Consider the following 111,446-nt stretch of genomic DNA (forward strand, 5'->3'; position numbering starts at 1 on the left):
CACGAGAGATGTGGACCGCCTTGGCAATGTCCGCGAAAGAGGTCTGGGCAAAACCGTTTTGATAAAACAACTCGTCCGCGACCTGGACAATCTGTTCGCTGGTACTGAGATCTGACATTTGACGTCGCTCTCCTTTAATAGGACGATTGTCCTAATGAGAGCGTAGGACAATTGTCCTACAGCGTCAACACACGCCGAAGTTACGTAGAAGAGGCGTCGCGGTACCAGTCCAGAATGAACACCCGAATGGCTGAGGCCAGCCCGACCTCGGGGTCGCGTTCGACGTCAATCTCAGCCGCTAAGGCGTTGATTGCGGTTTCTTTTGACTTCGCGATGTCGCGAAAGGCCTGCCAGAATTCGTCTTCCAAAGACACCGAAGTGCGGTGCCCCTTCAGGGTCAGTGATCGTTTGACCGGACGGCCGCTCATTCATCCAACTCGTGATTGTCGATGTCGCGACGCTGTTTGTCCTGGTGGAACTTTTCTTCGATCTTTTCAGCCTTGCTACGGCCGAATTTGACAGCGTTCTGATCTGCGCGGGCCTTTTTCTCGGCCCGCGCTTTTTCTTTTCGATACCGGTTCAGATTGACCGGCTTGCCCATCAGTCTTTGGGACCGATCATGTGTTCAGGGCGAACCACGGCGTCAAAGGTCTCTTCATCGACAAAGCCCAGCGCGATGGCCTCTTCCTTGAGGGTCGTGCCGTTTTTGTGCGCTGTCTTGGCGACAGTGGTGGCGTTGTCATAGCCGATGGTTGGCGCCAGCGCGGTCACCAGCATCAGCGATTCCTTCATCAACTTGTCGATGCGCGGTTCATTGGCCTTGATGCCCAGCAGCATCCGTTCGGTAAAGCTGTCGGTGGCGTCGCCTAGCAGTTGGATGGACTGCAGCAGGTTGTAGGACATCATCGGGTTGTAGACGTTCAACTGGAAGTGCCCCTGCGAACCGGCGAATTTCATCGCCGCGTCGTTGCCCATCACATGCGCTGCTACTTGTGTCAGCGCTTCGGCCTGAGTTGGGTTTACCTTGCCGGGCATGATGGACGAGCCGGGCTCGTTCTCCGGTAAGATCAGCTCCCCCAGACCCGAGCGGGGGCCAGAGCCCAGCAGGCGGATGTCGTTGGCGATCTTGTAGCAAGAGCCCGCAATGGTCGCCAAAGCGCCCGACAGAAAGACCATGGCGTCGTGCGCTGCCAAGGCTTCGAATTTATTCGGTGCGGTCAAGAAAGGCAGGCCGGTGATGTCCGCCATGTTCTTGGCCACCGCCTCATCCCAACCGTTATGAGTGTTCAGGCCGGTGCCAACGGCAGTACCGCCTTGGGCCAGTTCATAGATACCAGGCATCGAGGCGTGAACACGGGCAATACCCTGGCGGATCTGGTGCGCGTAACCACCGAATTCCTGCTCCAGCGTCAGCGGTGTCGCATCCTGAGTATGCGTGCGACCGATCTTGATGATACCCGTGAACTCTTTCGCCTTGGCTTCCAGAGCCGAGGCAAATTTCTCCAGACCCGGCAGCAGCACGTCACGCACGCTCATCGCTGTGGCGATGTGCATGGCGGTCGGGAACGTGTCATTCGAGGATTGGCCCATATTGCAATGGTCATTCGGATGCACCGGATCTTTCGAACCGATCACGCCGCCCAGAATCTCGATCGCACGGTTGGCGATCACCTCGTTCGAGTTCATGTTCGACTGGGTGCCAGACCCGGTCTGCCAGACGACCAGCGGGAAGTTGTCGTCAAACTTGCCTTCGATCACCTCACCGGCGGCCTGAATGACGGCGTCAGCGATTTTCGCATCCAGCTTGCCGATGGCCTTGTTCTCCATCGCGCAGGCTTTCTTGATCACGCCCAGCGCGCGCACGATGGCTACGGGCTGTTTTTCCCAACCGATGGGGAAGTTCATGATCGAACGCTGCGTCTGGGCGCCCCAATACTTGTCAGCGGGGACTTCCAACGGGCCAAAGCTGTCGGATTCGGTGCGGGTCTGAGACATCGGTTACTCCGTCGTGTATGCAGTCGCATGCCGTTTACCCGTAACAATGTTATCGTGCAATCGGCCAGTTGCGCGCACCATAAACGCAAGGATGCCAGAGGTATAGCCGGAAGGGATTGGTAAATTCGGTCCGAAACGCATTGTGTGCGCTATCGGGTCAGCTACAATAGACGGATCAACATGTTGGAGGCGAAGGTGGGTACATTGGTTCGAGCTTATCCTCTGAAAATCTTTACCTTTTCATTGGGCATTCTGATTTCACTCGCTCTGACGGGGCAAAAAGTCCACGCCGAGGATATTGCGCCCTTTGTCGGCAGCTACGTAGGGTCTGCCAATGTTGTGGATGAAGACGGAAGCCAAACGCCACGTGACATGAGCGTGTCGATTGAAGAGTTGAAAGATGGCTTCAACGTCAGTTGGACAACCACAACCTACAAGGCGGATGGTCGGGTCAAAGATCAGAAATTCTCGATAGATTTCAAGCAGTCAGACAGGGCCGATGTCTATTCTGCCGCGATGAAACGCAACGTGTTCGGCCACGAAGTGCCGTTGGACCCGATGCAAGGCGAACCGTTTGTCTGGGGGCGGATTGACGGTAACACTCTGACCGTGTTCTCGCTGTTTATCGGCGAAACCGGCGATTATGAGCTACAGCAATTCGACCGCACTCTGGCAGAGGGCGGTCTGGACTTGTCATTCTCACGGTTCCGCAACGGGATAAAGTCGCGCTCGGTCGAGACGTTTCTGAAAAAGCAGTAGCCCCGGGCGGTTACTTGCGGAAACTATCCAGCGAGACCACCTCGGCGTCCTGGTGATTGGGTTCTTCTTCAACCTCAATCGATTCCTCGACGATGGGTTCGATTTCTTCCTCATCCTCGGGGCTTTCAAACCGCAGCCCGAATTCGACCGAGGGGTCAACGAAGGTCTTGATCGACGCATAGGGGATATACAGCGGTTCCGGCGCATCGCCAAAGTTCAGCGTGATCGCAAACCCGTCATCGCCAACTTCAAGGTTTTCGAACCAGTGCTGCATGACGATGGTCATTTCCTCGGGGTACCGCTCACGCAGCCAATCGGCCAGTTCGACGCCGTCCTGGCGGGTGTCAAAAGTGATAAAGAAATGATGCGCCCCGGGCAGGCCATTGTCGGAAACGCTGGTCAGAACGGTCTTGATGAGCCCGCGCATGGCGGTGTGCATCAGGTTCCCATAGTCGATGTCTTGCGACATGTGTCATCCTCAAAAGTGGTTACCTCAGCATAGGGGATTTCATCGGAAACGAAAGACCGCCTGTGTGAGGATTGTTTAAACGAAATGTAGTCCCGTTCCTATCGCGGCCATGATCGCCAATGTAGTTGCCATTCCAAATTTAAACCTAAAAATCAATAACCCAGCAAGCAAAGCTAGTAACAGGGCGGCTGGATTCAAGCTGGTCAGGTCGGGCCAGGGTAGTGTCACCGGTCCCCATGATGCTTCTGGGATTTTTTGAAACAGAACGTTCAGACTGAACCACACGGATAGATTGAGAATCACACCCACCACGGAAGCTGTAATCCCGTGCAGCGCGGCGGACAATCTGGGACGGGCAGCCAGTTGGTCCAGATACGGCGCCGCAAGGAAAATCCAGAGAAAACAAGGTACAAAGGTGGCCCATAAGGCAACTGCTCCGGCCGCGATTGCCAGAGAGGCGCCACCTGTCATCTGGCCAGTCAGCATGGCAACAAACTGGGTCACCAGAATCAATGGCCCCGGAGTCGTTTCCGCCAGACCCAGCGCGTCGATCATCTGATCCGTGCTGACCCAGTGATACTTGTCCACGACGGTCTGGGTCATATATGCCAGCACGGCATAAGCTCCGCCAAAAGTGACGACAGCGAGGCGGGCAAAGAACCAGCCCAGATCGCTCAGCAGCTTTTGCCCTGTAAGGGTCAGTGCCAGCAGCGGCCCCAACCAAATCAGCAGCCAGAAGGCAGCGGTGCGAAACGTACCTGTGACTTTGGGCGCAGGGGTTATGGCCTCCGCTCGTGGCTGACCGTCAAACGTTACGTACCCCCAAATCGCTGCGGCCAGAATGATCAGCGGAAAGGGTAGATTTAGCGCGAAGATGGCCAGAAACCCAAGTCCTGCGATGGCGCGATGCTGCGTATCGGTCAACGCCTTGCGCGACAAGTTCCGAAGCGCCTGCAGGACGATCACAATCACCGTCGCCTTCACCCCGAGAAACCCGGCCTGAACCAAGGGCAGATCGCCATAGGCGGCGTACAGACCTACCAGAATCGCGATAACGCAGGCTCCGGGCAGCACGAACAAGGCCCCGGCGATCAAACCGCCTGTTACTCCGCGCAGACGCCAGCCTGCGTAAGTAGCCAGTTGCATTGCCTCAGGACCCGGCAGCAACATGCACAGCGACAGAGCTCGCAGATAGGTCTGCTCATCCAGCCAGGGGCGGTTTTCGACCAGTTCCTGATGCATCAGCGAAATCTGCGCCGCCGGGCCTCCGAAGGAAAGCAATCCGATGCGGCCGAACACCCGGACGAGTTCCGCAGTCGAAGGAGTCATGATCTGCGGTCCGTTGGCCAGTCGTGGTGTTCCTCAAAACCGTCCCGAGCCCAACGATACAAAGCGTCATAAAGGTGCAGACCCGCCTCAAGGTTCTGGTGGTCCTCCCGGTATTGGCGCGAGAGGCCCACTGAAACCGCCAGCAAACCCGCCGCCTCGGGTGCAAGTTCATGACGATTGGTATCAGCGGCACGGACCACTGTGGCAAGCCGGTCGAGGGCAGGGGTTCGCAACTTAAACTCGTCCAGCATAGTGTCAAAGGTGCAGCAGTCGTTTCGGTGCGACCAAAATGTACCTTCGATATCGAACGGTGTCGCATCGAAGGCTTGAGCGGTGGCTTCAACCTCGGAAGGGGATACAAAAAGAAACTGCGCGTCGGGGGCTACGAAGCGGCGGATTAGCCACGGGCAGGCAATCCGGTCTATTTTTGGCCGGTGGCGGGTGACCCAGACGGATTGGCCATCATCTCGCATTGGCACGGCTTGGGCTGGTATCCGTGGGGCATCCACCATGTCGCGCCAGCCAAACATTCCGCCTTCCAGAAATTCGGCTTCACATCCTTTGCTGCGCAGCCAAGACACGACCCCCTGACTGAGCTTCTTACCCTTTTGGCAAATAATGACTGCTTTACGATTGCCTATAAACTGGGCAATACCGTCTATATCCATCGCGGCATGGCGTACAGAACCGGGGATCAGAAACGGATCGTCCTCAAAGTCCTGATCCAAGCAAATATCGACTAAGACCGGAGCCTGTGGCGTTCCGATCAGGCGCAGCAACTGTTTCGGTGTAATAGAGTTGGGCGCGGGCATGGCATGTCTCCTGATGCATACGGATACATGCGAAACTTGGGCTGGCGCCTCACGGGGCGTTCGCAATCTTACCCCATGGCTTCTGCTTACGATCAAGAGTCCTAGGGGTCAAGATTGCGTTGCCTGTGTCAGGCCCAGTCCAGCCTTTGCCCAGTCATACAGACAGGCAGGGTGTCCTGCGGGAACTGGCCCAGTTGTTCGAACAGCGAGATGAAGTCGAACTGGTTATACGCCTCGACCATGCGGCCATCTTTGATGCGCGCGATGACGCTGCCGGTGGCCTGCAACGGAGCCCCGTTATCCGCCCGGGTGGTACTGACATTCAAAATCCCGGACACCCAATCGCCGTCTTCGATAATTTTTGGAAGATCTACCTTTATGTCCCCCAGCACATGTCGAAAAGCCATAACCAGATCGCGGAAGTCATCCGCGCCGACCTGCATTTCGGGGATCAGCCCCTCGGCCATAGTATCGGGGGCAAAAAACTGGTCGATGGCATCAATGTTCCCGTTTTCCCAAACCTCGGCATACCAGTTTCTGAGTATATCTGCGTGTGACATCCCAGCTCTCCTTTTCCTATTGGGCTGAGAATGAAATGAAAGGGTGAAAAAACTCTGAACGTGTACAAGATCAGAGTTAAACCACAGACATTACAGGGAAAATGCAGGTTTCTGTTGCCAGGTACCTGCGAACCCCGCCTTACGCGGCTAGGCGTAAGGGCTTAAGTTTCGGTCTTGTTACTGCTTACGCAGCAACTGCAACCGGAGCACGATTGTCGTTTGCAATTGTACTAGTTTCGCCGATAACGGTGGCAGACAGCCGAGACAAAGCTAACCCCTTTAGACGTTCGTCGATCCTGTTTCGGCCCCATGATCCTCAAACGAAGGATTTTGGTGGAGCCGCCGGGTACCGCCCCCGGGTCCGATCCGCTTATTACGAGCGCGTTTATGTCCATAGTCCCGAAGGACATACCCTATATAGGTGAGCAGACGCGCGGATGCAAACCGGGATTTTCGAACGGCGGATATTGTAAAAACAATCTCTTAGGCGGCCCTGTTGAAGTTCGCCAGGATCAGCCACAGCGCCAGGGCCAGTTCGATTCCTCCAAACGTTACCGCCTTGACGATTGGGGGATTGTCCAGAACGACCGAGACAAACCGACCCAGCGCCGCGCCCGCGTAAACAACCCCAAGCATGGCGTAGGCCATCGGATTGTTAAGCCACAGCACGGCTGCACCGGTCACCACGAACAAACCGCCGACCGAGGCACGCATCTCGCTGAGGCCCATATTGCTGTCGGTCGGCGTCAGATCCAGCGATGCGGCGGTAAAAGCCGGAGCCAGGAAGCCAAACAGGCCAAAGCCTATCGTTAACAAGGCTGCGATTACATTCAGCGCTGTTACCATCATATCTCCGTCACGCAGGTTTGCGGTGTTGCTGGGCCACGTCCTGCGCCAGTTTACGTGTGTAGTTTTCTAGCTCAACCAGCGCGGCGTCAACTTTTGCCTCATCGCGGGCCTCCAACGCATCGGCAATCCGATTGTGCAGGCCAATTATCTCTTCGCGGGATCGGGCGGTAAACGTGATCATGTTCATCAGCGGCTGCATCGCCTCAACCGCCCCGGCTAGTTGATAGGACAGAACCGGGTTACTGGCCCCATCGACCAGAGCGCGGTGAAAGGCGACATCCGAAGAACAGAACGCCTCATCCGTCAGGCCAGGTTGAGCCTGCCGAAAAATCTCGGCCCGCATGGTAGCCAGTTGATCGGCAGTGCGGCGTTGCGCCGACAGCGGGGCACAGGCGCGTTCCAGCGCAAAGCGAGCCTCACAAGCCGTGTCGAAACTGATCTCATTCATCGACAGCAGCAGCGTGGACGTGGTGATTTGTTGCGAATAGGCATCCTCAAAGCTGATCCGGTTCACGAAGGCACCGCCACTGGCACCACGCTGGGTGCGGATCAGCGATTGCGCCGCAAGACGCTTGAGGGCCTCGCGCACCGTTGGGCGCGACACCTGGAAATGGTCGGACAGCTCGGCCTCGGACGGCAATCTTTCGTCCACGATCAACTCGCCCGATATGATAGCATCACGTATGGCCTGAGCGATCTGGGCCGATAAATCCGCTGGTTTCTGAGGGTCGATTTTCATGTTCCGGGGACCGTCGGTGAAATTTTTATTTGTCTGACATTTAAAAGTCTGACATTTGAAAAGCAAGGACTGAGTCGGGAGGGAAGCGTGAGTCGCGCAGTTCTACGCAGCGGATTGTGGCTGGGATTCTACATTCTGATCCTGTGGGCGTGGTGGATGATGTTCACCATGAGCCGCGATATGGATCTGGATTGGATCGGTCGGCCAGGCCCGATGGGGCAAGCGATGGCCGCGATGGACCCCCGCATGGACATGTATATGCCCATGGCCGAATTTGGGCCGCTGTTCTGGATGTGGGCAATCATGATGGCTGCAATGATGCTGCCGACGCTGGTACCGACTCTGCGCAGCTATGAGGACCTGATCCGCAGCGCCAATGGCACCCGAGCGGGTTGGATCGGTGTCTTGGCCGGGTACTTCATTGTCTGGGTTGGTTTTGCCGCTCTGATCACCGGCGTTCAGCTGGCTCTACTGTTCGGCGGCGTCGTCGACATGCTGGGCATTGCGAAATCCGGCTGGTTTGCCGGCGGCCTGATGATCGCAGTTGGCGCGTTTCAGTTCACCCGCGCGAAAGAGGTTTGCCACGGTGTCTGCCACGCCCCGATGACCTATTTCCTGGGCCATTGGAAAACCGGCTTCTCAGGCGGTTTGCGTATGGGGCTGGGGCTGGGTGCGTTCTGCGTCGGCTGCTGCTGGGGCTTCATGGCGCTCGGGTTCGTTGGTGGCGTTATGAGCCTGCTATGGATGGGTCTGGCGACACTGTTCATGGTTCTCGAGAAACTGCCTCAGATCGGTCACGCGATAACGCGGCCGATGGGGTTTGCATTGATCGCAGGGGGGCTTGCCCTGCTGGTCTATCCCTTTACTTACGGAGGATAAGTATATGGCTAAAAACAGGAAACCCGAAGCAGATAGGCTGCCGATCAGCCAGCGCATTGACAGCCGTATGCCCAATCCCAAGCGGAGAGAGATGAGTCCAACGGACTGGGCCATCAAGGGTGAGTTGATCCTGAATTGCTCATGCGACGTGTTCTGTCCGTGTGTTGTGTCGCTTGGGGCGCATCCTCCAACCGAGGGCCACTGCCACGCGTGGATGGGGGTTATCATCGACGAAGGTCATTATGAAGGCGAAGACCTGTCCGGTCTGAACGTGGGGCTATTGGTCGATATTCCGGGCCGCATGGGAGAGGGCCAGTGGAAAGTCGCGGCCTATGTGGACGAACGTGCCAGCGGCAAGGCCTATAACGGTCTGCTGCAAATCTTCAGTGGTCAGGCAGGTGGCACCACCGGGCTGTTCACCATGCTGGTGAGTGAGATCATCGGCGCCGAGCGGGCACCGGTGCAGATTGAGCGTGACTGCAACAAGCGTCGGATTGTAATTGGCCGCAAGATTCAGGGTGAGATTGAGATGCTGTCGGGAAAGGACCCTGAGCATCCGGTGATGGTGTCGAACTCGAAATACTGGATGGGTCCGGATATCATTGTCGCTCGCGGCACCAAGTCCAAAGTGCGTGACTATGGCCGCGTCTGGGATTTCGGTGGCAAGTCGGCTGAGATCTGCCCGATCGACTGGCATGGGCCAAAGTGATGATCACCGGGGTCTATGCCCAAGAAATGGCACGTTATAACCGATGGCAAAACAGTCAGTTATCGGGGTTTCTGCAAGCACTTGCACCCGAAGAACTAACCAAGGAGCGGGGCGCATTTTTTGGCTCAATCATGGGGACGGCGAACCATTTGTTGTGGGGCAACTGGATCTGGGTGTCGCGCTTTGACAACGGTGAAGGGCCGGGCGGAGGTATCCCCGAAAGTGTCTCGTTATGCGCCGATCTGGCCGATTGGGTGCCCCTGTGTGAAACCGTGGATGGCCGCATTTCTGACTGGGCCGAAACGCTGATGCACGCGCCGCTGACCGGTGACTTCACCTGGTTCTCAGCGGCAAAAGAGGCTGATGTTACATTGCCTTACGCGCAATGTGTGATCCACATGTTTAACCATCAGACCCACCATCGTGGACAGTTGCACCAGATGCTGACCGAAACCGGATCAGCTGCGCCTGTAAGCGATTTGGTTTTTATGCCTGAGGAGGCTTGAATGCCGCAGATTTCCCTATCCCGCCGGTTGCGTCGAACTCCGTTTTCCGAAGGGGTCGAAGCGGCCGGAGTCAAAGGATATACGGTGTATAACCGTATGTTGTTGCCGACAGTTTTCGAAAGTGTCGAAGCCGACTACCGCCACCTTAAATCCCATGTTCAGGTCTGGGATGTGTCTTGTGAAAGGCAGGTAGAACTGCGTGGGCCGGACGCCGCACGACTGATGCAGATGCTGACGCCGCGCGATTTGCGGGGGATGCTGCCGGGGCAGTGTTATTATGTGCCCATCGTTGATGAAACTGGTGGGATGCTCAATGATCCGGTCGCGGTGAAGCTTTCAGATGACCGCTGGTGGATTTCCATCGCCGACAGTGACTTGTTGCTGTGGGTCAAGGGTATCGCGAACGGGTATCGTCTGGACGTTCTGGTGGATGAACCGGACGTGTCTCCGCTGGCCGTACAGGGGCCGAAGGCGGATGAGTTGATGTCGCGTGTCTTTGGTGACCGTGTACGCGATATCCGGTTCTTTAAATTCGACATGTTCGAATTTCAGGGCCGCGATCTGGCGGTGGCGCGGTCGGGCTATTCCAAACAGGGTGGGTTCGAGATTTACGTCGAAGGCTCCGAAATCGGAATGCCGTTGTGGAATGCTCTGTTTGCCGCTGGCGAAGACCTGCAGGTACGGGCAGGCTGTCCCAACCTGATCGAACGGATCGAAGGCGGGTTGCTGTCCTATGGCAATGACATGACCGACGACAACACACCTCATGAATGCGGGTTGGGCAAGTTCTGCAATACCCATACGGCCATCGGCTGTATTGGCCGCGACGCCTTGCTGCGCGTAGCCAAGGAAGGTCCTGTCCAGCAACTCCGGCCGATCGCCATCGAGGGCGACGCCGTTCCGCCCTGTGACCGTCCTTGGCCGGTATTTGCCGATGGTAAACGGGTGGGGCAGGTGACCTCGGCCGCTTGGTCTCCGGATTTTGCAACCAACGTGTCGATAGGAATGCTGCGGTTGAGCCATTGGGACGCTGGGACAATTGTCGAGGTGGAAACGCCGGACGGTATGCGCCGTGCGACCGTACAGGAGAAGTTCTGGATTTGAGCGCGGCTGGGGGCACCGCCCCCGTCGCTGCGCGACTCCCCCAGGAAATTTTTAGTCAGGTGAAGACTGGGCCTGGTTTTGTAAAAAACGAAAGGAAATATGATGTTCAACGCATTGGTCATGGAAAAAGACGAGGAAAGCGGACTGGCCAGCCCGTTGGTTAAACAGCTTTCTTTGGGAGATTTGCCGCAGGGCGAAGTCACGGTGGCCGTCGATTATTCGACGGTGAACTATAAGGACGGATTGTGCACGTCGCCCAAAGGCGGCGGTCTGGTGCGTTCTTACCCGCATGTGCCGGGGATCGATTATGCCGGTACGGTCGAGGCTTCCTCGGATGATCGATACAAGCCGGGTGACAAGGTTGTTCTGACCGGCTGGCGCGTGGGTGAAGCCCATTGGGGCGGTTATTCGCAAAAGGCAAACGCCCGGGCCGATTGGCTGGTGCCACTGCCCGAAGGACTGACTGCGCGGCAGGCAATGGCCGTGGGCACGGCTGGTTTCACGGCGATGCTGGCGGTGATGGCGCTGGAAGATCATGGTATGAAGCCCGACCACGGCCCGGTTCTGGTGACCGGGGCCGCCGGCGGTGTCGGCTCGGTGGCAACCGCCATTCTGGCCAATCTGGGTTATGAAGTCTCAGCCGTCACTGGGCGCCCTGAAACAGGTGATTACCTGAAGTCTCTGGGGGCGACTACGATCGTTCCGCGTGAGGAACTGAACGAGACCACCAAGCGCCCGCTGGAAAGCGAGACCTGGGCCGGTTGTGTCGATGCAGTGGGTGGCGAGATGCTGGCGCGCGTGCTGGGTCAGATGAAATATGGCGCATCGGTTGCCGCGGTTGGCTTGGCCGGTGGTGCTGGCTTGCCTGCAACGGTGATTCCGTTCCTGCTGCGCGGAGTTAATCTGCTGGGTATCGACAGCGTCATGCAGCCGTACGACAACCGCGTTCGTGCCTGGCAGCGCATCGCTACGGACCTGCCCATGGACAAGCTTGAAGCGATGGTTCACCCCGCAACCCTGAATGATCTGCCGCAATTGGGCGCTGATATTCTGAAAGGCCAGGTAAAGGGCCGCGTCGTCGTTGATGTAAACGCCTGATCGGCAAGACTTACATCAAGACCGGTCGGCCCGCGCGCCGATCGGTCTTTTTTGTCTCTGAAACTCCCTGAAAATGCCGGAAACACCTCTGGTCATTGGCGCATTTCCGCATCATCATTGCTATACATCCCAACTGCGATGGCTTATGAGCCATGCAAACAGCACCTGAAGACGGGGAGTGAGCAGCATGTCTGACGATTTTGTACTGGATACCGATGATCTGAAACGGCGCATGGAAGGCGCAATGTCCAATCTCAGAACCGAATTCGCCTCGCTTCGGACCGGGCGTGCTTCGGCCTCGATGCTGGAACCGGTTATGGTCGATGCCTATGGCTCGATGACGCCGATCAACCAAGTCGGAACAGTTAACGTACCCGAGCCGCGCATGGTCACGGTTAATGTCTGGGACAAAGGGCTGGTCGGCAAGGTCGAAAAGGCCATCCGTGAAAGTGGTCTAGGGATCAACCCTCAGCTGAACGGTACCATCATCATGCTGCCGATTCCTGAACTCAACGAAGAACGTCGCCGTGAACTGGGCAAGGTTGCCGGTCAATATGCCGAGCATGCCCGTGTTTCGATCCGCAACGTTCGTCGCGACGGCATGGACCAGATCAAGAAGGCCAAGGCAGACGGTATGTCCGAAGACGATCAGAAGTTTTGGGAATCCGAGGTTCAGGACCTGACCGACGAGATGATCAAAAACGTTGATGCCGCGCTTGAGACCAAGCAGGCAGAGATCATGCAGGTCTGAGACCGGAATATGCTTAACGCCCCTCATACTGCGCCCGTCGCTGGGCCGCGCCACGTCGCCATTATTATGGACGGGAACGGTCGCTGGGCGCAGGCACGTGGACGGCCAAGGCTGTTCGGGCACCACGCCGGTGCGCGGCGCGTGCGCGAAGTGGTAGAGGCTTGTCCGGGTCTTGGGGTCAAATACCTGACGGTTTTTGCGTTTTCGACCGAGAACTGGAAACGCACGCAGGCCGAGGTTGCCGGTCTGATGAGCCTGTTTCGGCGCTATATCATTAAGGAAACCCGGACCCTGAAGAATAACGGGATTCGGGTTCGTTTCATTGGGGATCGAGTACGGCTTGATGCCAAGCTGACCGCGCTGATGGATACGCTGGAAAAGGAAACTAAGGATAACGATCTGGTTCATTTGACGGTTGCTCTGAACTATGGAGGCCGGGATGAGGTGGCAAGGGCCACAAAACGTCTCGCACGGGACGTGGCAGAGGGTCGCTTGCGCCCTGAAGATGTAGATGAAGAAACTCTACCTAAGTATCTGGATACACGAGTTCTTCCGGATCCGGATTTGGTTATCCGAACCAGTGGTGAGGCACGGATTTCAAACTTTCTTCTGTGGCAATCCGCTTATTCCGAGTATGAGTTTATTGACACTCTGTGGCCCGATTTCACCGCGACCGAGCTGGAACGGTTGTGCCGTAATTTCGGGTCCCGCGAACGACGTTTCGGGGCAATTCCGGTATGAGTGAGGGCCGATGGTCTGATCTGACCGCCCGGGTTCTGTCGGCTGCCGTGCTGGTCCTTGTCGGCTCGATCGAGGTCTGGCTGGGCGGGTTGTGGTTCGAGACCTTTATTGCAATCGCATGTGGCCTGATGACCTGGGAACTGGTTCGAATGATCGATCCGGACAAGACTGGGGCGGCGGTGCAACTTGGCATCCTGACCGGGGTTGCGGTTCTGCTCAGCTATCATTTGCCGCCGCTATACAAATTGCCCGTACTTATTGCTCCGGCCTTGGTTGGGGCGGGACAAGTCAGCCGGTCCAAGACAACCTATGCACTGTTTGCTATCTGGATCGCGGCTGCCGGGCTGGGGTTCATCTCGATCCGCGAAAATATGGGTTTCGGCTGGATGGTCTGGCTGATCTCGGTGGTGGTTGCTACGGATGTGGCCGGGTACTTTGTTGGCAAAACCTTCGGGGGCCCGAAGTTCTGGCCAAAGGTGAGTCCCAAGAAAACTTGGTCGGGCACGGCTGGCGGATGGGTTGCGGCGGCCATTGTTGGGGCCATTTTCGCACTACATGCCGGGTTCGGTTTCTTGTTCGTCGCGATCTCGGTGATGGCGTCGATGGCCAGCCAGGCTGGTGACATCGTAGAAAGCGCCACCAAGCGGAAGTTCGGGGTAAAGGATAGCTCGAACCTGATTCCAGGCCATGGTGGCTTTCTGGATCGGTTCGACGGCATGATGGGGGCGGCCTTGTTCGTTCTCATCGCTGGCCTGATCTATTCCCCCGGGGGCATGTGATGCGCAAAGTCTCGATTTTTGGTGCAACCGGCTCGATCGGGCAGAACACCATTGATCTGATCGACCGGAACCCGTCGGCTTATGACGTTGTTGCGCTGACCGGTGGGGCGAATATCGAAAAACTGGCCGAAGATGCGCGTCGTTTGAATGCCGATATAGCCGTGACCGCGCATGAGGATCGACTGGAGGATTTGCGCGCCGCGTTGTCCGGCAGCGGTGTTGAGGCCGCGGCGGGGCAGGTGGCCTTGACCGAGGCCGCGGCACGGCCCGCCGATTGGGTCATGTCTGCCATTGTCGGGGCTGCTGGATTGCCGCCGGGGCTTGAGGCGTTGAAACAGGGTGCGACGCTGGCGCTGGCCAACAAGGAAACGCTGGTCTGCGCCGGGGCGCTGGTTCTGGAAACTGCTCGAGCGCACAATGCGCGCCTTCTGCCAGTGGACAGCGAACATTCAGCGGTATTTCAGGCTCTAGTCGGTGAGGATATGGACGCCGTTGAGCGGATCATCCTCACCGCCAGCGGCGGCGCCTTCCGCGACTGGCCGCTGAGTGATCTGGCCAGTGCCACGGTCGAACAGGCCTCGAACCATCCGAATTGGAACATGGGGCAGCGGATCACCATCGACAGTGCCTCGATGTTCAACAAGGCGTTGGAGCTAATTGAAACCAAAGAGTTCTTTGGCGTTTCGACCGATCAGATTGAAGTGCTTGTTCATCCCGAATCCATCGTGCACTCGCTGGTCGGGTTCAACGACGGGGCAGTCATGGCGCATATGGGCGCGCCCGACATGCGCCACGCGATCGGCTATGCATTGCACTGGCCGGAACGGCGTGACCTGCCGGTCGAGCGCCTGAACCTCGCCAAGCTGGGACAGTTGCGCTTTCAGGAACCGGACGAGGCGCGCTATCCGGCCCTGCGCCTGGCCCGAAATGTGATGCAGCGGGGCGGCCTGTCAGGTGCCGTTTTCAACGCCGCCAAAGAGCGCGCGCTGGATCACTTTATCGCGCGTCGCGTCGGCTTTCTTGAGATGGCTGATATTGTTGAGGCCGTTCTGAACAGGTTTGAGGCGTCAGACGGCCTTCTTGATGCCCCATTAAACCTTGATAACGTGCTGCAAACGGACCATTTGGCACGTAAGTGGGCCGATGAGGCCGCCATCCAAACAGCAGGATAAAAACTTGGACCTAATCTCTCTGATCCCTCAATTCGGCAACCTGCTGTATACGATCTGTGCTTTTGTGATTGCGCTGTCCGTCATCGTCGCGGTGCATGAATACGGCCACTATATCGTTGGGCGTTGGTCGGGTATCCACGCCGAGGTGTTCTCGATTGGGTTTGGCCCGGTGCTGTGGAGCCGCGTCGACAAGCGCGGTACCCGCTGGCAGATCGCTGCATTGCCGTTTGGCGGGTACGTGAAGTTTTTGGGTGATGCCAACGCCGCGTCCGGCAAGGACGAAGAGGCAATGCAGGAAATCACCGAGCAAAGCCCGGAAGAACTGCGGCGCACTATGCATGGCGCGCCCCTGTGGGCGCGGGCGGCCACAGTTGCCGCTGGCCCGGTGTTCAACTTTGTGATGTCCATTCTGGTGTTTGGCCTGATCTTCTTTTCTCAGGGCGTGACCCGAGAGCCGTTGACTGTTGGCAAGCTGTACCCTCTGCCGGGGACGGAACAGCAACTGCAGGATGGTGATGAGATTGTGGCCATCGCAGGCGTTCCGGTGCCGAATTTCGATCAACAGGGCGCCTGGGCCGAATTCACCGGCGCATTGCCTGTTGAGCCAGAGCTGGATTACACGGTGATCCGCGAGGGGCAAACGATAGATGTATCAGGTCCTTGGCTGTTTCCACCACTGATCCAGCAAGTCACTCCACGCAGCGCCGCCATGGATATCGATCTGAAATCCGGCGATGTCATTACGGCGATCAATGGGGAACCGGTTTTTGCCTTTGAGCAACTCAAAGAACAAGTAGAGGGCTCGGATGGCAAGGTCTTGTTACTGGATGTCTGGCGCGATGGGGCTGAACTTGAATTTGCATTGGCTCCGCGCCGCACGGATGAGCCAAAACCCGAAGGTGGATTTATAACCCATTGGCGCATTGGGATTGTTGGAGGTATGGCGCTGGAGCCAGCAACGACGCCTGCAGGGGTGTTGGAATCCCTTTCTGGCGGAGTTCGACAGACTTGGCGCATCGTCGAGGGGTCGTTGTCCGGGATTTGGCACATGGTTACTGGCGCGATCAGCACCTGCAACATATCCGGACCCATTGGTATTGCCGAAACGTCGGGTGCAATGGCCAGCCAAGGGGCGCAAAACTTCATCTTTTTCATTGCGGTTCTTTCGACTGCCGTGGGTTTGCTGAACTTGTTTCCTATACCAGCGCTGGATGGCGGGCACTTGGTATTCTACGCGTATGAGGCAGTAACCGGAAAACCACCCAGCGATAAGGTTCTAGGTGTTTTGATGACGGTTGGGATATCTCTGATCCTTGGCTTGATGGTCTTTTCGGTGTCGAACGACCTGTTCTGCTAATTGTGGCAGTCACCGCAAGAAAGTGCCGCAATTACGCCCCATTTTGAACGTACGCTTTTGTGCAAAATTAGTCCTGTGTCAGAGGTTGTCATGTCGAAGGCCCTACGTAAATCTGCCGAAAGTGTTGGGTTTCTGTTCGTATTGAACTGGGACATGCTGCTGTTCTTTGGCGTTACCGCTGTTGCCTTGGGCGGTTGGGCATACCTCATCACCATGTGATTCTCAGCGCCAACTTTAGAAACCACGCGAGGCGGCCCTTGAGGCCGCTTTCTGTTTTGGTCTTTTGACAAGCATAAATATTCTCGCTACTCAGCAATAAAGTCTAAAAAATATCGGGTAGTGAAATATGACTGATAGGCGAGGCGCGGGTACATCCTGCGGGGGGCAGAAGCCGGAAAACAAGATTTTGTGGCGATCACTAACGTTTATTTTCCTTTTGTCATTGATGGGTTTGGTGCCTGTTCCGCAGACTGCATGGGCTCAGAATTTCGTCATCAACTCGTTTGACGTCGAAGGGAACCGGCGTATTGAAACCTCGACGATTATCGCGCGCACGGGCATTCAACCTGGCCAGTCCGTCACTGGTGGACAGTTGAATGATGCCTATCAGCGTTTGCTTGACAGTGGTGTTTTTGAGACAGTCGAGCTTACCCCACGTGGCAACACGCTGTTGATTGAGGTCGAGGAATACCCGACCATCAACCAGATCAGCATCGAAGGAAACAACCGCGTCAAAGACGACGTATTGCTTGAGGCGATCTCGTCGGAACCACGGCGTGTCTTCACTCCTCAGGTCGCCGAAGCGGATGCGGATTTGATCGCCGAGATTTATTCGGCGCAGGGGCGCGTGTCCGCGACGGTCATTCCCCGCATCATTCGCCGCAGTGACAATCGCGTCGACCTGGTTTTCGAAGTTGCCGAAGGCACCACGATCGAAGTTGAACGCGTCAGTTTTGTTGGCAATCGTGCATATTCCGACCGCCGTTTGCGCCGGGTTCTGGAAACCAAGCAAGCGAACGTCCTGCGGACTTTCCTCAGCGGTGATACCTTTATCGCTGACCGGATCGAATTCGATAAACAGGTTATCCGGGACTTTTACCTGTCGCGCGGTTATGTAGATTTCCGCATCAACAGCGCGAATGTGGAATTCACCCGCGAACGTGACGCCTTTTTCCTCGTGATGAACATTACCGAGGGCCAGAAATTCTCATTCGGGCAAATCAGCACGGTCAGCGAAATTCCGGGTGTAGACCCGGCTCCGTATCAGGCTGCGTTGAAAATCAAGCCGGGTGTAACCTATTCGCCGTCTCTGGTCGAAAACTCGATTGCACGGATGGAGCGTCTGGGGATCAAGCAGGGTGTCGATTTCCTGCGGGTTGAACCCCGCGTAACCCGGGACGCGCGTAACCTGAGGCTGAATATTCAGTTTGTTCTTACCCGCGGGCCGCGCATTTTTGTTGAGCGGATCGACATCGAAGGAAACACCACAACGCTGGACCGCGTGATCCGCCGGCAATTCGATACAGTTGAAGGCGATCCCTTCAACCCGCGAGAAATCCGTCAGGCCGCTGAACGTATTCGCGCACTGGGATTCTTTGCAACCGCTGATGTCGAGCCTCGCGAAGGGTCTTCGCCCAGTCAGGTGATTGTAGACGTCGACGTTGAAGAGCAACCAACCGGCTCGCTGAGCCTCGGCGGTAGCTACTCGGTCGCTGACGGCTTTGGCGTTGCGATCGGACTGCGCGAGACCAACTTCCTTGGGCGCGGACAGACTGTTGGTCTTACCTTGTCGACTGCGCAGGATTCAGAGCAATACACGCTGAATTTTACCGAGCCTTATCTTCTGGGACGTAGACTGCGCTTCGACGTGGGACTTGGCCTTGCGACGACTAACTCGAGCTTTGCGAGCTACGATACTGAAACTCTGTTTTTCCGACCCCAGCTAAGCTACGCCATTGGCGAACTATCTTCGCTTCGGTTGCGCTATGGCTGGGAAAACAGCGAGATGACCCAACAGGATAACGAGGACAACGGTGCAGTTATTTCCTCGGAAATCGATCAGGGTGAACGTTCAACCAGCTCTTTGGGTGTGTCTTACATATACGACAGCCGACTGGGGGGTCTGAATCCAAATGCAGGCGTCCTGTTTGAAGCCGGTTTCGATGCAGCGGGACTGGGCGGAGACAATGAGTTCTACAAAACGTCGGCCCGTGGCATAGCTCAGACACGTGTCTGGAATGAAGAGGTTGTGTTGCGTGCAAGCATAGAAGCGGGCGCTCTGCATTGGCGCGGTAACGATTTCAGCCGTACCATTGATCGCTTTGTCTTGGGTCCCAGTATTTTCCGCGGTTTTGAACCTGCTGGTATTGGTCCGCGTGACCTGTCGAATGATCAGGATGATGCGATCGGGGGCAACTACTATTGGGTAGCGCGTCTGGAATCGGATTTCCCACTTGGCCTTCCTGAGGAATTTGGCCTACGAGGGGGCGTGTTCTATGACTTTGGCAACCTCTACAACCTTAATGATGTGAACACCGCCGGCGCAGACATCGTGGGTGCCGATGGATCGATCCGTCACGTGCTCGGCGTATCGGTTCTTTGGGAAACACCGTTCGGTCCTTTGCGCTTTAACTTCTCGAAAGCGTTGAAAAAAGAAGACTTCGACAAGGAACAGAGCTTTGACCTGACAGTCCAGGCCCGGTTCTGATCCCGAATGTTGACGCGTATTTTAAACAAACTTCAGGGCCCTACCAGGGCCCTGAGTGTTTTTCTGACTATCGTCTTTGTGACACCGGCCATAGCCCAACAACTAGGTGTGCCACAAAGTGGCGTCGTTACCCTGTCCAGCGAGCGGTTGTTTTCAGACTCCGCCTTTGGTCAGCGCGTCTTGCGCGAGATTGAAGCCGAAGGTGTATTGCTGGGTCAGGAAAACGAACGAATTGTGGCCGAGTTGAGCCAGGAAGAGAAAAATCTGACGAACAAACGCGCCACTATGACAACGGATGAGTTCCGCCCGTTGGCAGATGCTTTCGACAAGAAGGTCCAGTCACACCGCGAAGGTCAGCGCGCAAAACTTGACGCCCTTGCGCGCCGCAGCGAAGAAGCACGCCAAACGTTCTTTGAGTTGGTGCAACCGGTTTTGATTGACCTGTTACGCGACTCCGGCGCTTCGATCATCATAGAGAGGTCCAGCGTTTTCCTCAGCTCGGACCGCACAGACATTACCGATGCGGCCATTGCCCGGATCGACGCGGTGATCGGCGATGGCAGCTCTATCGAAAACGAGGCCAGCGAATAGGTTTGCTTGCCCTTAAGGCGCGGTATTGCTACCACGCCAAAAAATGAAATTCAGAACGGGACGAATTCTCCATGAGCACGGAAACAAAAAGCGCCGATATTCAGCTGATCCAAAGGATCCTGCCGCATCGCTATCCGTTTCTGCTGGTCGACAAGGTAGTTGATATCTCGGGCTATCAGTCGGCTGTTGGCATCAAGAACGTCACTATGAACGAGCCGCATTTTCAGGGACATTTCCCCGGTACACCGATCATGCCTGGCGTGACCATTGTCGAAGCGATGGCACAAACTGCGGGCGTGATGCTGGGCGTGGGTATGGACGTGATAGACAGCGAGCTGCTGATCTATTTCATGAACATCGACAAATGCAAATTCCGCCGCAAGGTGATCCCGGGTGACGTGCTAGAGATGCATGTTGAAACCGTTCGCGGCAAGAAGGGCGGCAAGATCTTCAAGTTCAGCGGCAAGGCCACCGTCGAAGGTGAGGTCGCAGCCGAGGCCGAATTCTCGGCCTATGTCGATTGGGATATGGAAAAAACAACATGAGCGGCATCCACCCAAGCGCAATTGTTGAAAACGGTGCTAAGATCGGTGAAGGATGCATCATCGGACCGTTTTGTTACGTGGGCGCTCAGGTTCGCTTAGGGGATCGGGTTGAACTGAAATCGCATGTTGTTGTTACCGGCGACACCTTGATTGACGATGAAACCGTCATCTTTAATTTTTCGGTGATCGGAGAAATACCACAAGATTTGAAGTTCGGCGGCGAAGATACTCGTCTTGAGATTGGAAAGCGCAACCGTATTCGGGAACACGTGACAGTGAATACCGGAACTGAAGGTGGCGGCGGTGTGACCCGGATCGGTGACGATTGCCTGCTGATGGCCGGTGTGCATGTGGCGCATGACGTTCAGATCGGTAACCGCGTTATCATGGTAAATCACGCCGGTGCGGCAGGTCATTGTGTCATCGAAGACGATGTGATCGTGGGTGGGATTTCCGGTCTGCACCAATGGGTACGTGTCGGTCGCGGCGCGATCATTGGCGCACTGACCATGGTTCCGAATGATGTCATCCCCTATGGCCTTGTGCAGGCCCCGCGTGGCGAATTGGACGGTCTGAATTTGGTTGGCCTGAAGCGCAAGGGTGTTTCTCGAGAAGATATCTCAGCATTGCGCGCTGCGTTCCGCGAGTTATCGACTGGAGAGGGTACGTTCATGGAGCGGGCGCACCGAGTTGGTGTGGACAACGAAAGCGAATACGTGCAACGGATCGTTGATTTTGTCACTGGACAATCGGACCGATCCTTCCTGACACCGAGGAAGTAACCCATGCTGGCGCTGATTGCTGGAACGGGCGCGTTACCGGAAGAGGTGGTCAATTGCCTCGTCGAACGCCCCGTTGTCTGCGCGATGGAGGGTTTCACTCCTGACACGTTGACTGCCGATATAGTGTTTCCGCTTGAGCAGCTTGGCAGCTTCATCGCGGATTTGAAAACGCGTGGTGTGACTGAGATCTGCTTGGCAGGTGCGGTTCGGCGACCTGTCATTGACCCGTCGCGAATTGACGCGGCTACGATGCCACTGGTGCCGGTGCTGCAACAAGCGTTGATGTCTGGGGATGATGGGGCCCTGCGCGCTGTAATCAGCATCTTCGAGGACTCCGGCTTGGTCGTTCGCGCAGCGCATGAAATAGCCCCGGGCTTACTTCCGCAGCTTGGTTGCCTGACCGAGGCGCAACCCTCGGAGGCCGATTTGGCCGACGCCGACCGGGCCGCGGGAATTCTGCGGGCCATGGGCGCGGCGGATATCGGTCAGGCTTGCGCGATCTCTAAGGGGCAAGCGCTGGCTGTAGAGAGCATTTTTGGTACCGATTGGATGCTGCAGTCCTTGACCCAACGCCCTGATGCGGGCGGAGGGGTGCTGTTCAAAGCTCCGAAACCGGATCAGGACCGTCGGGCCGATCTGCCTACGATTGGTCCAGACACCGTATCGGGCGCTGTGGCTGCTGGCCTGGCGGGTATCTTCATAGAAAAGGGCGGCGTCATCGTCTTGCAGCAAGAGCAAGTCGTTGAGGAATGCAACCGACTTGGACTGTTCCTTTACGTACGCGAACGGGCCAGCTGATGCGGGTGTTTCTGGTCGCCGGTGAACCTTCGGGCGACCGTTTGGGTGGTGCTTTGATGGAAGGGTTGCGCAGCCTAGTTCCCGACGTGCAGTTCGACGGGGTAGGCGGCCCGTTGATGCAGGCGCAAGGGCTTGAAAGCCGCTTTCCTATGGCCGAGCTTTCAGTGATGGGGCTGGTTGAGGTTCTGCCTAAATTCTTCCACCTCAAACGCCGGATCGCTGAAACTGCACAGGCCGTCCTTGACACGCGACCGGATGTGCTGATCACCATCGACAGCCCCGACTTCTCGCTGCGCGTAGCCAAGATTGTAAAAGCGCAGAGCGATATTCGGACCGTGCATTATGTGGCCCCCAGCGTCTGGGCGTGGCGTCCGGGCCGGGCCGACAAGATGGCCAAAGTCATCGATCACGTCCTTGCGCTACTGCCCTTCGAGCCGCCTTATATGGAGCGCGCGGGCATGGAATGCGATTTCGTTGGTCATCCAGTTGCCAATGAACCGGTGGCTACGCAGGACGAAATTCAGGAATTCCGGACGGCCTATAATCTTGGCGATGCACCGTTTGTTCTGGCGCTGCCAGGATCGCGTGGCGGGGAAATCGAGCGTCTGGCACCGGTTTTCGGCAAGGCATTACAGTTTTATCTGCAAGATCGGCCGGACGTTAGGGTCGTAGTGCCCGCCGTTGCTCATATGGTGGAAACAGTCTCCGAACATGTGAAATCCTGGCCCGGAGACCCGGTGGTTGTCGACCCGCGCAACATACCCTCCGATCAAGCGGTCGCCCAAAAACGAGCTGCCTTTGCGGCGGCTGAGCTTGCATTGGCTGCTTCGGGAACTGTTTCACTGGAACTGGCCGCGCAAGCCACGCCAATGGTGATTGCCTATAATCTGAACTGGCTCACCACCCTTATCGCCAAGCGTATGGTCAAGCTCGACACCGTTACTCTCGTTAATCTGGTGTCCGACACCCGTACCGTACCCGAATGCCTGCTGGACGACTGCCAACCCGAAAGCATTTCAACCGCTTTGAGACAGGTCTCGGACGCGCCGGGTGCGCAACATGAGGCGATGGCAACAACGATGGAGCGGCTTGGACGTGGCGGAGAAGCCCCCGGCCTCCGGGCAGCCAAAGCGGTTCTTTCCCGGATGAACGCGTGATGTTGGATTTTGTGCTCTTTGGTCTATCGGCCTTTATGGCTCAGGTTTTGACCAATCTCGACAACCTTGCGGCGCTTTTGGCGCTGACGCTGGTGTCCGGGGCAAAGCGCTCGGTTTTTGGGTTTTTGGCGGCGCAGGCAATCGTAATCGGAGCCGCACTTTTGCTGGCTTTGGGGGTCGAAGATGTGGTGCCGCACTGGGCCGGGTATCTGGGGGTTATCCCACTGAGCCTTGGTATTCTGGCTTTGATCCGCCGGAAGCGCGGTAAGGAAACAATGACGAACCCCAATTTGGAAACAGGCGCTTCTGTCATCATGGTCACGTTGCTGTTCATCAGCCTGTCGATGGACACTTTCGCCGTCCTTGCGCCGTTGCTGGCGGACTCGGCACCGAGTTTCCGAACCGCGGGTGTGATCGGGGCCGCTCTTGCTGCCGTCAGTCTGGCTGCGATCGCTATGCTTGGATCAATAGCACCATTCATGAGCGGTGCTTTGGCCCGCCGGTTAGAGAGCCTTGTGCCCTACGTGATGATCTGTGCCGGTCTGTATATTCTCAGCAACTCGTGGACTGACGCGGTTTAATAACCGCGCCAAATCCAGCCGCCGCCAAAGATGCGGCTGCCTTCCGAGGCATAGAACACGCAGGCCTGACCCGGGGAAACGCCTTCTTCTGGCGTCAACAGTTCGACCTCGGCGGTGGTGTCGGACAGGGGGCGTATGATCGCTTCACGCGGGGGGCGGGTTGAGCGGACCTTGACCGAAACGTGCCATTCATCTCGTGAGGTGAAGGGCTCATCCCCCAGCCAGTTGATCTCGCGTGCGGGAATGGTGCGTGTGGCCAACATTTCTTTGGGGCCGACAACCACCTGCTTTTTGTCGACGTCCAGCTTGACCACATATAGCGGCTCGCTGAGGCCACCGATCCCAAGCCCGCGGCGCTGACCAATTGTGTAATGGATGACGCCGTTGTGTTGGGCCAGTACGCGGCCGTCTGCGTGCACAATCTCACCCGGTTCCGCCGCACCGGGGCGAAGTTTCTCAATCACGCTGGCATAGTTGCCATCAGGCACGAAACAGATGTCCTGGCTGTCAGGCTTGTCTGCCACGGCCAACCCGTATTGCGCTGCCATCTCACGAGTTGCGTCTTTTGAGGGCAGGTGGCCCAGCGGGAAGCGCAGGAAATCCAGCTGTTCAGGCGTGGTCGAGAACAGGAAGTATGACTGATCCCGGTTCGCATCCTCGGCGCTGTGCAGTTCCGGCCCGTTCGGCCCCATCTTGCGCTGGATATAGTGACCGGTTGCCATGCAGTCGGCCTCAAGATCCTTGGCGGTTTCCAACAAATCCTTGAACTTCACCCGTTCGTTGCAGCGGATGCAAGGCACCGGAGTCGCACCCGCCAGATAGCTGTCAGCGAATTCGTCGATTACTGCATCCTTAAAGATGTTCTCGTAATCCAGAACGTAATGCGGAAACCCGCGTTCCTCGGCTACGCGCCGCGCGTCGTGAATGTCGATCCCCGCACAACAGGCGCCTTTCTTGGCCAGCGCCGCGCCATGGTCGTACAACTGCAATGTGACGCCCACCACGTCATAGCCCTGATCGGCCAGATGGGCGGCCACGACGGAACTGTCCACGCCACCCGACATGGCAACAACCACCCGCGTTTCCGACGGGGGTTTGGCAAAGCCAAGCGAGTTCAGCGGTGTCTCGGTATCGAGTGCCATGACGATTCCAGTGCGGGTTAAGAAAGACCGGCAGAATATAGGAAAATTCTACACACTCTCAAGGGGCGGTTTCACTCTGCATTAAGTAGGCTGGTGGCAGCTTTGTCGCAGCACGAAGAGGACCGAGAGATGTATTTGCACAAAGTAGAAGGACCAAGGTCCGTAACCCTGCCAGATGGAACGGTTTTATCACGCGCCGATCTGCCACCCGAGGACACGACCCGCTGGGTTGCCTCGCGCAAAGCGATTGTGGTTCGGGGCGTGGTTTACGGGCTCATCACACTGTCGGATGCCAAAAAGCGTTATGGGCTGAGTGATGAGGAGTTCAATGCGTGGGTTTCTGCGGTTGCGGAACATGGAACGGACGCTCTGAAAGTCACCGCGCTAAAAAAATATCGACAACCTATAGGCGAAAGTGAATAAATGATTCAACGGTAACGTCAGATTAACCATTTTTGAGCAGGCTCAATTTGAAATTGGTAAATTGACCCGAAATGGAGCAGTAAATGCGTATACTTCTTGTCGAGGATGATCCGACTACGTCGAAAAGCATCGAGCTGATGCTGACGCATGCCAACCTCAACGTTTATGCCACAGACCTCGGCGAGGAAGGCATCGATCTGGCGAAGCTCTATGATTACGATCTGATTCTGCTGGACCTGAACCTTCCGGACATGAACGGGCATGAAGTGCTGCGTCAGCTGCGTATTGCGCGGGTAGAAACACCGATCCTAATCCTGTCGGGCGCGGATGATACGGAAAGCAAGATCAAGGGATTTGGTTTCGGCGCTGATGACTACATGACCAAGCCGTTCCATCGCGAGGAACTGGTGGCCCGTATCCACGCCATCATCCGCCGCTCGAAAGGGCATTCACAATCCTTCATCCATACCGGCCAGGTAGCAGTGAATCTGGATGCCAAAACTGTAGAAGTTGAAGGCAAGGCGGTGCATCTGACCGGCAAGGAATACCAGATGCTCGAACTGCTGAGCCTGCGCAAAGGCACGACACTGACCAAAGAGATGTTTTTGAACCACCTCTACGGCGGAATGGATGAGCCAGAGTTAAAGATCATCGACGTTTTCATTTGCAAACTGCGCAAAAAGCTCAGCAATGCGACCGGCGGTGATAACTATATCGAAACCGTCTGGGGCAGGGGCTATGTCCTGCGCGATCCGCAAAGCAATAGTGTTGACGAAACCCGAATGGCCGTCGGCGCCTGATTTGAACATGGTCGCCGTTGGTCCGGGGCGACCTTTCTCACTCACTGAACAGCACGACTGGACCTAGCCATGGCCTCGCCCTATCACTGAGGTCCAAGAATACGTGACAGGGCGAGGCCATGAGCAAATTGATTCCGGTATCTGACCTGACTGAGGACGCCGCGCGGGCGGAACTTGAGCATTTGGCCGAGCAATTGTCTCGGGCAAATACGCTGTATCACGCAGAAGACGCGCCTGACATTTCCGACGCTGAATACGATGCGCTGAAACGTCGAAACGCCGAGATCGAGGCGCGATTCCCGCAGTTAAAAAGGGCAAACAGCCCCTCGGATCAGGTGGGCGCGCGTCCGGCTGACGGGTTCTCCAAAGTCACACATGCCGTGCGCATGATGTCACTGGGCAATGCCTTTGATGACGAGGACGTTCAGGATTTTGATCGCTCGATCCGAAAATACCTTGGGCTAGACGCGACAGAACCTTTGTCCTTCACCGCTGAGCCCAAGATTGACGGCTTGTCACTGTCTTTGCGGTATGAAAATGGAACGCTGGTTCAGGCCGCCACCCGTGGCGATGGCGAGGTTGGAGAAAACGTCACCGCCAATGCCCGGACGATTTCTGACATTCCCCAAACCATTGCAGATGCGCCGAAAATTCTGGAGGTGCGTGGTGAGGTCTACATGTCGCATGAAGACTTCGAAGCGTTGAATGCTCGTCAGGAGGAGGCAGGGGAAAAACCCTTTGCGAACCCGCGAAACGCGGCCGCCGGTTCGCTGAGGCAATTGGATTCGACGGTCACACGCTCGCGTCCGCTGCGGTTCTTTGCCTATGCGTGGGGCGAATTGTCCGAGCCGTTGTCTGACACCCAAATGGGCGCGATTGACCGGTTACGTGCATTTGGATTTGCCACCAACCCGCTCACCCAGCTATGCGAAACGACTAGTCAGATGCTGGACCGCTACCGAGATATCGAGGCTCAGCGGTCTACGCTGGGTTATGACATTGACGGCGTCGTTTACAAGGTGAACGATCTATCTCTACAGGCGCGGCTCGGGTTTCGGTCAACGACTCCTCGCTGGGCCATCGCACATAAGTTCCCGGCCGAACTGGCCTGGACCCGGCTGGAATCAATCGACATTCAGGTAGGACGCACCGGCGCGCTCAGCCCGGTGGCCCGGCTGCATCCGGTGACTGTGGGCGGTGTGGTCGTGTCTAACGCCACGCTACACAACGAGGATTATATCGCAGGCCGTGACGCCAAGGGCGGTACGATCCGAGACGGCAAGGACATTCGTGTTGACGACTGGGTGCAGGTCTACCGCGCCGGCGACGTGATCCCGAAACTGGCCGATGTGGACATTTCAAAGCGTGCCGAAGGCGCCGAGCCTTTCGACTTTCCGACGACCTGCCCCGAATGCAACAGCGATGCCGTGCGCGAGGAAGGAGACGCTGTCCGGCGCTGTACCGGAGGCCTGATCTGTCCGGCGCAGGCGATGGAAAAGTTGAAACATTTTGTCTCGCGTAAAGCCTTCGACATCGAGGGTTTGGGGGCAAAACAGATCGAAATGTTCTATGACGATCCCGACCTGCCGGTCAGAACGCCAGTTGATATTTTTACGTTGCAAGAGCGTGATGCTGCGAACCTGAACAAACTGGCCAACCGTAAGGGGTGGGGCGCGCAAAGTGCCGGAAACCTATGGGCTGCCATCGACGAAAAACGCAAGATACCCTTTGGGCGTCTGCTGTTTGCGTTGGGCATCCGGCATATGGGCGAAGCCGCCTCGAATCTGATTGCTACTCATTATGGCACCTGGCCCGACTTCGAAGACGCCGTAACTGAGGCAGCCAAATTTGAAGGACCGGAATGGGAGGATCTACTGAGTGTCGACGGTGTCGGCGAAGTCATGGCCCGCGCCCTTGTGTCGGCATTCGCGCAAGAGGCTGAACGCGCCAGCATCGACGCGCTAGTTGCGCAACTGGACGTGCAGGAAGCCAAACGCCCCGACACCACCGGTAGCCCTGTTGCAGGCAAGACAGTTGTTTTCACCGGCACGCTGGAAAAGATGACCCGCGCCGAAGCCAAGGCCCGGGCCGAGGCGTTGGGCGCAAAAGTCTCGGGCTCGGTCAGTAAAAAGACCGATATTCTGGTGGCGGGCCCCGGGGCGGGGTCCAAGGCGAAAAAGGCCGCCGAGCTTGGGATTGAAACACTGGACGAAGATGGCTGGCTGCAGCTGATCGGAACCGCATGAGCGGACGCCCAGAACAGTTATTCCCGTTGTTTGCGGGTTTGGAAACGCTGGATGGTATTGGGCCGAAGACGGCACAGGTTTTGGCGCAGGCGGGTACGGACTCGCCGCGCGACGTTTTGTTCAACCTGCCGTATGCCGTCATCGACCGCAGGCGCCGCGATACCATTCAGGGCGCCGACCTGCCCAAGACTCTGACGGTTGAAGTGACAGTTGGCACGCACAGGCCACCGCGCAACAAAGGCGGTGCATATCGGGTGCATGTTGAGGACAGTCAGGCCGATTTCCAACTGGTGTTCTTTCATGCGCGCGGCGACTATCTAAAGCGTGTTCTGCCGCAGGGGTCGAGGCGCGTGATCTCGGGCAAGCTGGAATTGTTCGACGGCATGGCGCAGATGGTCCACCCGGACCACATGCTGCCGGTGGAAGAGGCGCAGAACATTCCAGATTTTGAACCGGTGTACCACCTGACACAGGGGATCACGCAAAAGACGGCTTACAAGGCTGCGCGCAGCGCTTTGGCGCGAGCACCGGAATTGAAGGAATGGATCGACCCGGCTTTGATATCGAAACAGGGGTGGTCGGATTGGTCGGCTGCAATTACGGCTGCGCATAATCCACAGGGGGCGGATGATGTCGCCCCTCATGCGCCCGCGCGCGAACGTATGGCTTACGACGAGCTTTTTGCGCATCAACTGACGCTAGCTCTGGCGCGCCAGCGCGAACGTAAGGCTCGGGGCATCGCCAGCCTCGGGACCGGCGCGTTGCAGGCGAAGGTTCTGGCCAGCCTTCCGTATAAACCCACTGGCGCGCAAATGCGGGCAATTGATGAAATTGCAACAGACATGGCTTCGGATGCACGGATGAACCGTTTGCTACAGGGCGATGTAGGCGCGGGAAAAACACTGGTTGCGTTCATGGCGCTTCTCGTCGCGGTCGAGGCGGGCGGACAGGGTGTCATGATGGCTCCGACTGAGATTCTGGCCCGGCAACATCTGGAGGGCTTACGGCCTTTAGCAGAGGAAGCCGGTATCGTTCTGGATATCCTTACCGGACGTGACAAGGGGGCTGAGCGTCGTGCAAAACTGGCCGCATTGAAGAACGGCGATATTAACATTCTGGTCGGAACCCACGCCGTGTTTCAAAGCGATGTGGAGTTTCAAGCGCTCCGCCTTGCCATTGTTGATGAACAGCACCGGTTCGGCGTTCGGCAGAGGATGGAACTGTCTGATAAAGGGCAGGGCGCGGATGTTCTGGTCATGACGGCTACGCCAATCCCGCGCAGCCTGGCGCTGGCGCAGTATGGGGATATGGACGTCTCGGTTCTCGACGAAAAACCGCCCGGGCGGAAACCTATCAAAACCGCCATTGTCAGTACCGAACGCATGGAAGAGGTCGTGTCCCATCTGCGCCGGGCGATTGACGAAGGACGCCAGTGCTATTGGGTCTGTCCCTTGGTCGACGAATCCGAGGTGTCAGACCTGACGGCTGCTGAAGAACGGTTCAAACGCCTTCGCGCGATTTTGGGGGAAGGAACGGTCGGGCTTGTCCACGGACAGATGCCCTCGGCCGATAAAGATGCCGCGATGAAGGCGTTTCAGGAGGGGCAGACCAAGGTTCTGGTCGCGACAACCGTAATCGAGGTCGGCGTCAACGTTCCGAATGCCTCGATCATGGTGATCGAACGCGCCGAGATTTTCGGGCTTGCGCAACTGCACCAACTCCGCGGTCGCGTTGGGCGGGGCGAGGCGGATTCAACCTGTCTGCTGATGTATCAACCCCCGCTCAGTGAAGGTGGGCGGAAACGGCTTGAGGTTCTGCGTGAGACCGAAGACGGTTTTAAAATCTCGGAAACTGATCTGCAAATGCGCGGTGCCGGAGATCTGATCGGTACGGCGCAATCCGGTTTGCCGAAATTCCGGATCGCGGACCTTGAACGGCAGGCCGGATTGATGGCTATCGCCCAAACTGACGCGCGTGCATTGCTGTCAGCTGACCCGCAGCTGAATTCGGACCGAGGGCAGGCGGCGCGTGTTCTTTTGTGGCTGATGAAACAGGATCAGGCCATTCGTTTGATTTCAGTAGGTTAGGGATTTTGTTCCTGTAAGTTCACAAATGTTCTCAAAAAGTTCTTTACCGACTCGATAAAATATGAGAACAAAAGGTCAACAAAGGATTAAAGTTCTGACCGGAGGTGAGACCATGCTGACCCAGATCAAGACCGCTATTAGCCGCTCGCAATCAACGCTGTTGCAAGATGCTGTGGGGGCTGTGTCTCTGGTGGTCATGCTGATGGTGGCCCTTCACCTGCCTGGAACGTTCTGACCCTTTTCTGCCTGCGATCTCGTGCCGATCATACCGCGCTGTCATTCCCATTTCAGTCAAGGGTGACCTGCCTGTCCCATTTCCCTTGAGGGGCCTGCCTCGGCCCCGCGCGACTATCCGGACCCCACGCGAGACACGCACAACCTGCCGCCGCCCTTTCCGCCCGGAAGGCGCGGCGGTTTTTTCTTAAAGCTCACCCGTCTTGATGATCTCAAGCATGGCAGACAGCACAGAATTCACCGCGACCGAGGCAAGGATCATCCCCATGACACGGCTGATAATGGCAGCACCGGAATACCGAATAAGGCGAATGATCGGGTCGGCCAAAAGCATCAAAACGAATGAAATCAGAATGACGGACAGCATTACCAACGCCGTTATGCCCTGATCTGCGGCGCTGTAGCGATGGTTGTCGGTCAGGATGACGACGGCCAGCATCGCTCCGGGGGACGCCAAAGAAGGAACTGCCAGGGGAAAGATCGCCGGGTTAGGGCGGTGCGATGGCCTTTCCAGTTCCTCTTCGGCTTCATGCTGTTCGACAACCTGTTTGCTTTCCCCAAAAATCATCGTCAGAGCGAATAGAAAAAGAATGATCCCTCCGGCTACCTGAAACGAATTCAACCCGATATCCAGCGCTTCGATCAAAAGCTGCCCGAAGACTAAGAAAAACAGCAGGACCCCGGCGCTGACCAAAGCCGCAAGAAAGGCCGTTTTACGACGGGCCGAAGCCGTGAGGGTGGCCGTCACCGCGATGAATACGGGGATGGTGCCGATGGGATCGATAACGACCCAAAGGGTTACGAAATGCTCAAGCAGATTATTCAAACCAATCCCTCCCCCAAATTTTGGCTGAGATTAGACGGGTTTGCGTCAGAAAGCCACGCTTAGGCGCAATTGGCCTGTTCTGCCTGCTTCATGGCCTCAGTTGCAGCCTCCAAGGCTAACAGAATTGAGGCATGGCGGTTCTTGTAGTCCCGCGCGGGGATCAGAACTTCGAGCCCATTGAAGGGCGCGTCAGGCGCCGGGCCATTCTTTTTCAGCATGTCCGAGAGCTGGTCGCGCGCGGTTTCCACCTGTGCCCGTGTCGCTCCAACAATTGCACTGCCGACAACCGAAGCCGAAGCCTGCCCCAGCGCACAGGCTTTTACATCCTGTCCGTAATCTGAGACCTTGCCGTCCTGCATTTTCACATCCACGGTTACGGTCGATCCGCACAGGGGCGAGCGCTTTTTCACCGTAGCGTCGGGATTTTCAAGCCGGTCCAGGTGCGGAATATCCGCAGCCAGCGCCAGAATGCGGCCGGAATAGAGCTTAATCAGATCGTTCTCGCCGGACATGGGTTTCCCTCGTTGCGTGTTCCCCATACATAGAGGCCATCCACCGGGATGCAAAAGGTTTTTATCATGTCCGCAACTGTCGCATTTGACCCGACCGAACTAAAATATAACGAGGCTGGTCTGATCCCGGCCATTGCCCAGGATGAAAGCACCGGCGAGGTGTTGATGATGGCTTGGATGAACGTCCAAGCCGTTGAGAAAACGCTGGAAACCGGGCGCGTGACCTACTGGTCGCGGTCTCGTCAGTCGTTCTGGATCAAGGGCGAAACCTCGGGTCATGTGCAGGAATTGGTGGATTTCCGCTTTGATTGCGACCGTGATTGCTTGTTGGTTCTGGTGTGTCAGACGGGTGCCGCATGCCACACAAACCGCCGTACCTGCTTTTACACCGCCGTGCGTGACGGCACCGAGGTAGAGCTGATGTCACCGATGGAGTGAATCGGTCACAAGCCCACCAGTGCCCGGATACCTACAGGTGTTGCACCCTCAGCCCGGTATTTCGAGATCGCTCGCGCATCGTCGCGTTTCGCCAAACGCTTACCTGCGTCGTCCCGGATTAGCCGGTGATGAAGGTATCGCGGCGTCGGTAGCCCGAGCAGGACTTGTAGAACGACATGAATTCGCGTGGCTTCGAACAGGTCCTGACCGCGTATGACATGGGTGATGCCCTGAGCGGCGTCATCCAAAACGACTGACAGGTGATAGGACGTACCCATGTCCCGCCGGGATAAAACGACGTCGCCGATGGTTTCCGTCAGTTCGTCCAAGGTGAAGGCGATGGCACCCGTCTCACCATTGGGTCCAGCACCATCTTCCTGAAATGATCCAACAACGGCGTCAGCTTGCGCGGCGTTCAGAAGGAATTTGCCTGCAACAGCCATATCCAAGCGTAACGGTATGTCCTTGGGGCGCGGGCCATCTGCTAATTTTGGCTGCCATTTCGCTCGGCAGGTACCGGGATAGACGATCCCGTCCGGCCCATGCAAAGGCACACCTTCCTGCGGCGCACTGGCGGCGGCAGCGATATCTTTGCGGTTGCAGGTGCAGGGGTACAGCAAACCACGTGTCCATAATTCGTCCAGCGCCTTGTCGTAGGCGACCAAACGATCGGATTGTCGTAGCACGGGTTCAGGCCACCGCAGGCCCAACCATTGAAGATCATCATATATTTGATCCTCCCAATGAGCCCGAGACCGCGAACGGTCGATATCCTCGATCCTTAGCAGGAATTGTCCGTCTTCAGCCTCGGCAAGATCATGCGCCAGCATTGCCGAATAGGCATGACCCAAATGCAAAGGGCCAGTGGGCGAAGGCGCGAAGCGGGTCTTAAATATCACGCTTTTTCAACAACATATACTTCGGACTTCAGATCCATGCCCGGCAAATGAGGGCCGTATTCTCGAAACAGAAGTCTCGCGGCGCCCATGTCCAGCCAATCATTTAGTCGGGTCGTGTAAGACTTGTCTGTAAGGGTATGATCGTTAAAGGAAAATGCCAAAAGACCGTTTCGGGGCAGGGCGCGCATCAGCAGATCAAACACCTCAGGCGGCGCGGCACCCACGCTGATGACGCCGATGGCAGCGATAACCTTATAAGCGCCTTCCTTCAACGGGTTCGGGTCGGTGATCTCAAAAGTTGAGAGAGCGCGATAAATGCCCTTGGCCTCGGCTCCCTCAAGCATTTGGGGCGTCGGGTCGATCCCATCAATGACCTGAAAACCGACGGAGCGTAACGCCTCTCCCGATAGACCCGTTCCACACCCGTAGTCCATAACAGGTGTCTGGGGCTCAGGCATTGCCGACCAGAGGGCTTCGGCTACTCGACCGGGGGTCGCGTAACCATTTGCGCCGACTTCCGCATCGTAGGAGGAAGCCCACTTTTGATAATGTGCGCGTGTGGATTCGGGCGTGTCTAAGTTGAAGGCATCTTTGAAGTTATTGTCGCTCATACGCAGATGTTAGGATGCCAGGCCGGGGTACGTCCAGTCAGCAATTGGCTAGCCAGTTTAACCATTCAGCCTTGGCCCGATCAGTGTAGGCCTTGTACCGATCCTTGCGGCCACGACGCCCTCCTTTCAGCCCGTCAACCGGGCGGAACAGGCCGAAATTGACGTTCATGGGCTGAAAGGTCTTGGCTTCGGCCCCACCAGTGATGTGGTGGATCAGGGCACCCATGGCGCTGTCCTGCGGCACTTCGGGCAGGTCAAGGCCCAGAATCTCGGCTGCGGCCAGACGACCGGCCAGAAGCCCCATGGCCGCGCTTTCGACATACCCCTCAACTCCGGTGATCTGCCCGGCGAAACGGATGTTCGGCTTGGATTTCAGACGCATCTGCGCATCCAGCAGCGTGGGTGAGTTGATAAACGTGTTGCGGTGGATGCCGCCCAAACGCGCAAAGCTGGCATTCTCCAATCCGGGGATCATACGGAACACCTCGGTCTGCGCGCCGTATTTCATCTTGGTTTGAAAGCCCACAATGTTGAACAGCGTACCAAGCGCATTGTCACGACGCAGCTGCACGACGGCATGCGGTTTCACGTCCGGCTGATGCGGATTGGTCAGGCCAACCGGTTTCATCGGTCCGTGACGCAAGGTTTCGCGGCCACGTTCCGACATCACCTCGATCGGCAGGCACCCGTCGAAATAGCCCGCGGTTTCGCCTTCGTGAAACTCGGTTTTATCGGCGGCCAGCAAGGCATCGATGAAAGCCTCGTACTGATCGCGGTCCATCGGGCAATTCAGGTAAGCGGTGCGCTCTTCCTCGGTCTCGCCCTTATCATAGCGCGACTGCATCCAGGCTTTGCTCATGTCGATGCTGTCGGCATAGACGATCGGGGCGATGGCATCGAAAAAGGCCAGCGACTCGGCACCGGTTTCGGTCCGAATGGCTTCACCCAGCGCGGCCGAGGTCAGGGGACCTGTGGCAAAGATCCAGTGGTCGTCGTAGGGCAGGGTGGTGACCTCTTCGCCGGTGACCTCGATCCGGGGATGGGCGCGCAGTTTTTCAGTGACCGCTTCGGCAAAGGGATCGCGGTCCACGGCCAGTGCTCCACCGGCGGGCAGACGATGCGCATCGGCAGTTGTCATGATCAACCCGTTGGCTTGGCGCATTTCCCAGTGCAACAGGCCAACCGCGTTCTGCTCATCATCGTCCGAGCGGAACGAGTTCGAACACACCATCTCGGCCAGGTTGCCAGTTTGGTGCGCAAAGGTGCCTACTTTGGGTCGCATTTCGTGGATCACAACATCCACGCCCATCTCTGCCGCCTGCCAGGCAGCTTCGGACCCGGCCATGCCGCCGCCCACGATATGCAATTTCTGTGTCATGGGCTGCCACATAGGGCAGAGCACCGCGCAACGCAACATGGGTGAGTGGGTTTGAAACTATAGGGGGATTTTGGGGTCGCCGCTGCGGGAATGTCGATGCCGGTGAGAGAAACCGACTGGAGGGACCTTCCGCCCACGGCGACCCAAAAGTGTCTCCAGAGCATACGCTCTGTCCCAGCTTTGCCATAGTGTCGCCATTTTGAAAAGTGCTAAAATGAGGACAGTCCCTAAAAATGTGGACAACAATTGCCTCATTGATGCCAATTTGGCGGTCTTTTTTCGATGAACGCAGAGATTCCTTCTTCGGTATCCCGATGCAGCATATTCTGAGCCATTACATCGCCGGTATAGGCGTAGGCCTCTTCAATCGACATATCCAACTGCTTGTAGAAGGCCTGCTTGCCGATCTTCACGGCTGATCCCAACTTATCCGCAAGCTGATCGGCAAGGGTTGTCGTTTCGTGTTCCAGCAGCATTTCGGGCACCACGCGGTTGATCAGCCCCAGCTCAACCGCTTTTTCAGCCGAGATGAAATCGCCGGTCGTCAGCATCTCGAACGCTCGTTTGCGCGGGATGTTCCGGCTGAGCGCAACCATCGGCGTTGAGCAGAACAGCCCGATATTCACCCCGTTGACGCCAAACCGGGTGCCTTCGGCGGCAACAGCCAGATCGCAGGTAGCGACCAGCTGGCACCCTGCAGCCGTGGCAATCCCGTGCACTTGTGCGATGACAGGCTGGGGCAGGGACTGGATCGACAACATCATCTGCGCGCATCTGGCAAAAAGATCCTGGAAATAAGCCTTACCGCCATCCTCGAACTGACGCCCAGCCGTCATCTGTTTCAGATCATGACCCGCGCAAAATGCCTTACCTTCGCCTGAAAGGATTACCGCGCGAATCGAGCTGTCATCCCTCAGGGCGTCAAATTCGGATTGCAGCGCGGACAACATCTCATCGCTCAAGGCATTCAGGCGCTCGGGCGCGTTCATTTTAAGGGTCGCAACCGCGCCTGTGTCGTTACGTTCCAGAATTGCCATCTTGCCCTCCGATCTGATGTCGGGCCAACTCTAGGTCGGCAAAGCGAGGAGGGGAAGCATGACGTTGGCAATGGGTCGGGAAGACCTGATGGAGTATATGGGGCAGATCTTTCCGCAGGTGCATCGGGACTTTGTGGTCGAGGACCTGACCGAGGACTCGATTGTCATGCGGTTGGTGGTCGAAGACAGGCACCTGCGTCCCGGAGGAACCGTGTCCGGCCCGTCCATGTTTGGGCTGGCGGATGTATGTGTCTATGCGTTGGTTCTGGCCCGCAAGGGGCGTCAGTCACTGGCGGTGACCACCAACAGCTCATTGGATTTTCTGCGAAAACCCGAGGGTGGCAAAGACATGATCGCGCAGTGTCGCTTGCTGAAACTGGGCCGCAGCCTGGCGGTAGGCGACGTTCTGATGTTCTCGGAAGGGTCCGACAAGCCCGTAGCGCGGGCTACGATGACCTATTCACTGCCGCCCGAGGGATCCGCCGCCGCATCATTCGGGTAAAAAAGGCCGGGCAGTGCCCGGCCAGGAAGAGGTCCCGTCAAGGGACTGGGGAATCTTAGTCCTGCCAGAAATAGCGGGTGTATTCATTGCGGGCCTGATATTTGGTCAGGCCGACATCTTTCAGAAGCCTGTCATCCAGATTGGACAAATTGACTCGGCTGCGGCGTTGGCGTTCCCACTTTGTCACTGTCGCCGCAAACCGCACGGCCAGCGCGGCGATCAGCGGCAGCCGGGGACTGTCGTTCAGCAGCATGAGGGCGGGGTTGTGCATTGCGCGTGTCATAGTAGGTATCCTTTCAAATTGTATTGACACAAAGTATGCTTGTTCGGTACATGTGTTTGATACATTCAGGATTGTGTCAAAATCAAAGGAAGAATTGTAATGGATACAATTTGGCCAGAGGCGCTACCGAAATCTAAGGGGCCGAAGTATACTCTGGTCGCTGATACAATCCGAAAAGCCATTGATAACAATCTGCTGGATGTGGGTACGAAACTACCTCCAGTGCGGGAACTGGCGTATCGGTTACAAATTACACCGGGAACAGTTGCGCGGGCTTATACGATTCTGACCGATGAGGGATTGTTACAAGCCGAGGTCGGACGTGGTACATTCGTAGCCCCACCAAAATCCCCAATTCTGGATGACGTGTGGGCCAGACAACTGCATTTGCGTGATGATAAATACAACGCTAATGTCAGCCTGTTCAGTCCGCGCTTAGCGGATATGGGACAGGTCTCTCTGATCCGCGAATGCCTGCAGAAGGTGTCCCAAGCCGATCCAGGCCTGTTTTTGAACTACCCAACCCGCGACGCTTATCAACCCATGCGTCAGGCGGTAGTCGAGTGGTTATCGGACTTGCCGCTGGGCGCGCTGACCCATGACGACATTGTACTGACACACGGCGGCCAGAATGGGTTGTGCTTGGTGTTTCAGACCATCCTACGCGGACCCAAGCCTGTGGTTCTGGTCGAAGACCTGTCTTACGCCGGGTTCCGCCGCGCTGGAGAACTGATGCGCGCCGACGTCATTGGCGTGAAGATGGACAAATGGGGGGTCGACCCCAAAGCTATGGAGCAAGTGTTGCGCCAAACCACGGCGCAGGCCGTCTGTGTCTCGCCCGAAGTGCAGAACCCGACCGGTTCGCACACGCCTTTAGAACGCCGGAAAGAGGTTGTTGAGGTCGCCCGGCGTTTTGACCTGCAGATCATCGAGGACGACTGCTATCGCATGGGCGACGCGCGCGAGCCCAGCTATCGGGCGCTGGCCCCTGAGCGGGGGTGGCATGTGTCCTCGATCTCGAAAATCCTGACACCGTCACTACGCGTTGGGTTCGCCATTGCTCCCCGAGAGAGGAGCGTCGATCTACGACGGTCGGCGGAATACGGTTACTTCGGATTAGCGCAGCCGTTGGCAGAACTCACCCGGTTGCTGCTTTCTGACCCCCGTACTCTAAAGATCGCCAAGGATGTGCGCGTACGGATGGGTGATTATGTACGCGTAGCAGTGAATGCGTTGGGTGGGTTCGACCTCAACTGGGCGCCGGACGTGCCCTTTGTGTGGCTCAACCTTCCGTCCGGTTGGCGCGCTGGTTCGTTCACGCGCGCGGCCGAACGAGAAGGGATACAACTGCGGGCCGCAGATGAGTTTGCTTTGCGTGACGGGCGGGCTCCAAACGCCGTGCGCATTGCGATGAATGGCCACGTGTCGCTGGAACGGTTTGAAGACGCAATGCAGCGGTTGCGCAGGTTGCTGGACAATCCACCGGAACAAATCAGCGTCTAAATATGGGGTAAAATAATACCTATTTTTTAAGCAATTGAAATTGAACAATTTAAAAGCGTTTACTGTTGTTGACCTGCGCAGCGCGGGCCTCTAAATACGCTCCATCGAATTCGGGCCGCTCTGTCTTGGGGCGGTCTTTCACATCAAACAGGACTATCCTGCCATGAAAACCTTTTCTGCAACACCTGCAGACATCGACAAGAAATGGATCCTGATCGACGCCGAGGGCGTTGTTCTGGGCCGTCTTGCTTCGATCGTCGCCATGCGTCTGCGTGGCAAGCACAAAGCGTCGTTCACCCCGAACATGGACATGGGCGACAACGTCATCGTGATCAACGCTGACAAAATCCAGATGACCGGCAAGAAGCGCGAAGAGAACTTCTACTGGCACACTGGCCACCCGGGCGGCATCAAGTCCCGCACCAAGCAGCAGATCCTCGAGGGTGCACACCCCGAGCGCGTCGTGACCCAAGCCGTCAAGCGCATGCTGCCGGGCAACCGCCTGTCGCGTCAGCAAATGACCAACCTGCGCGTTTACGCCGGTGCCGAGCACCCGCACGAAGCCCAGGCCCCCGAAGTTCTGGACGTTAAGTCCATGAACAAGAAAAACACCCGGAGCTAATGACCGATGGCTGATCAGATCAATACTCTCGAAGAGCTGAGCGCCGTCGCAGGCGTTGAAACCGTGGCCGAAGAAGTCATCGTGCGTGAACCCGTACGTGACGAGCTGGGTCGTTCGTACGCCACCGGCAAGCGTAAAGACGCTGTTGCCCGCGTTTGGATCAAGCCGGGTTCCGGCAAGGTCACCGTAAACGGCAAAGACCAGGACAAGTACTTCGCTCGTCCCGTTCTGCAGCTGATCCTGCGCCAGCCGTTCCAGGTTGCCGGCGTTGAAGGTGAGTTCGACGTTGTCGCAACCGTCAAAGGCGGCGGCCTGACCGGTCAGGCCGGTGCGGTCAAGCACGGCATCTCGAAAGCACTGCAGCTGTACGATCCGTCGCTGCGCGGCGCTCTGAAAGCCGCTGGCTTCCTGACACGCGACAGCCGCGTTGTGGAACGTAAGAAATACGGTAAGCGCAAAGCGCGTCGTTCGTTCCAGTTCTCGAAGCGTTAATCGCTACGGAATACGAATTTCAAAGGGCTCGCCTAGGCGGGCCCTTTTTCTGTTTGGTTATTCTTCGAAGACCAGCTTCCAGGCCCCGTTTTCCACCACGTTGATGAAGACAATGTCAGCGCCCTGATGGTCGTCTGGACCATAGGTAAGGCGGCTTCCAACCAGTTCGTCTTCGTAATCCAGGCTTTCCATGGCCGCGATAAAGCTTTCGTGGGTCAGGTCAGGCCCGGCGGCCTCCAACGCCTTGACCATCATTTCAGCGGCAGAATAGCCCAGCATTGAAAACCCGACGGGGTCTTCGCCGGTTGCAGCCTTGTATTCCTCGATAAACGCGGCGGGGGCGGGATCGTCGGCGCGGGCCCACAAATCCTTCCATGAGGCGGCGGCGTAGAAACCGTCCGTCACTCCTCCCGGAACCTGTGCGACAACAGTCAGGAAGCTTGCAGCGGTGCCCAGAAACTTCATATCGGTCAGGCCCATCTTTTTGGCCGTGCCGACAACTGTAATCGCCTGACGCACACCCAGCGCAATCGTGACGATATCGCAACCTTCCTCGTTGAGCTTGCTCAGCGAGCCAACAAAATCGGTCTCATCCGGTTTGTGCGTTGTCTCGGCGACGAACGTGATACCGGCTTCTTCGGCACCGGCCTTGCTGCCTTCCAGAATCTCTTCGCCGAAATCCGTCGGCAGATACATGGTGCAGACATTTTGCGAACCGAACTGACCAGCCAGATATTTCACGCCAATGCGACTTTGGTCGAAATAGGTGGAAAACGAGATGAACTTGTTCTTCATCGGCTCTTGCAGCATCTGGCTTGAGGCCGTCAGCGGGGCGATGTTCGGAATGCCCTTGGGATCTAGCAGCTTGAACCCGGCGAGGTTCATCGGAGTGCCCAGCGATTGCAGCATGGCAAACACTTTGTCGCGATTCAGCAGCTTGTTATAGCCCTGCATCGCGCGCGGCATCTGATAGCCGTTGTCTTCGACCACATAGCGGATGGTACGGCCATGCACGCCGCCCGCAGCGTTGACCCGGTCAAATACCACGTTTGCGCCCTTTGTCGCAGGAACCCCAACGGCGGCGAAAATACCGCTCAGATCATTGACCGAGCCGATGACAATTTCATCATCCGTAACACCCTGCGTCTGCGCCAAGGCTAAGGTCGCAGACACCGTCAAAACGGCCGCGGCGGCCAAACCTTTAATCCCGTTGGTCATTACTTCTCCTCCCAGTGAATTCCTTATTTATACATGTCTTCAATAAGATGCGCGTGTTTCTGTTCCACAAAGCTGCGTTTCAGCTTCATGGTCGCGGTCAGTTCATCGTCATTGGCAGTCAGCAAAACGTCGATCAGGCGGAAATCCTTGATCTGCTCAACGCGCGCGAACTCTTTGTTGGCCGCAGCGACTTCAACCCCAATATGATCCTTGATCTCAGGTGCCGCACAGAGCGAGGCGAAGTTCGAAAACGGGATTTTCTGATCCTGCGCGTATTTCTCGACGTTTTCCTGATCGATCATGATCAGGGCGGTCAGGTATTTCCGCGCATCTCCGATGATCACCGCGTCCGAGATATAGGGGCTAAACTTCAGCCGGCTTTCAATCTCGGCCGGGGTGATGTTCTTGCCGCCGGCGGTGATGATAATGTCTTTCAGCCGTCCGGTGATAGTGACGTACCCCTCATCGTCGATATGCCCCAGATCGCCCGTCCGCAGCCAGCCATCAGCGGTGAAAGTCTCAGCCGTTTTGGCGTTGTTCCGCCAATAGCCCTGAAAGATGTTCAAACCCTTCAGTTGGATTTCACCTTCGTCCGAGATGCGGATGTCATTGCTGGCGATAGCCGGGCCAACGGTGCCGATCTTGTTGGTCTCAACGCAGTTTATGGTCGCCAGCCCCGAGGTTTCGGTCATCCCGAAGCCCTCGATCAGTGGCACGCCGATGGCCCAGTACCATTTCAGCAAATCGGGCGAAATCGGCGCCGCCCCGGTTCCGCCCCGGCGCATTTTGTCCAGACCCAGCATCCGCCGCAGGTTGCGCAGAACCAGGCGGTCCCACAGCCAGAACCGCGCCATAACAACTGCGGGAACGGGCTTGCCTGCGCATATATACTCGGCCCGTTCGAGCCCGGCTTTCAGCGCCATCCGGTAGGCGGCCCGACCCGCCGGTGTGGCGTCCTGCGCCATGATCTGGACATGGGAATAAATCTTCTCCCACACGCGCGGCACGGCGACGAAGGTGGTGGGAGAAACCTCTTGCAGATTGGCGAAAACAGTCTCGGGGCTTTCGGCGAAATTGACGACGCACTTGGCGGCCAGCGGGAAATAGATCGAGACTGCGCGCTCCAGGATATGGCAGAGCGGCAGGAAACACAGCTGTTCGTCGGTTTCAAAGGCGGGCAGGGCGCGGGCACCGCTTTCGATGGCGGCCAGGATATTTTCGTGGCTCAGCATCGCCCCCTTGGGCTTGCCGGTGGTGCCAGATGTGTAGATCAGCAGCGCCGTATCCTGAGGTGATGCCAGCGCCAGTTCGGCCTCGAACCGCGCAGGATCATCAGCCTCGGCCAGTTGTCCCAACGCGTACAATTCGTCGATCATCATGCAGCGGGGATGGTTTAGGTCGTGCAGGCCCTCATCCTCAAGAATGATGACGTTCAGCAGGCCCGGCACCTCGGTTTCGATCTCAAGGTATTTATCCAGTTGCTCTTCATTTTCGACGATCAGGAAGCGGCTGTCGCTGTCATTGATTAGGTAGCTCAACTGGTGGGCCGAGTCCGTCGTGTAGACACCCGACGCAATGCCGCCGACGGCTTGAATACCCATGTCGAACCAAGCCCATTCCTTACGGTCTTCGGACAGGATCGAGACGACCTCGCCGCGTTTCAGTCCCAGTTTCCACAGGGCCAGCCCGATCCACTTGGCGTGCTGCCAATAGTCGGCCCACGAATAGGACTTCCAAATCCCAAGGTCCTTTTCACGATGCGCGGTGCGGTCCCCCAGCGCGGCACAGCGTTTCTGAAACAGCTGGGCAACGGTGGTGCATTCGTCCACATGCACCGGGCGCTGACCAGCGGTGGCGTTGAACAAGACACCATTGATTTTGGTCTGCGGGGGCAGGGTGCTGATGTTCAACCGCTCACCTCCACGTCTTTCTGCGTTTCCAGCGGCGGGTTTCCCGCGCGCCTTCCTCTTGCACGCCCAGATAGAAATTTTGGATGTCCTCAGATTCCATCAACACATGCGCCGCGCCATCCATGACGATGCGGCCGACCTCCATCACATAGCCGTGCTGGGCCAGTTCAAGGGCGGCCTTGGCGTTCTGTTCGACCAGCATCATGGTCATGTTCTGTTCGTCGTTCAGGCGTTTCAGGATGCCGAAGATTTCCTGCACCAGCAGCGGGGACAGGCCCAGAGACGGCTCGTCCAGCAGCATAATCTTCGGGTTCGCCATCAGACCACGCCCTATGGCCAGCATCTGCTGCTGACCGCCCGAAAGGGTTCCGGCCTCTTGGGTGCGCCGTTCTTTTAGGATGGGAAAGTAGGTAAATACCAGTTCACGGTTGTGATCGATCCGGGATTTGTCGGCTAGGGTATATGCCCCGAGGTTGAGGTTTTCATCGACCGTCATCAGTGGAAAGACCTCACGCCCTTCGGGGACGTGGACGATGCCCATCTCGACGACCTTGTGCGGCTCTGACCCTTGTATTTCGACGCCGTCAAATGTGATCTTCCCCTTTTCCGGGTCCATAACGCCCGAGACCGTTTTCATAAGGGTCGTTTTCCCCGCGCCATTAGCCCCGAGGATCGAGACGATCTGACCTCGATGCACGTCCAGAGACACGCCGCGAATGGCCATGATGGGGCCATAGAAGCTCTCGACATTGCGAATGGTCAGGACAGGATCGCTCATGAGGCTTTCCCCAGATAGGCTTCGACCACGGCCGGGTGGGATTGCACCTCTGCGGGCGTGCCAAGCGCCAGTTTCGCACCGTCTGCCATGGCTAAAACCCTGTCAGAAACGCCCGACACCAGACCCATGTCATGTTCAACCATCAGCACCGTGATGCCCATCTGCCGCCGGATATCATCAATCCACCAGCGCATGTCCGTGGTTTCTTCGACCGACAGGCCCGAGGCCGGTTCGTCCAGCAACAGCAGTTTGGGATCAGTGGCCAATGCGCGGGCAACTTCGACCACCTTGCGCACACCGTAGGGCAGGCCCGAGATCATCTTGTCTCGATAGGCCTGGAGGTCGAGAAAATCGATGACCTCTTCGACCTTTTCGCGGCTTTCAACCTCTTGTCGCCGGGCCGAGGGCAGGAACAGAACCTCGGACAGAAGGTTGGTGCTGCGATGACGATGCTGTCCGACCAAGAGGTTCTGCAGAACGGTGGCGTGTTCGAACAATTCGATATTCTGGAACGTACGGGCCACGCCATGGGCCGCCACGCCAGAAGGCTTGACCTTAAGCAAGTCATGACCGTCGAAACGGATTGTACCGGCAAATGGGTCATAAAACCGCGATATCAGGTTGAAGACGGTGGACTTGCCCGCACCGTTCGGGCCGACGATAGCAAAGACCTCGCCCTGTTCGACCGAAAAGGACAGGTCGTTGACCGCGATCAGGCCGCCGAATTTCAGGGTGACGTTCTCGAACTCCAACAGGCTCATCGCAGGCGTTCCGTTTTGAGGTAGGATTTCTGCCGTTTGAACATGTCCTTTCGGTAAAACGGGAAAAGTTCGAACCATGTGCGGATTTTCAGCCAGCGACCATAAAGGCCCATCGGTTCGAACAGGATGAAGGCGATCAGGATCATCCCGAAGATGCCGAATTCCAGCCCCGGTATGGCGACCGTATTGCCACCGACCAAGGCGCCCACGTATTCCTTTGAGATAGACAGGAACTGCGGCAGAAACCCGATCACGATGGCGCCCAGAAATGCGCCGTGGATCGAGCCCAGCCCACCGATTACGATCATCATCAGCAACTGGATCGAAATCAGAACACTGAAGGTTTCGTTATTGAAAGCGCCCGCATACATGCCCATCAGCGCTCCGGCCCAGCCGGTAACGGCGCAGGACAACGCGAAGGAAACCATCTTGGTGCGGGCAATATCGATCCCCATCGCCTGTGCCGAAATCTCGGAGTCGCGCACAGCAATAAACGCGCGTCCCAAGGGCGCGCGCAGCAGGTTGATATAGCCGAGGGTGACCAGAACAGCGACACTCAGAACCAGCCAGAAGAACAGATCGGGGGTGGCCCAGCGGTCGACCAGATGGCCAAAAATCTCGACCCCGCCCAGATATTTGCCCGCCACGCCACCAGTAAGCGGTTCGGACAGAACGATCACGTCATCCATCAGGATCGACAGCGCCATGGTGAAGATCGCCAGATAGATACCGTGCAGTCGCAGGGCAGGGATGGCGACGGTCACCCCGGCAATGCCCGTCAGAACACCGGCCAGAGGGAAGGCGACCAGAAACGGCACACCCGCCTCGATCAGGATGACGTTGGCATAACAGCCAAAAGCTAGAAAGGCCGCATGACCCAGACTGACCTGCCCGGTATGGCCGGTCAGAACCATCAGACCCAAACCTGCGATGGCCCAGATCAGGACATTGGTCAGCTCTCCCAGATAGAAATCGTCCAGCCACCTTGGTGCGACGGCCACGACGACCAGAAGGATCAGGTAGAGGCTGAGCTGATAGCGATCCTTCCAGGGGCGGATGTCCTGCAGATAGTCGGTTTTGAAAACGGTCCTCATGGGCTAGACCTTCTTGACCCGCACCTGACTGAACAGGCCGTTGGGACGGAAGATCAGCACCGCCAGCAACAGCGCGTAAGGCGCGATCTGGCTGTAACCCGCAGCGATATAGCGGCTGGCGAAGGGTTCGATGACGCCAACGATCAGCCCTCCGGCCAGCGCTCCCGGCAAACTGCCAAGCCCGCCGATCACCGCAGCGGCGAAGGCTTTGATACCCAACAATCCGGTGGTTGGATCGACCGCGCCTTTAGCTGCGAACAACACGCCTGCGATACCGGCCACCACTCCGGCCAAGGCCCAGATGAAGCCCTGAACACGCTTGACGGGAATGCCCATGTAATAGGCTGCCAACTGGTTCTGCGATGCACCCTGCATCGCCAGCCCAAGTTTCGTCCGGTTGAAGAACACATACATCCCCCAGGTCAGCAAAACGGTGACAACGATGACGGCCACATCCTCCATCCCCAGAACAATGCCCCCAAACCGGAATTCCTTTCCGGCCAGAGGATTCTGTAGGGTTTGCGGTTCATGTCCCCAGATCAGCCCAGCAACAAAGCGGATCACAAAGCCCAAAGCGATGGTCAGGATGACCACGGCAGTCTGGCTTTCCCCGAACAGGCGGCGGATGATCAGCCGGTCCAAAAGATATCCAAGCGCCCCCATGATCCCCAGAGAGATCGGCAGAGCGAGCCAGAAGGGTAGCCCCATATATTCGGTATTGGTCAGCCCGATGGTGACAAAAGCGCCCAGCATCATGAAATCGCCTTGGGCAAAGTTCACCGCCTCGGTCGCTTTGTAGATCAACACGAAACCAAGAGCGATCAGGCCATAGACACAGCCATTTGCCAGCCCGCTGATCAGCAGCTGCGCGTTGTCCAATTTCACCCTCCCAGCCGGTAGACCCGGCGTTTTGAACGCCCCGGAGGTCCTCCGTCACCCGGGGCTTTGTTCTACTATGGCGTGATAATCACCTTCCCGTCACTCTTTTTCAGGGCTTCGGCCAGATTTGGCACCAAATCCCTCAGCGCAAGCCGTTCGGAAATATCGGTTTTCCAGCGGCCATCGGCAAAACGGGCCTGAACCTCAGCCACGACACGCGCCTGATCTTGTGGCGGGGTCGAGGTCACCCAATTGGTCAGCCAAAACCCTTCGATCCGCTTGCCCATAAAGATCAACTGGCCCATCTGCGTCAGTTGCGGCAGGTCGGCACTGAGCTTTCCATAGCAAATCCAGCGCGCCCGATTGGGCATGGCACAGAACACCTGCTCGGACAATTGATCAGCCACAGCGTCCAGAAACACTCGGGGTTTCAGCACCTGACTGACTTTGGCAAATTTCTGAGCAACGTCCGGATCGGTGGTCACCAGAACCTCTGCCGCTCCGTGATCTTTCAAGGTATCGACAGTTTCGGCACGCCGGACCAAGGCGATGGGCTTCAGCCCAAGATCACGCCCGAGGCCACACATCAACTTACCCAACTGGCTGGTAGCCGCCGAGACCACAAAAGCATCCCCGGCACTTTGGGCGATATCGACCATCGCCATCGCGGTCAGAGGGTTCACGATCTGCGCCGCGCCGTCTTCGTCAGAAATCTCGGGGCGCAGAGGGATGCACATCATGGCCGGGGCCAGAACGTATTCGGCCCAGGCGCCGGAACTGGCAGTGATGAAAGCGACGCGCTGGCCCATTAGAGCCTCGGCACCCTGACCGGTTGCGACGACGTCGCCACAGCCCTCAAACCCGGCGGCCGCCCCTTTGATGCGGGGCTGCCCATATTCGCCCTTTATGAAATGGATATCAGACGGGTTCACTGATGCTGCGCGCAACTTGATCAGAACCTGTCCGGGGCCGGGCTCGGGTACCGGCAACTCAGCTTCGGTCAGCCAATCCCCGGCGTTCTCGATATATGGACCGGTGGCTTCGCCAGAGTAACCGTCGTGCAAAAGAACGGTTGCAAACATGGTTGAGGGCAGGGTGGTCATGGTTGTTCCTTGTTTCTGAACTGATCGCATCGCAGATGAAACCCGGTAACTGGCGGCAACTATCGGCTGCACCGTGTCACACAAAAATTTGGGTTTGTTTACAACTTGATGACAGCCAAGCAAATGAACCGTCATGCGTCAATCAGCTGATGCACTGACGTGGATGGAACCAAGCCACGTCGGTTGTGTGGGCCGCCCGACCCGGGCGACCCGCTTGCTTCACTGTCCCGACAGAAGGTCGCGGAGTTCCTGAAACTTTACCGCGATCGTTTCTGGTGAAGCCTTGATATCGTCGAGGATCTGAACGGCCTGTGTTTTCAAATCCTGTGCCAGATCGCTTTCCTGAACAGAGGCGACCATTGTGTCATAGTCAAAATTCTCAAGGGTCAGCGCGCCGCTTTCAATCCAGGAATTCAGCAGGTCCTGGCCCTGGTTTGCCAATGCGGCAACTTCTTCACCTGCCTGATTTGCAAGGTCCGTGGCCGTTTGACCAGCTTGCTCGGCTGCATCAGTCGCCTGTTCGGCGATGGACGAAACCCCTTCGGTTGCCTGTTCGGCCGCAGAATTTGCCGCCTCGCTTACAGCATCGCCTGCATTCTGTGCTGCTTCGCTAACCGCATCGCCGGCATCTTGTGCCGCCGATTGCAATTGCTCGGCCGGCGTGGGTTCGGGTTGAGAAAGGTAATAATATACGCCGGCGCCAATTGCGGCGACGGCTACAGCCAATAGGATAGTGCGCGACATGTGTCTCTCCTTTAGAAAATGTGTCGCCGAGATGGTTTAAATTTACCCAAATTCAAAGGGGAAATCCCGGAAATTCTTTTCAAATCCGGGGATTGAGCCATGCTATGCCGATCGGCTGGCCAACCATGGCAACAACACGCCGTCACTCGTTAAGCTTGAGTGCACGACCGCTTTGGTTGTGCTGGGGGAGCAGAAAGGTATTGTTCACTTGTCGAAGATCGGAAACACCTTTTCCCACGACTGCACATAAATCTTGTAACATTGAACGCTTTCACAGGACTTAGAGTTTGTGGCACCAACATGCCCGACAAATTGATTGTGTGTCGGTTTAAACATCCAAAAATGTTCTACAATTGGCGCTCCAACAGTGAGAAGACAGTCGGGTTGTGGTATACGCTTTTCGAAGACAACTCGAGAATTTTGGATCACCCATTTTGACTGAGCGAACGAAACATTTGGTACAGAGCCAACCCGCATTTTTTCTTGATTTCGAAGCCAGTTCGCTCAGCGCGATCAGTTGGCCAATTGAGATTGGCATAGCGCGTGTAGTTGGTGGTGAGGTGGTAACTGGTTCTCGTCTAATCAAACCTCACCCGGACTGGGACGATGCCGGTTGGTCAGAAATCAGTGCGCAAGTACATGGTCTGAGCCGAGCTTATCTAGAAGCTGAAGGCGACGATCCGCAAAGGGTCGCACAATGGTTCAAGACAGAAAACAACGGGATCGCAATTACGGACAATCCGGAATTCGAACGGCGTTGGCTCATTCGTCTGTTAGAGACAGATCTTCCATTTCCAAAAGTTCAGCTTCTTGACTTTGACAGTTACGTACGGATGAGCCTGATTGAGGAGGCAGCGATTGCGCGCGTCTATCAAAGCTTGGAAACACCGGGATCTCCTCCGCATCGTGCCGGACAAGACGCAGCCCGGTTGGCGAAAGCCTGGTTGAGCGGGTATGAGGGCATAAAAAACTATGTTGAATAGGAGAAGTTGGTTTCCTTTTGCATGCGGAACCAATGAATAGAGTTAGCTTTGGCGCTAATCGGTATCGCGAATTGCATCAACAGCGGCTGGAAAGTCGAAAAAACTAGGAAGCGGCCTCTCATCTATCTCTGTCATTGATTGCTCTTTACGACGAACTGTGGCGCGCCAAAAAGCCCGAGAACTTCGCCAGTCCAGCTTTCAAATCCGCCGTTGGGTTAGTGTATCCAAGGCGGAGCCAACCCTCCATATCCATGGCGCTGCCAGGGGTTAGCATGACGCCTTCCTCTTTCAAAAGAGTAATGCAAAGATCGCGAGAGGACATTGGCAAGTCGTATTTTAGCAGTGCCGTAGTGCCGGATTTCGGTGGCACCCAGCTGATCAATGGTTCATTTTCGATCCAGTCCTCAACGATCCGCAGGTTCTCGCGGGTTATCCGTTGAGCGCGGGCCAGAATCTTATCGCGATTTTCCAGAGCGAATGAGGCCAGCAATTCGTCAACCTGACCGACCGAGATCGTGTTGTAGTCGCGATGGATCATCACGTCGTGCAACATGTCCTTTGGACCTGCGATCCAGCCGACGCGAAGACCCGCCAAAGAATAGGCCTTGGACATTCCGGCCGTGCTGATCCCTTTTTCATAGAGGTCCGCAACCGCTGCCGTGAAGCCGTCTCCGGTTTGATCGGTGCCGCGATAAACCTCATCACACAAAAGCCATGCATCGACACTGCGGGCGATCTCGACGATCTGCTCCAGCATTGCGCGATCCATCAAGGCACCGGTTGGGTTGTTCGGGTTGTTGATCGCGATCAGGCGAGTGTCCGGGCGCACCATCGCGCGCAACGCATCCAGATCGGGCAAAAACGCGTTTTCTGGTCGCAGGTGCAGCAGCTCGATATCCGCGCCAATGCTTTCGGGGATGGAATAGTGTTGCTGATAGGTGGGGATTACCGAAATCACGTGATCACCGCGCGCGACAAGCGTCTGATGCACCAGCGAGTTAGCTCCGATGGTGCCGTGCGTAGTCAGGATGTTGTCGCGGGTCTGCTTTTCGTACAAGCTGCTGATGGCGTCGCGCAAACGATCCGAGCCTTCGATTGCGCCATAGGTCATTTTCATGGCCGAGAGGTCGTTGAGGATGCTGTTGTGCTGCCCGGCCATCTCGAACAGCTCGCCCAGAGTAATGGACTCCACGCAGGTTTCCGCCAGGTTGAGTTCGCATTTCGTCTCGAACTCGTTCATCCACATTTCGACGCCAAAAGGTCTGATATCCATGGGTCTCTCCTAAATTCGCAGATCAGGCCGATGCCGCGTCATAGATGGCACGCGCCATAAAAATGTCTTCCAGACCCAACCCGATCGAGCGGAAGAAAACGGGTCTGGAGCCTGACGGCGTATCACAGGCCTCAGTCTGCAACTCAGCCAGATCACCACGGATGGCTTCTGCCTGCCAACCGACCTCGGTTGCAAGCTTCATTTCCCCGGCTGACCCGGGCGTGGTTGCACGGTAGTCACAATAGACTTCGGCGTTGGTGAGGAAATCGGGGTCAACCTCATGCGCGTTGGCGACATTGGTACTGATAGAAGTGACCAGCGTACCCGGCGCCACGGACGCTGCATCAAAAACCGGAGTCCCGGACGAGGTACACAGCATCACGACATCCGCGCCTATGCCCGCAGCTTCGGAACTGTAAGCCAATTGCACACGACTGTCCGCAGCCAGCCATTGCTCTGCGACATCTCTATTTTTCGCAAGATTGGGGGAATAGACACGAATCTCAGCCCAGTCACGCAGCGCCAGCACGTGCTTGAGGTGGGCCAGAGCTACTTTACCTGACCCGATGATCGCCAGAATACGCGCGTCCGGACGGGCGAGATGATCAACGGCTAATGCGGTCGTGGCGGCAGTACGTTCGGTGGTCAACTCGCCCGAGTCGCACAGCATCAGCGGCTGGCCGGTCTCCATCGACATCAGCACTGTCCAGGCGGTGATCACGGGTTTACCGGGACGCACCAGATAAGGCGAAAGTTTCGCCCCGAATAAGTCAGCGCCGGTACTGGCCCCCAGATACGTGATGAAATCCCCTTTGTCCTCGGGGAAAACGGTGAGGGTCTGCGCAGGTTGCACGGCCTGACCGCGCCCCAGTTCAGTAAACAGCGCGCGCATCGCGCCGAGTGCGTTTACCTTTGGCAATAGGCCCCGAACGGCTGCGGCGTTCAGAACAAGTGCAGATTGGGGTGTACCGGTCATGATGATTTCCTTGGTATTCGATCCGAGGCATAGCCCGATTTTACTTAAACGCACGGATTAAATTCGAAAACACCTCTGTATCCGGATTCGGGAACATTTTCTCGGATACTCGGCCTTCTGCGTTATTGCTAAGGGCTGCCAGTGCGTCAGCAATGGGCGGCTGTCGCAGCTTGGAAGGTCGAAAGGCTTACGTTTCGACCGCTGATAACCGCGATCGCGCGTTTAGGGTTCATTTCGCGCACTTCGGGGCTGAGGGCAGCGATAACGGATGTGATGGAGCCACCCTCGACAATCATGCCTTCGCGGTCGGCAAATCTCGCCATTTCGGGGGCCAAGGAATCCTCGGAGATCAGAACGGCGCGGTCCATGAAGTCGCGGATGATTGGGAAGGTGTAGCGGTTGCGTAGACCGATTGCTCCCGTGATGCTGCTTGCGAGGCTGGGATGCTCTTCGACATGAACTGGCTTGCCCGCTTCCAGACTGCGCACCATGCCCGGTTCGATTTCCATGGATGATCCAACAACGCTAATATCAGGTGAAATCGACTTTGCTGCCAGTGCAATACCAGACAACAATCCACCTCCAGACAGAGGCGAGACAATCATGTTTGCGTTGGGCAATTCCGTCAGCGCCTCAAGCGCAATTGTGCCTTGCCCCGCGATAACATGCAGATCGTCAAAGGGATCGACCGATGTGTAACCATGTTCTTCGATTAACCGATCAGCGTGTTCTTGCGCTGCATCCTGTGTGTCGCCGTACAAGATCAATTCGGCTCCGAGTTCTCGCATCGCCTGCCTTTTGTTTTCGGGGCAAAGAGAGCAAACGACAACACGGGCTGTTATACCTAAACGCTTAGCCAGAAATGCGACGGCTCGGCCATGATTGCCGCTGGACACTGCGATGATCCCGCGCGCTTTTTCTTCGCTGCTCAGCTGTAGAATGCGGTTCGAAGCCCCCCTCAGCTTGAAGCTTCCGGTGGTTTGCAGGTTTTCCAGCTTCAGCCAAATTTCAAACCCGGCTCGGTCAGACAAAGGTTCCGAGAAGATCAAAGGCGTCTTGCGCACCATAGGCGCGATCCGCTTTGCAGCTAATTTGATATCTTGTAGCGAGATGTAATTGTTAGGAAATGTCATTCTAGGTTTTCTACCTTTGTAAGAAATTTGGAAATCCCACCCGCGTCTCTGTCAGTCCCCAGATGCAAGTGCCCGTCGTTTTCGGCTGTTCTTTCGGTACTGTAAGAGTCCCAATTCAAGTGATGCAATTTAGCGCGCCCTACAACACTACAACCTTAAGCATCCCAGGGGAAAATACCGAAGCAATCAACTTTGGTTGGGTCGACCAAACAACTTATTCTGGTTTCAGCCAAGCTTTGCAGACGTTTTGAATACCTCGATGTCCTCTGCGAGCCCTCGAACAGAGTGGAAGCCGACGGACTGAACTTCGTCGCCCATGTACTGGGCGACACTTGCTGTCATCAGGACATTTTCAGCCAGTTCTTTACAAAGCTCCTGAACACGACTGGCCACGTTTACGGCTTGACCTACAACTGTAAAATCCAATCGGTCGGGACTTCCGATATTGCCGAATGTCACTTTACCAAAATCCATGCCAATTACGAATTCTATTGGTTCGCGCCCATTGCGTAGCCCATCTTCGTTGTAATCCCGGAGATTGATCATGGACTTCTCTGCGGCCTCTGCAGCCAACCTGCAGGATTTTTCGGCACTGTCCTCAACGTCGAAAACTGCCAGGATGCCGTCCCCCATAAACTTGAGAACGTCGCCCCCCATTTGTTGGATGGGGGACACCACCATTTCGAAATAATCACCCATCATTGCCAGCAATTGAGTCTCAGGCCAGGTTTCCGCTTTTTCTGTAAAGCCTCGGAGATCAGCAAACAGGATGGCTGCCGAAACGGTTCTGTGTTCTCCACGATTGATATGCCCTTGTTCGATTTCTTCGGCGGGGCCGTGACCAAGATAGGTTTGCAGCAGGCTCTCTTGTGACTCGCGCATTGCGATGGGTTCCAAAGCTGCCGCCAGCGCATAGCGCGAGTCCTCAAGGTATCGAATATGTTCGCTCAAAAACCCCGAGGCTGCATTTGTGGTGAAACTGGTGCCTTGTACTGATCCGTTGCCATGTTCCAGCGGAATGGCCAGAAAATCGGTCGCACCTTCTGCCGCAAGTTCAGCGTAAACCGGATGCTCTGCCTCAAAGTCGAGGTTTACCAGCCTCTTACGCAAAGGACGACGTTGAGTGACAACGTATTCGAACGGGCTCCCATGCCATGCGTCAGTCGACAGAATTGTCGTACCTACGGTGTAGCGATGTACTTTGTGCGGAGTCCAGATCACGCCCCAAGCACTAAGCAGCGGGTTGGAGTAGGTCTGTGCAATCCGCGCGCGCGCCAAAGGCACACCGAGTTGCACTAGGCCTTCGCAATAGCCTTTGACAATTTCTACTTCGTCACCAAGCAACCGCCCCTCGGAAATCAGCCAGTGATTCAATGGATCAATTTCGGACACGGATATCTCGCAATAATCTTGAGCTGCCGACATTTTACATATTGAGAGAATTGAAAGAACCCACGCTGAAAAGGTCGACCAAAAAACAGTTTCACGTGGGTTTTTGAGCTTGGCCAAGGGTCGAAGACTTCAGCTGACGGCGGCAGCCGAGTCTGGATCGTCTTGCATTTTTTTGTGTAGGCGCGCCTGTTTTTACCTGGGAACCAGATTGGGATCGGTAACGTGTGTAAGCATCTTTGGCACGTTCGCTTCGATCTGCTCTTCGGTCGCAAGCGCCACTCCATGCGCCACAAACGGGCGAAGATAGGTCATACCCGCCAGATTGGATGTCTGTTGATACAGCTTCAAGAACTCGGCCATCGAAAAGTTTTTATAGACGCCCGTGTGGCATGCCGTGTTCCGGTCCACCGGTGGAGACAAGGATCAGAAACTCACGTCCCTTCAATTGGTCACCGCCGGGCCCATTGGCAAAGCTAAAACTTAGCACCTGATCCATCCATGCCACCATGACGGGCGGTGCGGAGTACCAATAGAACGGAAACCGAAGCACGATCCTGTCATGTGCCAACGGCAGGGCTTGTTCGGTTTGAATGTAAAAGCGTATTTGGCCGCTGCCGATAGCAGGGATATCACAAGCTACCCCTGTAACCCATGTTTCTTGATTTTGTTGTAAAGTGTTCGGGTGGTCATCCCCAGTTCTTCGGCTGTCTGCGCGCGACGAAACCCGTTGCGAGCCAGCGCGTCGGCTATCCAGTCGCGCTCGGAAACTGATACGCGGCCCGGCGCATCCTTGCGACGTGGCTTTGTTTTTTCCGCGTGAGGTCGACGCAAGAAATCTATATCTTTTGAATTGATTGTTGATCCATCAGATTTTCGAACCGCGCGTTGAACTGCAAAAAACAGCTCTCTCATATTGCCAGGCCAATTGTGCTCCAGCATGAGCCGCAGCGCCGCGTTTGAGAATTTTGGAGTCTCTCTACTTATCTGTTTTCCGATATGCAGTGCCAGTTCTGGGATGTCATCAATACGCTCACGAAGAGGCGGCAAGTGAATTTCATGGCCGGAAACCCGATAATACAGGTCCTGCCGAAAGTCCTTGGCTTCGACCGCGTCCAGCAGCTTCGGTGTTGTAGTAGAGACAATCCTTGCATCAGCCTTGCGTAGCGTATGATCCCCGATACGTTGAACCACCTTTTCATCGGTGAATTTCAAGATCTTCCCCTGATGCTCCGGTTGCAGCGCGGCAATTTCATCAAAGACTATTGTGCTGCCAGACGCTTGCTCCAAGGCGCCGCGCTGACTGCCAACGCCTCCAAACGCCCCGGGTGCGGTACCAAGTAGGTGGATGCTGCCTTCAGCACCTTCGAGGGCAGGGCAATCCACAACCACAAGCTGCCGTTTCGCCGAAGGCCCTGCTGTGTGCAGTCTCTGAGCTGCCCTGCTTTTTCCCGTTCCGGTCTCGCCAACCAGCAAAACAGGGATATCCTCGTAGGCGAGGTCATCCAACTCCTCGCGGATCATCCGCATCGCGAAAGATGATCCGACGAGATCGCTGTCGGAGTCTACGGAATTGGCTTTGATGCGCGACAGGTTGGGAATTGACGTAAAGCCCTTTGTAACCTCGCTGAGCGTTTGCTCCACGGGTAGTCGATCAAGTGTCGAACCGGCCACAAACCCCTGCACGCCGCAAATACGCGTGATTGCGAGCGCTTCTTCTGGGGATGTAATGGGGCCGCCGTGGCAGAGCTTGTCGACCGAAGATGGCACACCTGCAAGGACCCGTTCTATCTGAGCTGCCGCAGTCTCAAGCGTCAGATGCGTATTGACCCCTGTGTCGCCGCTGGTGAAACCAATATTCACACAGATCGCAGTTGCTCCGGCATCGACCATTTTGCGGGCTTGCGCGTTGGTTTGGACATAAACGAAAGCGCCAAGCCCGACCTTAACCGCCTCTTGAACCAGTGCGACCTCGCGGTCCAATCCCAGACCTTCGCGTTGGATCAGAGCACCCAGCCGTCCGTCGATTAGTGTCGTTGACGGGAAATTGCACACACCCGAAAAGCCAAGGTTTTTAGCGCGCATCACCAGATCGGTGATATTCAATGCCGGGTCACTCACGGAAAAGCCAGCATAGATCGGCGCGTTGCATCGCCCCAGCATTTCACGTTCAGCAAATTCGACGACCCAGTCATTGGCTGCCCGTACGGGTAAAAAACTGGTGAGAGAGGAGGCACCCTGAACTCTAAACCGACCGGCGTTGAGGGCCAGGAGGTAGTCCGCGCCCGCCTTGTCAGCCGCTTTTGCCGTCAGTCCCGATCCGACGACCGCACCGAACAGAAATCTCTTGTCGCTATCGTTCAATTTTCTGCCTTGCACCAGACCAACCCATCGACATCAAGCGTACTAAGCGGCACGACCTGTTCGTGCCACTCTGAGGTGTAAGCAAAAATAGTCGCGTTTTCCGCTTCGGCTTTGATTGTCTCAATCAGGCGCTGTAGCGACCCCAAAACCATTGCACCGCTTTCTACGCTTCCGACATTCAGCAGACCGGGATGCAAAACCAATTGCGAGAGGCCGGATTTCAACGCCAAGCGGGCCTGATCAAGTGATAGAAAAAAGGCTAAGGTCCTAAATCCTGCCTCATTGGCGCGCGCGAGGAATTTATACTCAAACTCGGGCGAGGCCGGGATGGTCGACATAGACTGCTTTAGCGACCCATCCAGCAGGATCGAAGAAGGCCAATTGGTGATACCGAGATAGCCATGTTCATATAGTTGCCTGAACATCGCCACCTCAGAGCCGAAAGGGTCACTTGCCAACAGCGCTGCCCAATCTCCTTGTCGGCGGCTTTCTCGGATGACGCGGTTGTGGTCCAGTCTCGGCATCACGAAGGCCAAATCTGCCTGCCTTGCAGTCAATCCACACAAAGCCGGACAGAATATCCGATCGGACAGAGTTTGATTCGAGGATCGCGTGCCGGTGAGGGTTAATTTGTTCATAGGCCTGTATAGGAAAAAAACACCAGAAAAGAGAAACTATTTCTTAATTTTTCCTACTGCGAATTTACCAAAGCACAATTCACCCACATAAAGCACTGTTAAGATTAAAAGTTTTTTCTTCAGCATTTTGATGGCCGATCTGCGCATTTTCCGAAATTTGCGCAATTATTGCCATCAACGGGAGGAACCATGACTTTATTTCTGATCGTCACCCTGAATGGGCTGACGCTTGCAGCACTCTATTTTCTGGCCGCCAGCGGTTTCAGCCTGATCTTTGGGCTGATGCGGACGGTGAACATGGCGCATGGCGCTTTGCTTCTGCTGGGTGGCTACGTTGGGTACAGCATTGTCGAGGCCACAGGCTCATGGGGCTTGGGAGTTGTGGGCGGCGGACTGGCGGCGGGTCTGGCCGGTGCCATCGTGCAGGCGGGGGTTTTGGGCTGGATGCAGGGGGATGAGCTCCGCCAGACCCTCGCGTCGATCGCCATCTCGATCATTATGGCGGATCTGATGTTGTGGCACTGGGGCGGTCTGACCTATCAGGTCGAGTTGCCCGACTTGCTGGCCGGAGGGCACCGTCTGCCGGTGTTGGGTGTCGGATATGCCACCATTCGTCTGGCTTTGATGGGCTTTGCGCTGGCAACCGGCGTCGCCCTTTGGTTCCTGATCCAGCGCACGCGGTTTGGTGCGGTGATCCGGGCTAGCGTGGATGATCAGGACATGCTGCGCGCGATTGGATATCCGATCAATCGCATCTTTGTTCTTGTGTTTGCGTTGGGTGGGATGCTGGCCGGAATGGCAGGTGTCGTTGCGGCGAGTGCTCTTTCCATCGCGCCGGGTACGGACCTGCAATTCCTGCTCTCTTCGCTGGTGGTCGTAATTGTCGGCGGCATGGGTTCGATCGGCGGGGCGGCTCTCGGTGCCTTGCTGGTTGGTTTAGCCGAGCAGTACGGATTGGCCTACGCGCCGACCTATGGCGTTGTGTTTACGTTCGCGATCATGGTGTTGGTTCTGGCGGTACGGCCTCAAGGGCTGATGGGGAAGGCCGAGCTATGAAGCAAGCCCTGATCCTGATACCTCTATTGGCCCTGCCGTTGGTACTAAACGATTTCTGGCTGACACAGGTTGCGACGCGGTCTCTGATCCTTGGCGTGATGGCATTGAGCCTCAGCTTTCTGGCGACCTATCTGGGCGTGGTGTCTTTCGCACAGGCCACAATGGCGGGGATCGCCGGGTACACGATCGCTTATTTCGGCCCGAATACGGTGGGTGTTGGAACGCCGCTTCCGTTTTGGGTGACCATTCCCATGGCGCTGATTTTTGCCACGTTGTCCGGTGCTCTGGTCGGGCTGATCGCGCGCCGGTCGCGCGGCATCTATGCAATCATGATCACCTTGGCGATCGGAGTTGCGTTCTTCTACTTCACGCGCCAGAATTACACGCTGTTCAACGGATGGACTGGCTTTTCGGGCGTTCGTGCACCAGAAGTCGCAGGTGTCAGCCTGCGTAACCCGCTGCTGCTTTACCTGCTGTCGCTGTCAACAGCCGGAATCGCCTTGGCGCTGGTCAGTGGTTTTGTCCGGTCGCCGCTGGGCTTGACCATTCAAGCAGTCCGCGATGCGCCCGGTCGAGTGCTGGCCTTGGGTATATCGGTCACGACGCCGATTGTCGCCGCCTTTGCCTTCTCGGGGCTGCTGGCCGGGGCAGGGGGTATTCTGAACGTCTGGTATCAGGAGCGCATCTCATCTTTCTCGGTTGGTCTGGGGCCGATCATCGACATCCTGATCATCTCGGTCATCGGTGGCCTGCGCCATCCTGGTGGAGCGTTTGTTGGAGCCGTCGTCTTCGTCCTGCTCGACACATTTGCCGTCGATCTGATCGACCGTGAACGGTTCAACACTCTGATTGGCGTTGTGCTGTTGTTGATTGTCATCGTGGCCCCCGGCGGGCTGCAGCAACTGGCTCAAGACTGGGCGGCGCGGCTGCGTAGTCCTCAGGCAAAACCAAAACAAGCATCTGAGCACTCATAGGGAGGAACCTGAAATGAATAAGCTCAAACTGGCCGCCTCGGCTCTTGCGCTCTGCGCAATGTCGGTTCCGGCATCCGCCGAAGACGTCAAGGTTGGCGTTATCTCGATCCTTGAAGGCGCTTTCGCGGCGTTGGGACAAGACGGTATTCGCGGTGCAGAGCTGGCGGTGTTGGAGACCGGAGGAGAGGTTGACGGCAACAAGATCGAAGTCATCACCATGTCGTCGGACGCAAGCCCGGACAGCGCGGTGAATGCGGCCCGCAAACTGATTGAGCAGGATGGCGTAGACATCATCGTTGGCCCGCTGTCCGGTTCTGAAGGTCTTGCCTTGCGAGATCTGTCGAAATCCTATCCCGGCGTAACTTTCCTGAACGGCTCGTCAGCTGCTCAGGACACCACGCTGCGTGATGGGTCTGACAATTTCTACCGCTTTGGCGGAGACGGCGCACAGTGGATGGTCGGCGTGGGCGACTATGCTTTCAACGACATGGGTTACAAATCGGTGGCAATCGTCGCCGAGGACTATTCCTTCCCCTACACGCAGGTACTGGGCTTCATGACCGAGTTCTGTGAGGCAGGCGGCAAGGTACCCGAGAAATTCTGGACCCCCATCGGCAACAAGGACTATTCCTCGGTCGTTTACTCGATCCCGCAGGATGTTGATGCGCTGTTCGTGGCGCTTGGCGGCGCGGATGCGGTGAACTTCCTGACTCAGTACAGTCAGGCGGGGGGCGACAAGCCGATCATTGGTGGTTCGATTACCATCGACCAGTCGATCCTTGACAGCAAAGGTCCGTTCAAGAAGCTGCTGGTGGGGGCGCCTGCAGGGACACCTACGGTCAGCGACTATGACGGAGATGAATGGAAAGCCTTTACCGCCAGCTACACCGAAGCCTTCCCGGATGGATTCTCGGCCCCGTCGATCTTTGCGCATCACTACTACATGAGCGCCAAGGCTGCGGTGATGGCTCTGGACGAGGTGGATGGTGATCTATCTGACAATCATGCGGCTTTCCGAGCGGCGCTGAATGATCTGACCTTCACGACGCCAACAGGCGGCACCATGCGTCTGGACAAGAACCGCAACGGGATTATCGATAATTTTGTGACCGAAGTCTACGAGCGCGAAGACGGTACGCTTGGCAACCGGGTCGTTAAAGTTGTGCGTGACGTCGACCAACTGCTGGGACAGGACGAAGAGGCGTTCTTGGCCTCGGGTGCGGTCAGCAGGGATAACCCTTCGTGCCCGTAAACCACTCACATACCAACGCCAACGCCCTGGAGGTCCGGGGCGTAGGCAAACGCTTCGGCGGGTTCTGGGCGGTTCAGGGCATTGACTTGACTGTCCGCCCCGGCGAGCGTCGCGCGATCCTTGGGCCAAACGGCGCGGGCAAGACCAGCCTGTTCAACGTTCTGACCGGAGATACCAGCGCGACAACCGGTTCGATAACGCTGTTTGGTGACAGTGTGACACGTAAGCCGATCAACAAACGCATTCAACGTGGCCTGCGTCGGACGTACCAGCACGCGCATCTATTCAACGGTCTGACCGTGCGCGACACGCTGTTTCTGGCCGTGGCCGGAGTGCGTGGCGGGTGGTTGCAAGTGCTGCCCCTGCGCGCCAGCGATGAGCGCATGACCGAGGCCGAACGTCTTGCTGAAATTGCCGGCGTCACAGACGTTCTGGACCGCGAAACATCAGAACTGAGCCACGGACAAAGACGCCAGCTTGAGATCGGGATCGCGCTTGCTGAAAACCCGAAGGTCCTTTTGCTGGATGAACCGGCCGCCGGGCTTTCTCCGGCAGAACGTCCCAAGCTCAGCGCGTTGCTGATGTCCTTGCCCAAGGATGTGACGGTTGTTCTGATCGAACATGATATGGATATCGCCCTACAGACCTCAGAAAGCGTATCCGTCCTCTACAACGGCCGGATGCTGGCCGAAGGCTCACCCGATGAAATTATGCGGAACGAAGAAGTTCACCGCGTCTATATCGGAGGCGCACATGGCCACTGATACGTTGCTTCAGATCAGCGGATTGGATCTGCGCTATGACTCCAGCCATGTGTTGCACGGGGTGGATCTGAGCCTCGGGAACCGACCGCTGGGCATTTTGGGCCGCAATGGCATGGGCAAGACCAGTCTTTGTAATGCCATCATGGGACTGCACGCGCATTCCGCTGGCGAAATTCGGTTCGATGGCGTGGACATGACTGGTCTGCCACCTGAAAAGCGCGCGCAGATGGGGATCGGGTATGTTCCGCAGGGGCGGCGTGTGTTCCGCTCGCTCACGGTTGAGGAACATCTCAAAATTGCCGAGCGCAAAGGTGGCGCGTGGTCGATCGACCGGGTTTATGAAACCTTCCCGCGCCTGAAAGAACGCCGTCGCAACTTGGGCGATCGCCTGTCGGGCGGTGAGCAACAGATGCTGGCGATTGGCCGGGCCTTGTTGCTGAATCCGCGTCTGATCGTGCTGGATGAGCCCACCGAAGGTCTGGCCCCCGCTATTGTTTCGGACGTGATCGACCTGATTGGTCTCATTGACCGCGAAGGCATCGCTGTCCTGCTGGTCGAACAGAACATGCACGCCGCATTGGCCGCGGTCGATGACGTGGCCATCATGGTCGGCGGAGAAGTTGTCGAGCGGATGACGGCAGACGCCCTGGAAAACGATGCAGCAATGCAAAAGCGTCACCTGGGGCTTGAGCCCGGGCAATCGGGTTAAGGGAGGAGGAAGAATGACAAAAAGAGCTTACGTGATCGGTACTGCCGATACCAAAGGGCCAGAGCTTCGTTACGTGCGCGACCTGATCGATGCAACAGGGATGGAAACCGTGTTGGTCAATGTCGGCACCAAAGGCGGCGAGGCGGGCGTGGATGTAACCGCAGCAAGTGTCGCCGCCTGCCACCCCGACGGACCTGCGGCTGTGTTCGTGAACGACAGAGGGCAGGCCGTGACCGAAATGGCCAAGGCGCTGACCGCTTTCGTACTGGGTCGGGAAGATCTGGGCGGCGTCATCGGGCTTGGTGGGTCTGGCGGGTCCGGCATCATCGCGCCGGCCATGCAGGCTTTGCCCATCGGGGTGCCGAAAGTTCTTGTATCGACGCTCGCATCCGGTGACGTCTCTGCCTATGTGGGCGCGTCGGATGTGAACATGTTCCACCCAGTGACGGATGTGTCTGGCCTGAACCGCGTCTCGCGACGTTTGCTGGGCAATGCGGCCCACGCGTTGGCTGGGATGATGGCCAACGAAGTGCCAGAGGCCGCCGACGATCGCCCCGCATTGGTGCTGTCCATGTTCGGTGTCACAACCCCTGCCGTGCAAGCGATAACCGAAGGTCTGGGCGACAACTACGACTGTTTGGTCTTCCATGCCACCGGCAGCGGTGGCCGGTCGATGGAACAACTGGTCGATCAGGGCGATGTGGCCGGTGTCATCGACGTCACCACAACCGAGATTTGCGACCTGATCGTTGGCGGAATGCTTAGCGCGGGCGAAGAAAGACTGGACAGCATCGCCCGGACCAAGCTGCCATATGTGGGCTCTTGCGGGGCGCTGGACATGGCCAATTTCTGGGCACCCGAAACAGTGCCCGCGCAATTCAAGGGGCGGAACTTCTATCACCACAATGCACAGGTTACCTTGATGCGTTCGACCCCCGAGGAATGCGCTCAGATCGGTGTCTGGATCGGTGACAAACTGAACGCCTGTGACGGGCCGGTGAGGTTCCTGCTGCCTCTGCGTGGCGTGTCGGCGCTGGACGTCGACGGCGGAGCTTTCCATGACCCGGCGGCAAACGAGGTACTGTTTCAAGCGCTGCGGGATACCGTGAAACAAACTGCTGACCGGCAATTGGTCGAGCTGGACATGCATATCAATGATTCAGCCTTCGCCGAGGCGGCAATCAGCAACTTCAATGAAATCTTCAATAAAAAGGATAACTGAGATGGCAGTCACAGGACGCGCAGAAATCCTCGGTCGCCTTCGGGCGAAAATCGCGGCAGGCAAGGTCATTGTTGGTGGTGGCGCTGGCACTGGCCTGTCCGCCAAATGCGAAGAAGCAGGCGGCATCGACCTGATCGTAATCTATAACTCGGGTCGCTATCGCATGGCGGGGCGCGGGTCTCTTGCGGGCTATATGTCCTACGGCAACGCCAATGAGATCGTTGTCGACATGGGCCGAGAGGTTTTGCCAGTGGTCCAAAACGTACCGGTTCTTGCCGGGGTTAACGCCACCGATCCGTTTTGCATCATGGAGAAATTTCTGGACGATCTGGCCGCGATGGGCTTTGCGGGCGTTCAGAACTTTCCGACTGTTGGCATCATCGATGGCCGTTTCCGACGTGAACTTGAGGCGACTGGGATGTCCTATGACTTGGAGGTCGACATGATCGCCAAGGCCCATGAACGCGACCTGCTTACGACCCCTTACGTGTTCAGCGCGGATAACGCGGCAGAGATGGCCAAAGCAGGTGCAGATGTGATCGTCGCGCATTTTGGCCTGACGACCGGAGGTTCGATCGGGGCAGGGGACAGCGCACCAGACATCGAAGAATGCGCACGCCTTTACAACGAATGGGCAACTGCCGCGCGAACATATCGCGATGACCTGATCTTCATTTGCCATGGCGGACCATTGGCTGAGCCCGAGGATGCACAAAAATTCCTTGACCTTTGCCCCGATTGCCATGGCTTTTACGGTGCGTCATCAATGGAGCGCCTGCCTACTGAGCGAGCAATCGCAGGCCAGACCGCCGAATTCGGAAAACTGCGCCGCGGCGCGCGCGTCACAGAAGGAGCAACACAATGATCCGAGCCTATTCCTCAACCATCATCGCTGTGCCCGTTGATCAGGTCTGGGAGCGCGTGCGAGATTTCAACGGTTTGCCCAACTGGCACCCTGCTGCGACCGACAGTCGAATTGAAGAAGGTCGCGCCAATGGAGAAGTTGGCTGCGTTCGCAACTTCGCGCTTGCTGATGGGTCCGGGCGTATCAGAGAAACCCTACTGTCACTGTCGCATACGGATCGAACACTCTCTTATGACATGCTGCCAAACGGTCCACTTCCATTTGTGAACTATGTCGCAAGAATGAAGTTCTCGCCGATCACGGACCGCGACGAAACCTTCGCTGAATGGTGGGCAGAATTTGAGGCAGGAGATGGTCAAACGGATCATTGGCACAAATTCGTCGAAAATGACGTCTTTCACGGAGGTTTCAGAGCGCTGGAAGTCAGTTTCTCGGAGAGAAAATAGACCGATCCTGTATTGCGACTCTGGCCAGTCAGGAAAATCCTTCGGCGAAATACTCAAGATATCGCTTGTCCGAACGACCAAGCGGCACACCGTTAATCCATGGCATCGCCAATAGAGGAACCCGCACCACTCCCAGATGGTGCGTATACCTTCATTTCTTTACATCGGGATAGTGGCGGAGAGACAGGGATTCGAACCCTTGGTGGGCTTGCACCCACAACGGTTTTCGAGACCTTTTCCGACAGGTTTTAAGTGAGTTTGACTCTAATAAAACTAGGGCAGGGCGCCTCATTTAGAAGCAAAACCGGCATAGTTTGCGGCAGGGATTGGCATAGAAATACGTCATAGTTCAGGGCCTCCGGAATAAGATTTATTGAAGCTGGAAATCGCGTGGTCTCAGGCGACTCAAGAGTATGCATAAAAGTTGTGGCACCATTGAAAACTTGAGTAACTCATGTGGTTGCCTGAAACACCTCAATCAACCCTCTCACGCTACCACTTATGGCTTTACTGCTAAAAAATTGATCTACTTTGAGTGATTTCGGTTTCTACATGTTTAATGCAGTTCAAATCATTAATGAAATCTGGGGCCGCGGAGGTGGCAGACGGCGCCAAGACGGCCCGTCACTTCGCATCGTCGCCGAAACGGCGACAGAATCTGAGGTCATTGCCGCTCGGGTTCGCGTTGAATGGACCAAAACTCAGAGTAAAAAGCTGGCGGGTTTTGAGACGAGACAAGATCTGGTCCATTGGTTGAATGTTGGCGATTTCCAGTTATCCGACACATGAGACGGAGCAGTTCAGGATGCTCTAAAGGTATTTTCAAACGGAGCGTTTCTGTTCTTTTGGAATGACGACTAAATCGAGCTTGCTGACCAACGTCTGAATGCTCTTGGAGAAAACGAGGCTGTATTTCTGCAGCTTTTCCCAATGAAAGGGGGACTAGAGCAGTCGTTAAGCTCAATATTTGAGAAAGATCGTATTTCGCGGTTTGCAAAACAAGTTAAGCCCGGTGTTTTGCCAAAACTCGGCATCGAACCAATTGATTCACTTTTGGGGTTTCCTGCTGAACACCTACCCAAGGACTCTGACCAGAGCGATCAGCCCGAAGAAATTCGTGCCCTCGGCACGAACCTCAAAAACCTCTCAGACAGAATGTTCTGCTTCCGCGTTTGAAGAAGACCGAGTGTTTCAGTCTGGACGATATGCATCTGAGGGTGCAGGGAAAACGGCAAGCATATCTGATTCATTTGGGTTCTGCGGCCGTTCTTCTGGAAGACAGTCGAAAGCACGTCTGCATCGTACCGGATGGAAAGCCGAAAAAAGTTGCGTTGCCGTTCGAAGGGGATGCGACGCTCTCGACAATTCTGAGCAAGGCATTCCTGTTGGCCGACGATGACAAGATCACTGATCCGGTTATTTTTAACCAGATTTAGCGGTTGGGACGCCTGCGGTTACGCATTGGGGTCGGCAGGGTATCAACAAATTCGTCCGCGATGCGCGAGTACACCAGTCTCAAAATGTTGGAGTTGCGACGAGTACAGGATACCTTCTTTACTCCGGGTCAGTGAAAGTAACATATATGAAAGCGAATATGTTGAAGTGCTAAACCGCGATTTGCTATCGGTTCGAAAAAGTCCCGCATGGCAATATGAAGTGCTAAGGTACATTGGTAATTGAATTTATTTGTGCTGCTGTATCCAGTTTAGTTCGTTTTATTTGAAACCAATTGACCGAGGGCATGTGATGGATTTTTTTGTTGATGGGCTAAATGGCATCCTCTGGAACTATGTCCTTGTCTACGGCCTGTTGGGGGCCGGGCTCTATTTCACGATCCGGTTGGGCGCTCCGCAGTTTCTTCATTTTGGAGAAATGCTGCGTGTCATCACGTCAGCCTCCAGCACTGATAAGCGCGGTATCACGCCGTTTCAGGCCCTGACGGTTAGCCTCGCGTCTCGGGTCGGCACCGGCAACCTTGCCGGAGTAGCTGTCGCACTGACCCTCGGCGGACCCGGTGCCATCTTTTGGATGTGGATGGTGGCACTGGTTGGTATGGCGACGGCGTATTCCGAAAGCACTCTGGCGCAGTTGTATAAGGTAACATCCAAGTCCGGAGATTACCGCGGCGGACCGGCCTTTTACATCTCGAAAGGGCTTAACGCGCCTTGGGCGGGCGCTTTGTTTTCCATCTGCCTGATCCTCAGCTTTGGTCTCATCTTTGTTGCGGTTCAGTCCAACTCGATCGCCGAGGCACTGAATGGAGCATTTGGTATTGAAAAACTCTGGGTGGGGGTTGCCGTTGCTGCTGCTGCGGCGATTGTGATTTTCGGTGGCATCAAAGCCATTGCCCGTGTCGCCGAAATTCTGGTTCCATTTATGGCAGGTGCATACCTGCTGATCGCGCTCATCGTGATGGCTCTCAACATTACCGAAGTCCCGGGCTTATTATGGTTAATCGTTTCCAGCGCCTTGGGTCTGCAAGAAGCCGCAGGCGGTGTCGCGGGCGGCGTAATGGCGGCCATGCTGAATGGCATCAAACGCGGCTTGTTTTCGAACGAGGCTGGTATGGGCTCCGCCCCGAATATCGCTGCTGTAGCCACCCCATCTCCGCATCATCCGTCAAGTCAAGGACTGGTGCAGGCGTTCGGGTGTTTCGTCGATACGATACTTGTGTGTACGGCAACCGCGCTGTTGATCCTGTTGTCCGGGGTTCTGACGGGCGACGGGACCACGGGTATGCAGCTGACGCAAAACGCGCTGGATGTTCATCTGGGGCCAGTCGGCACATATTTCATCGCAATTGCGATCATATTCTTCGCGTTCACTTCAATCTTAGGAAACTACTCGTATGCCGAGAACGCCATGACCTTTCTGGGCCTCGAAGGCAAAATCGCCATCACAGCGCTGCGTGCGGCTTGCCTGGGAATGGTGGTTTGGGGTGCGCTGCAAACCGTGGCGACCGTTTTCAACTTTGCCGATGCTGCGATGGGTCTTATGGCGGTTATCAATCTGACCGCGATCCTGCTGTTGTCGGGTACAGTCTATCGTCTCACCAAAGACTATTTCAGCCAGAGAAAGGCTGGTCAGGAGCCGATTTTCGTTCTGGAGAATTTCGAAGGTACGACAGATGGAGTTTCCCCAAAAATCTGGAACGAAGATGCCCAAACAGATTGATATCGCAAAAATCCAAAGTGCTCTGGACGACATCGCAAGCCGAATGGCAGGTGAGTCTGATCGTGGGGAAGTGGCCAGTTATATCCCGGAATTGTCGCGTGTACCCCTGAACCAATTTGGTATCGCGGTCGCTCCGCTGAACGGTCCACCGATCTTTGCGGGTGATGCCGATGTGCCGTTTTCCATACAGAGCATCTCAAAAGTGTTCGCTTTGGTCGTGGCACTGGGGCATGTTGGCGCGACGTTGTGGCGGCGTGTGGGGCGCGAGCCGTCCGGCGATCCTTTCAACTCGATCGTTCAGCTTGAATTCGAACGCGGCAAACCCCGAAATCCGTTTATCAATCCCGGTGCAATTGTGGTCTCAGACGTAATACTCGAACACGAATCTGGCGAATTTGGTCGGCACCCGGTTCTGGAACTTTGTCGCCGCCTGGCAGACGCCCCTGACATATCGGTCGATGAGGAGGTCTTTGCGTCTGAGGTCAAGACCGGCGATCGCAACCGGGCATTAGCATACTTCATGTTGGCCGAGGGCAATATCAAAGGCGAGGTGAAAAAAGTCACCGAAAGCTACTTTCGTCAATGCAGCATCGCCATGACTTGTCGCCAGCTTGCTGAAGCGACGCGGTTTCTTGCCTCCGGCGGTGAAGGGCCCGATGCGGAAATTGCAGGCGTCACGCCTGAGCGTACCCGGCGCATCAACGCACTTATGATGACTTGCGGTTGCTATGACGCTTCCGGCGAAGTCGCCTTTCGAATTGGTCTACCCTGCAAAAGCGGTGTCGGAGGCGGTGTGGTCGCTATTGCGCCGAGTGTCGGATCAATCGTCGCATGGAGTCCCGGATTGGACGAAAAAGGAAACTCTGTGCTCGCCCTCAAGGCTATCGAAGAATTGGCGCACGGGCTGGGTTGGTCCGTCTTTTGAGGCGCTAATTTGAGGTGCCCAAGCCACATTGATTTGCGCTGCGAGCGACACTTAACGGGTTTTTATCAAAAGCATTCGCGAGCGTTGTAAAAGCAAACTTTTTTATTCTGAACTACCCACAATAGGACATTCTTTCTCAGTGTCGCAAGCTACTAAAATAGGCCTGTGTGGACACATTTTTTCATTAGAATAGTGGCGGAGAGACAGGGATTCAAACCCTGGGTGGGCTTGCACCCAAATCGGTTTTCGAGACCGTTTCCGCCAGTTTTTCAGAGAGTTTGATTCTAATAAAATAAGGGGTAGGCGCCTCATTTGGAAGCAAAATCGGCATAGTTCGCGGCAGGGGGTGGCATAGAAACACGTCATAGTTCATGGCCACCGGAAGCTACTAATTTTTAGAAGCTGCTTTCGGTGAAAGGCACCTGTTTTAATCCGTAAACAACAAGGACAATTCCTCGTCGACCTAAAAGGCGACTTAAACCGCGAAACACTCGGCGAAGACTTTTGCTTCGCGGACATAACGGGTGCCCCGATGAACATGGGGCGGCAGAATGAGTATTCTACCACCCTTTTTGTGCCGACGACCTCAGCCTACCGAAAGCTCTGTGATTTCACGGCGGAAGGGCAGGGCGTCACCTAAATCTCTGCCATCAAGCTCCCGCGCATAACGGTGACCGGCATAGGTTGCCCAGGCGATCGGTCCCGGTGCGTTGGCGTCACCAATTATTTTGACCGACTTGATACCTGCATCCGTCCATTCGGCCTCGCGCGCTTTCAGGTCATTGAATACGGCGTTGTTTTCCAACCGTGACGCCACCATCACAACGGCATCCGCCTCAATCTTCCAGGTTCGGTCGGAGTAGACGCAGTTCGAGACCACGTGATCCGGGTGAATTTCGGCGACACCTTGGTTGAGCACGATCTCGCCCCCTGCATCCACCAGCCGTTGATGGATGGCGATTTGCTCAAGCGTGTTGTTCGTCCAGTCACTGACATATGCCGACGGCGTGACCAGAGTCACTTTTGCACCGTTCTTGGCCAATAGTTCGGCCAGAACGCCGCCCATGTAATAGTGGTCATCGTCATAGACCACCACGCGGCCGGATGGGATGGTGCCGTCCATTAGATCGTCCGGTGTAAAAACCTTGGCACCTTCAGCAATCGGCATTGGAACAACGTGCTGACGTGAAACCCCATCGTTCCGCCAGGTAGATCCGGTGGCGATGCAGACGTTTTCAAAACCGAACTCCAGAATGCTCTCGGCATCCAACTCACTTTCGCGATAGATTTCCACGTTCGGACGTTGGCTCAGCTGGTAGTCACGATAGTCCACGACACGACCCCAGGCCGACAGTCCCGGCAGCAGGCGTTCGCGGGCCACGCGTCCGCCGATCACATCGCGCGCCTCGGCCACCGCGACATCGTATCCCCGACGACAAAGCGCCCAAGCGGCCTCAAGCCCTGCGGGGCCAGAACCTACGACCAGCACATTTGAGCTTTCGCCCTTTTCGTTCATCTTCTCTGGATGCCAGCCTTTGCGCCATTCTTCCATGAATGTCGGGTTCTGGGTGCAGCGGCTGATCGACATGGTCATATCGCCGGTGATGCAGATGTTGCAGCCGATACACTCGCGGATGTCTTCGATCCGACCTTCTTCGATCTTTTTCGGCAAAAACGGATCAGCGATTGAGGGGCGCGCGCAGCCGATGAAATCCAGCGTGCCGGACTTGATCATCTTGGCCATCACATCGGGTGAGGTGAACCGTCCGACCCCAACGATGGGCTTGTCAGTCAACTCGTGAATGCCACGCACCAATTGTTCCTGCGCAGCCTCTTCCTTGAACCGCGAAGGGCCGGAACAATCCTCCCATGTGCCCTGCGCCAAATCCCAAAGGTCGGGCAGGTCTTTGTTCATTTCGATGTAGTCGCGAACCTCGGCATTTGAGAAACCCAGATCCCCAATGGTTTCATCCAATGACACCCGAAGCGTGATCGCCATCGTATCGCCCACGGCATCACGCATATCAGCGATCACCTCTTGGCTGAACCGAGCACGATTTTCCAGAGACCCACCATATTCGTCGCTGCGTTGGTTGGTGGCCCGGCTGAGGAAGTGCTGGAAGATACCAAATCCATGCGCGCCATACAGACAGATCAGGTCAAAACCTGCTTCCTTCGAGCGTTTAGCTGCATTCACGAACCAACGGCGCAGGTCTTTGATGTCCTGCTTGTCCAAGGCACGCGCCTGCACCGGATCGTTGGTAAAGGTGCGGATCGGCATGGCCGACGGGGCCAGTGGGACTTCTTTGGTGTATAGGTTAGGTCCGTTGATGCCGGAATAGGCAAGCTGAATGCCGGCCAGCGCGCCATGGGTTTTCATCCGCTCGGACATCTTGCGCAATTGGGGGATGTCTTTGTCTTCCCACAGGCGGAGTTCGATGAACGGGGTGATTTCAGACGTGTGGTGCATCTCGCATTGTTCGGTAAAGATGACGCCCCAGCCGCCTTCGGCCTTGATGCCTCGCATCTCAGCTGCCGCAGACGGGTCGCGGTATCCACCACCGTTGCAGTGAGGCACCTGATAGAACCGGTTCTTGGCCGTTAGGGGGCCGATCTTCATCGGTTCGAACAGAATGTCGTAGCGTGGATCGCGCATAGCTGGCTCCTTGTGGCTGGCTGATGTGTTTGATGGGGCTGTGTCGCCCCGAATACAAGATTAGAGACCGGTGGCGACTTCGGTGATGGCGTCGCGCAGGATAGCTTCGATGCGATCAATCATCGGCTCGTCCATGATCAGTGTCGGAGACAGGATCAGAACGTTACCGAGGGGGCGAGCGACGAGGCCGCGCTTCTGACAAGCGCGCGCGACCTTCAGGCCCACCTGCGCTTCTGCCGGATGGCTTTCCTTAGTGATCCGGTCCTTAACGAACTCGATGCCCATCATGAAATGGCTGCCGCGTACTTCGCCGACAAGTTCTATATCGATCAGGCCGCGCAGGTTGTTTTCAAACTGTTTCCCGGTCCTCTGCACACGCTCGGGAATACCCTCCCGCTCCATGATTGCGATATTGGTCAGACCTGCAGCTGCAGCTGCTGGGTGGCCCGAATAGGTCATGCCGTGCAGGAACATACCGTCGGGGCCTGAGATGACCTCGTGAATATCGTCGGAAACAATCGTGGCAGACAGCGGCTGATAGCCAGAGGTCAGACCTTTGGCCGTGGTTATGATATCGGGCACCATGTCAAAAACATCTTCGGACGCAAAGAAGTGTCCTAGACGACCAAAGGCGGTTACGACCTCATCGGCAACGTACTTAATGTCGTTGGCCCGACAGACCTCCCACGCGCGCTTGTGATAACCCGCTGGCGCGGTCACAACACCGCCTGCGCCTTGGATCGGTTCTGCAATGAAGGCACAAATGTTCTCGGCGCCGATGCGCTCGATGTTCTGTTTCAGATCGTCGATGAGGGCGTCGAGGAACTCGGCCTCGGTCATCTCACCGCCTTCGCGCCAGTAATGGGGCGAGCGCAGATGATGCACAAGTTCACTGGCCGCGTGCCAGCCTTCAGAATAGCCGGGTGTGGTCATCGCCATCGCTAGATGGGTAGAGCCGTGATAGGCCCCATGCCGCGAGAGAACCAGTTTCTTTTCGGGCCTCCCTTTGCGGATATTATAATGATGCAGCATCCGGATGGCGCTGTCATTGGCGACCGAACCGGAATTACCAAAATACACGGCGTTCAAATGACCCGGCGCAAGCTGGGCAATCTTCTCAGCCAGTGCTGCCGCTGCAGGGTGGGTGAAATTGTAGAAGGTCGAGTAATAGTCCAGTGTTTTAAGCTGGTCAGAGATCGCCTCAATCATTTCCTCATTGCCGTGGCCGATGTTGACACACCAAAGGCCACCGATGCCATCGATCAGTTCATTGCCATCACTGTCGTAAACATATGCGCCCTTTGCGCGTGAGACCACTGTACGTGCGCCCTGCTGCTTCAACGCGTTCAGATCGGCGAAGGACTGAATCAGGTGTTCGTCCTGTGCAAGAATGTCGAGTGTATCTTTGGCCATGATCAACCTCTTTGTTTTCCCGATGCAATATTGCTGATCCGGCGAGGCCTCTTAGAAACCACGATCGTATTGGCGCTTGCATACCACTCTATTTTACAGTGAAGGTTACTTTGGCTGATTTAAGGGGTATATACCCCCAGGGGGGTATTAGAAATGTCGTCCATTCAAGCACCAGACGCTCTGTCAGCCGCAATACTGGCGGTCGGATCGGAGTGTTTCGGCGATGCGCTCTACACGTGGCTAAAATCAACTTTTTCTTTTGACAATTTCGCAATCATTGCTTTCTTTCAACACAGCAGTCCCCAAGTCCTAAAGACTCATGCGCAGGACAGCCGCGTTTTTGAGCGGATCGATAGCCACTATGTCAAAGGCGCTTATCTGTTGGATCCGTTTTATGGTCTGCATCAAAGCCGTGCCGCGGACGGTCTTTACAGATTGACCGATATTGCACCGGATCAGTTTCAACGGAACGAATACTTCAAATCCTACTACACAAATACGACGCTGACGGATGAGTTGGCCTTTTTCGCCGGTCTCAGTCCCGCAAGTTCTGTCACTGTGTGTCTCGGTAGGGATGCAACCACCGCATCGCGTTTTTCCAGCAAGGATTTCAACGCGGCCAAGAGTGTGGCGCCGGTTGTCAATGCGCTGGTGAAGAGGAACTGGCCCGACCTGAAGCCCGAGAATGAAAAAAAGTCGGAGGATATCGTCGAGCAATTACGGCAACGTTTATCTGATGAACAAACTATCGGATTAAGTCCAAGGCAGGCGCAGGTGGCGTTGTTGATCCTGCAAGGTCATTCGTCGATTTCTATTGGCCTGACACTGGGTATCAGCCCTCAGACCGTCAAGGTTCTGCGCAAGCAACTCTACCGCAAATGCCATATCTCTTCACAAGGCGAACTCTACCATTTGATCGCACCGTATCTTTCGGAAAGCGGGCTACAGACTGGGAAACAAGGGCAATTACCGACGGGTTAGTCAAAGCCTAATTAAGAGTAAGTTAGACAGTAATTTCGCCTTTTCCCAACTTGTGAAACCTTAACCCGGAAACGTGCAAAACGTGCTGGAGCGGCACAGGAAACGGTGCGCCAAGGTTCTGCTCTGGCGTCTTTAGTTTTGAAAATACAAGGCCTTCGGCCCGTTGTGGTCGTTCGTCCGTCCGGGCAGCAAAAAATGCACGAAGACAACGGCCTTCTCAGGTCAAATCGTGACGCAGTAATAGGGAACCGACACATGTCCATTGAGAAAACGGATACGCTGGTTGTTGGAGGCGGGCAGGCGGGTATCGCGCTGAGCGAGCACCTTGGAAACAACGATGTGCCCCATATCATTTTGGAAAAGAACCGCACCGCCGAGGCGTGGCGCACTGGTCGTTGGGATGCTTTGGTCGCAAACGGCCCGTGCTGGCACGATCGTTTTCCCAGCCTCCATTTCAAAGGGGACGATCCGGATGCGTTTGTGCCCAAGGACCGTGTCGCCGAATACCTCGTCGAATATGCAGAAATGGTGAAGGCACCAATCCGCGAGGGTGTTGAGGCGCTGAAAGCCGAGCGCTTGCCCGGCAAAGGTGGGTTCCGCGTTGAGACGACCGCCGGTGAAATCCATGCCAAGCGTATTGTCGCCGCTACAGGCGCTTTCCAGCACCCGGTTATTCCGCCCATCGTGCCGGAAACGGCTGGCGTTGAGCAACTTCATTCTTTTTACTACAAAAATCCTGAGCAACTGGCCGAAGGCGCAGTCATGGTTGTGGGCGCTGGTTCGTCCGGCGCGCAGATTGCAGATGAGTTAAACCGCGCCGGTCGCAAGGTTTTCCTATCTGTTGGTCCGCATGACCGCCCCCCGCGTCGCTATCGTACCCGCGACAACGTTTGGTGGTTGGGCGTTCTGGGTCTCTGGGACATGGCTGCACAAAAACCGGGAACTGAACATGTTACGATCTCGGTCAGCGGTGCACATGGCGGGCACACGATGGATTTCCGCCGCTTGGGGAATGAAGGTGTGACCCTTACCGGGATGACCAAGAGCTTCGAGAACGGCGTTCTCAGCTTTGCCGATGATCTCCAGAGCAATGTCGCAGCAGGTGATGCCAACTACCTTGAAATGCTGGATATGGCAGATGCCTATATCCAGCGCACTGGTATTGATCTACCCGAAGAGCCCGAGGCGCGTGAGCGGTTTGCTGATCCTGACAGCCTAACCAACCCCCTGACATCGGTCGACTTTGCCAAGGAAGGCATCAAAACAATCATTTGGGCGACAGGCTTCCGTCAGGATTTCAGCTGGATCAAAGCAGACGCCTTTGATGCTAAAGGAGCGCCAATCCATCAACGTGGCGTCTCGGTTGAACCCGACATTTATTTTCTGGGCCTGCCTTGGCAATCGCGACGCGGTTCGACCTTCATTTGGGGCGTTTGGCACGATGCGAAATACATCGCTGATCAGATCGCAATTCAACGAGCATATGCCAAATATGACGGTGAAGCGGCCATCGTCGCACCCGCAGCAGCAGAATAAGCAGTCAGGACTTCGAAATGGCGCATACACGCATTCGCAAATTCAATACCAAAGAAACCTACCCCGAGCAAAACCTGGACAACGACCTGTGTCAGGCAGTTGTGACACAGGGCGGTAAGACAGTTTATCTGCGCGGCCAGTGCCCACAAAACCTGGATGATGCAGTCAATATCGACAGTCATGATCCAGTCGAACAGACCCACAAAGTGATGCAGAACATTAAGCAATTGATCGAAGAGGCCGGCGGCTCGATGGAGCATCTGGTCAAGGTGGTCGTCTACATCACCGATGTGCGCCACCGTGAGGCTGTATATCGGACCATGGGCGAATACATCAAAGGTGTTCACCCTGTTTCGACAGGGCTGGTGGTACAGGCATTGGCGCGCCCCGACTGGTTGGTTGAAATCGACGGAACCGCCGTTATTCCCGATTGATCCACCTGATCAATCAAATTGACCGGACCGCGCCACTTGTTCTCCCCAAAAGAAGGCGCGATCCGGACTTTCTTTTTTCAGGAGAACCGAATGACTTTTTCGTTGGTCGCCCGCTGCGCTGATACCGGCATGTTTGGTTTGGCGATTTCGTCATCATCACCCGCCGTGGCCGCGCGCTGTTCCTATGCCCGGGCAGGTGTTGGTGCGGTTGCGTCGCAGAACGTTACAGACCCCAGCCTCGGTCCGCTGACGCTGGATCTGATGGAGCAAGGCAAGACTGCGCCTCAGGCGATCGACGCTATGAAAGCGCAGGCAAAGTTCATCGAATACCGACAGGTTCTGGCTGTGGATGATCAAGGTCGCACGGCGATCCATTCCGGCCCGAACAGCCTTGGTATCTGGACGCAGGCGCAGGCTGAGAATGTTGCCTCTGGCGGAAACCTTCTGGACAATGAAGGCATACCTCAAGCCGTCGTCGATGGGTTCCTGTCGTCTTCCGGGCATATCGGAGACCGCTTGATCGCCGCAATGCGGGCCGGTTTAGCCGCCGGTGGCGAGGCAGGCCCGGTGCATTCGGCTGGTATGAAGATCGTTGACAAGGTTAGCTGGCCCGTCGCCGATCTTCGCTGTGACTGGACCGAGGGTTGCCCAATCGAGGCTATCGCAACCGCATGGGATATCTACAAACCGCAACTTAACGCCTACACCCAGCGTGCGCTCGACCCGCGCGAAGCACCGTCTTACGGCGTTCCGGGCGACGAATAATCAGGGAGACACATAATGTTGGACAACACCCACGAGGATTGGAAAAGTCGCGCGGCTGGCCTGACGTTCCGAGGGCAAGCCTTTATCGACGGCAAATTCACCGATGCGGCATCAGGTAAGACCTTTGACAGTATTAATCCGGCCACGGGCGCGGTTCTGACCCCGGTCGCCGAATGTGACGAAGAAGACGTCAATCGTGCCGTTGCCGCAGGTCGTGTGGCCTTTGAGGATGGTCGCTGGTCGCGAATGGCTCCGGGTGACCGAAAGACGGTGATGCTGAAGCTGGCCGACTTGATCCGGGAAAACTTGGAAGAGATGGCGCTGCTGGATAGCCTTGATATGGGCAAGCTGGTGACGGATGCCGTGACTATCGACGCGCCGGGCTCAGCCCATTTCTTCCAGTGGTATGCCGAGGCAATTGATAAGGTCTATGATGAGGTAGCTCCAACCGGCCCCGGCGATCTGGCATTGGTCAGTCGTGTTCCGCTAGGTGTGGTTGGTGCAGTAACCCCCTGGAACTTCCCGCTTGATATGGCGACATGGAAAGCCGCCGCCGCGCTGGCCGCAGGAAACTCGGTGGTCCTCAAACCGGCTGAACAATCACCTTTGTCTGCACTGCGACTGGCAGAACTCGCGGCTGAAGCAGGTGTTCCAGATGGCGTATTCAACGTTGTTCCAGGTTTTGGTGTGACTGCAGGCAAGGCGCTTGGCCTGCACATGGATGTCGACTGCCTGGCCTTCACCGGGTCGACAGCAATCGGCAAGATGTTCATGCAGTATTCTGGCCAGTCAAACCTGAAACAGGTCTGGCCGGAAACCGGGGGCAAAAGCCCCAATCTTGTCTTCGCTGATTGCGAGGATTTGGATGCCGCTGCCGACATGGCGGCCTTTGGCATCTTTTTCAATCAGGGCGAAGTGTGCTCGGCGAATTCTCGACTCTATGTGGAACGCTCGATCAAGGACGCATTTGTCGAGAAAATGATTGCCCGCGCGCAGGCGATGCAACCGGGTGATCCGCTGGATCCAACCTCTAAAATGGGTGCAATCGTTGATGAAAAGCAAACACAGGGCATCATGCGCTTTGTGGAAGAGGGCAAGAAGACAGCCAATCTGGTGACAGGCGGTGAACGTGTCACCGTCGAGGGCAAAGGCTGCTTTGTTCAGCCAACAATCTTTGATGACGTGGCCCACGACAATCCATTGGCTCGGGATGAGATTTTCGGCCCCGTCTTGTCAGTGATCCCGTTTGACACCGAAGAGCAGGCGGTGGCGATGGCAAATGACTCGATCTATGGGTTGGCCGCGTCGGTGTGGACCGACAACCTGTCCCGGGCTTGCCGGGTGTCTGACAAGCTGATGGCGGGGTCCGTGTCGGTCAACACGGTTGACGCATTGTCCGCGATGACTCCGTTTGGCGGTATGAAGCAGTCAGGTTTTGGACGTGATTTGTCATTGCACTCGCTTGAAAAGTATACTGCTTTGAAGACCACTTGGATTAAGTACCAGGCTTAATCCACGGCCAAGCGGAGATGCGCCATTGCCTTTCAGATACACGCTGCGACAGCTTGAGTATTTTGTTGCGGTCGGAAAGGCGGGCAGCATCGCTGCGGCCAGCGACAAACTGAACGTGTCGTCGCCGTCGATCTCAGCGGCGATCACGCAACTTGAGGTCGAATTCGGTGTCACGTTGTTTGTACGCGAACATGCGCGGGGGCTTTCGCTGACGAAGGCCGGACACAGGATCATGGAACGAACCGAGTTTGTTCTACGTGAAGCTGATCTTCTGGCAACGCTCGCCGGGGAAATCACAGGCAAGATTCAGGGCATTCTGTCCGTCGGGTGTCTTGCTACATTTGCTCAGTTCATTCTGCCGGGAATACGGCGAGATTTTGAACAAAACTACCCCGAGGTAAGGATCGAACAACGTGAGTTGAATCAGGCGGATATCTTCAGCCAGCTGCGTCGCGCTGAACTGGACATCGCACTGACTTATGATCTGGATATTCCGGCCGACCTTGAATTCCAGCCCTTGCACGAACTGCCGCCTTACGTGGTTCTGGGGGAAGATCACGCATTGGCCGGCCGTACCGAATTGACGATTTCAGACCTGCAGGACAGCCCCATGGTTCTGCTGGACCTTCCATTCAGTGGTGAATACTTCCTGTCGTTCTTCCGTGAGGCAAATATCAAGCCCAACATCGCGGAACGTACTTCGGACATGTCGGTGATGCGCTCGTTGGTTGCCAATGGTTTTGGGTTCTCCATTGCGAATATTCGCCCTCATAACACTTTGTCACCAGATGGGAAAAAACTGGCTTATGTTTCTTTGGCCGGGGAGTTACGCCCATTGCGTCTTGGTCTGTTGCGGGCAAAAGCTGAAAACGAAACAAACACTCTGAAAACCTTTGTCGAGCACTGCGCCCGCGCCGTGAAATCGGGAACGCTTCCGGGTTTGCATTCCTCAGGGAGCGAGTGATTGCTGGTCCTTAGAAATCTCCTAACCTTTGCTTCGTCATTCCCAGATTTAAGTATTCTGCCTGTTGTATAGGCTTTGCTTAAATCCCCGACACAGTGGGGATCAAACCGGTCGGCAACTCGAAAAGCAGGTTCAATTCGCATGACGTCTACACTGGGTATTCTCGATAAGCTGGTTGGCTTCGATACGGTCAGCAAGAACTCGAACCTTGAACTTGCCGCTTATGTCGAAGAGTTTCTGGAAGCTCGCGGTTTTGCAGTTCATCGCATCACCGATCCCGGTGGCGACAAAACGGGGCTTTATGCGGAAATAGGCCCTGCGGGAGATGGGGTTCTGCTGTCGGCACATACTGATGTCGCCCCAGTCGAAGGCCAAAGCTGGACCAGGGACCCGTTTCGCCTAACGCGCGAAGGAAACCGTGTCTACGGTCGTGGTACCACAGATATGAAAGGCTACGTGGCGTCAGTCATGGCGTTGGCAGACCGGACGGCCGGGGCTGACCTGCGAGAACCACTCAAGATCGCGCTGTCTTATGACGAGGAGGTTGGGTGCGTCGGCATTCAACACATGCTCGATCGGCTTGCCCCGATGCTGGGTCAACCCCGTGCGTGTTTCGTTGGCGAACCGACTGAAATGCATGTCGCTATCGGGCACAAAGGCAAAGCTGCACTGCGCGCTGTTTGCCACGGTCAAAGCGGGCATTCCGCGCTGGCCCCGAAATTCGTCAATGCGCTGTACCTTGCAACCGATTTTGTAACCGAGTTGCGAGCACTACAAGACGTCTATGCTAAGAGTGGAAACAGCGATCCGGCCTATTCAGTGCCTTATACGACCTTCCACGTGGGTATGCTTTCGGGTGGCAAAGCGCTGAACATTGTTCCCGACCGCGCTGAGTTGACTTTTGAATACCGTCATCTTGCCTCGGATTATGGCAAAGATATCCTTTCACAGATCCAAGACGCTGCGGTCAGGGTAGGGGCCCGATATCAGACACTAAGCCAAGAAGCGCGCATTGAGGTCGAACAGTACAACGCCTATCCCGGACTGGATGTTGTCGAGACCGAGGGCGTCATCGCTTACGCCCAGAAACTTGCCCAAAGCAACGTCACTACCAAGGTCGCGTTTGGCACCGAGGCCGGGTTTTTCAACGAGTTGGGTATTCCAACCGTTGTCTGCGGACCCGGTTCCATGGAGCGCCAAGGGCATAAACCGGATGAATACCTTGAAATTGATCAACTGAACGCGTGCGACGCTATGATGGATCGCATCCTCGACGATATCCGCCGCTGAGGCGCGGACGGTCAAGACAACCGGCTCAGGACGCAATCATGTAGAATTTGCGCAGGGTCCGGGTGATTTCCCATGTACAGGGCGTGCCCTTGGGCATGAAGAGCGTATCGCCTGCGGAAAACGCCTGCACAGTCCCGTCCGGGCTGGTCAGCTTCACGGAACCCGAGATGACGGTCATCATTTCATCGACAGGATATGCATCGAACACTTCAAGGCTGGGTGCACATTCCCAGACACCGGACAGAACCTTGCCGTCGGTGCTTTCGTAGAAACCGCTGATGCGTTCTGTCCGATCTTCCGTGGTGAAATCATCGGTGGAAACGGCAGAGGACGGAACAAAACCGTTTTCCGGGTGTCCGTCGGGCAAAAGCCGAATAGGCTTGCTCATGTTTGCGATCTCCTTATGGGGGCGGGTTAAGAAAAGCCCCCCGAACCAGCCAGAGCCAGACCGGAGGGCCAAAATCCGAAGTGGTTGAGTTTACTTCTTCAGGTTGGTCCAGATCTGGTCATAGACGGCCTGGGTTTCCTCATCACAGACTTCGATGAACACACCCTGGCCTGCATTGGCATGGGGGGTCTTTTCGGGCTGTTCAGCCAATGCCGGATCAAGGAACTCGCTAACACCGTTCACACCAGCGTTGTACTGCGCAAAGTTGGACACGGCTGCGATGTTTTCAGGTTCCAACAGGAAATCCATGAAGATTAGCGCGTTCTCGCGGTTGGGAGCGTCTTTCAGCAGAACGACATTGTCCATCCACGCGATGTAGCCTTGCGTCGGAAAAGCGTATTCCACATTTGCGCCTTCCTCGCGCGCCTTGGCCGAGAACCCGTCATAGATCTGGCCTACAGCTGCGTCACCGGAAACCAGAACTTCTTTCGCCGTATCCGAATTGAACGATGCCCAGTGCTGCTTCGCTTCTTGCAGCATGGCGTTCAACGCCTTTAGTTGCTCGCGGTCTGTGGAACACTGCGGGATACCCATGTGCAGCGCGGCCATGGCCATGACTTCGCCTTGGCTGTCCAGCATGTTTATACGGCCCTGCAACTCGGCCGGTGGGTTGAACAGAATGTCTGTGGTTTGAATGTCGCCTTCATAAGCATCGCGGCTGACCGCAAAGCTAGTCGAGCCCCACTGATACGGGATCGAGGATTGGCGACCGGGATCAAAACCGGGATCGGCCCATTCGGGCGCGATGTTGCCTTTATTCTTCAACTCTCCGTCAGCGATGGTGTCCAGCATGCCTTCGCCGGCCATGATCGAAACCATGTAATCGCCCGGCACGGACACATCATAGGTACCGATGCCACCTGCCTTGAGCGAGGCCAGCATCGCCTCGTTCGAGTCGTAAGTGTCCATAGTGACAGTGATGCCGGTTTCTTCGGTGAACTTGTCCAGCAACTCTTGCGGCATGTACTCGAACCAGTGGTACAGAACCAGTTCACCTTCGGCTGCTGCAGCGTTTGCGCCAATTGCCAAAGCAAGGGCAGCGACCCCGTTTTTCATCATATATTTCATGTGTCTCTCCATCTGTTGGTTATTTTGTGTTGTCAGATTTGCTGACGAAATAGCTGATCGTGACCATGACGATGGACACACTCAGCAACATGGTCGAAATCGCCATGATATTCGGTTTGATCCCTTGCTTGACCGAGCCAAAGATCGCCGTGGGCAAGGTCTCGACCCCCGCACCCTTCACGAAGTTGGTGATGATGAAGTCATCCAGGCTAACGATGAAGGCCAGCAGAAAACCCGAGATGATGCCTGGCATCATTAGTGGCAGCAGGATCTTGGTAAAGGCTTGCCGTTTTGTGGCGTAGAGGTCCAGTGCAGCTTGTTCATAACTGTCTTCGATCCCTTGCATTCGGGCCGAGATAGGCAGGTAGGCGAAGGGAATACAGAAGGCGATATGGGCCAGCAGGATGGTCAGAAGCCCACGCTCGAACCCGATCGAATTGAAGAAGATCAGAGTCGCGACCGCCAAAACAATCTCGGGCACCATCAGCGGTAAGCTGATCAGACCGAACGATAGCGTACGAAAGCGGAATTTGCCGCCTCGTACCATGCCTGTAGCAGCCAGAGTGGCAATAGCCGTCGCCGTGGTTGCAGCGATGATCGCGATGATAAAGCTGTTTTTGGCAGCCGTTTTGAACTTACCGCTTTCCGGCCCGGTGAAGACATCCGCATACCAACGCAGCGAAACACCTTCCCAGTTGGTCAATGATTGCGAAGCGTTGAAGCTGTAGATCGTGACGACGACCAGCGGAGCATAGAGAATGACCAGGCAGAGCAGAGTGATCCCTTTGAAGCCTGTGTACGCCTTTATGTCGAATTGCTTGCTTGCCATCGGTCAGCCCCCCGCCTTGTCGGCTTTGGCCTGCTGACGGGCCGAGAACATCAGAATGATCAAAACCATTGTCAGCAGGATCATCGAGGCGGCTGCGCCAAACGGCCAGTTGCCTGCATTGCCCTTGAACTGTTCCTCAATCAGCGAGCCGATCATGAAGTTCTTTGCACCACCCAAAAGATCGGGTGCAAGGAAAGATCCCATCGACGGAACAAATACCAGAATACAGCCCGCAAAGACGCCCGGTTTGACCGCAGGAAGCAGCACGCGGCGCAAGGTGGTCCATTTTGACGCGTAGAGGTCGGCCGCAGCTTCGGACAGGGCGAAATTATACCTCTCAACAGCTGCATAGATCGGCAACACCATGAAGGGCAGGTAGGAATAGAACAGGCCCAGCTGAACCGCAAAGTTGGTGTTGACGATATGCAGTGGACTGTCGATTAAGCCGATATTCATCAGAAAATCATTCAACGGCCCTTGATCGCGCAGAAGGAACTTCATTGACACGGTCCGGATCAGCAGGTTCACCCAATAGGGGATAGTGATCAGGAACACCCAAACCGGACGCATATTCTCGGATCGGGTGGCGATGAAATAGGCCGTTGGAAAGCCGATCACGAGGCTTAGCAGTGTGGCAGCAGCAGCCTGCCAGATTGAGCGCCAGAAAATCGTGATATAGGTCCATTCGATCTTAGGGGGATCGTCGCCGAATAATCCTCGGTCAAAGAAGAACTGATCGTAAGCCGCCAGAGAGAACTCCCAGATCACACCGCCCCGGAACTCTTTCGTCAGGAAGGAGTAGATCAGCATCATGATCACTGGCGCCAGAACCAGAATGGCCAGCGTCACCCATGCGGGTAGAAGGAGCCAAGTACGCGCCTCTTTATACGTATCTGTCGTTGCGCTGCCGCCGCTTGCTGCACCCGCTGCCATCAGTCGACCAGGAGGCGACCAGCCCCCAGCTCCATGTTGACGTACATCTCGGTGCCTGGCTCAAAAATCCGCTTATTACCGCGGTCTGAATTTGAGGTGCGCACGACAAAGTCCGGACCGTCCTGCAAATCCACGATGGTTGTTATATCTGTGCCGACAAAGATGTTCTCTTTGATGCGCCCTTTCAGGCTTTCGGTTTCTGCAGGGGTGTCCGACATATACAGCCGCTCTGGCCGGATCGACATGTGAACTTTGGAGCCGACGCCAATTCCCTCGACCGAATTGCAAGTCAACTCATGCCCCCCGCCCAAGTGGCAGGTCGCACGACCATTCGAAATTCCGTCAACGGAAACCTCCAACAGGTTGGTCTCGCCAATAAAATCAGCCACGAACATGTTGTGTGGACGCTCGTAGATGTCCGTAGGAGACCCCAATTGCTGCATCTCGCCAGCCGACATAACCGCGATGCGGTCGGACATGGTCAGGGCTTCTTCCTGATCGTGAGTGACGAAGATAAAGGTAATCCCCGTTTCGCGCTGCAGGTGCTTCAATTCAAGCTGCATGGCCTTGCGGAGCTTCAAGTCCAGTGCAGACAAGGGTTCATCCAGCAGCAGAACCTTGGGCTGTGGCGCCAAGGCGCGAGCCAATGCGACACGTTGTTGCTGACCACCTGACAACTGACTGGGCTTGCGCGCAGAGAACTGAGAGAGCTGCACTAATTCCAGCATCTCGCCCGCCTTCTTGCGCGCATCAGATTTAGAGGCCCCGCGCATTTCCAGCCCGAACGCCACATTATCCAGAATGGTCATATGCGGAAACAGGGCATAGTTCTGGAAAACCGTGTTCACAGGACGCTTGTTGGGCGGCAGATTTTCGATCTCATCGCCATAAAGGTAGATCGCCCCCTCGGTGACGGCTTCAAACCCGGCGATCATTCTAAGCAGAGTGGTCTTACCGCAGCCAGACGGGCCCAGAAGAGTAAAGAACTCATTGTCCATGATCGACAGCGAGATCTTCTTGAGTGCGGTAAAATCGCCGTAGCGTTTCACCGCATCCCGCACGTCAATCGCGATATTTTCTTTGTCAGACAATTGCGCCTCCTGAGCACCGCGAAATTCCATTCGGGTATATACGGGCTGCGCTACCGTCCTAAGAACTGACTTCCTCACTAAACATTAGGATTTGCCTAATCATTAATTTTATTGGCATAATATCAAAGTGTTATAGCGGTTATGCAAACTTTTTCAGCAAAAAGAAAAGCCTACCATATGTGTAGGAACCACGATCTCGATTACTTATAGTGATACGGGTGATAAGGAGGTTGGCCAAGAACCGATGCTTGGTTTCTTGTTGTTGCAGTATGTCTTAATTTCGTAGTTGCATGCCTCCCAGCTTGCGCTGAGCATTTGAAGAAGTGTGATTGGTGGGTTCGTATAGTCGAATCTGGGAGAAAAAGTGTGAGAAAACTCTCTTTTGAAAATCCCAAAGTCGAACAGGTCTACCTTTGTGTTCTGGAGCTACCATGATCACGGCTACTTTAAGGACGCATCCAACCTGTTTGGGGAATATGGTGAAGAAACAGGGTTCGAAGAAAGGCTTCACGATATCCGGCACAAGTTCGCAAGCGAACACCCGAGGGAAGGATGGAGCATCTACAGGGGCAACCGATACATAGGTCACACCTCTGTCAAAACGACCGAGAAATACTACTTTCGACATCTGGATCAGAAACAACAGGACGTTTGTCTGTCGGATGGTGACAACGGGTTTTGACCCGAAAATTGGAGGTACTGGCAAACGGGTCTCGCAGGAATGCAAGGCCCATTTTTTGCACTGCGAACCTCGACTGGCGAGGGGACTAAGTGGAGGAATTTGATCCCGATCTCGGCATAGTCGGTGCAATCGGAGCATCAAATCTCGGCATAGTTATGCCGACTCTTGAGGAAAAGGAGCTTTGGCGCGCACTTTGACACCGAATCTCTATAGTTGTAAAAACTATTATTTTTAAGATTTTAGTGGCGGAGAGACAGGGATTCGAACCCTGGGTGGGCTTGCACCCACAACGGTTTTCGAGACCGCCCCGTTCGACCACTCCGGCACCTCTCCGCGGGGGTCTGTGAGGGGGGGATTTAGTGAGGAACGCGCGAGGGTGCAAGCAGAAAATTCCCGAAATTCACCAACGCGGGATTTTCCATTGCCAGATGGCATAAAACGCCTAGGCTTCTGGGTATGACTTGTCACCTTCGCCGCATCGCACTTTTGTTTGTTCCGTTGATCCTTGCGCTTGCAACGGTTCCCCAATCCACCTTCGCCGCCGGGCGCGACCGGATCGAGGCATTTCTAACCACAACCGGCTTCGACGTAGCGCTTGAGAGCATTGCGCTCTCGTCGGCCTCGGCACCTCGGATGCTGGGAATCGATCCCGACGGATTCGGTGCCGACTGGACGCGGCTGACCGAAGAAGTTTTCGATACGGATGACATGCACGAAATTGCGGTGTCTATTCTGGAACAAACATTGAGTGATGATGCCCTGAACCATGCCGTTGAATTCTATGCCTCGGATCTTGGGCAACGGCTGGTCGAGGCAGAAAACGCGTCTCATATGACTAAGGACGATGACGCCAAGCAGCAGGAAGGTCAGGAAATCGTTTCAGACCTGATCAAGGATGGCTCCAAGCGGGTTGAACACCTCAAACGCATGAACTCTGCCATTGATTCCAGCGGGACTGCATTGCGCGCACTTCAGGAAATCCAGTTGAGGTTCTTATTGGCTGCCAGCGCATCTGGCGTGATTGATCTGCAATTGGGCGCAGATGATCTGCGCCAAATGATGAAGCAGAACGAAACCAGTATGCGACAAGCTCTGCAATTGTCCGCGCTTGCGGGGGCTGCGTACACCTATCAGGACTTTTCTGACGCGGATGTCATCGCCTATGCCGAAGCCTTGGAACAGCCGCTGATGCAGGAAGTGTATGAGCTTCTCAATGCGGTTCAGTATGAAATCATGGCGATGAAATTCGAAATATTGGCCGTCCGGATGGCAGATTTGCACCCAGCGCAGGACATCTGATGCGACTGATTTGGGCCTCTGCCGCTCTGTTTCTATGGACCGTGCAAGTGCAGGCCGAGGAAAAGGTCGAGCGCCTACTGCAAGCTTTGCAACTGGATGAGTTCATCGAGATTTTGCAGGATGAGGGCGGCACGATGGGCCAGACCCTGCAGGAGTCATTTCTGGACAACATGGGCGGCCCAGTATTTCAGGAGCAAGTTGCCCGAATTTACGACGCCGATAGAATGCGCAATCAAGTTGCCGAGGTTTTCGATCAAACACTTTCCGAGACTGATCTGGACCGCGCCATTCTGTTTTTTGAAAGTGACTTGGGTCAGACTATCGTTTCGCTTGAACTTACGGCACGCATAGCGCTGGCCGACGAGACCATAGAAGACATGGCAGAAGAGGCATATTTAAACAGTGACCGCGATTCTGAACTATATCGTCTGGTTGAGGAGTATATTGAGGTCAACAATCTGATTGATGAAAACGTTCAGAACACCATCAGCGCGGACTACAACTTTTTCCGCGGGATGAACCTTGACGCAAGCGTGGACGACACCGAGCTTCTGGCCCAACTATTGACGCAAAAGGACAGTATGACAGAAGAAACCCGGACGTGGTTGTATTCCTTCTTTCTGCTGGCCTATCAGCCGCTGACCGACGCCCAAATGCGCGAGAACATCGCATTCTCACGCACTACGACGGGCAGGGCGGTCAATGATGCCCTGTTCGAGAGCTTTGACTGGATGTTCGACACGATCTATTTTCAACTGGGCGAGGCGGTCGCACAGGTTTTGAAAGGGTCCGACCTGTAGACCTGCTTTTGATGTTGACTTTCCTCCGCAATCTATGGATAAGCGCGCATCCCGGCCGGTTTTCCGCGCCGGGTCTCGTTATTATTGACCCATAGGGAGTTTCCCAAGGGTCGTCACACAGCCCGAAAAGGGCGCGCTGTTCGAGGTGGCTGAGGCCGAAAACGCCCGAAAGGGGACCACAGAACGCGGGTATGAAAAGGAAAGACGCATGTTTGCGGTCCTCAAGACTGGCGGCAAGCAGTACAAGGTTCAGGCGGGCGACGTGCTCCGCGTTGAAAAACTGGCTGCCGACGCAGGTGAAAAAGTTCAATTCAACGATGTTCTGATGCTGGGCGGCGACGCTCCGGTTGTTGGCGCACCTTTCGTTGAAGGCGCAGGCGTACAGGCCGAAGTGATCGAACAGGTCAAAGGTGACAAGGTCATCAAGTTCGTCAAGCGCCGTCGTAAGCACAGCTCGAAGCGTACCGTTGGCCACCGTCAGAAACTGACACTGGTCAAAATCACCGACATTCTGTCGTCTGGCGCTGACAAGTCGGGCATCAAAGCTGCAACCGGTTCGGCTCCGGCTGGCGAAGCGGCACCTGCTGCCAAGCCTGCCAAGAAAGTTGAAGCCAAGGCCGATGCACCTGCCGCTGCTGCCGCTGACGATCTGACCAAGCTGAACGGTGTCGGCCCTGCCGCTGCCAAAAAGCTGGTTGAGGCTGGTATCGAGAGCTTTGCCGCTCTGGCCGCCTTGTCGGACGAGCAGATTGCTGTTATCGACACCATCAAAGTGAAGCCCGAATGGGTTGAGCAAGCCAAAGAGCTGGCTCAAGGCTAAGGAGAGAGAGAATGGCACATAAAAAAGCTGGCGGTTCCTCCCGTAACGGTCGCGACTCAGCTGGTCGCCGCCTTGGCGTGAAACTGTATGGTGGCCAGGCAGCCATCGCAGGCAACATCATCGTGCGTCAGCGCGGCACCAAATTCTGGCCGGGCGAAGGCGTAGGCATGGGCAAAGATCACACCATCTTTGCAACTGTTGATGGCGCCGTGAAGTTCCACAAGGGACTCAAGAACCGCACCTTTATTTCGGTCCTGCCAGTGGCGGAGGCCGCAGAGTAAGCCGAAACCCATAAGGTTTAAAAATTCATGGGGGGCCGGCAGAAAATGCCGGTCCCCTTTCTCGTTTTAACGCAGTTTTGATCAATGGCCCCGATGACACACCCAGCAAGCATAATTCCGTCCCTGATTCAGGGAAGGATCGCTCCTGCGGTTGAAGATCGTATGGGCCACAAATATCTGATGTGGGCGTTAATCGGTTTCACCGTTGCGTCCGCGATTTACGTGTTGTTCGGAGGAGGAACGAACTCATGAAACTTGAGACAATTATAAACCAGCCGGTCATAGAAACCGAGCGGTTCGACCTGCGCCCGCTGCGTCGGTCGGATATGGGTCTCATTGAACATTACGCAGGCGATGAGCGCGTTGCACGCATGACCACCAGTATCGCACATCCGCTGCCGCCCGGCTCGACCGAGGCCTTCGTGACCCGGTCCATGGCCGAAGAGCGCGATGAGGACGTCTGGGTCATGGATGCCACCAAGGACGGTGGCCCGGAACTGATCGGCCTGATCACGCTGACACGTCTGGATCGCAACCAGTCCGAGGTCGGCTATTGGGTCGCGCCGGTTTATTGGAACACGGGTGTCGCGTCGATGGCCGTCGAGGCGCTGGTCAACGCAAACCCGCTGGAGAACGCCACCATGTTCGCCAGCGTGTTCCAGGACAACCCGGCCTCGGCCCGGGTGCTGACCCATTGCGGGTTCCAGTACCTTGGTGATGCCGAAAGCTACTCGGTGGCGCGTGATGCAAACGTGCCCACTTGGACATACAGTAAAAAACTCTGACTTGTGGCCGATGGGGCCTTTGCAGTAGGGGACAGCCATGAAATTTCTCGATCTTGCAAAGGTCTACATCCGGTCCGGGGCCGGAGGTGGCGGCTGCGTCAGCTTCCGACGCGAAAAATACATCGAATACGGCGGTCCCGATGGCGGCGACGGTGGTAAAGGCGGCTCAGTCTGGGTCGAAGTCGTGGAGAGCCTTAACACGCTGATTGACTTCCGCTATCAGCAGCATTTCTTTGCCAAGAACGGTCAGCCCGGTCGCGGGCAGCAGCGCACCGGTAAAGATGGCGACGACATCGTCCTGCGCGTGCCCGTCGGCACCGAGATCCTGGACGAAGACGAAGAAACCGTCATCTGCGACCTGACCGAGGTGGGACAGCGCGTCTTGCTGGCCAAGGGCGGCAATGGCGGCTTTGGCAACCTGCACTTCAAATCGGCGACCAACCAGGCCCCGCGCCGCGCCAATCCGGGGCAGGCGGGGATCGACCGAACCATCTGGCTGCGGCTGAAGCTGATCGCCGATGTGGGTCTGTTGGGGATGCCTAACGCGGGCAAGTCAACCTTTCTGGCCGCGACGTCCAATGCGCGCCCCAAGATCGCGGATTACCCGTTTACCACGCTGCATCCCAATCTGGGCGTTGTCGGCGTCGACAATGTCGAATTCGTCGTGGCTGATATTCCAGGCCTGATCGAAGGCGCGCATGAAGGCCGCGGGATAGGCGACCGGTTCTTGGGCCATGTGGAACGTTGCGCCGTGTTGCTGCATCTGGTCGATGGCACGTCTGAGACCGTGGCTGACGATTACCGCACGATCATCCACGAGCTCGAAGCCTATGGCGGCGAACTGGCCGAAAAGCCTCGCATCACGGTGCTGAATAAGGTCGATGCGCTGGATGACGAAGAGCGCGAGTTGGCCAAGGCCGAATTGGAAGAGGCCGTTGGCGGCCCCGTCATGACCATGTCCGGCGTGGCCCATCTGGGCGTGACCGAGGTTCTGCGGGCACTGCGTGCTCAGATCGACGAAAACCGACTGCGCCAAAAGCCCGCTGAGGAGGAGAAGTCGTGGCAACCCTGACCTCGGCCAAACGACTGGTGGTCAAGATCGGGTCCGCTTTGCTGGTGGACCGGAATACGGGGTTGTTGCGGTCGGATTGGCTGCATTCTCTGGCACAAGACGTAGCGTGGCTCAAAGGGCAGGGGACGGATGTCATTCTGGTTTCGTCCGGGTCAATCGCTTTGGGGCGCGGAGTGTTGAACCTTCCGATGGAGGCACTGGCGCTTGAGAAGTCTCAAGCCGCTGCCGCAGTGGGTCAAATCCGGCTGGCTCGCGCTTATGAAGAGGCATTGACCCCGCACAAGATCACCACCGCACAGGTCCTGGTAACGCTGGAAGACAGCGCTGACCGTCGCCGTTATCTGAACTCGCGTGCGACGCTCGAGACATTGCTGAGCCTTGGCGTGGTGCCGATTGTCAATGAAAACGACACAGTCGCGACAGATGAGATCCGGTACGGCGACAATGACCGTCTGGCTGCCCAGATCGCGGTGACCGTCGGTGCGGATCAACTGATCCTGCTGTCGGACGTGGATGGGTTCTATACCGGCAACCCGAATGAGGACGCTTCGGCCACGCGCTATGACGTGATCGATAACATCACCCCCGAGATCGAAGAGATGGCGGGCGATGCCGGGTCGGGACTGTCCAAGGGCGGCATGAAGACCAAGCTGCTGGCCGCCAAGATGGCCACAGCGGCGGGGTGTGACATGGCGATCACCGAAGGATCGCCTCTAAACCCGCTGAAAACGCTTGAAAATGGAGCGAACTGCACTTGGTTTACGGCTACGTTGGACCCACATGCAGCCCGCAAGCGCTGGATTTCGGCGATGAAGCCACGCGGTGAGATCGTGGTGGATGCGGGCGCCGCGCGGGCGCTCGGCAACGGCAAAAGCTTGCTGCCTGCAGGCATCGTCGAAGTAACCGGAGATTTTGGCCGCGGTGATCCCGTTGCCATCCTTGACCCAACCTCGCGCCGTCTAGCGCAAGGCCTCAGCCGTTACACCGCGCAAGAAGCGGATGCGATCAAGGGGCGCAAGTCCTCGGAAATCGAAGCGACATTGGGCTATCCGGGACGGGCCGTTTTGATCCACCGGGACGATTTGGCGCTGTAAGCGCACGATGTTAGAACACCAGAATACCGACCGAAAGGCACATGAGATGAAGGATTTCGACAGCATTCCCACCCTGATGGCCGATCTTGGAAAACGCGCCAAGGCGGCCTCGGCCGATCTGGCCTGTGCCAGTGCCGAACGTAAGCACGCCGCCCTGATTGCCGCGGCTGATGCGGTTTGGGAAAACCGCGCCGACATCATCGAGGCAAACAAGAAAGACCTGGAGTTCGGCCGCGAAAAAGGCCTGAACCCGGCCATGATGGACCGTCTGATGCTGGACGAGGACCGCATTCAAGGCATGGTCGACGGTCTGCGCACCGTTGCGGATCAGGCCGATCCGGTTGGCGAAGTCCTTACCGAATGGGACATGCCCTCGGGTCTGAACATCCAACGTGTGCGTACACCTTTGGGCGTGATTGGCGTGATCTATGAAAGCCGCCCGAACGTGACGGCGGACGCCGGGGCACTCTGCCTGAAATCCGGCAATGCGGTAATCCTACGAGGCGGGTCTGAAAGCTTTCATTCCTCGGGTGCGATCCATGCCTGTCTGGTCGAAGGTCTGAAGGCCGCGAACTTGCCCGAAGACGCAATTCAACTGGTGCCGACACGGGACCGCGCTGCGGTTCAGGAACTGCTGACCTTGACCGATTATGTGGACGTCATCGTACCGCGCGGCGGTAAAGGTCTGGTCGGTCTGGTCCAGCGCGAAGCCCGTGTGCCTGTTTTCGCGCACCTCGAAGGCATTGTTCATATCTATATCGACAAATCAGCCGACCCGCAGAAAACGCTGGATGTGGTGCTGAACGCCAAGACCCGCCGCACCGGTATCTGCGGTGCCGCCGAATGTTTGCTGATACATCAGGACGTCGCCGAAACGCTGGGTCGGGACGTCATCTCGGCTCTGCTGGCGGCTGGTGTCGAGGTTCACGCCGAAGGCGCGTTGGCTATGGATGGCACGGTTTCGGCCACTAATGACGATTGGGGCAAAGAATTCCTCGACAGTATCATTGCCGCTAAACCGGTTGCGGATATCGACGCCGCCATCGCGCATATCCGTCAGTATGGTTCGAACCACACCGACTGTATCATGACCGAGGATGCGGGTGCTGCCGCGCGGTTCTTTGAGCGGCTCGACAGCGCGATCCTGATGCACAACGCCTCGACTCAATTCGCCGATGGGGGTGAGTTTGGCATGGGCGCCGAGATCGGCATCGCCACCGGCAAGATGCACGCGCGCGGACCCGTGGGTGCCGCGCAACTGACCAGTTTCAAGTATTTGGTGCGTGGAAACGGAACGACCCGGTCCTAGAACCGGATCACAATACGGGTTGAGGTGGTTTCCGCCGCAACCCGCCGCCCCATTGACGCTGCGGCCTCGGGCAGAAGGGCGAACTGTACCTGAGCGGGGGTGACCTTGTTGGCAAAACGGCCCAAAGGCAGGTTCTTCCACAGATCACTGTCCAAGTTCAGCTTGTCGGCCGCGCCGGTCACTGTCCAACTATCACCGTTGTTCGTGATCGTAACCTCACCGCCGAACGGCATCGCGCTTTCGCAGCACATCAACGCCAGAAACGCCAGTTTCACCTGACTGCGCGGAACAGCCTCAATCAGGTGCCAATTTACGCGCACACGGCCCGCCCGTTCGACATCCTTCAGCAGTTCTGACACCTCAGCTCGACCCAGCGGCTGATCACTGGCGGAGCCGAAAGCAACACGGAAGAACCGGATCCGCGCCCCGGCGCTGCCCACACTTCCCGAAATCAGCTCCATCTCGGGGCCCTGAGTGGCACCAACCATCTCAAGCAACTCCAGACCGTTGGTGATCGCGCCTATGGGGCTGATCAGATCGTGACAGATCCGAGAGCCGATCAACTCGGCCAGGTTGACTGTGGTGTCGCTCATGCGTACCTCCTGCTGCATCTGCCGCCGGACCTGGAGCCCAGACATGTCAGACCTCAATGCTATTCTTGCACCGGGCATGTATGTCCGCCACCCCGATTTCCCCGACTGGGGCGTTGGACAGGTGCAGTCCAACATCGGGGGCAAGATCACCGTCAACTTTCGCGAGCAGGGGAAAGTAGTGATTGACGGAACACGCATCGCCCTGATGCCGGTCTTTGATCCGTGAAACTGGTTTAGGAAAGGTTAACACCCCGCAAATCCGCTCTTGTTGCCATCCCCCCGGAAACTGCGGTATCAGCGCAAAAACAAGAACGGAACCACAAATGCCGGATGCAGGTCCTTCCTTTACCGTCAAACTCGCCGAGTCCGAGGGCGAACTGCGTGCCGCGCAAAGGCTGCGCTATGACGTGTTCGTTCGCGAACTGGGCGGTGGTGGAGAGATGGTCGATCACGAGGCGGGTCTGGAGCGTGACAAATTCGATCCGTATTTTGACCACATGTTGGCAATAGACGACCTGACTGGCGAAACCGTGGGTGTTTACAGGCTGTTACCGGGCGAACGTGCAGCAGAACTGGGGCAGTTTTATTCCGAGGACGAATACGATCTGACCGTTCTGAAACAAAGCGGCCGCAAGCTGTTGGAACTGGGGCGGTCCTGCCTGCATCCCGATTACCGCGGCGGCACGGCCATGTATCACCTGTGGAACGGTCTGGCCGCTTATGTCAACGAACGCGAGATCGAGGTCCTGTTCGGTGTCGCCAGCTTTCACGGCACCGATGTTCAGAGCCTGGCGCAGCCCTTGTCGATGCTGCATCACAACCATCTGGCGCCGACCGATCTGCGGGTACGGGCACAGCCGGACGTATTTCAATCGATGGACCTCGTGGCGCCGGATGATCTGGATCGCCGCGCGGCGATGGTGCAGGTTCCAGCACTGATTAAAGCCTATCTGCGGCTTGGCGGTTTCGTAGGCGAGGGGGCCTTCATCGACAACGCCTTCAACACCACAGACGTGTGCCTGATCCTCGACACTGCGCGCATGAACGAACGACAGAAACGCATCTATGGCGGAGCGTAACCAGGTGAACGACGCGCTGTGGAACAGTGAGGACGAACCTGACCCGATCAATCTGGATCTGGTGGGTTGGGTTCTGGTCATCTTACGCGGAGTGCCACTGGCCATTCTGGTGTTTGGTGGCCTGATCATCCTTCTGGCTATTCGTTTGGTCGAACTCCCATTGTTCGGCGTGCGCCGCCCGATCACTCCGTTTATCGCACAATTCGTCTGTCGAAATGCACTCCGGCTTTTAGGCATCGGTTTTCGCACCTCGGGAGAGTTGATGCAGCAGCGGGGGGCCGTGGTTGCGAACCATACCTCCTGGCTGGATATCTTTGCGCTGAACGCGCGGAAACGCGTGTATTTCGTATCCAAGGCTGAAGTTGCGACATGGCCCGGCATCGGATGGCTGGCCCGCGCGACCGGCACCGTGTTCATCGAGCGAGACCGCAAAAAAGCCAAAGAACAGACCAAAGTGTTCGAGACCCGCCTGAAAGCAGGCCACAAACTGCTGTTTTTTCCCGAAGGAACATCGACCGACGGGTTGCGAGTTTTGCCATTTAAAACAACACTCTTTGCCGCGTTCTTCGCAGAAGAGCTGCGTGATTTCATGTATGTGCAGCCGGTCTCGGTTATCTTTCACGCACCCGAAGGCCAGCCGGATCGGTTCTATGGCTGGTGGGGAGACATGGAGTTCGGGCCACATCTGCTCAAGACCCTTGGCGCACGCAGACAAGGTTTTGTCGAACTGATCTATCATGCCCCGGCCAAGGTCAGCGACTTTGAAAACCGTAAGGCGCTGGCTGCTCATTGTGAAGACGCCGTGCGTCACGCGCACAGCTTGGCGCGGCTTGAAAAATAAGGGCTATAGGCCCTTGCACTGCGTCCAAACCTGCCGTATACGCGCGCCATTCAAACCCGCAGGCGGGGTTTGGCCTTTTTGAGGGAGACATCCTCATCAAGACCGCCGGTTGGAGCATCCGCTTCTTTCACCCCCGCCCAGGCGTAAACCGGAAAAGGAAAATAGCATGGCTCTTCCCGAGTTCTCCATGCGTCAGCTGCTGGAAGCTGGCGTTCACTTTGGCCACCAGACACAGCGTTGGAATCCCCGCATGGGCCCGTTCATCTACGGCTCGCGCAATGGCATCCACATCATGGACCTGACCCAGACTGTTCCTATGCTGGACCAGGCACTGCAGGCTGTTCGTGACACCGTCGCAAAAGGTGGCCGCGTTCTGTTCGTCGGTACCAAGCGTCAGGCCGCTGGCCCGATCGCAGACGCTGCTGAAAAGTCGGCTCAGTACTACATGAACCACCGCTGGCTGGGCGGCACGCTGACCAACTGGAAAACCGTTTCCCAGTCGATCAACCGTCTGAACCAGATCGACGAAGCGATGGAATCGGGCGCTGAAGGCCTGACCAAGAAAGAGCGTCTGGGCATGGAACGTGACCAGGCCAAGCTGCAAGCTTCGCTGGGCGGCATCCGTGAGATGGGCGGTGTTCCGGATCTGCTGTTCGTCATCGACGTCAAAAAAGAAGCACTGGCCATCGCCGAAGCCAACAAACTGGGTATTCCGGTTGTGGCTGTTGTCGACACCAACTGCTCGCCCGACGGTGTTGACTACATCATCCCCGGCAACGACGACGCAGCCCGCGCAATCGCTCTGTACTGCGATCTGGCCGCACGTGCCGCTCTGGACGGTATGACCGCTCAGATGGGTGCAGCAGGCGTTGACCTGGGCGCATTCGAAGAAGCACCGGTTGAAGAAGTCGTTGCAGAAGAAGCCCCCGCCGAAGCAGAAACACCTGCCGAAGCGTAAGCTGCCCGTCACGTAAATGACATGTGGGGCAGGGTATGACCTGCCCCAATTCCGTTTGAATTGAGGAGAGCCAAAAGATGGCAATCACAGCAGCAATGGTTAAAGAACTGCGCGACCAGACCGGCGCAGGCATGATGGACGCAAAAAAAGCGCTGACCGAAACCGAAGGCAACATGGACGAAGCCGTTGACTGGCTGCGCACCAAAGGCCTGGCTAAAGCGGCCAAGAAATCGGGTCGTACCGCAGCAGAAGGTCTGGTTGCTGTTCACGTCAACGGTGGCAACGGTGTTGCTGTCGAAGTGAACTCGGAAACCGACTTCGTTGCGAAAAACGCTGAATTCCAGGAAATGGTCGGCAAGATCGCCTACGCTGCAGAAGGCGTCGACAATGTCGAGGCTCTGCTGGCTGCTGATCTGGGCGGCAAAAACGTTGCCGACACCCTGACCGACAAGATCGCCACCATCGGTGAGAACATGTCGGTGCGCCGCATGGCCAAACTGTCGGGCGACACTGTTGTGTCCTACGTCCACAACGCGGCCACCAACGGCATGGGCAAAATCGGCGTTCTGGTTGCTCTGACCGGTGGCGACGAAGCGATTGGCAAACAGGTTGCGATGCACATCGCGGCTGTAAACCCTGCGGCTCTGTCCGAAGCGGACATGGACCCGGCTGTTGTCGAGAAAGAAAAACAGGTTCAGATGGACATCGCCCGCGAATCCGGCAAGCCGGAGCAGGTGATCGAAAAGATGATCGAAGGCCGTATGAAGAAGTTCGTCGCCGAATCGACTCTGCTGAACCAGTCTTTCGTTGTGAACCCTGACCTGACCGTTGAAGCAGCGGCCAAAGAAGCGGGCGCAACCATCACCGGCTTTATCCGCCTGGAAGTTGGCGAAGGCATCGTGGTCGAAAAAGAAGACTTCGCTGCTGAAGTTGCGAAAGCCGCTCAGGGCTAAAAAATCTAGCTGGACCTGTCCTGTGGGTCCGGACAAAGCAATATGCCGGTCACGTGTTTGCGTGGCCGGTTTTTTTTATTTAATGCGTGCGGAATCAAAAAAGGACGCTGCCGCGTCCGTTTCAACTCACTCCTAAAGAAGGATTGAGGGGCCCCGCATGATGGGGATGGTCGAGGCCCCCCAAATTCCAGCAATCCGACGCTGACCAATAAGCGCCTTCTTGTCAGAGCGGTTGGAGAGCCCTGCTATTACAAAGATCCAACCAAATGTTCCCTGGCTAAAGCCACCACTCACGGAACAATACCACTTTGCAACTCCCCCTCAGGATTGAAAAGTCATGATTTCCTTACCTAGGGTAAATTGACGCAATTTGGCGTCAGTTTTCGGGGCGCTAGGCCTCCATCACGAACATCTGATTCTGCAATGAGGCTTTCAGAACCGCCTGCGCTGTGGTTTCCACGGACAGGGCTTCGCGTGCGAGCCGCAGATGCTTTTCCACCGTCGCCGACGTCAGCCCCATCAGCAGCGCAATGTCCTGCGTGGTCTTGCCGTCTCCGACCCATTGCAAGGCTTCGCGTTGGCGTTTGGTCAGTGCGCGGTTGGGGGCATTGTAGGGCAGGGTGAGGATTTTCAGATGCGCGACATTATTCATCAGAAGGATGTCATCGCCGTGCTTGGCCCACATCGCATCCACTTCGGCCTGACTGGCAGCGCCTCCGGACGATAGGGAAATCGCCCCTTTCGACCGCATCGAGACCGAGGTGAAGCTGACCGTGTACCCGAAGGTTACACCCTGCGACCGGTTGAATTCCAGAACGTCCAGCTCTTGCGTCGTCAGCTTTCCGCTGGCCACCATCTCCTGCGCGATGCTCCAACTGGCCGCGCCTTCATTATGCAGCGCCCATTTCAACATCGGAGCATGAAAATACATCCCATCCCGCAGGAACCCATCCAGATAGGGTTTTTCATGATTGGTCAGAATCACGAAATCTTCGGGGTCACCAAGTGAGGTTTCCGTGCGGTATTGAGTGTACCCATAGATTAGGCGATCGAACCCGAAACTTGCCATCTGACGACAATGGGCATCCCAAAGCTCTTCCAGAGTTTTGGTGTAGCTGAGAAAGTGCAGATATTCACTCAGCGTCATGCAGACGGCTCGCTTTTCAGATGAGCGGCCAATGCATCCAGCGCCAGCACATATCCCTGCGCGCCAAAGCCGCAGATCTGGCCAACAGCGACTTTTGAGATGTAGGACACGTGCCGGAACGTTTCACGCGCGTGGATGTTGGACAGATGCACCTCGATCACCGGAAGCTCGACCGACGCGATGGCATCCATCAAGGCGATAGAGGTGTGGGTATAGGCGCCAGCGTTCAGAACGATCCCGTCCTGATCCCCCTTGGCCTCATGAATGGCATCGATAAGCGCGCCTTCGTGGTTGGACTGAAAGCACGACACTTCTACCCCGATGGAAGACCCATGGTTCAGGCACAAATCCTCAACCATTTCCAACGTGGTGCTGCCATAAACCTCGGGCTGCCTTGTACCCAGAAGGTTCAGGTTCGGACCGTTCAAAATCAAAGCTTTGTGCATTATTTCACTGTTCCCATTTCAGGTTCATAGACGCTAAAGGGTGTCAATGTCCACCAGCCAGCGCGCGCATAAGGCGAGTGGGGGAAGTTACGTCACTCACCTTCGGCGTGAGCGGGCATTGTCACCACGGTCTTGCCCAGTGCAGAACGGCTTGTCATGTGCGTCAACGCGTCGGATGCGCGATCCAGCGGATACCGTGCGTTGATTTTGGGTTTGATTTTTCCATCGCTGTATAACTGAAACAAACTCCTCACATTTTCAGAATGGCTAACGGGGTCGCGCATCACCGAAGCGCCCCAAAACACGCCCATGATCTGACAGCCTTTAAGCAACGGCAGGTTCAACGGGATTTTGGGAATGCCTGCCGGGAATCCGACCACCAGAAAGCGACCGTTCCAAGCCATGCTACGCAACGCGGGTTCGGCATAGTCTCCGCCCACCGCATCATAGACGACATTCACCCCCAACGGCGCGGACAAATCCTTGATTTCCGTCGTGAACTTCTTCTGCGAGTCCGTGTCCATGTCATGCGCATAAAGAACCGTCTCATCCGCACCCAAGCTACGGCAGAAATCCGCTTTGTCCTGCGAGGATACGGCGGCAATTACCCGCGCGCCCATGGCCTTGCCCAACTCGATCGCAGCCGATCCGACGCCGCCTGCGGCGCCAAGTACCAGCAGCGTCTCGTCGGGTTGCAAATCAGCCCGGTCCTTCAGGGCGTGGTAAGAGGTGCCGTAGGTGAAAATGAAACAGGCCGCGTCTTCGAACGGCATCGTGTCAGGAAACTTGATGGCAGTGGCCGACGGGATGGTCAGGTGCGTGGCGAAGCCACCATGTCCAGTCAACGCCAGAACCCGGTCTCCGACATCGAAGCCTTTTACGCCTTCACCGATTGCCAACACCTCTCCGGCGATCTCGCCACCTGGTGCGAATGGGCGGGGTGGCCTGATCTGATAAAGGTCCTGAATGATCAGCGTGTCCGGGAAATTGACGCCCGCCGCCCTGATTCCGATTAGCAATTCGCCCCGTCCCGGCGATGGATCGGGTAGGGTGGTCAACTCCAATGTTTCCGGCCCGCCCGGCGCGACGCTGAGTAAAGCTTGCATATCGGCCCTGTTATCCTTGTTATTCGGTAAGGACGAGCTTTGGCCTAGCGAAAGGTCTTGTCAAGAAACCACAACTTTTCGTTACTCACCTCCTCCCACTCTGGGAATGAGCTCGCCAAAGACCAAACGACTGAGGAGCAGACCATGACCCCAGAAACGCTTTTCTCATTGCAAGGCAAAACAGCGCTCGTCACGGGTGGAGCCACCGGGATCGGGCGGATGGCCGCCGAGGCTCTGGTGCGGGCAGGGGCACGTGTTCTGATCGCCTCGCGCAAAGCCGAGGCCTGCGAAGCCGTCGCGGCGGAGCTGAATGCGCTGGACGCCCCTGGTCAGGCCGAGGGTTTCGGCGGAGACGTGGCCACCAAAGAAGGGGTCGAGGCGTTGGCGTCCGAGGTCAAAAACCGCACGGATCACCTTGATATCCTTATGAACAATGCAGGCATAAGCTGGGGCGCACCGATGGGTCAGTTTCCCCATGAAGCTTGGGAAAAGATCATGTCGGTGAATGTTGCGGGTCTGTTCGACCTGACCCAAAAGCTGCTGCCTATGCTGATGAATTCCGGCTCTGCCGACGATCCTGCCCGTGTCATCAATGTCGGCTCGGTCATGGGAGAGGTGCCGATGGGTGACGGCGCCTACAGTTATTCGGCGTCGAAAGCGGCCGTCATACATCTGACCAAGATCATGGCCAAGGAGTTCTCACCCTACCACATAACGGTAAACGCGCTTGCGCCAGGCCCATTTGTCTCGCGCATGACGGCCTTTGCCACGGGTGACGAAGAGACGCGGGCAAAAGTTGGCAAGTCCGTCCCCTTGGGCCGTGTCGGACGCGATGAGGATATCGCCGGCTGTATGCTGTTTCTATGCGGTCGCGGCGGCAGTTACGTGACCGGCGCGGTAATCCCGGTGTCCGGCGGTATCAATGTGGTGACGGCAGGAAACATCTTTGCCGAAGCCTTTTAAGCTGAGACACGGAGGAGCAGGATGAACAACACACATTTAGACCTTGCGGCCGTCGATACCTATCTCAGCACCCATCTTCCTGGGTATCGCGGCCCACTGGAGGCTACGAAATTCGAGGTTGGACAATCCAACCCAACCTTTCTGCTACAAACACCAGAAAAGGCGTATGTTTTGCGCCGCAAACCTCCGGGAACATTGCTGAAATCCGCCCATGCGGTTGACCGTGAATTCCGCGTGCAGACTGCATTGGCTGACAGCGCCGTGCCAGTCCCCCGGATGTACCTGCTGTGCCAAGACGACAGCGTCATCGGCTCGGATTTTTACGTCATGGAACGTCTCGAAGGGCGCGTCTTCCTAGAACCCACCATGAGTGGGGAAAATAAAGAAACGCGCAGCGCCGTTCTGGATGAAATGAACCGGGTTTTGGCCGCACTGCACATGGTTGATATCGAGGCGGCAGGTCTTTCCGACTATGGTCCGCCCGGTAACTACTTCGATCGCCAGATCGCGCGCTGGATTAAACAGTACCGCGCGTCGGAAACCTCGGAAATCCCCGAGATGAACGCTCTGATTGGTGCGCTTGAACACTCGGTGCCCGAAGATGACGGCCAACGGACGCTGGTGCACGGAGACTATCGCATTGATAACCTGATGTTCGAAAAGCAGGGAACCCGATGCATCGGTGTTCTGGATTGGGAACTTTCAACCATCGGACACCCATATGCGGATCTGGCGGCTGTAATCATGCAATGGAGGATGCCGCCCGGCACCGAGGGCCGGGGGCTGGCGGGCATTGACCGCGAAAGTCTGGGGCTGCCGTCAGATCAGGCCTTTATCAACCTGTATTGCCAGCGTCGCGGTCTCTCCGGCATCGACAATTTCGGCTTCTATCTGGCGTTCAATTTCTTTCGCATGGCTGGAATTCTGCAAGGTGTTTACAAACGCGCGCAAGATGGCAACGCCTCGGACCCGGAACGCGCCTTGGTTCTTGGCTCGTATGTCCCGATGTTCGCGCAGCATGGGTTGGCCGCGCTAAAGGCCTAGGAATTCTTTGAAAGCTCCAGTTCCAGATTTCCAAGACTGTTCTTTCCAAAGAACATTTCGGTCCCTGCGAAGAGGCTGGGCACCCCAAACACACCGCGCTTTACGGCGGCCTTCGTCTGTTCCTTAAGCTGCTGCTTGACCTCGACGCTGGTCATCGCCTCGCGAATCTTGCGTACTGGCAGTTCATTCTCCTGCAGGATTTCGGTGAGAACACCGATCTCGTCAACCTTTTGACCATGCACCCAGATTGCATCAAATATGGCATCAATGTATTTGGCTTCCCACGGTTTACCCATTGCAAACACCGCGCCGCGCATGGCGAATTTTGTATTGACTGGAAAGTGTGGGCTCATGTGGAAGCTTATAGCCCGTGCACGCGCAAAACGATGCAGATCATGGGTCAGGTATGCTGTTTTCTTGCGGTTTTCCGAGAACGCCTGAAACGGGTTCTGGTTGTTGGTGGCTTTGAAAACCGTAGCCAGCAGAACGGGAACGTGGTCCACCTTGGCGCGATGCTTGTTAGCCAGCGCGGGCAGGGCCTTGTAGGCGAGAAATGCATTTGGGCTACAGAAATCGTAAACAAATTCGATGCGTTGCGTCATATTTCTCCTCCAAGAGGGTTGGGTGGTGAAATCTCTCCAACTCGTAACCAGCGAATCCGCTACCCTCTCAGTGTAGCAGCCCGATGAGCCAAACGTACCGTTCTGGTCGAATTCTCTGTCAATTCAGCGTGTAAGGCCGCAAGATCGCGGCAATGAGACAGAGAGCGGATCACAGATGACAGCGTTCGACCCCAAGCGCCTGGACCGTATCACCGACTGGATGCAACGCTATGTCGATGAACGGAAATACGCAGGCAGTTCCTTGCTGGTGAAACACAAAGGGGCCGAGGTGTTTTTCAATGCCTGCGGCCAAAGAAGTGTCGAAATCGATCTGCCGTTTCAGCGTGACACAATCGCGCGCATCTACTCGATGACCAAACCGGTGACCACTGTCGCGCTGATGATGCTGGCGGAACGCGGCTTGTTTCATCTGGACGCGCAACTATCGGATTTCCTTCCGGAATTTCTCGACATGCAAGCCTTGATACCAGACGCGGAGAGAATAGATCAAACCGAGGACGCTCCGACACCGACGCTGCATCAACTGCTAACCCACACAAGCGGTCTCAGCTATCCGTTCAATCCCGGAGTGCTGCCTAAGGCGATGGATGAAAAAGACCTGATGTTCAAGCCAAATCAAGGACTTCTGGCGGATCGTGTGACCGATTTGGCCACCTTTCCACTGGCGTTTCAACCGGGCACCCGCTGGGAATACTCTGTCGGCATAGATGTTCTGGGCCGCGTGATCGAGGTGGTTTCGGGCCAACCTCTGGATCAGTTCTTCGCGCAGGAAATCTTTGAACCGCTGGGAATGCAGGATACCGGTTTTCGGGTGCCTTCGGGGGCAGGGGATCGGTTTGCCTCGCTCTATACCCCTCTGGCCGGGGATGCGATGGCGCTGAATTCGGCTGAAACCGGTGGTGAGACCCAGCGGCTTGTCGATCAGGCCGGAGAATCGCCGTTTGAACACACCACGACATTCTCAGGTGGCGGTGGTCTGGTAGGCACAATCGACGATTATGCGCGGTTTGCAGAAATGTTGCGGAACCGGGGGCAGGGCACCGGGCACCGTCTGTTGGGACCCAAGACCGTAGATTACATGCTGCGCAACCACTTACCGGGCGACATTGCCTCGATGGGACCGCAAAGCTTTGCCGAGCAACCCATGGAAGGCACCGGTTTTGGATTGGGCGGCGCGGTGGTGCTGAACCCGGGACGAACTCGTGTGCCGGGCTCGGTTGGCGATTTTAGCTGGGGCGGCATGGCGTCCACCTTTTTCTGGATCGACCGTCAGAACGATCTGACAACCGTCTTCTTCACACAGCTGTCACCGTCCAGTTCCTACCCGTCGCGGGCGGAGCTAAAAGCGCTTGTCCTCGGGGCAATGATTGAATGACCTTTCCGGCGCTGATACCCAAGCCCGAGACGACCAACCGGAGACCGCAGAATGACCGAAGCAGAGCGCATTCTTCTTGATCTTTTGGACATCGAGAGGCTTGAGGTCGACCTGTTTCGCGGCACAGGTTCCGGAGGCGAAACGCCGACCCGTATTTTCGGCGGACAGGTGATCGCGCAAGCTCTGGCGGCCGCTTACCGCACGGTTGAAGATCGGTTGTGCCATTCTCTGCACGCCTATTTCATTCGCGCCGGAGATCCATCTATTCCCGTTATTTATCAAGTTGATAGGGCGCGAGATGGAGGTTCAATGACCACACGGCGTGTGGTCGCGATCCAGAACGGCAAGCAAATCCTGAACATGTCGGCCTCTTTCCATGTTCAGGACGAAGGTTGGGACCATCAACATGCCATGCCGCAGACCAAAGCCCCGGAAAACTACCCGGACCGATCTGAGTTGCGACAACGATACGTCGATCAGGTTCCCGAGAAATTGCGCGGAGAGCTGTTGCGCGAACGGCCAATCCAGGTACGCGAGGTTAACCACCTGAATCCTTTCAACCCCGGAAAATCTGACGATCACAATCAAATCTGGTTCCGCATGGCGGCCGCTGCGGGCACCGATCCGGTGACACAGCACCTTCTATTGGCCTACGCGTCTGACATGTATCTGATGACGTCCGGAATGAGGCCGCATGGGCTGAGCTGGTTCAGTGGTGAGGTCAATTTGGCCAGCCTTGATCATGCATTGTGGTTTCATGCTCCGGTTCACTTTGAGAATTGGCATCTCTACGCGATGGAGTCGCCGTGGAGCGGGCAGGGACGCAACTTCAACCGTGGCTCGATTTACGCAAAAGATGGTACTCTGGTCGCGTCGGTCACTCAGGAAGGCTTGATGCGAAAAACGCGCAGGAAATCTTAAGTATCCTCTATAAACTGCTGATTTAGCTTACGCATTCCACCAAGCCAACGATCATAATCTCCGGCCTTGTGGCGAATATAATCCAAAACCTGAGGATGCGGCAGCACCAGAAACTGCTCGGATCTGATGGCTTCGACACATGCTTGCGCCACGTCTTCGGGCTCTAACATGCCATCAATCGACGCCACTGAAACCTCGTGTCCACGTGTAATTTCGGACCGTACAGCCTGAGGGCACAGGACCGACACACGCAAACCTTTGTGCCCATAGGTCAACGACAGCCACTCGGCAAAACCAACCGCTGCGTGTTTCGTGACACCATATGGCGCGGCACCTGGCTGGTTCAATAGTCCAGCCGCCGAAGCCGATATCATGATGTAACCGCTGCCACGCTTGATCATCCGTGGCACTAAGTGGCGCGCTGTCCAGACATGGGACATGACATTGATCTTCCAGGTCCGATCCCAATCTTCGTCGGGAACCTCCGGACCACCAAGCGTTAAAATACCGGCATTCGCGCAAAACAGGTCAATCGGACCGATCGTTTTTTCTACGGTCTCGATCAACATCTGAATGTCAGATTCTTTTGAAACGTCGCAGACTAGCGCGTGGCCGCCAATGGCTTTGGCCACGTGTTGAACGCAGTCGGCGTCTATGTCCGAACAAACCACAATGGCTCCGTCGCGGGCGAACCGCTCAGCCAGACCTTTGCCAATGCCCTGAGCGGCTCCGGTAACAACCACAGTTTTTCCGCTCAGTTCCATGTTACAATCCCGAAAGCTGGTTCGGGTTTGTACCGTAACGTGTTTGGTTTGTTGTGCAATCTGGCATTTGGTCCAACAGGCTTTTTACCATAATACCAATTACGCGACTTATTCAGTAAAACGCCTGCAACCCGGTTTGCGCCCGCCCAAGGATCAGCGCGTGCACGTCATGCGTGCCTTCATAGGTGTTCACCGTCTCAAGGTTGACCATGTGTCGAATAACCTGGAACTCCAACGAGATACCGTTGCCCCCGTGCATGTCACGCGCCATCCGCGTGATATCCAGCGCTTTGCCGCAGTTGTTGCGTTTGACGATCGAGATCATTTCGGGCGCGGCTTCGGCCTGATCCATCAGACGACCAACGCGCAGGCTCGCTTGCAACGCCAAGGCGATTTCGGTCTGCATGTCCGCCAGCTTGCGTTGATACAGTTGTGTCTGCGCCAGCGGCCGATTGAACTGTTTCCGATCCAACCCGTATTGACGCGCTGCGTGCCAACAGCACTCAGCCGCCCCCATAACACCCCAGCTAATACCGTACCGCGCGCGGTTCAAACAGCCAAAAGGACCCTTGAGGCCCTGAACATGCGGCAGCAGCGCGCTTTCATCGACCTCAACACCGTCCAGAACAATCTCGCCGGTTATCGAGGCACGCAGGCTTAGTTTGTTCTGAATTTTAGGCGCACTCAGACCTTTGACGCCCTTATCAAGCACAAAGCCACGGATTTTACCGTCATGAGCATCGGACTTGGCCCACACCACAAACACATCCGCAATCGGTGCGTTCGAGATCCACATCTTACTGCCGGTCAGACGATAGCCCCCGTCAATCTTCTCGGCCTTCGTTTTCATTCCGGCCGGGTCAGAGCCTGCGTCAGCCTCGGTCAGGCCAAAACAACCGATCCATTCACCGCTGGCCAGTTTCGGCAGGTATTTCCGGCGCTGTTCCTCGCTACCATAGGCATAGATCGGATACATAACCAAAGAGCTTTGCACCGACATCATCGAGCGATAGCCGGAATCTACACGCTCGACTTCACGTGCGACTAAACCGTAAGAGACGTACCCTGCCCCAAGCCCACCGTATTCCTCTGGAATCGTGGTGCCCAACAGGCCCATGTCGCCCATTTCACGGAAAATCTCGGGGTCCGTTTCTTCGTTTTGAAACGCTTCAGTCACGCGCGGTTGCAGTTTTTCCTGCGCATAAGCCTGCGCGCTGGCCGCAATCATGCGTTCGTCTTCGTTCAACTGGTCGGACAGACGAAACGGATCATCCCATGCGAACTTGCCCATGTCGGGCGCGTCTTTGGCTCGGAGAGTTGGCTTGGTGTTAGGGGCGTTCATGATGCATCTCCGCTTAGTCAGCTTCGACGCAACCTAACCCGGCCCCGGACTAAAAGACAGTAAGAGTTTCGCATCCGACCATGAGCAAAACTCATACCCCTGCCCCGGCTTTTACCCCAGCGCGTATCCGGCTCCACGAACCGTGCGCACCGGGTCTTCACCGCCATGTTGCGTCAGCGCTTTGCGCAGACGGCCGATATGGACGTCAACGGTGCGCGTATCGACATAAATATCGCGACCCCAGACCCGGTCGAGCAGTTGCTCGCGACTCCAGACCCGGCCCGGTTTTTCCATGAAGGTGCTCAGCAGGCGGAACTCGGTCGGGCCCAGTTTCAAAGGCTTGCTGTCGCGGCTGACCTTGTGCGTTTCCGAATCCAAGATGATATCGTCAAACTCCAGCCGCAGGCCAACAGTCGCGGGCCGAACGCGGCGCAGTTGTGTCCGCACGCGCGCCATCAGCTCGACCACCGAATACGGCTTGACCACATAGTCATCGGCGCCGGTTTCCAGACCGCGCACTTTGTCAACTTCTTCGGTGCGAGCCGACAGCATGATGATCGGGATCGACCGGGTATCCGGGCGGGATTTAAGACGGCGGCAAACCTCGATGCCGCTGAGGTTCGGCATCATCCAATCCAGCACGATGATATCCGGGTGTTCTTCGTCGACCAACAGCATGGCTTCGTCGCCGCTAGCAGCCTTTGACACGCGGAACCCTTCAGCTTCGAGGTTATAGGCCAGCACTTCACGCTGTGCCAGCTCATCCTCGACAACCAGTACGGTCGGTTGATCAGCGGACATTCGTCAAACTCCTAGGCGGATTGCGAGGTTATATCGGCTTTCGGGCGCGCCTCGGTCGGGCGTTCACCGGTCACGAGATAGACAACCTGCTCGGCAATTGCGGTCACATGGTCGCCCATACGCTCGATATTCTTGGCGATGAAATGCAGGTGCATACAGGAAGAGATGTTGCGCGGGTCCTCGGCCATGAAGGTCAGGAACTCGCGGAACAGGCCATTGTACATCTGGTCCACTTCCTCGTCGCGGTTTATGACATCGGTGGCCAGCTCGGCGTCGCGTTGGATATAGGCATCCAGCGCATCGCGCAGCATCCGTTCAACCTCGCGCGCCATGCGGCGCAGGGCGGCGGCGCTGCCATTGATTTCGCCGGCATTGACCAGAACCGTTGTCCGCTTGGCGATGTTTTTCGAGTAGTCACCGATACGTTCGAGGTTGCCGGACACTTTGAGAACCGACAGAACCAAACGCAAATCGCTGGCGGTGGGGGCCCGCAATGCGATCAGACGCGCGGTTTCTTCGTCGATCAATTCTTCCAGAGCATCAATGGCCTTGTCGCCCTGACGGACCTGCTGGGCGAGTTCTTCATCCCGGGTTTCCAACGAACGCGCCGCGCTCATGATGGCGGCTTCGACAAGGCCGCCCATCTTCATGATGTGGGCCTGAATCGCCTCAAGGTCGCGGTCGAAAGCAGATGCAATATGTTGTTCGGTCATATCTGAATACCTGTGCTCAGCCGATCCGGCCGGTGATGTAGCTTTCCGTGCGGGGGTCTTCGGGGTTGGTGAATATCTGACCCGTCTCGCCAAACTCGACGAGGTTCCCAAGGTGGAAGAAGGCGGTTTTCTGGCTGACCCGCGCGGCCTGTTGCATCGAGTGGGTGACGATCACCACCGAATAGCGCGAGCGCAGTTCGTCGATCAGTTCCTCGACCTGCGCGGTTGCAATCGGGTCCAGCGCCGAGCACGGTTCGTCCATCAGCAGAACTTCGGGTTCGGTCGCGACAGCGCGTGCGATGCACAGACGCTGCTGCTGACCGCCCGACAGACCAGTACCTGGCGCATCCAGACGATCCTTGACCTCATCCCAGATCGCGCCACGGCGCAGGGATTTCTCAACGATTTCATCTAGTTCCGCCTTGTTCTTGGCAAGACCGTGGATGCGTGGGCCATAGGCCACGTTGTCATAGATCGACTTGGGGAACGGGTTCGGTTTCTGGAACACCATGCCCACCTTGGCGCGCAGCTGCACAGGGTCAACGCGCTTGTCGTAGATGTCTTCACCGTCCAGCAGAATGTCGCCCTCGACCCGGCAGATGTCGATGGTGTCGTTCATCCGATTCAGGCAGCGCAGAAACGTGGACTTGCCGCAGCCCGACGGGCCGATAAAGGCCGTCACGGTCTTGTCTTCGATCCTCACATCCACGTCTTTGATGGCGTGGGTGTCGCCGTAGTAGACCTGAACCTTGTTCGCGGCGATCTTAATTGCTTTGGAGTCCACAGCTCTCTCCACTCGTGTCATGTCATTCATCATAAGCACCCCTTACCAGCGGCGTTCAAAGCGGCGGCGCAAGATGACCGCGATGGTGTTCATTGTCACGAGGAAGATCAACAGAATGATGATCCCTCCCCATGCGCGTTCATAAAAGGCCGGGTCGGCGCGTTTGGACCACTCGTAGATCTGCGCCGGCATGGCCGAGTTCGGCGACAGGAAGCCAGCAACTAGCCCGTCGGGCGGGTTCGAGGCAATAAAGCCCACCATCCCGATCAGCAGCAGCGGCGCGGTTTCCCCCAGCGCCTGCGCCAGACCGATGATGGTGCCGGTTAGAATGCCGGGCGCAGCCAGCGGCAGGACGTGATGGAACACGGCCTGCATTTTCGAGGCCCCTACCCCAAGCGCCGCGTCACGGATCGACGGCGGAACCGCTTTCAGCGACGCGCGGGTCGAGATGATGATCGTCGGCAGGGTCATCAAAGTCAGCACCAGACCGCCCACCAGCGGTGCCGAGGTCGGCAGGTGCATGTAGTTGATGAACACGGCCAGACCAAGGATACCGAACACGATCGACGGAACGGCGGCCAGGTTCGAGATGTTGACCTCGATAATATCCGTCAGGCGGTTCTGCGGCGCGAATTCCTCAAGGTAAATCGAGGCCGCAACGCCGATGGGCAGTGCTAGCGCCAGCACCACGAACATCATGAACAACGAGCCCAGCATGGATACGCCGATCCCCGCAGCCTCGGGCCGTTGGTCGGATGCGTCCGCGCCAAAGATGAAGTCCGGGTTAAAGGCCTTGTACAGCACACCCGCGTCCCGCAGTTGGTCTACAAAATCCAGCTGAGCGGTGGTGATGCTCTTGTCGTTGGCGATGGACTCGCGGGTTACGCGGCCCTTCATATAGCCATCGACGCGGCTGTTGACCAGAAAACGGAAGCTGACGGTTTTGCCAATCTCATCAGGGTTCGAGATGACATAGTCCCGCAACTCGGCCTGTGCGGCCTTGGACAGGATCTTGCCCATGTCCTTGGGCGACAGGTCCGTCTGGATGCCCAGCTTCTGTACTTCGGCTTCCAACGCCGAAGCGATCAGAGGCGCATAGCCAAAGGTCGAAACCTTCTTGATGTCCTCGATATTGCGGTTGCCCTTCTTGTCCAGCTTGTCTTCTTTCAGTTCGACATCAAGCTCAAGAAAGCTCTGCTGGAATGCGCCCGTACCGGCGGTGACGATGTTGGTCACAAGAACGACCAGCATCAGAAGACCGATACCGATGGCCGCGATGCCATACAGTTTGAACCGACCTTCGGCAGCGTTACGGCGTTTGGTGCGCGCGTCCTTTTCGAACAGCGACCCGCCTTTCGGCTTCGCAACAGGAGCAGCGTCAGGGTTTTGGGAAATATCAGTCATTCGTACTGCTCCCGGTATTTGCGTACGATGTAGAGGGCAAAGATGTTCAGCCCCAACGTGATGATGAACAGGGTCAGACCCAGCGCAAAAGCCACCAGTGTTTCGGGGCTGGCAAAGTCTGTGTCGCCGGTCAGCTGGCTGACGATCCGGGTGGTGATGGTGGTCATCGCCTCGAACGGGTTGCCCGAGAACTTGGCGATAGCGCCAGCGGCCATCACCACGATCATGGTCTCACCAATGGCGCGGCTCGCGGCCAGCAGGATGGCACCCACAATCCCCGGCAGCGCGGCGGGCAGAACCACCTGACGTACGGTTTCGGATTTGGTCGCGCCCAGCCCCAGAGAGCCATCGCGCATCGACTGCGGCACCGCGTTGATGATGTCGTCCGACAGAGACGAGACAAACGGGATAAGCATGATGCCCATGACCAGACCCGCCGTCAGAACCGCGTTGGAACTGGCCATCCAGCCCACCCCAAGCGCCCCGCCCTCTCCGAACAGAGCCACCAGCGCCGGGCCTACCGTCAGCAAGGCAAACAGACCGTAAACGATGGTCGGAATACCGGCGAGGATCTCAAGCAGCGGTTTGGCAAGCGCGCGAGTTGCACCCGAGGCATATTCCGACAAGTAGATCGCGGCGAACAGGCCAATGGGCACGGCCACCAGCAGCGCGATCAGCGAGATGTAAAGCGTGCCCCATAGTAACGGTAGGATCGACAGCTCACTGCCCCCGCGGAAGTTCGGGGCCCAGGTACTGCCGAAGAAGAAGTCTTTCCACGAATGCAGCTGGAAGAAGTTCATGGTTTCGAACAGCATCGACAACACGATGCCGACCGTTGTCAGGATCGCAATCGACGCAGCCAACAACAGCAGTGCAAGAACGCCCTGCTCGACCACGTTACGGGCGCGGAATTCCTTGTGCGTCCGCACATAGGCAAAGGCTGCACCCAACAGAGCCAGCGCCAGAACGATAACCTGCATCGCCACCGACCCGGTCCCGGTCATGCTGCGGTATTTCTGAGCCGCGACCAGAATGGGCTGGGTGATATCCTGCGTCAGGACCTGCCCGGCGTCTTTCAGAGCCTTAGTCAGTT

Annotated in this window: 121 protein-coding genes, 1 tRNA gene and 1 other RNA gene (2 of these 123 running past the window's edge); 68 read left to right on the forward strand and 55 right to left on the reverse strand. The window is 56.4% G+C overall.

The window, feature by feature from the left end; genetic code table 11:
- The 4 genes from GOW98_RS05250 to fumC form a co-directional block, all read right to left on the reverse strand.
- Positions 1–118, reverse strand: partial view of a TetR/AcrR family transcriptional regulator gene (locus tag GOW98_RS05250; RefSeq protein WP_170330016.1) — the 5' portion only. It extends 464 nt beyond the left edge of the window; 118 of the gene's 582 nt are visible here — the first part of the coding sequence; it begins with the start codon at positions 116–118; its stop codon lies off the left edge, out of view.
- A gap of 82 nt (positions 119–200) precedes the next feature.
- On the reverse strand, positions 201–428 hold the full coding sequence (locus tag GOW98_RS05255; RefSeq protein WP_170330017.1) for a ribbon-helix-helix domain-containing protein: 228 nt from the start codon (positions 426–428) through the stop codon (positions 201–203).
- Entirely contained in the window at positions 425–601 is a 177-nt protein-coding gene (locus tag GOW98_RS05260) for a DUF4169 family protein (RefSeq protein WP_170330018.1), read from the reverse strand. The genes GOW98_RS05255 and GOW98_RS05260 overlap by 4 nt, the downstream gene beginning before the upstream one ends.
- On the reverse strand, positions 601–1,995 hold the full coding sequence (fumC, locus tag GOW98_RS05265; RefSeq protein ID WP_170330019.1) for a class II fumarate hydratase: 1,395 nt from the start codon (positions 1,993–1,995) through the stop codon (positions 601–603). The genes GOW98_RS05260 and fumC overlap by 1 nt, the downstream gene beginning before the upstream one ends.
- Before the next feature lie 243 nt (positions 1,996–2,238).
- On the opposite strand from fumC, the gene GOW98_RS05270 reads away from it, so the two are divergent.
- Entirely contained in the window at positions 2,239–2,754 is a 516-nt protein-coding gene (locus GOW98_RS05270) for a hypothetical protein (RefSeq protein WP_254437916.1), read from the forward strand.
- 10 nt (positions 2,755–2,764) lie between these two features.
- Here the strand turns inward: GOW98_RS05270 and GOW98_RS05275 are convergent, their stop codons facing one another.
- The 7 genes from GOW98_RS05275 to GOW98_RS05305 form a co-directional block, all read right to left on the reverse strand.
- Complete coding sequence (locus GOW98_RS05275) at positions 2,765–3,223, reverse strand: SspB family protein (protein WP_170330020.1); 459 nt, start codon at positions 3,221–3,223, stop codon at positions 2,765–2,767.
- Between the two features lie 75 nt (positions 3,224–3,298).
- Complete coding sequence (gene chrA / locus GOW98_RS05280; RefSeq protein ID WP_170330021.1) at positions 3,299–4,552, reverse strand: chromate efflux transporter; 1,254 nt, start codon at positions 4,550–4,552, stop codon at positions 3,299–3,301.
- The gene (locus tag GOW98_RS05285; protein ID WP_170330022.1) at positions 4,549–5,364 is read right to left on the reverse strand and encodes a chromate resistance protein ChrB domain-containing protein; all 816 of its coding nucleotides are present in this window, start codon (positions 5,362–5,364) and stop codon (positions 4,549–4,551) included. The genes chrA and GOW98_RS05285 overlap by 4 nt, the downstream gene beginning before the upstream one ends.
- Before the next feature lie 128 nt (positions 5,365–5,492).
- The gene (locus tag GOW98_RS05290) at positions 5,493–5,924 is read right to left on the reverse strand and encodes an ester cyclase (protein WP_170330023.1); all 432 of its coding nucleotides are present in this window, start codon (positions 5,922–5,924) and stop codon (positions 5,493–5,495) included.
- A 100-nt stretch (positions 5,925–6,024) separates the two neighbouring features.
- Positions 6,025–6,371: a transfer-messenger RNA gene (gene ssrA / locus GOW98_RS05295) on the reverse strand.
- Between the two features lie 36 nt (positions 6,372–6,407).
- Positions 6,408–6,770 (reverse strand): DUF4345 family protein, encoded by a 363-nt coding sequence (locus GOW98_RS05300; RefSeq protein ID WP_170330024.1) that lies wholly within the window; start codon positions 6,768–6,770, stop codon positions 6,408–6,410.
- A 10-nt stretch (positions 6,771–6,780) separates the two neighbouring features.
- Positions 6,781–7,512, reverse strand: a complete 732-nt coding sequence (locus GOW98_RS05305) for a FadR/GntR family transcriptional regulator (RefSeq protein WP_170330025.1) — start codon at positions 7,510–7,512, stop codon at positions 6,781–6,783.
- Between the two features lie 87 nt (positions 7,513–7,599).
- Between GOW98_RS05305 and GOW98_RS05310 the strand changes: the two genes are divergently transcribed.
- From GOW98_RS05310 to GOW98_RS05390, 18 genes are all read left to right on the forward strand, one after another.
- Positions 7,600–8,391 carry a DUF2182 domain-containing protein gene (locus GOW98_RS05310; RefSeq protein ID WP_170330026.1) on the forward strand — a complete coding sequence of 264 codons (792 nt, stop codon included), beginning with the start codon at positions 7,600–7,602 and terminating at the stop codon, positions 8,389–8,391.
- A gap of 4 nt (positions 8,392–8,395) precedes the next feature.
- A complete protein-coding gene (locus GOW98_RS05315; protein WP_170330027.1) occupies positions 8,396–9,100 on the forward strand; it encodes a DUF1326 domain-containing protein in 705 nt (234 codons plus the stop codon).
- Positions 9,100–9,606, forward strand: coding sequence for a DinB family protein (locus tag GOW98_RS05320; protein WP_170330028.1), 507 nt, complete (start codon positions 9,100–9,102; stop codon positions 9,604–9,606). The genes GOW98_RS05315 and GOW98_RS05320 overlap by 1 nt, the downstream gene beginning before the upstream one ends.
- Positions 9,607–10,710, forward strand: coding sequence for a dimethylsulfoniopropionate demethylase (locus GOW98_RS05325; RefSeq protein ID WP_170330029.1), 1,104 nt, complete (start codon positions 9,607–9,609; stop codon positions 10,708–10,710).
- A gap of 102 nt (positions 10,711–10,812) precedes the next feature.
- On the forward strand, positions 10,813–11,808 hold the full coding sequence (acuI, locus tag GOW98_RS05330; protein WP_170330030.1) for an acryloyl-CoA reductase: 996 nt from the start codon (positions 10,813–10,815) through the stop codon (positions 11,806–11,808).
- A 187-nt stretch (positions 11,809–11,995) separates the two neighbouring features.
- Positions 11,996–12,559: a ribosome recycling factor gene (gene frr, locus GOW98_RS05335; RefSeq protein ID WP_170330031.1), complete on the forward strand. Its 564-nt coding sequence runs from the start codon at positions 11,996–11,998 to the stop codon at positions 12,557–12,559.
- Between the two features lie 9 nt (positions 12,560–12,568).
- Positions 12,569–13,300: an isoprenyl transferase gene (locus tag GOW98_RS05340; protein ID WP_170330032.1), complete on the forward strand. Its 732-nt coding sequence runs from the start codon at positions 12,569–12,571 to the stop codon at positions 13,298–13,300.
- Positions 13,297–14,079: a phosphatidate cytidylyltransferase gene (locus GOW98_RS05345; protein ID WP_170330033.1), complete on the forward strand. Its 783-nt coding sequence runs from the start codon at positions 13,297–13,299 to the stop codon at positions 14,077–14,079. Before GOW98_RS05340 ends, GOW98_RS05345 begins: the two co-directional genes overlap by 4 nt.
- On the forward strand, positions 14,079–15,251 hold the full coding sequence (gene dxr / locus GOW98_RS05350; RefSeq protein WP_170330034.1) for a 1-deoxy-D-xylulose-5-phosphate reductoisomerase: 1,173 nt from the start codon (positions 14,079–14,081) through the stop codon (positions 15,249–15,251). Before GOW98_RS05345 ends, dxr begins: the two co-directional genes overlap by 1 nt.
- A 4-nt stretch (positions 15,252–15,255) precedes the next feature.
- Positions 15,256–16,608 carry an RIP metalloprotease RseP gene (gene rseP / locus GOW98_RS05355; RefSeq protein ID WP_170330035.1) on the forward strand — a complete coding sequence of 451 codons (1,353 nt, stop codon included), beginning with the start codon at positions 15,256–15,258 and terminating at the stop codon, positions 16,606–16,608.
- Positions 16,609–16,698: 90 nt separating this feature from the next.
- Entirely contained in the window at positions 16,699–16,827 is a 129-nt protein-coding gene (locus tag GOW98_RS26010; RefSeq protein WP_302479247.1) for a hypothetical protein, read from the forward strand.
- Between the two features lie 127 nt (positions 16,828–16,954).
- Entirely contained in the window at positions 16,955–19,315 is a 2,361-nt protein-coding gene (gene bamA, locus GOW98_RS05360) for an outer membrane protein assembly factor BamA (RefSeq protein WP_170330036.1), read from the forward strand.
- Positions 19,316–19,321: 6 nt separating this feature from the next.
- Positions 19,322–19,906, forward strand: coding sequence for an OmpH family outer membrane protein (locus GOW98_RS05365; protein ID WP_170330037.1), 585 nt, complete (start codon positions 19,322–19,324; stop codon positions 19,904–19,906).
- A 71-nt stretch (positions 19,907–19,977) separates the two neighbouring features.
- Positions 19,978–20,451, forward strand: coding sequence for a 3-hydroxyacyl-ACP dehydratase FabZ (gene fabZ / locus GOW98_RS05370; RefSeq protein WP_170324861.1), 474 nt, complete (start codon positions 19,978–19,980; stop codon positions 20,449–20,451).
- On the forward strand, positions 20,448–21,233 hold the full coding sequence (gene lpxA, locus GOW98_RS05375; protein ID WP_170330038.1) for an acyl-ACP--UDP-N-acetylglucosamine O-acyltransferase: 786 nt from the start codon (positions 20,448–20,450) through the stop codon (positions 21,231–21,233). Before fabZ ends, lpxA begins: the two co-directional genes overlap by 4 nt.
- 3 nt (positions 21,234–21,236) lie before the next feature.
- A complete protein-coding gene (locus tag GOW98_RS05380) occupies positions 21,237–22,031 on the forward strand; it encodes an LpxI family protein (RefSeq protein ID WP_170330039.1) in 795 nt (264 codons plus the stop codon).
- On the forward strand, positions 21,983–23,188 hold the full coding sequence (lpxB, locus tag GOW98_RS05385) for a lipid-A-disaccharide synthase (protein ID WP_254437907.1): 1,206 nt from the start codon (positions 21,983–21,985) through the stop codon (positions 23,186–23,188). The genes GOW98_RS05380 and lpxB overlap by 49 nt, the downstream gene beginning before the upstream one ends.
- Positions 23,188–23,769: a cadmium resistance transporter gene (locus GOW98_RS05390; RefSeq protein ID WP_170330040.1), complete on the forward strand. Its 582-nt coding sequence runs from the start codon at positions 23,188–23,190 to the stop codon at positions 23,767–23,769. The genes lpxB and GOW98_RS05390 overlap by 1 nt, the downstream gene beginning before the upstream one ends.
- Here GOW98_RS05390 and mnmA read toward each other — a convergent pair.
- Complete coding sequence (gene mnmA, locus GOW98_RS05395) at positions 23,766–24,911, reverse strand: tRNA 2-thiouridine(34) synthase MnmA (protein ID WP_170330041.1); 1,146 nt, start codon at positions 24,909–24,911, stop codon at positions 23,766–23,768. The genes GOW98_RS05390 and mnmA overlap by 4 nt on opposite strands.
- A gap of 129 nt (positions 24,912–25,040) precedes the next feature.
- On the opposite strand from mnmA, the gene sciP reads away from it, so the two are divergent.
- From sciP to GOW98_RS26015, 5 genes are all read left to right on the forward strand, one after another.
- Positions 25,041–25,334: a CtrA inhibitor SciP gene (sciP, locus tag GOW98_RS05400; RefSeq protein WP_170330042.1), complete on the forward strand. Its 294-nt coding sequence runs from the start codon at positions 25,041–25,043 to the stop codon at positions 25,332–25,334.
- 83 nt (positions 25,335–25,417) lie between these two features.
- Positions 25,418–26,134, forward strand: a complete 717-nt coding sequence (gene ctrA / locus GOW98_RS05405) for a response regulator transcription factor CtrA (RefSeq protein ID WP_170330043.1) — start codon at positions 25,418–25,420, stop codon at positions 26,132–26,134.
- 119 nt (positions 26,135–26,253) lie between these two features.
- Positions 26,254–28,380: an NAD-dependent DNA ligase LigA gene (ligA, locus tag GOW98_RS05410; RefSeq protein ID WP_170330044.1), complete on the forward strand. Its 2,127-nt coding sequence runs from the start codon at positions 26,254–26,256 to the stop codon at positions 28,378–28,380.
- Positions 28,377–30,467 carry an ATP-dependent DNA helicase RecG gene (gene recG, locus GOW98_RS05415; protein ID WP_170330045.1) on the forward strand — a complete coding sequence of 697 codons (2,091 nt, stop codon included), beginning with the start codon at positions 28,377–28,379 and terminating at the stop codon, positions 30,465–30,467. The genes ligA and recG overlap by 4 nt, the downstream gene beginning before the upstream one ends.
- A gap of 112 nt (positions 30,468–30,579) precedes the next feature.
- Entirely contained in the window at positions 30,580–30,702 is a 123-nt protein-coding gene (locus tag GOW98_RS26015; protein ID WP_302478167.1) for a hypothetical protein, read from the forward strand.
- Positions 30,703–30,888: 186 nt separating this feature from the next.
- Here the strand turns inward: GOW98_RS26015 and GOW98_RS05420 are convergent, their stop codons facing one another.
- Positions 30,889–31,527, reverse strand: coding sequence for a MarC family protein (locus tag GOW98_RS05420; protein ID WP_170330046.1), 639 nt, complete (start codon positions 31,525–31,527; stop codon positions 30,889–30,891).
- 59 nt (positions 31,528–31,586) lie between these two features.
- Positions 31,587–32,039, reverse strand: a complete 453-nt coding sequence (locus tag GOW98_RS05425) for an iron-sulfur cluster assembly scaffold protein (protein WP_170330047.1) — start codon at positions 32,037–32,039, stop codon at positions 31,587–31,589.
- A gap of 48 nt (positions 32,040–32,087) precedes the next feature.
- On the opposite strand from GOW98_RS05425, the gene hisI reads away from it, so the two are divergent.
- Positions 32,088–32,477 carry a phosphoribosyl-AMP cyclohydrolase gene (gene hisI, locus GOW98_RS05430; protein ID WP_170330048.1) on the forward strand — a complete coding sequence of 130 codons (390 nt, stop codon included), beginning with the start codon at positions 32,088–32,090 and terminating at the stop codon, positions 32,475–32,477.
- A gap of 5 nt (positions 32,478–32,482) precedes the next feature.
- Here hisI and gluQRS read toward each other — a convergent pair whose 3' ends face one another.
- The 4 genes from gluQRS to GOW98_RS05450 form a co-directional block, all read right to left on the reverse strand.
- On the reverse strand, positions 32,483–33,376 hold the full coding sequence (gene gluQRS, locus GOW98_RS05435; protein WP_170330049.1) for a tRNA glutamyl-Q(34) synthetase GluQRS: 894 nt from the start codon (positions 33,374–33,376) through the stop codon (positions 32,483–32,485).
- On the reverse strand, positions 33,373–33,987 hold the full coding sequence (locus tag GOW98_RS05440; protein WP_170330050.1) for a class I SAM-dependent DNA methyltransferase: 615 nt from the start codon (positions 33,985–33,987) through the stop codon (positions 33,373–33,375). Before GOW98_RS05440 ends, gluQRS begins: the two co-directional genes overlap by 4 nt.
- A gap of 37 nt (positions 33,988–34,024) precedes the next feature.
- Positions 34,025–35,365 carry a methylenetetrahydrofolate--tRNA-(uracil(54)-C(5))-methyltransferase (FADH(2)-oxidizing) TrmFO gene (gene trmFO, locus GOW98_RS05445; protein WP_170330051.1) on the reverse strand — a complete coding sequence of 447 codons (1,341 nt, stop codon included), beginning with the start codon at positions 35,363–35,365 and terminating at the stop codon, positions 34,025–34,027.
- Positions 35,366–35,616: 251 nt separating this feature from the next.
- Positions 35,617–36,402, reverse strand: coding sequence for an enoyl-CoA hydratase (locus GOW98_RS05450; protein ID WP_170330052.1), 786 nt, complete (start codon positions 36,400–36,402; stop codon positions 35,617–35,619).
- Positions 36,403–36,460: 58 nt separating this feature from the next.
- On the opposite strand from GOW98_RS05450, the gene GOW98_RS05455 reads away from it, so the two are divergent.
- Positions 36,461–36,904 (forward strand): PaaI family thioesterase, encoded by a 444-nt coding sequence (locus tag GOW98_RS05455; RefSeq protein WP_170330053.1) that lies wholly within the window; start codon positions 36,461–36,463, stop codon positions 36,902–36,904.
- 55 nt (positions 36,905–36,959) lie between these two features.
- Here the strand turns inward: GOW98_RS05455 and GOW98_RS05460 are convergent, their stop codons facing one another.
- The gene (locus GOW98_RS05460) at positions 36,960–37,187 is read right to left on the reverse strand and encodes a DUF1127 domain-containing protein (protein WP_170330054.1); all 228 of its coding nucleotides are present in this window, start codon (positions 37,185–37,187) and stop codon (positions 36,960–36,962) included.
- Between the two features lie 99 nt (positions 37,188–37,286).
- On the opposite strand from GOW98_RS05460, the gene GOW98_RS05465 reads away from it, so the two are divergent.
- The 3 genes from GOW98_RS05465 to rpsI all read left to right on the forward strand — a co-directional run bounded on the left by GOW98_RS05465 (position 37,287) and on the right by rpsI (position 39,804).
- The gene (locus GOW98_RS05465; RefSeq protein WP_170330055.1) at positions 37,287–38,690 is read left to right on the forward strand and encodes a PLP-dependent aminotransferase family protein; all 1,404 of its coding nucleotides are present in this window, start codon (positions 37,287–37,289) and stop codon (positions 38,688–38,690) included.
- A gap of 163 nt (positions 38,691–38,853) precedes the next feature.
- The gene (rplM, locus tag GOW98_RS05470; RefSeq protein ID WP_170324880.1) at positions 38,854–39,312 is read left to right on the forward strand and encodes a 50S ribosomal protein L13; all 459 of its coding nucleotides are present in this window, start codon (positions 38,854–38,856) and stop codon (positions 39,310–39,312) included.
- Between the two features lie 6 nt (positions 39,313–39,318).
- Positions 39,319–39,804 (forward strand): 30S ribosomal protein S9, encoded by a 486-nt coding sequence (gene rpsI, locus GOW98_RS05475; RefSeq protein ID WP_039535473.1) that lies wholly within the window; start codon positions 39,319–39,321, stop codon positions 39,802–39,804.
- Between the two features lie 57 nt (positions 39,805–39,861).
- On the opposite strand, the gene GOW98_RS05480 is transcribed toward rpsI, so the two are convergent.
- The 8 genes from GOW98_RS05480 to GOW98_RS05515 form a co-directional block, all read right to left on the reverse strand.
- Complete coding sequence (locus tag GOW98_RS05480) at positions 39,862–41,022, reverse strand: ABC transporter substrate-binding protein (protein ID WP_170330056.1); 1,161 nt, start codon at positions 41,020–41,022, stop codon at positions 39,862–39,864.
- Positions 41,023–41,045: 23 nt separating this feature from the next.
- A complete protein-coding gene (locus GOW98_RS05485; RefSeq protein WP_170330057.1) occupies positions 41,046–42,932 on the reverse strand; it encodes an AMP-dependent synthetase/ligase in 1,887 nt (628 codons plus the stop codon).
- Between the two features lie 4 nt (positions 42,933–42,936).
- On the reverse strand, positions 42,937–43,710 hold the full coding sequence (locus tag GOW98_RS05490) for an ABC transporter ATP-binding protein (RefSeq protein WP_170330058.1): 774 nt from the start codon (positions 43,708–43,710) through the stop codon (positions 42,937–42,939).
- Positions 43,707–44,471 carry an ABC transporter ATP-binding protein gene (locus GOW98_RS05495; protein ID WP_170330059.1) on the reverse strand — a complete coding sequence of 255 codons (765 nt, stop codon included), beginning with the start codon at positions 44,469–44,471 and terminating at the stop codon, positions 43,707–43,709. Before GOW98_RS05495 ends, GOW98_RS05490 begins: the two co-directional genes overlap by 4 nt.
- Positions 44,468–45,565 carry a branched-chain amino acid ABC transporter permease gene (locus GOW98_RS05500; RefSeq protein ID WP_170330060.1) on the reverse strand — a complete coding sequence of 366 codons (1,098 nt, stop codon included), beginning with the start codon at positions 45,563–45,565 and terminating at the stop codon, positions 44,468–44,470. The genes GOW98_RS05495 and GOW98_RS05500 overlap by 4 nt, the downstream gene beginning before the upstream one ends.
- Positions 45,566–45,568: 3 nt before the next feature.
- Positions 45,569–46,444, reverse strand: coding sequence for a branched-chain amino acid ABC transporter permease (locus tag GOW98_RS05505; protein ID WP_170330061.1), 876 nt, complete (start codon positions 46,442–46,444; stop codon positions 45,569–45,571).
- Positions 46,445–46,518: 74 nt separating this feature from the next.
- Positions 46,519–47,547 carry a zinc-binding dehydrogenase gene (locus GOW98_RS05510; protein WP_170330062.1) on the reverse strand — a complete coding sequence of 343 codons (1,029 nt, stop codon included), beginning with the start codon at positions 47,545–47,547 and terminating at the stop codon, positions 46,519–46,521.
- 219 nt (positions 47,548–47,766) lie between these two features.
- Positions 47,767–48,291 carry a hypothetical protein gene (locus tag GOW98_RS05515; protein ID WP_170330063.1) on the reverse strand — a complete coding sequence of 175 codons (525 nt, stop codon included), beginning with the start codon at positions 48,289–48,291 and terminating at the stop codon, positions 47,767–47,769.
- 434 nt (positions 48,292–48,725) lie between these two features.
- Here GOW98_RS05515 and GOW98_RS05520 point away from each other — a divergent pair, with 434 nt between their 5' ends.
- Complete coding sequence (locus GOW98_RS05520) at positions 48,726–49,274, forward strand: exonuclease domain-containing protein (RefSeq protein ID WP_170330064.1); 549 nt, start codon at positions 48,726–48,728, stop codon at positions 49,272–49,274.
- Positions 49,275–49,419: 145 nt separating this feature from the next.
- On the opposite strand, the gene GOW98_RS05525 is transcribed toward GOW98_RS05520, so the two are convergent.
- The 8 genes from GOW98_RS05525 to GOW98_RS05560 form a co-directional block, all read right to left on the reverse strand.
- A complete protein-coding gene (locus GOW98_RS05525) occupies positions 49,420–50,547 on the reverse strand; it encodes an aminotransferase (RefSeq protein ID WP_170330065.1) in 1,128 nt (375 codons plus the stop codon).
- A 22-nt stretch (positions 50,548–50,569) separates the two neighbouring features.
- A complete protein-coding gene (locus GOW98_RS05530) occupies positions 50,570–51,523 on the reverse strand; it encodes an ornithine cyclodeaminase family protein (RefSeq protein WP_170330066.1) in 954 nt (317 codons plus the stop codon).
- 146 nt (positions 51,524–51,669) lie between these two features.
- Complete coding sequence (locus GOW98_RS05535) at positions 51,670–52,656, reverse strand: pyridoxal-phosphate dependent enzyme (protein ID WP_170330067.1); 987 nt, start codon at positions 52,654–52,656, stop codon at positions 51,670–51,672.
- Between the two features lie 225 nt (positions 52,657–52,881).
- On the reverse strand, positions 52,882–54,165 hold the full coding sequence (locus GOW98_RS05540; RefSeq protein WP_217359384.1) for an adenylate/guanylate cyclase domain-containing protein: 1,284 nt from the start codon (positions 54,163–54,165) through the stop codon (positions 52,882–52,884).
- 75 nt (positions 54,166–54,240) lie between these two features.
- Positions 54,241–54,408 (reverse strand): hypothetical protein, encoded by a 168-nt coding sequence (locus tag GOW98_RS05545; RefSeq protein ID WP_170330068.1) that lies wholly within the window; start codon positions 54,406–54,408, stop codon positions 54,241–54,243.
- A gap of 10 nt (positions 54,409–54,418) precedes the next feature.
- Positions 54,419–54,802 carry an NAD(P)H-dependent oxidoreductase gene (locus GOW98_RS26020; protein ID WP_302479248.1) on the reverse strand — a complete coding sequence of 128 codons (384 nt, stop codon included), beginning with the start codon at positions 54,800–54,802 and terminating at the stop codon, positions 54,419–54,421.
- Complete coding sequence (locus GOW98_RS05555) at positions 54,685–56,424, reverse strand: phosphoenolpyruvate hydrolase family protein (protein WP_367646805.1); 1,740 nt, start codon at positions 56,422–56,424, stop codon at positions 54,685–54,687. The genes GOW98_RS26020 and GOW98_RS05555 overlap by 118 nt, the downstream gene beginning before the upstream one ends.
- Positions 56,406–56,933 (reverse strand): phosphoenolpyruvate hydrolase family protein, encoded by a 528-nt coding sequence (locus GOW98_RS05560; RefSeq protein WP_170330071.1) that lies wholly within the window; start codon positions 56,931–56,933, stop codon positions 56,406–56,408. Before GOW98_RS05560 ends, GOW98_RS05555 begins: the two co-directional genes overlap by 19 nt.
- Before the next feature lie 303 nt (positions 56,934–57,236).
- Between GOW98_RS05560 and GOW98_RS05565 the strand changes: the two genes are divergently transcribed.
- From GOW98_RS05565 to GOW98_RS05625, 13 genes are all read left to right on the forward strand, one after another.
- Complete coding sequence (locus GOW98_RS05565) at positions 57,237–58,103, forward strand: branched-chain amino acid ABC transporter permease (RefSeq protein WP_170330072.1); 867 nt, start codon at positions 57,237–57,239, stop codon at positions 58,101–58,103.
- Positions 58,100–59,077 (forward strand): branched-chain amino acid ABC transporter permease, encoded by a 978-nt coding sequence (locus tag GOW98_RS05570; RefSeq protein ID WP_170330073.1) that lies wholly within the window; start codon positions 58,100–58,102, stop codon positions 59,075–59,077. Before GOW98_RS05565 ends, GOW98_RS05570 begins: the two co-directional genes overlap by 4 nt.
- Positions 59,078–59,090: 13 nt before the next feature.
- Positions 59,091–60,329, forward strand: coding sequence for an ABC transporter substrate-binding protein (locus GOW98_RS05575; protein ID WP_170330074.1), 1,239 nt, complete (start codon positions 59,091–59,093; stop codon positions 60,327–60,329).
- Positions 60,320–61,093 (forward strand): ABC transporter ATP-binding protein, encoded by a 774-nt coding sequence (locus tag GOW98_RS05580; protein WP_170330075.1) that lies wholly within the window; start codon positions 60,320–60,322, stop codon positions 61,091–61,093. Before GOW98_RS05575 ends, GOW98_RS05580 begins: the two co-directional genes overlap by 10 nt.
- Positions 61,083–61,802, forward strand: coding sequence for an ABC transporter ATP-binding protein (locus tag GOW98_RS05585; protein ID WP_170330076.1), 720 nt, complete (start codon positions 61,083–61,085; stop codon positions 61,800–61,802). The genes GOW98_RS05580 and GOW98_RS05585 overlap by 11 nt, the downstream gene beginning before the upstream one ends.
- A gap of 13 nt (positions 61,803–61,815) precedes the next feature.
- The gene (locus GOW98_RS05590; RefSeq protein WP_170330077.1) at positions 61,816–63,024 is read left to right on the forward strand and encodes a Tm-1-like ATP-binding domain-containing protein; all 1,209 of its coding nucleotides are present in this window, start codon (positions 61,816–61,818) and stop codon (positions 63,022–63,024) included.
- A 1-nt stretch (position 63,025) separates the two neighbouring features.
- The gene (locus tag GOW98_RS05595) at positions 63,026–63,889 is read left to right on the forward strand and encodes a phosphoenolpyruvate hydrolase family protein (RefSeq protein WP_170330078.1); all 864 of its coding nucleotides are present in this window, start codon (positions 63,026–63,028) and stop codon (positions 63,887–63,889) included.
- Positions 63,886–64,335 carry an SRPBCC family protein gene (locus GOW98_RS05600; RefSeq protein WP_170330079.1) on the forward strand — a complete coding sequence of 150 codons (450 nt, stop codon included), beginning with the start codon at positions 63,886–63,888 and terminating at the stop codon, positions 64,333–64,335. The genes GOW98_RS05595 and GOW98_RS05600 overlap by 4 nt, the downstream gene beginning before the upstream one ends.
- A gap of 531 nt (positions 64,336–64,866) precedes the next feature.
- Positions 64,867–65,124: a hypothetical protein gene (locus GOW98_RS05605; RefSeq protein WP_170330080.1), complete on the forward strand. Its 258-nt coding sequence runs from the start codon at positions 64,867–64,869 to the stop codon at positions 65,122–65,124.
- A 141-nt stretch (positions 65,125–65,265) separates the two neighbouring features.
- Complete coding sequence (locus GOW98_RS05610; protein WP_170330081.1) at positions 65,266–65,511, forward strand: hypothetical protein; 246 nt, start codon at positions 65,266–65,268, stop codon at positions 65,509–65,511.
- Entirely contained in the window at positions 65,508–65,771 is a 264-nt protein-coding gene (locus tag GOW98_RS05615; protein WP_170330082.1) for a DUF7737 domain-containing protein, read from the forward strand. The genes GOW98_RS05610 and GOW98_RS05615 overlap by 4 nt, the downstream gene beginning before the upstream one ends.
- A gap of 310 nt (positions 65,772–66,081) precedes the next feature.
- The gene (locus tag GOW98_RS05620; protein ID WP_170330083.1) at positions 66,082–67,509 is read left to right on the forward strand and encodes an alanine/glycine:cation symporter family protein; all 1,428 of its coding nucleotides are present in this window, start codon (positions 66,082–66,084) and stop codon (positions 67,507–67,509) included.
- Positions 67,493–68,434 (forward strand): glutaminase, encoded by a 942-nt coding sequence (locus GOW98_RS05625; protein WP_170330084.1) that lies wholly within the window; start codon positions 67,493–67,495, stop codon positions 68,432–68,434. Before GOW98_RS05620 ends, GOW98_RS05625 begins: the two co-directional genes overlap by 17 nt.
- A 586-nt stretch (positions 68,435–69,020) precedes the next feature.
- Here GOW98_RS05625 and GOW98_RS05630 read toward each other — a convergent pair.
- Positions 69,021–71,090 carry an NAD(P)-binding protein gene (locus GOW98_RS05630; protein WP_170330085.1) on the reverse strand — a complete coding sequence of 690 codons (2,070 nt, stop codon included), beginning with the start codon at positions 71,088–71,090 and terminating at the stop codon, positions 69,021–69,023.
- A gap of 60 nt (positions 71,091–71,150) precedes the next feature.
- Positions 71,151–72,503 carry an aminotransferase class III-fold pyridoxal phosphate-dependent enzyme gene (locus GOW98_RS05635; protein WP_170330086.1) on the reverse strand — a complete coding sequence of 451 codons (1,353 nt, stop codon included), beginning with the start codon at positions 72,501–72,503 and terminating at the stop codon, positions 71,151–71,153.
- A 153-nt stretch (positions 72,504–72,656) separates the two neighbouring features.
- Between GOW98_RS05635 and GOW98_RS05640 the strand changes: the two genes are divergently transcribed.
- The 7 genes from GOW98_RS05640 to argE all read left to right on the forward strand — a co-directional run bounded on the left by GOW98_RS05640 (position 72,657) and on the right by argE (position 79,985).
- Positions 72,657–73,484 (forward strand): helix-turn-helix transcriptional regulator, encoded by an 828-nt coding sequence (locus tag GOW98_RS05640; RefSeq protein ID WP_170330087.1) that lies wholly within the window; start codon positions 72,657–72,659, stop codon positions 73,482–73,484.
- Positions 73,485–73,739: 255 nt separating this feature from the next.
- Complete coding sequence (locus GOW98_RS05645) at positions 73,740–75,020, forward strand: flavin-containing monooxygenase (RefSeq protein WP_170330088.1); 1,281 nt, start codon at positions 73,740–73,742, stop codon at positions 75,018–75,020.
- Between the two features lie 17 nt (positions 75,021–75,037).
- Positions 75,038–75,454 (forward strand): RidA family protein, encoded by a 417-nt coding sequence (locus tag GOW98_RS05650; protein WP_170330089.1) that lies wholly within the window; start codon positions 75,038–75,040, stop codon positions 75,452–75,454.
- A gap of 90 nt (positions 75,455–75,544) precedes the next feature.
- A complete protein-coding gene (locus tag GOW98_RS05655) occupies positions 75,545–76,219 on the forward strand; it encodes a DUF1028 domain-containing protein (protein WP_170330090.1) in 675 nt (224 codons plus the stop codon).
- A gap of 15 nt (positions 76,220–76,234) precedes the next feature.
- Complete coding sequence (locus tag GOW98_RS05660; RefSeq protein WP_170330091.1) at positions 76,235–77,731, forward strand: aldehyde dehydrogenase; 1,497 nt, start codon at positions 76,235–76,237, stop codon at positions 77,729–77,731.
- Positions 77,732–77,756: 25 nt separating this feature from the next.
- Positions 77,757–78,695, forward strand: coding sequence for a LysR substrate-binding domain-containing protein (locus GOW98_RS05665; protein WP_170330092.1), 939 nt, complete (start codon positions 77,757–77,759; stop codon positions 78,693–78,695).
- 141 nt (positions 78,696–78,836) lie between these two features.
- The gene (gene argE / locus GOW98_RS05670; RefSeq protein ID WP_170330093.1) at positions 78,837–79,985 is read left to right on the forward strand and encodes an acetylornithine deacetylase; all 1,149 of its coding nucleotides are present in this window, start codon (positions 78,837–78,839) and stop codon (positions 79,983–79,985) included.
- Positions 79,986–80,010: 25 nt separating this feature from the next.
- Here argE and GOW98_RS05675 read toward each other — a convergent pair whose 3' ends face one another.
- The 5 genes from GOW98_RS05675 to GOW98_RS05695 all read right to left on the reverse strand — a co-directional run bounded on the left by GOW98_RS05675 (position 80,011) and on the right by GOW98_RS05695 (position 84,384).
- The gene (locus GOW98_RS05675) at positions 80,011–80,373 is read right to left on the reverse strand and encodes a cupin domain-containing protein (RefSeq protein ID WP_170330094.1); all 363 of its coding nucleotides are present in this window, start codon (positions 80,371–80,373) and stop codon (positions 80,011–80,013) included.
- Positions 80,374–80,463: 90 nt separating this feature from the next.
- Positions 80,464–81,501, reverse strand: coding sequence for an extracellular solute-binding protein (locus GOW98_RS05680; RefSeq protein ID WP_170330095.1), 1,038 nt, complete (start codon positions 81,499–81,501; stop codon positions 80,464–80,466).
- A 19-nt stretch (positions 81,502–81,520) separates the two neighbouring features.
- A complete protein-coding gene (locus tag GOW98_RS05685; protein WP_170330096.1) occupies positions 81,521–82,330 on the reverse strand; it encodes an ABC transporter permease in 810 nt (269 codons plus the stop codon).
- A gap of 3 nt (positions 82,331–82,333) precedes the next feature.
- Entirely contained in the window at positions 82,334–83,263 is a 930-nt protein-coding gene (locus tag GOW98_RS05690; RefSeq protein ID WP_170330097.1) for an ABC transporter permease, read from the reverse strand.
- Complete coding sequence (locus GOW98_RS05695; RefSeq protein ID WP_170330098.1) at positions 83,263–84,384, reverse strand: ABC transporter ATP-binding protein; 1,122 nt, start codon at positions 84,382–84,384, stop codon at positions 83,263–83,265. The genes GOW98_RS05690 and GOW98_RS05695 overlap by 1 nt, the downstream gene beginning before the upstream one ends.
- 352 nt (positions 84,385–84,736) lie before the next feature.
- Between GOW98_RS05695 and GOW98_RS26180 the strand changes: the two genes are divergently transcribed.
- A complete protein-coding gene (locus tag GOW98_RS26180) occupies positions 84,737–85,036 on the forward strand; it encodes a tyrosine-type recombinase/integrase (protein WP_367646807.1) in 300 nt (99 codons plus the stop codon).
- Between the two features lie 243 nt (positions 85,037–85,279).
- Here the strand turns inward: GOW98_RS26180 and GOW98_RS05705 are convergent.
- Positions 85,280–85,369, reverse strand: a tRNA-Ser gene (locus tag GOW98_RS05705).
- Positions 85,370–85,492: 123 nt separating this feature from the next.
- On the opposite strand from GOW98_RS05705, the gene GOW98_RS05710 reads away from it, so the two are divergent.
- The 8 genes from GOW98_RS05710 (at position 85,493) to GOW98_RS05745 (ending at position 92,496) form a co-directional block, all read left to right on the forward strand.
- Positions 85,493–86,335: a DUF2059 domain-containing protein gene (locus GOW98_RS05710; RefSeq protein WP_170330100.1), complete on the forward strand. Its 843-nt coding sequence runs from the start codon at positions 85,493–85,495 to the stop codon at positions 86,333–86,335.
- Positions 86,335–87,135 carry a DUF2059 domain-containing protein gene (locus GOW98_RS05715; RefSeq protein ID WP_170330101.1) on the forward strand — a complete coding sequence of 267 codons (801 nt, stop codon included), beginning with the start codon at positions 86,335–86,337 and terminating at the stop codon, positions 87,133–87,135. The genes GOW98_RS05710 and GOW98_RS05715 overlap by 1 nt, the downstream gene beginning before the upstream one ends.
- A gap of 208 nt (positions 87,136–87,343) precedes the next feature.
- Positions 87,344–87,955, forward strand: a complete 612-nt coding sequence (locus tag GOW98_RS05720; RefSeq protein WP_170330102.1) for a 50S ribosomal protein L21 — start codon at positions 87,344–87,346, stop codon at positions 87,953–87,955.
- A gap of 11 nt (positions 87,956–87,966) precedes the next feature.
- Positions 87,967–88,236: a 50S ribosomal protein L27 gene (gene rpmA, locus GOW98_RS05725; protein ID WP_010440093.1), complete on the forward strand. Its 270-nt coding sequence runs from the start codon at positions 87,967–87,969 to the stop codon at positions 88,234–88,236.
- Between the two features lie 248 nt (positions 88,237–88,484).
- Positions 88,485–89,021: a GNAT family N-acetyltransferase gene (locus GOW98_RS05730; protein WP_170330103.1), complete on the forward strand. Its 537-nt coding sequence runs from the start codon at positions 88,485–88,487 to the stop codon at positions 89,019–89,021.
- Between the two features lie 37 nt (positions 89,022–89,058).
- Positions 89,059–90,093, forward strand: coding sequence for a GTPase ObgE (obgE, locus tag GOW98_RS05735; RefSeq protein WP_170330104.1), 1,035 nt, complete (start codon positions 89,059–89,061; stop codon positions 90,091–90,093).
- Positions 90,081–91,187 (forward strand): glutamate 5-kinase, encoded by a 1,107-nt coding sequence (proB, locus tag GOW98_RS05740; protein ID WP_170330105.1) that lies wholly within the window; start codon positions 90,081–90,083, stop codon positions 91,185–91,187. The genes obgE and proB overlap by 13 nt, the downstream gene beginning before the upstream one ends.
- Positions 91,188–91,233: 46 nt before the next feature.
- Entirely contained in the window at positions 91,234–92,496 is a 1,263-nt protein-coding gene (locus GOW98_RS05745; RefSeq protein ID WP_170330106.1) for a glutamate-5-semialdehyde dehydrogenase, read from the forward strand.
- On the opposite strand, the gene GOW98_RS05750 is transcribed toward GOW98_RS05745, so the two are convergent.
- Entirely contained in the window at positions 92,493–93,089 is a 597-nt protein-coding gene (locus GOW98_RS05750; protein WP_254437909.1) for a histidine phosphotransferase family protein, read from the reverse strand. The genes GOW98_RS05745 and GOW98_RS05750 overlap by 4 nt on opposite strands.
- A 43-nt stretch (positions 93,090–93,132) precedes the next feature.
- Between GOW98_RS05750 and GOW98_RS05755 the strand changes: the two genes are divergently transcribed.
- The 5 genes from GOW98_RS05755 (at position 93,133) to tsf (ending at position 96,920) form a co-directional block, all read left to right on the forward strand.
- Positions 93,133–93,315: a DUF3553 domain-containing protein gene (locus GOW98_RS05755; RefSeq protein WP_170324899.1), complete on the forward strand. Its 183-nt coding sequence runs from the start codon at positions 93,133–93,135 to the stop codon at positions 93,313–93,315.
- A gap of 97 nt (positions 93,316–93,412) precedes the next feature.
- Positions 93,413–94,168 (forward strand): GNAT family N-acetyltransferase, encoded by a 756-nt coding sequence (locus tag GOW98_RS05760; protein WP_170330107.1) that lies wholly within the window; start codon positions 93,413–93,415, stop codon positions 94,166–94,168.
- The gene (locus tag GOW98_RS05765; RefSeq protein ID WP_170330108.1) at positions 94,155–95,009 is read left to right on the forward strand and encodes a lysophospholipid acyltransferase family protein; all 855 of its coding nucleotides are present in this window, start codon (positions 94,155–94,157) and stop codon (positions 95,007–95,009) included. Before GOW98_RS05760 ends, GOW98_RS05765 begins: the two co-directional genes overlap by 14 nt.
- A 166-nt stretch (positions 95,010–95,175) precedes the next feature.
- Positions 95,176–95,967 (forward strand): 30S ribosomal protein S2, encoded by a 792-nt coding sequence (gene rpsB, locus GOW98_RS05770; RefSeq protein WP_170330109.1) that lies wholly within the window; start codon positions 95,176–95,178, stop codon positions 95,965–95,967.
- 77 nt (positions 95,968–96,044) lie between these two features.
- Positions 96,045–96,920 carry a translation elongation factor Ts gene (tsf, locus tag GOW98_RS05775; protein WP_170330110.1) on the forward strand — a complete coding sequence of 292 codons (876 nt, stop codon included), beginning with the start codon at positions 96,045–96,047 and terminating at the stop codon, positions 96,918–96,920.
- Between the two features lie 391 nt (positions 96,921–97,311).
- Here tsf and GOW98_RS05780 read toward each other — a convergent pair whose 3' ends face one another.
- The 3 genes from GOW98_RS05780 to GOW98_RS05790 form a co-directional block, all read right to left on the reverse strand.
- Entirely contained in the window at positions 97,312–98,067 is a 756-nt protein-coding gene (locus tag GOW98_RS05780) for an autoinducer binding domain-containing protein (protein WP_170330111.1), read from the reverse strand.
- Positions 98,064–98,513, reverse strand: a complete 450-nt coding sequence (gene aroQ / locus GOW98_RS05785; RefSeq protein ID WP_170330112.1) for a type II 3-dehydroquinate dehydratase — start codon at positions 98,511–98,513, stop codon at positions 98,064–98,066. The genes GOW98_RS05780 and aroQ overlap by 4 nt, the downstream gene beginning before the upstream one ends.
- Positions 98,514–98,605: 92 nt before the next feature.
- Positions 98,606–99,619, reverse strand: coding sequence for an NADPH:quinone oxidoreductase family protein (locus GOW98_RS05790; protein ID WP_170330113.1), 1,014 nt, complete (start codon positions 99,617–99,619; stop codon positions 98,606–98,608).
- Between the two features lie 144 nt (positions 99,620–99,763).
- Between GOW98_RS05790 and GOW98_RS05795 the strand changes: the two genes are divergently transcribed.
- Both GOW98_RS05795 and GOW98_RS05800 read left to right on the forward strand, forming a co-directional pair.
- Entirely contained in the window at positions 99,764–100,582 is an 819-nt protein-coding gene (locus tag GOW98_RS05795; RefSeq protein ID WP_170330114.1) for an SDR family oxidoreductase, read from the forward strand.
- A 21-nt stretch (positions 100,583–100,603) separates the two neighbouring features.
- On the forward strand, positions 100,604–101,626 hold the full coding sequence (locus tag GOW98_RS05800; RefSeq protein WP_170330115.1) for a phosphotransferase family protein: 1,023 nt from the start codon (positions 100,604–100,606) through the stop codon (positions 101,624–101,626).
- Here GOW98_RS05800 and GOW98_RS05805 read toward each other — a convergent pair.
- The gene (locus GOW98_RS05805) at positions 101,623–102,228 is read right to left on the reverse strand and encodes a 2-hydroxychromene-2-carboxylate isomerase (protein ID WP_170330116.1); all 606 of its coding nucleotides are present in this window, start codon (positions 102,226–102,228) and stop codon (positions 101,623–101,625) included. The two genes, GOW98_RS05800 and GOW98_RS05805, sit on opposite strands and share 4 nt — an antisense overlap.
- 175 nt (positions 102,229–102,403) lie before the next feature.
- Between GOW98_RS05805 and GOW98_RS05810 the strand changes: the two genes are divergently transcribed.
- Both GOW98_RS05810 and GOW98_RS05815 read left to right on the forward strand, forming a co-directional pair.
- Positions 102,404–103,624, forward strand: a complete 1,221-nt coding sequence (locus GOW98_RS05810; RefSeq protein WP_170330117.1) for a serine hydrolase domain-containing protein — start codon at positions 102,404–102,406, stop codon at positions 103,622–103,624.
- Between the two features lie 51 nt (positions 103,625–103,675).
- Positions 103,676–104,545 (forward strand): acyl-CoA thioesterase, encoded by an 870-nt coding sequence (locus GOW98_RS05815; protein ID WP_170330118.1) that lies wholly within the window; start codon positions 103,676–103,678, stop codon positions 104,543–104,545.
- Here GOW98_RS05815 and GOW98_RS05820 read toward each other — a convergent pair.
- The 7 genes from GOW98_RS05820 to pstC all read right to left on the reverse strand — a co-directional run.
- Complete coding sequence (locus GOW98_RS05820) at positions 104,542–105,309, reverse strand: SDR family oxidoreductase (protein ID WP_170330119.1); 768 nt, start codon at positions 105,307–105,309, stop codon at positions 104,542–104,544. The two genes, GOW98_RS05815 and GOW98_RS05820, sit on opposite strands and share 4 nt — an antisense overlap.
- A 112-nt stretch (positions 105,310–105,421) precedes the next feature.
- Positions 105,422–106,651, reverse strand: coding sequence for an acyl-CoA dehydrogenase (locus GOW98_RS05825; protein ID WP_170330120.1), 1,230 nt, complete (start codon positions 106,649–106,651; stop codon positions 105,422–105,424).
- 111 nt (positions 106,652–106,762) lie between these two features.
- Positions 106,763–107,452, reverse strand: a complete 690-nt coding sequence (phoB, locus tag GOW98_RS05830) for a phosphate regulon transcriptional regulator PhoB (RefSeq protein ID WP_170330121.1) — start codon at positions 107,450–107,452, stop codon at positions 106,763–106,765.
- Positions 107,453–107,463: 11 nt separating this feature from the next.
- Entirely contained in the window at positions 107,464–108,165 is a 702-nt protein-coding gene (phoU, locus tag GOW98_RS05835; protein WP_170330122.1) for a phosphate signaling complex protein PhoU, read from the reverse strand.
- Positions 108,166–108,181: 16 nt separating this feature from the next.
- Positions 108,182–108,979, reverse strand: a complete 798-nt coding sequence (gene pstB / locus GOW98_RS05840) for a phosphate ABC transporter ATP-binding protein PstB (protein WP_170330123.1) — start codon at positions 108,977–108,979, stop codon at positions 108,182–108,184.
- A 12-nt stretch (positions 108,980–108,991) separates the two neighbouring features.
- On the reverse strand, positions 108,992–110,353 hold the full coding sequence (gene pstA, locus GOW98_RS05845; RefSeq protein ID WP_170330124.1) for a phosphate ABC transporter permease PstA: 1,362 nt from the start codon (positions 110,351–110,353) through the stop codon (positions 108,992–108,994).
- Positions 110,350–111,446: the 3' portion of a phosphate ABC transporter permease subunit PstC gene (pstC, locus tag GOW98_RS05850; RefSeq protein ID WP_170330125.1), read on the reverse strand. The gene runs 376 nt beyond the window's last position; the window shows 1,097 of its 1,473 coding nt (coding positions 377–1,473); its start codon lies off the right edge, out of view — the gene reads right to left on this strand; it ends in the stop codon at positions 110,350–110,352. The genes pstA and pstC overlap by 4 nt, the downstream gene beginning before the upstream one ends.

Origin of the sequence: Ruegeria arenilitoris, from assembly GCF_013032445.1 — a bacterium.
GTDB lineage: Bacteria > Pseudomonadota > Alphaproteobacteria > Rhodobacterales > Rhodobacteraceae > Ruegeria > Ruegeria arenilitoris_F.

Excerpts from the sequence above, each read along its gene's own strand:
- GOW98_RS05790 (WP_170330113.1), bottom strand. The coding sequence starts at position 99,619 with ATGCAAGCTTTACTCAGCGTCGCGCCGGGCGGGCCGGAAACATTGGAG.
- GOW98_RS05460 (WP_170330054.1), bottom strand. The coding sequence starts at position 37,187 with ATGACACGCGCAATGCACAACCCCGCCCTCATGCTGCTGAACGACAGT.
- GOW98_RS05685 (WP_170330096.1), bottom strand. The coding sequence starts at position 82,330 with ATGGCAAGCAAGCAATTCGACATAAAGGCGTACACAGGCTTCAAAGGG.
- GOW98_RS05340 (WP_170330032.1), top strand. The coding sequence starts at position 12,569 with ATGCTTAACGCCCCTCATACTGCGCCCGTCGCTGGGCCGCGCCACGTC.
- trmFO (WP_170330051.1), bottom strand. The coding sequence starts at position 35,365 with ATGACACAGAAATTGCATATCGTGGGCGGCGGCATGGCCGGGTCCGAA.
- GOW98_RS05750 (WP_254437909.1), bottom strand. The coding sequence starts at position 93,089 with ATGAGCGACACCACAGTCAACCTGGCCGAGTTGATCGGCTCTCGGATC.
- GOW98_RS05315 (WP_170330027.1), top strand. The coding sequence starts at position 8,396 with ATGGCTAAAAACAGGAAACCCGAAGCAGATAGGCTGCCGATCAGCCAG.
- GOW98_RS05630 (WP_170330085.1), bottom strand. The coding sequence starts at position 71,090 with ATGCGCGATCCACGCTACGACATTCTGTTCGAACCGATGAAGATCGGC.
- GOW98_RS05455 (WP_170330053.1), top strand. The coding sequence starts at position 36,461 with ATGACGTTGGCAATGGGTCGGGAAGACCTGATGGAGTATATGGGGCAG.
- GOW98_RS05480 (WP_170330056.1), bottom strand. The coding sequence starts at position 41,022 with ATGACCAACGGGATTAAAGGTTTGGCCGCCGCGGCCGTTTTGACGGTG.
- GOW98_RS26015 (WP_302478167.1), top strand. The coding sequence starts at position 30,580 with ATGCTGACCCAGATCAAGACCGCTATTAGCCGCTCGCAATCAACGCTG.
- GOW98_RS05545 (WP_170330068.1), bottom strand. The coding sequence starts at position 54,408 with ATGGCCGAGTTCTTGAAGCTGTATCAACAGACATCCAATCTGGCGGGT.
- GOW98_RS05530 (WP_170330066.1), bottom strand. The coding sequence starts at position 51,523 with ATGACCGGTACACCCCAATCTGCACTTGTTCTGAACGCCGCAGCCGTT.
- mnmA (WP_170330041.1), bottom strand. The coding sequence starts at position 24,911 with ATGGCACTCGATACCGAGACACCGCTGAACTCGCTTGGCTTTGCCAAA.
- aroQ (WP_170330112.1), bottom strand. The coding sequence starts at position 98,513 with ATGCACAAAGCTTTGATTTTGAACGGTCCGAACCTGAACCTTCTGGGT.
- GOW98_RS05320 (WP_170330028.1), top strand. The coding sequence starts at position 9,100 with ATGATCACCGGGGTCTATGCCCAAGAAATGGCACGTTATAACCGATGG.
- GOW98_RS05440 (WP_170330050.1), bottom strand. The coding sequence starts at position 33,987 with ATGAGCGACAATAACTTCAAAGATGCCTTCAACTTAGACACGCCCGAA.
- GOW98_RS05525 (WP_170330065.1), bottom strand. The coding sequence starts at position 50,547 with ATGGATATCAGACCTTTTGGCGTCGAAATGTGGATGAACGAGTTCGAG.
- GOW98_RS05290 (WP_170330023.1), bottom strand. The coding sequence starts at position 5,924 with ATGTCACACGCAGATATACTCAGAAACTGGTATGCCGAGGTTTGGGAA.
- GOW98_RS05755 (WP_170324899.1), top strand. The coding sequence starts at position 93,133 with ATGTCAGACCTCAATGCTATTCTTGCACCGGGCATGTATGTCCGCCAC.
- GOW98_RS05490 (WP_170330058.1), bottom strand. The coding sequence starts at position 43,710 with ATGAGCGATCCTGTCCTGACCATTCGCAATGTCGAGAGCTTCTATGGC.
- phoU (WP_170330122.1), bottom strand. The coding sequence starts at position 108,165 with ATGACCGAACAACATATTGCATCTGCTTTCGACCGCGACCTTGAGGCG.
- GOW98_RS26010 (WP_302479247.1), top strand. The coding sequence starts at position 16,699 with ATGTCGAAGGCCCTACGTAAATCTGCCGAAAGTGTTGGGTTTCTGTTC.
- GOW98_RS05635 (WP_170330086.1), bottom strand. The coding sequence starts at position 72,503 with ATGGCCAAAGATACACTCGACATTCTTGCACAGGACGAACACCTGATT.
- fumC (WP_170330019.1), bottom strand. The coding sequence starts at position 1,995 with ATGTCTCAGACCCGCACCGAATCCGACAGCTTTGGCCCGTTGGAAGTC.
- GOW98_RS05825 (WP_170330120.1), bottom strand. The coding sequence starts at position 106,651 with ATGAACGCCCCTAACACCAAGCCAACTCTCCGAGCCAAAGACGCGCCC.
- frr (WP_170330031.1), top strand. The coding sequence starts at position 11,996 with ATGTCTGACGATTTTGTACTGGATACCGATGATCTGAAACGGCGCATG.
- GOW98_RS05655 (WP_170330090.1), top strand. The coding sequence starts at position 75,545 with ATGACTTTTTCGTTGGTCGCCCGCTGCGCTGATACCGGCATGTTTGGT.
- acuI (WP_170330030.1), top strand. The coding sequence starts at position 10,813 with ATGTTCAACGCATTGGTCATGGAAAAAGACGAGGAAAGCGGACTGGCC.
- GOW98_RS05720 (WP_170330102.1), top strand. The coding sequence starts at position 87,344 with ATGTTTGCGGTCCTCAAGACTGGCGGCAAGCAGTACAAGGTTCAGGCG.
- GOW98_RS05585 (WP_170330076.1), top strand. The coding sequence starts at position 61,083 with ATGGCCACTGATACGTTGCTTCAGATCAGCGGATTGGATCTGCGCTAT.
- GOW98_RS05640 (WP_170330087.1), top strand. The coding sequence starts at position 72,657 with ATGTCGTCCATTCAAGCACCAGACGCTCTGTCAGCCGCAATACTGGCG.
- lpxB (WP_254437907.1), top strand. The coding sequence starts at position 21,983 with ATGCAACCGACTTGGACTGTTCCTTTACGTACGCGAACGGGCCAGCTG.
- GOW98_RS05715 (WP_170330101.1), top strand. The coding sequence starts at position 86,335 with ATGCGACTGATTTGGGCCTCTGCCGCTCTGTTTCTATGGACCGTGCAA.
- GOW98_RS05675 (WP_170330094.1), bottom strand. The coding sequence starts at position 80,373 with ATGAGCAAGCCTATTCGGCTTTTGCCCGACGGACACCCGGAAAACGGT.
- GOW98_RS05765 (WP_170330108.1), top strand. The coding sequence starts at position 94,155 with ATGGCGGAGCGTAACCAGGTGAACGACGCGCTGTGGAACAGTGAGGAC.
- phoB (WP_170330121.1), bottom strand. The coding sequence starts at position 107,452 with ATGTCCGCTGATCAACCGACCGTACTGGTTGTCGAGGATGAGCTGGCA.
- GOW98_RS05815 (WP_170330118.1), top strand. The coding sequence starts at position 103,676 with ATGACCGAAGCAGAGCGCATTCTTCTTGATCTTTTGGACATCGAGAGG.
- bamA (WP_170330036.1), top strand. The coding sequence starts at position 16,955 with ATGACTGATAGGCGAGGCGCGGGTACATCCTGCGGGGGGCAGAAGCCG.
- GOW98_RS05660 (WP_170330091.1), top strand. The coding sequence starts at position 76,235 with ATGTTGGACAACACCCACGAGGATTGGAAAAGTCGCGCGGCTGGCCTG.
- GOW98_RS05680 (WP_170330095.1), bottom strand. The coding sequence starts at position 81,501 with ATGAAATATATGATGAAAAACGGGGTCGCTGCCCTTGCTTTGGCAATT.
- lpxA (WP_170330038.1), top strand. The coding sequence starts at position 20,448 with ATGAGCGGCATCCACCCAAGCGCAATTGTTGAAAACGGTGCTAAGATC.
- GOW98_RS05820 (WP_170330119.1), bottom strand. The coding sequence starts at position 105,309 with ATGGAACTGAGCGGAAAAACTGTGGTTGTTACCGGAGCCGCTCAGGGC.
- rpsI (WP_039535473.1), top strand. The coding sequence starts at position 39,319 with ATGGCTGATCAGATCAATACTCTCGAAGAGCTGAGCGCCGTCGCAGGC.
- GOW98_RS05730 (WP_170330103.1), top strand. The coding sequence starts at position 88,485 with ATGAAACTTGAGACAATTATAAACCAGCCGGTCATAGAAACCGAGCGG.
- GOW98_RS05690 (WP_170330097.1), bottom strand. The coding sequence starts at position 83,263 with ATGGCAGCGGGTGCAGCAAGCGGCGGCAGCGCAACGACAGATACGTAT.
- GOW98_RS05620 (WP_170330083.1), top strand. The coding sequence starts at position 66,082 with ATGGATTTTTTTGTTGATGGGCTAAATGGCATCCTCTGGAACTATGTC.
- GOW98_RS05760 (WP_170330107.1), top strand. The coding sequence starts at position 93,413 with ATGCCGGATGCAGGTCCTTCCTTTACCGTCAAACTCGCCGAGTCCGAG.
- GOW98_RS05650 (WP_170330089.1), top strand. The coding sequence starts at position 75,038 with ATGGCGCATACACGCATTCGCAAATTCAATACCAAAGAAACCTACCCC.
- GOW98_RS05800 (WP_170330115.1), top strand. The coding sequence starts at position 100,604 with ATGAACAACACACATTTAGACCTTGCGGCCGTCGATACCTATCTCAGC.
- GOW98_RS05780 (WP_170330111.1), bottom strand. The coding sequence starts at position 98,067 with ATGACGCTGAGTGAATATCTGCACTTTCTCAGCTACACCAAAACTCTG.
- GOW98_RS05390 (WP_170330040.1), top strand. The coding sequence starts at position 23,188 with ATGTTGGATTTTGTGCTCTTTGGTCTATCGGCCTTTATGGCTCAGGTT.
- pstA (WP_170330124.1), bottom strand. The coding sequence starts at position 110,353 with ATGACTGATATTTCCCAAAACCCTGACGCTGCTCCTGTTGCGAAGCCG.
- fabZ (WP_170324861.1), top strand. The coding sequence starts at position 19,978 with ATGAGCACGGAAACAAAAAGCGCCGATATTCAGCTGATCCAAAGGATC.
- recG (WP_170330045.1), top strand. The coding sequence starts at position 28,377 with ATGAGCGGACGCCCAGAACAGTTATTCCCGTTGTTTGCGGGTTTGGAA.
- pstB (WP_170330123.1), bottom strand. The coding sequence starts at position 108,979 with ATGAATGACATGACACGAGTGGAGAGAGCTGTGGACTCCAAAGCAATT.
- GOW98_RS05810 (WP_170330117.1), top strand. The coding sequence starts at position 102,404 with ATGACAGCGTTCGACCCCAAGCGCCTGGACCGTATCACCGACTGGATG.
- tsf (WP_170330110.1), top strand. The coding sequence starts at position 96,045 with ATGGCAATCACAGCAGCAATGGTTAAAGAACTGCGCGACCAGACCGGC.
- GOW98_RS05260 (WP_170330018.1), bottom strand. The coding sequence starts at position 601 with ATGGGCAAGCCGGTCAATCTGAACCGGTATCGAAAAGAAAAAGCGCGG.
- GOW98_RS05305 (WP_170330025.1), bottom strand. The coding sequence starts at position 7,512 with ATGAAAATCGACCCTCAGAAACCAGCGGATTTATCGGCCCAGATCGCT.
- GOW98_RS05710 (WP_170330100.1), top strand. The coding sequence starts at position 85,493 with ATGACTTGTCACCTTCGCCGCATCGCACTTTTGTTTGTTCCGTTGATC.
- chrA (WP_170330021.1), bottom strand. The coding sequence starts at position 4,552 with ATGACTCCTTCGACTGCGGAACTCGTCCGGGTGTTCGGCCGCATCGGA.
- GOW98_RS05600 (WP_170330079.1), top strand. The coding sequence starts at position 63,886 with ATGATCCGAGCCTATTCCTCAACCATCATCGCTGTGCCCGTTGATCAG.
- GOW98_RS05365 (WP_170330037.1), top strand. The coding sequence starts at position 19,322 with ATGTTGACGCGTATTTTAAACAAACTTCAGGGCCCTACCAGGGCCCTG.
- GOW98_RS05745 (WP_170330106.1), top strand. The coding sequence starts at position 91,234 with ATGAAGGATTTCGACAGCATTCCCACCCTGATGGCCGATCTTGGAAAA.
- GOW98_RS05325 (WP_170330029.1), top strand. The coding sequence starts at position 9,607 with ATGCCGCAGATTTCCCTATCCCGCCGGTTGCGTCGAACTCCGTTTTCC.
- rpsB (WP_170330109.1), top strand. The coding sequence starts at position 95,176 with ATGGCTCTTCCCGAGTTCTCCATGCGTCAGCTGCTGGAAGCTGGCGTT.
- GOW98_RS05255 (WP_170330017.1), bottom strand. The coding sequence starts at position 428 with ATGAGCGGCCGTCCGGTCAAACGATCACTGACCCTGAAGGGGCACCGC.
- argE (WP_170330093.1), top strand. The coding sequence starts at position 78,837 with ATGACGTCTACACTGGGTATTCTCGATAAGCTGGTTGGCTTCGATACG.
- GOW98_RS05285 (WP_170330022.1), bottom strand. The coding sequence starts at position 5,364 with ATGCCCGCGCCCAACTCTATTACACCGAAACAGTTGCTGCGCCTGATC.
- GOW98_RS05535 (WP_170330067.1), bottom strand. The coding sequence starts at position 52,656 with ATGACATTTCCTAACAATTACATCTCGCTACAAGATATCAAATTAGCT.
- GOW98_RS05515 (WP_170330063.1), bottom strand. The coding sequence starts at position 48,291 with ATGTCGCGCACTATCCTATTGGCTGTAGCCGTCGCCGCAATTGGCGCC.
- GOW98_RS05570 (WP_170330073.1), top strand. The coding sequence starts at position 58,100 with ATGAAGCAAGCCCTGATCCTGATACCTCTATTGGCCCTGCCGTTGGTA.
- GOW98_RS05465 (WP_170330055.1), top strand. The coding sequence starts at position 37,287 with ATGGATACAATTTGGCCAGAGGCGCTACCGAAATCTAAGGGGCCGAAG.
- GOW98_RS05500 (WP_170330060.1), bottom strand. The coding sequence starts at position 45,565 with ATGAGGACCGTTTTCAAAACCGACTATCTGCAGGACATCCGCCCCTGG.
- GOW98_RS05695 (WP_170330098.1), bottom strand. The coding sequence starts at position 84,384 with ATGGAATTTCGCGGTGCTCAGGAGGCGCAATTGTCTGACAAAGAAAAT.
- GOW98_RS05380 (WP_170330039.1), top strand. The coding sequence starts at position 21,237 with ATGCTGGCGCTGATTGCTGGAACGGGCGCGTTACCGGAAGAGGTGGTC.
- GOW98_RS05575 (WP_170330074.1), top strand. The coding sequence starts at position 59,091 with ATGAATAAGCTCAAACTGGCCGCCTCGGCTCTTGCGCTCTGCGCAATG.
- GOW98_RS05495 (WP_170330059.1), bottom strand. The coding sequence starts at position 44,471 with ATGAGCCTGTTGGAGTTCGAGAACGTCACCCTGAAATTCGGCGGCCTG.
- GOW98_RS05510 (WP_170330062.1), bottom strand. The coding sequence starts at position 47,547 with ATGACCACCCTGCCCTCAACCATGTTTGCAACCGTTCTTTTGCACGAC.
- obgE (WP_170330104.1), top strand. The coding sequence starts at position 89,059 with ATGAAATTTCTCGATCTTGCAAAGGTCTACATCCGGTCCGGGGCCGGA.
- GOW98_RS05805 (WP_170330116.1), bottom strand. The coding sequence starts at position 102,228 with ATGACGCAACGCATCGAATTTGTTTACGATTTCTGTAGCCCAAATGCA.
- rplM (WP_170324880.1), top strand. The coding sequence starts at position 38,854 with ATGAAAACCTTTTCTGCAACACCTGCAGACATCGACAAGAAATGGATC.
- ctrA (WP_170330043.1), top strand. The coding sequence starts at position 25,418 with ATGCGTATACTTCTTGTCGAGGATGATCCGACTACGTCGAAAAGCATC.
- GOW98_RS05345 (WP_170330033.1), top strand. The coding sequence starts at position 13,297 with ATGAGTGAGGGCCGATGGTCTGATCTGACCGCCCGGGTTCTGTCGGCT.
- GOW98_RS05275 (WP_170330020.1), bottom strand. The coding sequence starts at position 3,223 with ATGTCGCAAGACATCGACTATGGGAACCTGATGCACACCGCCATGCGC.
- GOW98_RS05795 (WP_170330114.1), top strand. The coding sequence starts at position 99,764 with ATGACCCCAGAAACGCTTTTCTCATTGCAAGGCAAAACAGCGCTCGTC.
- GOW98_RS05560 (WP_170330071.1), bottom strand. The coding sequence starts at position 56,933 with ATGCCGAGACTGGACCACAACCGCGTCATCCGAGAAAGCCGCCGACAA.
- GOW98_RS05425 (WP_170330047.1), bottom strand. The coding sequence starts at position 32,039 with ATGTCCGGCGAGAACGATCTGATTAAGCTCTATTCCGGCCGCATTCTG.
- ligA (WP_170330044.1), top strand. The coding sequence starts at position 26,254 with ATGAGCAAATTGATTCCGGTATCTGACCTGACTGAGGACGCCGCGCGG.
- GOW98_RS05300 (WP_170330024.1), bottom strand. The coding sequence starts at position 6,770 with ATGGTAACAGCGCTGAATGTAATCGCAGCCTTGTTAACGATAGGCTTT.
- rpmA (WP_010440093.1), top strand. The coding sequence starts at position 87,967 with ATGGCACATAAAAAAGCTGGCGGTTCCTCCCGTAACGGTCGCGACTCA.
- dxr (WP_170330034.1), top strand. The coding sequence starts at position 14,079 with ATGCGCAAAGTCTCGATTTTTGGTGCAACCGGCTCGATCGGGCAGAAC.
- GOW98_RS05595 (WP_170330078.1), top strand. The coding sequence starts at position 63,026 with ATGGCAGTCACAGGACGCGCAGAAATCCTCGGTCGCCTTCGGGCGAAA.
- GOW98_RS05450 (WP_170330052.1), bottom strand. The coding sequence starts at position 36,402 with ATGGCAATTCTGGAACGTAACGACACAGGCGCGGTTGCGACCCTTAAA.
- GOW98_RS05610 (WP_170330081.1), top strand. The coding sequence starts at position 65,266 with ATGAAAGGGGGACTAGAGCAGTCGTTAAGCTCAATATTTGAGAAAGAT.
- GOW98_RS05645 (WP_170330088.1), top strand. The coding sequence starts at position 73,740 with ATGTCCATTGAGAAAACGGATACGCTGGTTGTTGGAGGCGGGCAGGCG.
- GOW98_RS05625 (WP_170330084.1), top strand. The coding sequence starts at position 67,493 with ATGCCCAAACAGATTGATATCGCAAAAATCCAAAGTGCTCTGGACGAC.
- sciP (WP_170330042.1), top strand. The coding sequence starts at position 25,041 with ATGTATTTGCACAAAGTAGAAGGACCAAGGTCCGTAACCCTGCCAGAT.
- GOW98_RS05590 (WP_170330077.1), top strand. The coding sequence starts at position 61,816 with ATGACAAAAAGAGCTTACGTGATCGGTACTGCCGATACCAAAGGGCCA.
- GOW98_RS05565 (WP_170330072.1), top strand. The coding sequence starts at position 57,237 with ATGACTTTATTTCTGATCGTCACCCTGAATGGGCTGACGCTTGCAGCA.
- hisI (WP_170330048.1), top strand. The coding sequence starts at position 32,088 with ATGCAAAAGGTTTTTATCATGTCCGCAACTGTCGCATTTGACCCGACC.